120 protein-coding genes (2 of these 120 cut by a window edge) are annotated in these 110,996 nt (G+C 71.5%); 86 read left to right on the top strand and 34 right to left on the bottom strand.

What is annotated here, in order from left to right; all coding sequences use genetic code 11:
• From JAP66_RS13375 to JAP66_RS13365, 3 genes are all read right to left on the bottom strand, one after another.
• On the bottom strand, positions 1-551 hold the 5' end (the start) of the coding sequence (locus JAP66_RS13375) for a PAS domain-containing sensor histidine kinase (RefSeq protein WP_199431999.1). The gene continues 1,012 nt to the left of window position 1, outside the view; 551 of the gene's 1,563 nt are visible here — the first part of the coding sequence; the start codon lies at positions 549-551; its stop codon lies off the left edge, out of view.
• A gap of 53 nt (positions 552-604) precedes the next feature.
• Positions 605-1,942 carry an MFS transporter gene (locus JAP66_RS13370; protein ID WP_199431998.1) on the bottom strand — a complete coding sequence of 446 codons (1,338 nt, stop codon included), beginning with the start codon at positions 1,940-1,942 and terminating at the stop codon, positions 605-607.
• Between the two features lie 305 nt (positions 1,943-2,247).
• A complete protein-coding gene (locus tag JAP66_RS13365; protein WP_199431997.1) occupies positions 2,248-2,643 on the bottom strand; it encodes a RidA family protein in 396 nt (131 codons plus the stop codon).
• Positions 2,644-2,741: 98 nt separating this feature from the next.
• On the opposite strand from JAP66_RS13365, the gene JAP66_RS13360 reads away from it, so the two are divergent.
• Both JAP66_RS13360 and ggt read left to right on the top strand, forming a co-directional pair.
• Complete coding sequence (locus JAP66_RS13360; protein ID WP_199431996.1) at positions 2,742-3,713, top strand: helix-turn-helix transcriptional regulator; 972 nt, start codon at positions 2,742-2,744, stop codon at positions 3,711-3,713.
• 150 nt (positions 3,714-3,863) lie between these two features.
• Positions 3,864-5,702: a gamma-glutamyltransferase gene (gene ggt, locus JAP66_RS13355; protein ID WP_199431995.1), complete on the top strand. Its 1,839-nt coding sequence runs from the start codon at positions 3,864-3,866 to the stop codon at positions 5,700-5,702.
• Between the two features lie 39 nt (positions 5,703-5,741).
• Here ggt and cynS read toward each other — a convergent pair whose 3' ends face one another.
• Positions 5,742-6,191 carry a cyanase gene (gene cynS / locus JAP66_RS13350; RefSeq protein WP_199431994.1) on the bottom strand — a complete coding sequence of 150 codons (450 nt, stop codon included), beginning with the start codon at positions 6,189-6,191 and terminating at the stop codon, positions 5,742-5,744.
• A gap of 275 nt (positions 6,192-6,466) precedes the next feature.
• Between cynS and JAP66_RS13345 the strand changes: the two genes are divergently transcribed.
• Positions 6,467-7,306, top strand: a complete 840-nt coding sequence (locus tag JAP66_RS13345) for a formate/nitrite transporter family protein (RefSeq protein ID WP_199431993.1) — start codon at positions 6,467-6,469, stop codon at positions 7,304-7,306.
• 24 nt (positions 7,307-7,330) lie between these two features.
• Here JAP66_RS13345 and JAP66_RS13340 read toward each other — a convergent pair whose 3' ends face one another.
• The 4 genes from JAP66_RS13340 to JAP66_RS13325 all read right to left on the bottom strand — a co-directional run bounded on the left by JAP66_RS13340 (position 7,331) and on the right by JAP66_RS13325 (position 11,088).
• Complete coding sequence (locus tag JAP66_RS13340; protein WP_199432048.1) at positions 7,331-8,140, bottom strand: IclR family transcriptional regulator domain-containing protein; 810 nt, start codon at positions 8,138-8,140, stop codon at positions 7,331-7,333.
• An 88-nt stretch (positions 8,141-8,228) separates the two neighbouring features.
• Entirely contained in the window at positions 8,229-9,701 is a 1,473-nt protein-coding gene (locus JAP66_RS13335; RefSeq protein WP_199431992.1) for an amidohydrolase family protein, read from the bottom strand.
• A gap of 5 nt (positions 9,702-9,706) precedes the next feature.
• Positions 9,707-10,219, bottom strand: a complete 513-nt coding sequence (locus tag JAP66_RS13330) for a DoxX family protein (RefSeq protein ID WP_199431991.1) — start codon at positions 10,217-10,219, stop codon at positions 9,707-9,709.
• Complete coding sequence (locus JAP66_RS13325) at positions 10,216-11,088, bottom strand: dioxygenase family protein (protein WP_199431990.1); 873 nt, start codon at positions 11,086-11,088, stop codon at positions 10,216-10,218. Before JAP66_RS13325 ends, JAP66_RS13330 begins: the two co-directional genes overlap by 4 nt.
• A 211-nt stretch (positions 11,089-11,299) precedes the next feature.
• Between JAP66_RS13325 and JAP66_RS13320 the strand changes: the two genes are divergently transcribed.
• The gene (locus JAP66_RS13320; protein WP_199431989.1) at positions 11,300-12,475 is read left to right on the top strand and encodes a CaiB/BaiF CoA transferase family protein; all 1,176 of its coding nucleotides are present in this window, start codon (positions 11,300-11,302) and stop codon (positions 12,473-12,475) included.
• Positions 12,468-13,265, top strand: a complete 798-nt coding sequence (locus JAP66_RS13315; protein ID WP_199431988.1) for a citryl-CoA lyase — start codon at positions 12,468-12,470, stop codon at positions 13,263-13,265. The genes JAP66_RS13320 and JAP66_RS13315 overlap by 8 nt, the downstream gene beginning before the upstream one ends.
• A gap of 52 nt (positions 13,266-13,317) precedes the next feature.
• Here the strand turns inward: JAP66_RS13315 and JAP66_RS13310 are convergent, their stop codons facing one another.
• Positions 13,318-13,977: a hypothetical protein gene (locus JAP66_RS13310; protein ID WP_199431987.1), complete on the bottom strand. Its 660-nt coding sequence runs from the start codon at positions 13,975-13,977 to the stop codon at positions 13,318-13,320.
• A gap of 263 nt (positions 13,978-14,240) precedes the next feature.
• On the opposite strand from JAP66_RS13310, the gene JAP66_RS13305 reads away from it, so the two are divergent.
• Complete coding sequence (locus tag JAP66_RS13305; protein ID WP_199431986.1) at positions 14,241-15,689, top strand: Nramp family divalent metal transporter; 1,449 nt, start codon at positions 14,241-14,243, stop codon at positions 15,687-15,689.
• A gap of 188 nt (positions 15,690-15,877) precedes the next feature.
• Here the strand turns inward: JAP66_RS13305 and JAP66_RS13300 are convergent, their stop codons facing one another.
• Entirely contained in the window at positions 15,878-17,335 is a 1,458-nt protein-coding gene (locus JAP66_RS13300; protein WP_199431985.1) for an MFS transporter, read from the bottom strand.
• Between the two features lie 86 nt (positions 17,336-17,421).
• On the opposite strand from JAP66_RS13300, the gene JAP66_RS13295 reads away from it, so the two are divergent.
• The 13 genes from JAP66_RS13295 (at position 17,422) to JAP66_RS13235 (ending at position 32,565) form a co-directional block, all read left to right on the top strand.
• Positions 17,422-17,805: a MarR family winged helix-turn-helix transcriptional regulator gene (locus JAP66_RS13295; protein WP_199431984.1), complete on the top strand. Its 384-nt coding sequence runs from the start codon at positions 17,422-17,424 to the stop codon at positions 17,803-17,805.
• Positions 17,806-17,905: 100 nt separating this feature from the next.
• Positions 17,906-18,430, top strand: a complete 525-nt coding sequence (locus tag JAP66_RS13290; protein ID WP_199431983.1) for a PadR family transcriptional regulator — start codon at positions 17,906-17,908, stop codon at positions 18,428-18,430.
• Positions 18,427-19,101: an ABC transporter ATP-binding protein gene (locus JAP66_RS13285; protein WP_199431982.1), complete on the top strand. Its 675-nt coding sequence runs from the start codon at positions 18,427-18,429 to the stop codon at positions 19,099-19,101. Before JAP66_RS13290 ends, JAP66_RS13285 begins: the two co-directional genes overlap by 4 nt.
• Positions 19,098-21,374: an FtsX-like permease family protein gene (locus tag JAP66_RS13280; protein ID WP_199431981.1), complete on the top strand. Its 2,277-nt coding sequence runs from the start codon at positions 19,098-19,100 to the stop codon at positions 21,372-21,374. The genes JAP66_RS13285 and JAP66_RS13280 overlap by 4 nt, the downstream gene beginning before the upstream one ends.
• Positions 21,375-21,559: 185 nt before the next feature.
• On the top strand, positions 21,560-22,528 hold the full coding sequence (locus JAP66_RS13275) for a DMT family transporter (RefSeq protein WP_199431980.1): 969 nt from the start codon (positions 21,560-21,562) through the stop codon (positions 22,526-22,528).
• Between the two features lie 21 nt (positions 22,529-22,549).
• Positions 22,550-22,819: a DUF2277 domain-containing protein gene (locus JAP66_RS13270; RefSeq protein ID WP_199431979.1), complete on the top strand. Its 270-nt coding sequence runs from the start codon at positions 22,550-22,552 to the stop codon at positions 22,817-22,819.
• 564 nt (positions 22,820-23,383) lie between these two features.
• On the top strand, positions 23,384-24,610 hold the full coding sequence (locus JAP66_RS13265) for a glycine cleavage T C-terminal barrel domain-containing protein (RefSeq protein ID WP_199431978.1): 1,227 nt from the start codon (positions 23,384-23,386) through the stop codon (positions 24,608-24,610).
• A 28-nt stretch (positions 24,611-24,638) separates the two neighbouring features.
• Complete coding sequence (locus tag JAP66_RS13260) at positions 24,639-25,496, top strand: methylenetetrahydrofolate reductase (RefSeq protein WP_199431977.1); 858 nt, start codon at positions 24,639-24,641, stop codon at positions 25,494-25,496.
• Between the two features lie 13 nt (positions 25,497-25,509).
• Positions 25,510-27,201, top strand: coding sequence for a formate--tetrahydrofolate ligase (locus JAP66_RS13255; RefSeq protein WP_199431976.1), 1,692 nt, complete (start codon positions 25,510-25,512; stop codon positions 27,199-27,201).
• 11 nt (positions 27,202-27,212) lie between these two features.
• A complete protein-coding gene (locus tag JAP66_RS13250; protein ID WP_199431975.1) occupies positions 27,213-29,726 on the top strand; it encodes a GcvT family protein in 2,514 nt (837 codons plus the stop codon).
• Positions 29,727-29,743: 17 nt separating this feature from the next.
• Positions 29,744-30,505: an electron transfer flavoprotein subunit beta/FixA family protein gene (locus tag JAP66_RS13245; RefSeq protein ID WP_199431974.1), complete on the top strand. Its 762-nt coding sequence runs from the start codon at positions 29,744-29,746 to the stop codon at positions 30,503-30,505.
• Between the two features lie 4 nt (positions 30,506-30,509).
• Positions 30,510-31,484, top strand: coding sequence for an electron transfer flavoprotein subunit alpha/FixB family protein (locus tag JAP66_RS13240; protein ID WP_199431973.1), 975 nt, complete (start codon positions 30,510-30,512; stop codon positions 31,482-31,484).
• Positions 31,485-31,560: 76 nt separating this feature from the next.
• Complete coding sequence (locus JAP66_RS13235; protein ID WP_199431972.1) at positions 31,561-32,565, top strand: YihY/virulence factor BrkB family protein; 1,005 nt, start codon at positions 31,561-31,563, stop codon at positions 32,563-32,565.
• A gap of 30 nt (positions 32,566-32,595) precedes the next feature.
• On the opposite strand, the gene JAP66_RS13230 is transcribed toward JAP66_RS13235, so the two are convergent.
• Positions 32,596-33,009 carry an SgcJ/EcaC family oxidoreductase gene (locus JAP66_RS13230; protein ID WP_199431971.1) on the bottom strand — a complete coding sequence of 138 codons (414 nt, stop codon included), beginning with the start codon at positions 33,007-33,009 and terminating at the stop codon, positions 32,596-32,598.
• A gap of 101 nt (positions 33,010-33,110) precedes the next feature.
• Here JAP66_RS13230 and JAP66_RS13225 point away from each other — a divergent pair, with 101 nt between their 5' ends.
• Positions 33,111-33,782, top strand: a complete 672-nt coding sequence (locus tag JAP66_RS13225) for a TetR/AcrR family transcriptional regulator (protein ID WP_199431970.1) — start codon at positions 33,111-33,113, stop codon at positions 33,780-33,782.
• Positions 33,783-33,794: 12 nt separating this feature from the next.
• On the opposite strand, the gene JAP66_RS13220 is transcribed toward JAP66_RS13225, so the two are convergent.
• On the bottom strand, positions 33,795-34,661 hold the full coding sequence (locus JAP66_RS13220; protein ID WP_199431969.1) for a helix-turn-helix transcriptional regulator: 867 nt from the start codon (positions 34,659-34,661) through the stop codon (positions 33,795-33,797).
• Positions 34,662-34,762: 101 nt separating this feature from the next.
• Here JAP66_RS13220 and JAP66_RS13215 point away from each other — a divergent pair, with 101 nt between their 5' ends.
• Both JAP66_RS13215 and JAP66_RS13210 read left to right on the top strand, forming a co-directional pair.
• Positions 34,763-35,395 (top strand): NADPH-dependent FMN reductase, encoded by a 633-nt coding sequence (locus JAP66_RS13215; protein WP_199431968.1) that lies wholly within the window; start codon positions 34,763-34,765, stop codon positions 35,393-35,395.
• A 165-nt stretch (positions 35,396-35,560) separates the two neighbouring features.
• On the top strand, positions 35,561-35,752 hold the full coding sequence (locus tag JAP66_RS13210; protein WP_199431967.1) for a PASTA domain-containing protein: 192 nt from the start codon (positions 35,561-35,563) through the stop codon (positions 35,750-35,752).
• Between the two features lie 17 nt (positions 35,753-35,769).
• Here the strand turns inward: JAP66_RS13210 and JAP66_RS13205 are convergent, their stop codons facing one another.
• From JAP66_RS13205 to JAP66_RS13195, 3 genes are all read right to left on the bottom strand, one after another.
• Positions 35,770-35,913, bottom strand: a complete 144-nt coding sequence (locus tag JAP66_RS13205) for a mechanosensitive ion channel family protein (RefSeq protein WP_199431966.1) — start codon at positions 35,911-35,913, stop codon at positions 35,770-35,772.
• A gap of 11 nt (positions 35,914-35,924) precedes the next feature.
• Positions 35,925-36,752 carry a mechanosensitive ion channel family protein gene (locus tag JAP66_RS13200; protein WP_199431965.1) on the bottom strand — a complete coding sequence of 276 codons (828 nt, stop codon included), beginning with the start codon at positions 36,750-36,752 and terminating at the stop codon, positions 35,925-35,927.
• Positions 36,753-36,865: 113 nt separating this feature from the next.
• Complete coding sequence (locus tag JAP66_RS13195; RefSeq protein WP_199431964.1) at positions 36,866-37,462, bottom strand: tetratricopeptide repeat protein; 597 nt, start codon at positions 37,460-37,462, stop codon at positions 36,866-36,868.
• Between the two features lie 121 nt (positions 37,463-37,583).
• Here JAP66_RS13195 and JAP66_RS13190 point away from each other — a divergent pair, with 121 nt between their 5' ends.
• The 20 genes from JAP66_RS13190 (at position 37,584) to hypB (ending at position 51,824) form a co-directional block, all read left to right on the top strand.
• Complete coding sequence (locus tag JAP66_RS13190) at positions 37,584-38,669, top strand: endonuclease/exonuclease/phosphatase family protein (RefSeq protein WP_443706208.1); 1,086 nt, start codon at positions 37,584-37,586, stop codon at positions 38,667-38,669.
• Positions 38,670-38,820: 151 nt separating this feature from the next.
• Entirely contained in the window at positions 38,821-39,273 is a 453-nt protein-coding gene (locus tag JAP66_RS13185; RefSeq protein WP_199431962.1) for a PadR family transcriptional regulator, read from the top strand.
• 111 nt (positions 39,274-39,384) lie between these two features.
• The gene (locus JAP66_RS13180) at positions 39,385-40,524 is read left to right on the top strand and encodes a hypothetical protein (protein ID WP_199431961.1); all 1,140 of its coding nucleotides are present in this window, start codon (positions 39,385-39,387) and stop codon (positions 40,522-40,524) included.
• Positions 40,524-41,078: a hemerythrin domain-containing protein gene (locus tag JAP66_RS13175; protein ID WP_199431960.1), complete on the top strand. Its 555-nt coding sequence runs from the start codon at positions 40,524-40,526 to the stop codon at positions 41,076-41,078. Before JAP66_RS13180 ends, JAP66_RS13175 begins: the two co-directional genes overlap by 1 nt.
• Before the next feature lie 124 nt (positions 41,079-41,202).
• Entirely contained in the window at positions 41,203-42,189 is a 987-nt protein-coding gene (locus JAP66_RS13170; protein WP_235998990.1) for an NADH-quinone oxidoreductase subunit B family protein, read from the top strand.
• A gap of 45 nt (positions 42,190-42,234) precedes the next feature.
• A complete protein-coding gene (locus JAP66_RS13165) occupies positions 42,235-44,043 on the top strand; it encodes a nickel-dependent hydrogenase large subunit (RefSeq protein WP_199431958.1) in 1,809 nt (602 codons plus the stop codon).
• Positions 44,036-44,596 carry a NifU family protein gene (locus JAP66_RS13160; RefSeq protein WP_199431957.1) on the top strand — a complete coding sequence of 187 codons (561 nt, stop codon included), beginning with the start codon at positions 44,036-44,038 and terminating at the stop codon, positions 44,594-44,596. The genes JAP66_RS13165 and JAP66_RS13160 overlap by 8 nt, the downstream gene beginning before the upstream one ends.
• Positions 44,593-45,180: a DUF5947 family protein gene (locus tag JAP66_RS13155; RefSeq protein WP_199431956.1), complete on the top strand. Its 588-nt coding sequence runs from the start codon at positions 44,593-44,595 to the stop codon at positions 45,178-45,180. Before JAP66_RS13160 ends, JAP66_RS13155 begins: the two co-directional genes overlap by 4 nt.
• Positions 45,181-45,212: 32 nt before the next feature.
• Positions 45,213-45,419 carry a hypothetical protein gene (locus tag JAP66_RS13150; RefSeq protein WP_199431955.1) on the top strand — a complete coding sequence of 69 codons (207 nt, stop codon included), beginning with the start codon at positions 45,213-45,215 and terminating at the stop codon, positions 45,417-45,419.
• Between the two features lie 88 nt (positions 45,420-45,507).
• Positions 45,508-45,699 (top strand): hypothetical protein, encoded by a 192-nt coding sequence (locus tag JAP66_RS13145; RefSeq protein WP_199431954.1) that lies wholly within the window; start codon positions 45,508-45,510, stop codon positions 45,697-45,699.
• Positions 45,696-46,328, top strand: a complete 633-nt coding sequence (locus JAP66_RS13140; RefSeq protein WP_199431953.1) for a D-sedoheptulose-7-phosphate isomerase — start codon at positions 45,696-45,698, stop codon at positions 46,326-46,328. The genes JAP66_RS13145 and JAP66_RS13140 overlap by 4 nt, the downstream gene beginning before the upstream one ends.
• Positions 46,328-46,564: a HypC/HybG/HupF family hydrogenase formation chaperone gene (locus tag JAP66_RS13135; protein ID WP_199431952.1), complete on the top strand. Its 237-nt coding sequence runs from the start codon at positions 46,328-46,330 to the stop codon at positions 46,562-46,564. Before JAP66_RS13140 ends, JAP66_RS13135 begins: the two co-directional genes overlap by 1 nt.
• Positions 46,561-47,271 carry a D-sedoheptulose-7-phosphate isomerase gene (locus JAP66_RS13130; protein WP_199431951.1) on the top strand — a complete coding sequence of 237 codons (711 nt, stop codon included), beginning with the start codon at positions 46,561-46,563 and terminating at the stop codon, positions 47,269-47,271. Before JAP66_RS13135 ends, JAP66_RS13130 begins: the two co-directional genes overlap by 4 nt.
• Positions 47,268-47,615, top strand: coding sequence for a hypothetical protein (locus tag JAP66_RS13125; RefSeq protein WP_199431950.1), 348 nt, complete (start codon positions 47,268-47,270; stop codon positions 47,613-47,615). The genes JAP66_RS13130 and JAP66_RS13125 overlap by 4 nt, the downstream gene beginning before the upstream one ends.
• Positions 47,612-48,109, top strand: a complete 498-nt coding sequence (locus JAP66_RS13120) for a hydrogenase maturation protease (RefSeq protein ID WP_199431949.1) — start codon at positions 47,612-47,614, stop codon at positions 48,107-48,109. Before JAP66_RS13125 ends, JAP66_RS13120 begins: the two co-directional genes overlap by 4 nt.
• A gap of 5 nt (positions 48,110-48,114) precedes the next feature.
• Positions 48,115-48,384 (top strand): HypC/HybG/HupF family hydrogenase formation chaperone, encoded by a 270-nt coding sequence (locus JAP66_RS13115; protein WP_199431948.1) that lies wholly within the window; start codon positions 48,115-48,117, stop codon positions 48,382-48,384.
• A gap of 14 nt (positions 48,385-48,398) precedes the next feature.
• Positions 48,399-49,526: a hydrogenase formation protein HypD gene (gene hypD, locus JAP66_RS13110; RefSeq protein ID WP_199431947.1), complete on the top strand. Its 1,128-nt coding sequence runs from the start codon at positions 48,399-48,401 to the stop codon at positions 49,524-49,526.
• Between the two features lie 35 nt (positions 49,527-49,561).
• Positions 49,562-50,677, top strand: a complete 1,116-nt coding sequence (hypE, locus tag JAP66_RS13105; protein ID WP_199432047.1) for a hydrogenase expression/formation protein HypE — start codon at positions 49,562-49,564, stop codon at positions 50,675-50,677.
• Between the two features lie 9 nt (positions 50,678-50,686).
• Complete coding sequence (gene hypA, locus JAP66_RS13100; RefSeq protein ID WP_199431946.1) at positions 50,687-51,040, top strand: hydrogenase maturation nickel metallochaperone HypA; 354 nt, start codon at positions 50,687-50,689, stop codon at positions 51,038-51,040.
• Positions 51,018-51,824: a hydrogenase nickel incorporation protein HypB gene (gene hypB / locus JAP66_RS13095; RefSeq protein ID WP_199431945.1), complete on the top strand. Its 807-nt coding sequence runs from the start codon at positions 51,018-51,020 to the stop codon at positions 51,822-51,824. The genes hypA and hypB overlap by 23 nt, the downstream gene beginning before the upstream one ends.
• Positions 51,825-51,837: 13 nt before the next feature.
• Here the strand turns inward: hypB and JAP66_RS13090 are convergent, their stop codons facing one another.
• Positions 51,838-52,317, bottom strand: a complete 480-nt coding sequence (locus JAP66_RS13090) for a hypothetical protein (RefSeq protein ID WP_199431944.1) — start codon at positions 52,315-52,317, stop codon at positions 51,838-51,840.
• Positions 52,318-52,561: 244 nt separating this feature from the next.
• Between JAP66_RS13090 and JAP66_RS13085 the strand changes: the two genes are divergently transcribed.
• From JAP66_RS13085 to JAP66_RS13075, 3 genes are all read left to right on the top strand, one after another.
• Positions 52,562-52,822 (top strand): hypothetical protein, encoded by a 261-nt coding sequence (locus tag JAP66_RS13085; protein WP_199431943.1) that lies wholly within the window; start codon positions 52,562-52,564, stop codon positions 52,820-52,822.
• A 111-nt stretch (positions 52,823-52,933) separates the two neighbouring features.
• A complete protein-coding gene (locus JAP66_RS13080; protein WP_199431942.1) occupies positions 52,934-53,335 on the top strand; it encodes a ChaB family protein in 402 nt (133 codons plus the stop codon).
• 34 nt (positions 53,336-53,369) lie between these two features.
• Positions 53,370-53,666 (top strand): hypothetical protein, encoded by a 297-nt coding sequence (locus tag JAP66_RS13075; protein WP_199431941.1) that lies wholly within the window; start codon positions 53,370-53,372, stop codon positions 53,664-53,666.
• 36 nt (positions 53,667-53,702) lie between these two features.
• Here JAP66_RS13075 and JAP66_RS13070 read toward each other — a convergent pair whose 3' ends face one another.
• From JAP66_RS13070 to JAP66_RS13050, 5 genes are all read right to left on the bottom strand, one after another.
• Entirely contained in the window at positions 53,703-53,921 is a 219-nt protein-coding gene (locus tag JAP66_RS13070; RefSeq protein WP_199431940.1) for a hypothetical protein, read from the bottom strand.
• A 43-nt stretch (positions 53,922-53,964) separates the two neighbouring features.
• Positions 53,965-54,969, bottom strand: a complete 1,005-nt coding sequence (gene ligD / locus JAP66_RS13065) for a non-homologous end-joining DNA ligase (protein ID WP_199431939.1) — start codon at positions 54,967-54,969, stop codon at positions 53,965-53,967.
• Entirely contained in the window at positions 54,966-56,039 is a 1,074-nt protein-coding gene (locus JAP66_RS13060) for an ATP-dependent DNA ligase (RefSeq protein ID WP_199431938.1), read from the bottom strand. The genes ligD and JAP66_RS13060 overlap by 4 nt, the downstream gene beginning before the upstream one ends.
• A gap of 107 nt (positions 56,040-56,146) precedes the next feature.
• Positions 56,147-57,124, bottom strand: a complete 978-nt coding sequence (locus tag JAP66_RS13055) for a sigma-70 family RNA polymerase sigma factor (RefSeq protein ID WP_199431937.1) — start codon at positions 57,122-57,124, stop codon at positions 56,147-56,149.
• A gap of 175 nt (positions 57,125-57,299) precedes the next feature.
• Positions 57,300-58,283, bottom strand: coding sequence for a GlxA family transcriptional regulator (locus JAP66_RS13050; RefSeq protein WP_199431936.1), 984 nt, complete (start codon positions 58,281-58,283; stop codon positions 57,300-57,302).
• A 71-nt stretch (positions 58,284-58,354) separates the two neighbouring features.
• Between JAP66_RS13050 and JAP66_RS13045 the strand changes: the two genes are divergently transcribed.
• Positions 58,355-59,122, top strand: coding sequence for an NAD(P)H-dependent oxidoreductase (locus JAP66_RS13045; protein WP_199431935.1), 768 nt, complete (start codon positions 58,355-58,357; stop codon positions 59,120-59,122).
• Here JAP66_RS13045 and JAP66_RS13040 read toward each other — a convergent pair.
• The gene (locus JAP66_RS13040; protein WP_199431934.1) at positions 59,113-59,343 is read right to left on the bottom strand and encodes a hypothetical protein; all 231 of its coding nucleotides are present in this window, start codon (positions 59,341-59,343) and stop codon (positions 59,113-59,115) included. The genes JAP66_RS13045 and JAP66_RS13040 overlap by 10 nt on opposite strands.
• 128 nt (positions 59,344-59,471) lie before the next feature.
• On the opposite strand from JAP66_RS13040, the gene JAP66_RS13035 reads away from it, so the two are divergent.
• The 3 genes from JAP66_RS13035 (at position 59,472) to JAP66_RS13025 (ending at position 63,694) form a co-directional block, all read left to right on the top strand.
• Positions 59,472-60,959 (top strand): aminotransferase-like domain-containing protein, encoded by a 1,488-nt coding sequence (locus tag JAP66_RS13035; protein WP_199432046.1) that lies wholly within the window; start codon positions 59,472-59,474, stop codon positions 60,957-60,959.
• 130 nt (positions 60,960-61,089) lie between these two features.
• Entirely contained in the window at positions 61,090-62,871 is a 1,782-nt protein-coding gene (polX, locus tag JAP66_RS13030; protein WP_199431933.1) for a DNA polymerase/3'-5' exonuclease PolX, read from the top strand.
• 115 nt (positions 62,872-62,986) lie between these two features.
• Entirely contained in the window at positions 62,987-63,694 is a 708-nt protein-coding gene (locus tag JAP66_RS13025; RefSeq protein WP_199431932.1) for a hypothetical protein, read from the top strand.
• A 22-nt stretch (positions 63,695-63,716) separates the two neighbouring features.
• Here JAP66_RS13025 and JAP66_RS13020 read toward each other — a convergent pair whose 3' ends face one another.
• Positions 63,717-64,136: a MarR family winged helix-turn-helix transcriptional regulator gene (locus JAP66_RS13020; RefSeq protein ID WP_199431931.1), complete on the bottom strand. Its 420-nt coding sequence runs from the start codon at positions 64,134-64,136 to the stop codon at positions 63,717-63,719.
• A 101-nt stretch (positions 64,137-64,237) separates the two neighbouring features.
• On the opposite strand from JAP66_RS13020, the gene JAP66_RS13015 reads away from it, so the two are divergent.
• From JAP66_RS13015 to JAP66_RS13000, 4 genes are read left to right on the top strand one after another with little or no spacing between them, the layout of a single operon-like run.
• Entirely contained in the window at positions 64,238-65,146 is a 909-nt protein-coding gene (locus JAP66_RS13015; RefSeq protein ID WP_199431930.1) for an SDR family NAD(P)-dependent oxidoreductase, read from the top strand.
• 7 nt (positions 65,147-65,153) lie between these two features.
• Entirely contained in the window at positions 65,154-66,032 is an 879-nt protein-coding gene (locus JAP66_RS13010) for an amidohydrolase family protein (protein ID WP_199431929.1), read from the top strand.
• A complete protein-coding gene (locus JAP66_RS13005; RefSeq protein ID WP_199431928.1) occupies positions 66,029-66,484 on the top strand; it encodes a MaoC family dehydratase in 456 nt (151 codons plus the stop codon). Before JAP66_RS13010 ends, JAP66_RS13005 begins: the two co-directional genes overlap by 4 nt.
• Before the next feature lie 36 nt (positions 66,485-66,520).
• Entirely contained in the window at positions 66,521-68,083 is a 1,563-nt protein-coding gene (locus tag JAP66_RS13000; protein WP_199431927.1) for an AMP-binding protein, read from the top strand.
• 78 nt (positions 68,084-68,161) lie between these two features.
• Here the strand turns inward: JAP66_RS13000 and mgrA are convergent, their stop codons facing one another.
• Positions 68,162-69,190, bottom strand: a complete 1,029-nt coding sequence (gene mgrA / locus JAP66_RS12995) for an L-glyceraldehyde 3-phosphate reductase (protein ID WP_199431926.1) — start codon at positions 69,188-69,190, stop codon at positions 68,162-68,164.
• Positions 69,191-69,347: 157 nt separating this feature from the next.
• Between mgrA and JAP66_RS12990 the strand changes: the two genes are divergently transcribed.
• The gene (locus JAP66_RS12990) at positions 69,348-70,466 is read left to right on the top strand and encodes an MBL fold metallo-hydrolase (RefSeq protein WP_372448966.1); all 1,119 of its coding nucleotides are present in this window, start codon (positions 69,348-69,350) and stop codon (positions 70,464-70,466) included.
• Positions 70,467-70,548: 82 nt separating this feature from the next.
• Entirely contained in the window at positions 70,549-71,691 is a 1,143-nt protein-coding gene (locus JAP66_RS12985; protein WP_199431925.1) for a CapA family protein, read from the top strand.
• Here the strand turns inward: JAP66_RS12985 and JAP66_RS12980 are convergent.
• Positions 71,645-72,574, bottom strand: a complete 930-nt coding sequence (locus JAP66_RS12980) for a LysR substrate-binding domain-containing protein (protein WP_199431924.1) — start codon at positions 72,572-72,574, stop codon at positions 71,645-71,647. The genes JAP66_RS12985 and JAP66_RS12980 overlap by 47 nt on opposite strands.
• Positions 72,575-72,645: 71 nt before the next feature.
• Between JAP66_RS12980 and JAP66_RS12975 the strand changes: the two genes are divergently transcribed.
• Genes JAP66_RS12975 through JAP66_RS12955 form a run of 5 tightly spaced genes read left to right on the top strand, consistent with a single transcriptional unit; the run spans position 72,646 to position 77,446 of the window.
• Entirely contained in the window at positions 72,646-73,578 is a 933-nt protein-coding gene (locus tag JAP66_RS12975) for a threonine ammonia-lyase (RefSeq protein ID WP_199431923.1), read from the top strand.
• 22 nt (positions 73,579-73,600) lie between these two features.
• Positions 73,601-74,152 carry a PH domain-containing protein gene (locus tag JAP66_RS12970; RefSeq protein WP_199431922.1) on the top strand — a complete coding sequence of 184 codons (552 nt, stop codon included), beginning with the start codon at positions 73,601-73,603 and terminating at the stop codon, positions 74,150-74,152.
• Complete coding sequence (locus JAP66_RS12965) at positions 74,149-75,678, top strand: PH domain-containing protein (protein ID WP_199431921.1); 1,530 nt, start codon at positions 74,149-74,151, stop codon at positions 75,676-75,678. Before JAP66_RS12970 ends, JAP66_RS12965 begins: the two co-directional genes overlap by 4 nt.
• Positions 75,679-75,738: 60 nt before the next feature.
• The gene (locus JAP66_RS12960) at positions 75,739-76,767 is read left to right on the top strand and encodes an aminotransferase class V-fold PLP-dependent enzyme (protein ID WP_199431920.1); all 1,029 of its coding nucleotides are present in this window, start codon (positions 75,739-75,741) and stop codon (positions 76,765-76,767) included.
• A gap of 25 nt (positions 76,768-76,792) precedes the next feature.
• A complete protein-coding gene (locus tag JAP66_RS12955; RefSeq protein ID WP_307849548.1) occupies positions 76,793-77,446 on the top strand; it encodes a hypothetical protein in 654 nt (217 codons plus the stop codon).
• A 193-nt stretch (positions 77,447-77,639) separates the two neighbouring features.
• Here the strand turns inward: JAP66_RS12955 and JAP66_RS12950 are convergent, their stop codons facing one another.
• A complete protein-coding gene (locus tag JAP66_RS12950) occupies positions 77,640-78,578 on the bottom strand; it encodes a ferritin-like domain-containing protein (protein ID WP_199431919.1) in 939 nt (312 codons plus the stop codon).
• Positions 78,579-78,680: 102 nt separating this feature from the next.
• On the opposite strand from JAP66_RS12950, the gene rimP reads away from it, so the two are divergent.
• The 6 genes from rimP (at position 78,681) to rbfA (ending at position 84,625) form a co-directional block, all read left to right on the top strand.
• Positions 78,681-79,238, top strand: a complete 558-nt coding sequence (gene rimP, locus JAP66_RS12945) for a ribosome maturation factor RimP (protein WP_199431918.1) — start codon at positions 78,681-78,683, stop codon at positions 79,236-79,238.
• Positions 79,235-80,281 (top strand): transcription termination factor NusA, encoded by a 1,047-nt coding sequence (nusA, locus tag JAP66_RS12940; protein ID WP_199431917.1) that lies wholly within the window; start codon positions 79,235-79,237, stop codon positions 80,279-80,281. The genes rimP and nusA overlap by 4 nt, the downstream gene beginning before the upstream one ends.
• A gap of 131 nt (positions 80,282-80,412) precedes the next feature.
• Entirely contained in the window at positions 80,413-80,691 is a 279-nt protein-coding gene (locus tag JAP66_RS12935; protein WP_235998986.1) for a YlxR family protein, read from the top strand.
• A gap of 62 nt (positions 80,692-80,753) precedes the next feature.
• Positions 80,754-83,729: a translation initiation factor IF-2 gene (gene infB, locus JAP66_RS12930; RefSeq protein WP_199431916.1), complete on the top strand. Its 2,976-nt coding sequence runs from the start codon at positions 80,754-80,756 to the stop codon at positions 83,727-83,729.
• Between the two features lie 84 nt (positions 83,730-83,813).
• Positions 83,814-84,110, top strand: coding sequence for a DUF503 domain-containing protein (locus JAP66_RS12925; RefSeq protein ID WP_199432043.1), 297 nt, complete (start codon positions 83,814-83,816; stop codon positions 84,108-84,110).
• Between the two features lie 35 nt (positions 84,111-84,145).
• Entirely contained in the window at positions 84,146-84,625 is a 480-nt protein-coding gene (rbfA, locus tag JAP66_RS12920) for a 30S ribosome-binding factor RbfA (RefSeq protein WP_199431915.1), read from the top strand.
• 47 nt (positions 84,626-84,672) lie between these two features.
• Here rbfA and JAP66_RS12915 read toward each other — a convergent pair whose 3' ends face one another.
• Positions 84,673-85,722, bottom strand: a complete 1,050-nt coding sequence (locus tag JAP66_RS12915; protein ID WP_199431914.1) for a TRM11 family SAM-dependent methyltransferase — start codon at positions 85,720-85,722, stop codon at positions 84,673-84,675.
• Positions 85,723-85,767: 45 nt separating this feature from the next.
• On the opposite strand from JAP66_RS12915, the gene JAP66_RS12910 reads away from it, so the two are divergent.
• From JAP66_RS12910 to JAP66_RS12860, 11 genes are all read left to right on the top strand, one after another.
• A complete protein-coding gene (locus JAP66_RS12910) occupies positions 85,768-87,081 on the top strand; it encodes an MATE family efflux transporter (RefSeq protein WP_199431913.1) in 1,314 nt (437 codons plus the stop codon).
• Positions 87,082-87,218: 137 nt separating this feature from the next.
• Positions 87,219-88,550: an MFS transporter gene (locus tag JAP66_RS12905; RefSeq protein ID WP_199431912.1), complete on the top strand. Its 1,332-nt coding sequence runs from the start codon at positions 87,219-87,221 to the stop codon at positions 88,548-88,550.
• Positions 88,551-88,579: 29 nt separating this feature from the next.
• On the top strand, positions 88,580-89,491 hold the full coding sequence (gene truB / locus JAP66_RS12900; protein ID WP_199431911.1) for a tRNA pseudouridine(55) synthase TruB: 912 nt from the start codon (positions 88,580-88,582) through the stop codon (positions 89,489-89,491).
• A 70-nt stretch (positions 89,492-89,561) separates the two neighbouring features.
• Positions 89,562-90,524: a bifunctional riboflavin kinase/FAD synthetase gene (locus tag JAP66_RS12895; protein WP_199431910.1), complete on the top strand. Its 963-nt coding sequence runs from the start codon at positions 89,562-89,564 to the stop codon at positions 90,522-90,524.
• A gap of 158 nt (positions 90,525-90,682) precedes the next feature.
• Complete coding sequence (locus JAP66_RS12890) at positions 90,683-91,162, top strand: helix-turn-helix domain-containing protein (RefSeq protein ID WP_199431909.1); 480 nt, start codon at positions 90,683-90,685, stop codon at positions 91,160-91,162.
• 5 nt (positions 91,163-91,167) lie between these two features.
• Entirely contained in the window at positions 91,168-91,692 is a 525-nt protein-coding gene (thpR, locus tag JAP66_RS12885) for an RNA 2',3'-cyclic phosphodiesterase (RefSeq protein ID WP_307849547.1), read from the top strand.
• Between the two features lie 158 nt (positions 91,693-91,850).
• Positions 91,851-92,120, top strand: coding sequence for a 30S ribosomal protein S15 (rpsO, locus tag JAP66_RS12880; protein WP_199431908.1), 270 nt, complete (start codon positions 91,851-91,853; stop codon positions 92,118-92,120).
• 228 nt (positions 92,121-92,348) lie between these two features.
• Complete coding sequence (locus tag JAP66_RS12875; RefSeq protein WP_199431907.1) at positions 92,349-94,604, top strand: polyribonucleotide nucleotidyltransferase; 2,256 nt, start codon at positions 92,349-92,351, stop codon at positions 94,602-94,604.
• 84 nt (positions 94,605-94,688) lie between these two features.
• The gene (locus JAP66_RS12870) at positions 94,689-96,044 is read left to right on the top strand and encodes a M16 family metallopeptidase (protein WP_199431906.1); all 1,356 of its coding nucleotides are present in this window, start codon (positions 94,689-94,691) and stop codon (positions 96,042-96,044) included.
• Complete coding sequence (gene dapB, locus JAP66_RS12865) at positions 96,041-96,799, top strand: 4-hydroxy-tetrahydrodipicolinate reductase (RefSeq protein ID WP_199431905.1); 759 nt, start codon at positions 96,041-96,043, stop codon at positions 96,797-96,799. Before JAP66_RS12870 ends, dapB begins: the two co-directional genes overlap by 4 nt.
• Positions 96,796-97,248: a hypothetical protein gene (locus tag JAP66_RS12860; protein WP_199431904.1), complete on the top strand. Its 453-nt coding sequence runs from the start codon at positions 96,796-96,798 to the stop codon at positions 97,246-97,248. Before dapB ends, JAP66_RS12860 begins: the two co-directional genes overlap by 4 nt.
• Before the next feature lie 13 nt (positions 97,249-97,261).
• Here JAP66_RS12860 and JAP66_RS12855 read toward each other — a convergent pair whose 3' ends face one another.
• Together JAP66_RS12855 and JAP66_RS12850 are read right to left on the bottom strand one after the other, a co-directional pair.
• Positions 97,262-97,783 (bottom strand): YqaA family protein, encoded by a 522-nt coding sequence (locus JAP66_RS12855; protein ID WP_199431903.1) that lies wholly within the window; start codon positions 97,781-97,783, stop codon positions 97,262-97,264.
• Between the two features lie 130 nt (positions 97,784-97,913).
• Positions 97,914-98,474, bottom strand: coding sequence for a GNAT family N-acetyltransferase (locus tag JAP66_RS12850; RefSeq protein WP_199431902.1), 561 nt, complete (start codon positions 98,472-98,474; stop codon positions 97,914-97,916).
• Between the two features lie 82 nt (positions 98,475-98,556).
• Here JAP66_RS12850 and JAP66_RS12845 point away from each other — a divergent pair, with 82 nt between their 5' ends.
• Positions 98,557-99,774, top strand: coding sequence for a winged helix-turn-helix domain-containing protein (locus tag JAP66_RS12845; protein WP_199431901.1), 1,218 nt, complete (start codon positions 98,557-98,559; stop codon positions 99,772-99,774).
• A gap of 57 nt (positions 99,775-99,831) precedes the next feature.
• On the opposite strand, the gene JAP66_RS12840 is transcribed toward JAP66_RS12845, so the two are convergent.
• Positions 99,832-100,032, bottom strand: coding sequence for a cold-shock protein (locus JAP66_RS12840; protein WP_199431900.1), 201 nt, complete (start codon positions 100,030-100,032; stop codon positions 99,832-99,834).
• Positions 100,033-100,341: 309 nt separating this feature from the next.
• Between JAP66_RS12840 and JAP66_RS12835 the strand changes: the two genes are divergently transcribed.
• Positions 100,342-100,560, top strand: a complete 219-nt coding sequence (locus JAP66_RS12835; protein WP_199431899.1) for a hypothetical protein — start codon at positions 100,342-100,344, stop codon at positions 100,558-100,560.
• A gap of 26 nt (positions 100,561-100,586) precedes the next feature.
• Here the strand turns inward: JAP66_RS12835 and JAP66_RS12830 are convergent, their stop codons facing one another.
• Together JAP66_RS12830 and JAP66_RS12825 are read right to left on the bottom strand one after the other, a co-directional pair.
• Complete coding sequence (locus tag JAP66_RS12830; RefSeq protein ID WP_372448965.1) at positions 100,587-101,528, bottom strand: DUF4097 family beta strand repeat-containing protein; 942 nt, start codon at positions 101,526-101,528, stop codon at positions 100,587-100,589.
• A complete protein-coding gene (locus tag JAP66_RS12825) occupies positions 101,525-102,049 on the bottom strand; it encodes a toxin-antitoxin system HicB family antitoxin (RefSeq protein ID WP_199431898.1) in 525 nt (174 codons plus the stop codon). Before JAP66_RS12825 ends, JAP66_RS12830 begins: the two co-directional genes overlap by 4 nt.
• 131 nt (positions 102,050-102,180) lie before the next feature.
• On the opposite strand from JAP66_RS12825, the gene thyX reads away from it, so the two are divergent.
• The 5 genes from thyX (at position 102,181) to JAP66_RS12800 (ending at position 107,798) form a co-directional block, all read left to right on the top strand.
• Positions 102,181-102,933: an FAD-dependent thymidylate synthase gene (gene thyX / locus JAP66_RS12820; RefSeq protein WP_199431897.1), complete on the top strand. Its 753-nt coding sequence runs from the start codon at positions 102,181-102,183 to the stop codon at positions 102,931-102,933.
• A gap of 1 nt (position 102,934) precedes the next feature.
• Positions 102,935-103,330 (top strand): ACT domain-containing protein, encoded by a 396-nt coding sequence (locus JAP66_RS12815; RefSeq protein ID WP_199431896.1) that lies wholly within the window; start codon positions 102,935-102,937, stop codon positions 103,328-103,330.
• Positions 103,331-103,419: 89 nt separating this feature from the next.
• Positions 103,420-104,949, top strand: coding sequence for a serine/threonine-protein kinase (locus JAP66_RS12810; RefSeq protein ID WP_199431895.1), 1,530 nt, complete (start codon positions 103,420-103,422; stop codon positions 104,947-104,949).
• 129 nt (positions 104,950-105,078) lie between these two features.
• Positions 105,079-106,104, top strand: coding sequence for a 4-hydroxy-tetrahydrodipicolinate synthase (gene dapA / locus JAP66_RS12805; RefSeq protein WP_199431894.1), 1,026 nt, complete (start codon positions 105,079-105,081; stop codon positions 106,102-106,104).
• Complete coding sequence (locus JAP66_RS12800; protein ID WP_199431893.1) at positions 106,101-107,798, top strand: ribonuclease J; 1,698 nt, start codon at positions 106,101-106,103, stop codon at positions 107,796-107,798. Before dapA ends, JAP66_RS12800 begins: the two co-directional genes overlap by 4 nt.
• 51 nt (positions 107,799-107,849) lie before the next feature.
• Here JAP66_RS12800 and JAP66_RS12795 read toward each other — a convergent pair whose 3' ends face one another.
• Positions 107,850-108,839, bottom strand: a complete 990-nt coding sequence (locus JAP66_RS12795; protein WP_307849546.1) for an EamA family transporter — start codon at positions 108,837-108,839, stop codon at positions 107,850-107,852.
• A 265-nt stretch (positions 108,840-109,104) separates the two neighbouring features.
• Here JAP66_RS12795 and JAP66_RS12790 point away from each other — a divergent pair, with 265 nt between their 5' ends.
• Entirely contained in the window at positions 109,105-109,308 is a 204-nt protein-coding gene (locus JAP66_RS12790) for a hypothetical protein (protein ID WP_199431891.1), read from the top strand.
• 149 nt (positions 109,309-109,457) lie between these two features.
• Here JAP66_RS12790 and JAP66_RS12785 read toward each other — a convergent pair whose 3' ends face one another.
• Complete coding sequence (locus JAP66_RS12785) at positions 109,458-110,195, bottom strand: NAD(P)-dependent oxidoreductase (protein WP_235998959.1); 738 nt, start codon at positions 110,193-110,195, stop codon at positions 109,458-109,460.
• Between the two features lie 120 nt (positions 110,196-110,315).
• Between JAP66_RS12785 and JAP66_RS12780 the strand changes: the two genes are divergently transcribed.
• Positions 110,316-110,996: the 5' portion of a TetR/AcrR family transcriptional regulator gene (locus JAP66_RS12780; RefSeq protein WP_372448964.1), read on the top strand. Its footprint extends 51 nt past the window's final position; 681 of the gene's 732 nt are visible here — the first part of the coding sequence; it begins with the start codon at positions 110,316-110,318; its stop codon lies off the right edge, out of view.

Here is a 110,996-nt window from a genome sequence, read left to right as displayed (position 1 = left end):
AGCCGTTCGGTGAAGTCGAAGGCGTCCGCGTCCGGGAAGCCGGCCATACCGAGCACGCGGACCTCGTCTTGCGGGTTGTCCAGGGTCAGTATCTGCACGGCCGCGATGGCGGCGGTCATCGCGACCTCGCTGGCGACGGCATCGAGTGTCGCACGCAGCGAGCACACGGCGGCGACGTTCGACGCCGTCCTGGCGATCGCGGTGAGCCGCTCCTGCTGCCGCAGGGTGTCGGTCACGTCGCTGAACCAGACGGCGTAGCCGCCTCCGGCCACCGGCGCGACGCGGTACTCGAGGTCCCGCCGCCGCCCGCCCGGTGTCACCCACCCACCGCGGAGGCGGTCCTCCGGCCCCAGTTCGGCCGTGGCGCCGGTGTCGAAGGGAGCGGCCTGCCCGGCCAGCTCCTCCGCGCTGAGGCCGAGGACGTGCGCGGCGGCCGGATTCGCGGCGACGAACCGGCCTTCACCGTCCAGCACCGCCAGGCCGTCGGCGGATACGTCCAGCAGGGTCCGCAGGGCGCGGTCGTCAATCGTGGGTCCGCCGTCGTTCCGCATCTTCGCCCCGTCGACCAGCACCGTGTCCGTGGACAGACCGTACTACGCTGCGCTCACGAGCGCGGCTCCGTGGACGCTCCGAGCCGCCCCGACGGCGTGCTCGGCGAGGCCGCCGGTTCGCGGGCGCCCGCGCGAATCCCCAGCACGGCGAGGAGGCTGACCAGCGAAAGGCCCATGACGTAGAGGGCGACGGGGGTCGAGGACTCGTAGGTGGCGAAGAGGGCGGTCGCGACGATGGGTGTGACGGCGCCGCCGATCATGCCGCCCATCTGGTAGGCGATGGAGATGCCGCTGTAGCGGACGACGACGTCGAAGGCGCCGCTGAGCAGCCCGCCCTGCGCGCCCGCCATGACGCCCTGCACCATCGCGGCGACCACGAAGGCGAGCAGCGCGAGAGCGATGTTGCCGGTGTTGACCAGCGCGAACAGCGGGAACGGCCACAGCACCGCGGTGGTGGCACCGACGATGTAGACCTTCTTCGGGCCGAACCGGTCCGCGGCGAGTGCCGCCACCACGATGGTGCCGATCCACACGGCGGTCGAGGACAGGATGAGCGTGAGCAGCGTGGTCCGTTCGAATCCCACGACCGTGGTGCCGTAGGTGAGCATGTAGAGGATGACGGTGTAGCCGACGGCGGGCGGGGCGACGGATGCCAGGCTGGCCAGCACGAGGTTGCGCGGTTGCCTGCGCAACAGCTCGCTCAGCGGGATCTTGCTGATCGCGCCTTCCTTCTTGGCCCGCTGGAACTCCGGAGCGTCCCGCAGCCGGGTGCGGACGACGAAGCCGATGACCACCAGCACGATGCTGATCAGGAACGGAATCCGCCAGCCGTAGGAGAGGAACTGGTCGTCGGACATTCCGGATACGGCGAGGAAGGCCAGGTTGGAAGTCAGCACGCCGATGGGGACGCCGAACTGCGCGAAGCTGCCGTAGAGCGCGCGGCGGCGCGGTGAGGCGTTCTCCGTGGCGATGAGGATCGCGCCTCCCCACTCGCCGCCGACACCGAATCCCTGCACCAGGCGCAGCACCACGAGCAGCAGTGGTGCGGCCAGGCCGATCGCGGCATACGTGGGCAGGACCCCGATCAGGAACGTCGACCCGCCGGTCAGCACCAGCGTGAGGATCAGCATGGCCTTGCGGCCGATCCGGTCCCCGAAGTGCCCGATGACGGCCGCGCCGAGGGGGCGGGCGACGAACCCGACGGCGAAGGTGGCGAACGCGGCGAGCGTTCCGGCCGCGGGGGAGACCTCCGGGAAGAACAGGCTGCCGAAGACGAGGGCCGCGGCCGTGCCGAAGATGTAGTAGTCGTACCACTCGATCGACGTGCCGACGAAGCTCGCGGCGAAGATGCCCTTCCTCGACGGTCGCGCGGGGGCTGGCTCAGAAGCCATGCTGCGTGCTCCTTCGGACGCTGTGGGCTTGCGGTGGCCCGCGCGGCGCTGTGCGGCGACATGCCGTGCCGGCGGTTCAGGGAAAGGTAGGCCGCGCCGGAGCCGGGGGTCTTTGGTCTTCCGTGCCGCCCCGGCTACGTCATCTGTCTCGGTCGGGTGGCGATCCCGCTGCCGCGGGCCTCGTCTGCGAGGGAGTGCAGGTACGTGCCCGGCTTGCCGTTGCTCTGGAAGCCAAGCGTCTTGTGCGGCACGAGAAAGCTGGGCCGGTTCGACCGGCACGGGTAGCAGGGACGGAGCGGGTGGCATCACGCGACGGCGGTCCCCTCGAGTTCGACCATCTGGCCGGGGATCGCCAGCCGTATCACCCCGAGCATCGTGGTGGTCGGTGCCACCCGGGCGGCGCCCAACCGCGACGCCAGCACGCCGTAGTGGTGGAAAAGCAGATCCACGTCGGTGGTGTAGACGTTGAGCCGGACGAGGTTCGCCAGCGTCATGCCGGCCTCGCCGAGCACGGCCTCCAGGTTGTCGAGGCTCAGCGCCAACTGCGCCGCCATGTCACCGCCATGCCGGGGTTTGCCGTCGCCGCTCATCGCGGTCTGCCCGGAGCAGTACAGGGTGCGGGTGTGCCCGGAGACGATCTCACCTTGGTTGAATCCCATCTCCACCGACCACGCCACCGGGTTGACCGCCGTTCGTTCCATTGCCACAAGCTCCGTTCGATTCCTCGAGGATCCGTACGTCCACAGCTTCCGGGCAAATCACGACATCCTGTGTCGTGTATTCCCTTTAGAGTGCTCGTATGCGCGCCGACCGGTTGGTCTCGGTTCTGCTGCTGCGCCAGCGAGGTCGGCTGTCCGCGACCGCGCTGGCCCGCGAGCTGGAGGTATCCACCCGTACCGTGCTGCGCGACATCGAGGCGCTGTCCGCAGCCGGCGTCCCGGTCTACGCCGAACGCGGCCGGCACGGTGGTTTCGCGTTGTTACCCGGTTTCCGGACCGAGCTCAGTGGACTGAACCACGAGGAGGCCCTTGCCCTGCTGATCGCCGGATCGCGGCGGGGCGCGCAAGCCTTCGGTCTCGGCTCGGCGCTCGCTTCGGCGATGCTCAAGGTGGTTGACGCGCTCCCCGAAAGCTATCGGGACACCGCGGCCGGCGTGGCCGAGCGATTGCTCATCGACCCGGAGACCGACCTCCTCTCGCGTCGGCTGGTCGCCGAGGAGGTGCCTGACTCCACAGTGGCCGAGGTCAGGCGCGCGGTGTTCGCCGGACACAAGCTGCGCATCCGCTACGCGGCGGTGAACCAGACCCCGAGGTGGCGCACGGTGGACCCAATCGGCCTGGTCACCGTACGCGACCAGGGCTACTTGCTGGCCACGAGGTCCGGCGCGGACCGCACCTACCGGCTGTCCCGGGTCCTGGCCGCCGAGGAACTCACCGAACCCGCACAGCGACCGGACCGGGTCGATCTGGACCGGGCCTGGCAGGAACGCAGCACGCGGTTTCGGACCGGCGGCGACCAGGTCACCGTGCTGGCACGAGTGGACCCGGCGCGGCGGGAGGACCTGGTGGGCACTGCGCTGGTCGTCCTCGCCGAAGAAACTGACGCAGACGGCTGGCTGCGGCTGGAGGTGACCTTGCAGGATTCGCGACACGCCGAATGGGCGCTGTGGCAGCTCGCCACGAACGCGGAAGCCCTGGCCCCGCAGTGGCTGCGCACCGCCCTACGCGACCGCGCCGCCGCGATCGCCACCCGCTACGGAGAGTCATCCTGAGTTGTCGCCTTCTCCGGGCCGCCGCCCTTCCGACCTTCACTTCCCTGTCACGTCCTGGTGATGCGCTGAGGGGCGTCCTAGAATGAGCGGCCCGACGCCGGCGGACCGGCGGCGAGCACCGCAACCGAAGAGCAGGGACCGGAGGACCGCATGGCCGCAGGCGTCAGCTCTCCCATCCGCACTCGGCTGCTGGCCGGTATCGCGGCGACCGCGGTGGCCGCGGCATGCCTGGTCCAGACCACAGCGCCGGAGGCGTCCGCCACCACCCGGCATACCGGGAAGAACCCGGTGGCCGTGGGTGGCGGGGGAGCGGTGAGCTCGGTCGACCCCGAGGCCACGGCCATCGGAATCGACGTGCTGCGCCGTGGGGGCAACGCGGCCGACGCCGCGGTGGCGACGGCCGCCGCGCTCGGCGTCACCGAGCCGTACAGTGCCGGGGTCGGGGGCGGTGGCTTCTTCCTGCACTACGACGCGGAGCATGGCGTGGTCGAGACCATCGACGGCCGGGAGACCGCCCCGCTGGAGATGCCCCGGGACGCGTTCATCGACCCCGCGACCGGCGAGCCGTACCCGTTCTTTCCGGAGATGGTCACCAGTGGCGCGTCGGTCGGCGTACCGGGAACACCGGCGACCTGGCAGGCGGCGCTGGACTCCTGGGGCAGCTACTCCCTTTCCGACGCGCTGCGCCCCGCCACGAGGCTCGCGAGCCGGGGGTTCGTGGTGGACGAGACGTTCCGTGAGCAGACTCTGCAGAACCGGGAGCGTTTCGCCGCGATCGAGCCCACCGCGGAGCTGTTCCTGCCGGGCGGTGACGCTCCGCGCGTCGGGTCGACCTTCCGCAATCGCGACCTCGCGCACACCTACCGGCTGCTGGCACGGAAAGGTGTGGACGCCTTCTACCGGGGGCCGCTGGCACGGGAGGTGGCCCGGACGGTACAGAACCCGCCCACCGTCGAGGGGACCGAGCTGCCGGTGCCGGCGGGCGTCCTTTCGGCCGGCGACCTGGCGCGCTACGACGTGCTGCGGCCCGCGCCGACGAGCCACGACTACCGCGGCTTGCGGGTGCTCGGGATGGGGCCGCCTTCCAGCGGGGGCTCGACGGTCGGCGAGACGCTGAACATTCTCGACCGGTTCGACCTGGGTTCGATGCCTGCGGAGCGTGCGCTGCACCACTACTTCGAGGCGTCGGCCCTCGCCTACGCCGATCGAGGCCGGTACCTCGGCGACGCCGGGTTCGTCGACGTACCGCTGACCGAGTTGCTCTCCGACGGCTTCGCGGCCGAGCGCGCGTGCCTGCTGGACCCCGACCAGGCCGCCGTGAAACCGGTGGCGCCGGGGGAGGCCGACGGTGAGTACGACCCCGGCTGCGGCGATGTGGCGCGTGAGCCGATCGACCGGCCCGACCACGAGGGGCCGTCCACCACTCATCTCAGCGTCGTCGACCGGTGGGGCAACGTGGTTTCGTACACGCTCACGATCGAGCAGACCGGCGGCAGCGGCATCGTCGTGCCGGATCGCGGATTCCTGCTGAACAACGAGCTGACGGACTTCAGCCACGTCTACGACGAGGAAGACCCGAACCGCATCGAGGGCGGCAAGCGGCCGCGTTCGTCGATGGCTCCCACCATCGTCCTCGCGGGCGGCGAACCGTGGCTGGCACTGGGATCTCCCGGTGGTTCCACCATCATCACCACCGTGATCCAGACCCTGATCAACCGCATCGACCTCGGCATGGACCTGCCTTCGGCCGTCGCCGCGCCGAGGGCCACCCAGCGGAACACGCCGAGCGCGCTGGCCGAGCAGGAGTTCACCGAAGCGTACGGCGAGGCTCTCGCCTCCTATGGGCACACGTTCTCGCCCGCGGCCGAGATCGGCGCCGTGGCGGCCGTCGAGATCCTCCCCGGCGGCCTGTTGCAGGCGGTGGCCGAACCGGAACGGCGAGGTGGCGGCGATGCCCGTGTGGTCGTGCCCAGCCGCCCCGGCTCGTGAGTGCCTGCGCGAGTTCCAACTCGCGCAGGCACTCACGAGTCACCAGCGGTAGTCGAGGAACTTGCCGTCGAAGGTGACGACGACGCGGTCGCCCTCGGGATCCGGCCGGCGGGAGAAGCCGACCCGGAAGTTGATGGCGCTCATGATCCCGTCGCCGAACTCGTCGTGAATGAGCTCCTTGAGGGCGGGCCCGTAGACCGACAGCGCCTCGACGAAGCGGTAGATCGTGGGGTCGGACATCGCCGCCGGGTCGGTGCCACGGGAGGGCTGGAGCCGCAGGCTCTCGGCGACCGTCTCCTCCAGCCCGAGCAGCCGGCAGACCCGCCCGGCCTGCTCCGGCGTCATCGGGTGCTGGCCGAGCAGCGCCGCGGTCGTCCACACCACCGGGGCGCCGATCTCGTCGGCGATCCGCGCCCAGGACAGGCCGAGCCGTAGCCGGGCGGCGGCCACCAGCTCGGCGGCGGCGGATCTGCTCATGATCGGCGTCATGTCGGGGCTCCTTCGACGGGGCGGATTCGACCGGGGGACCGCACCACATTCGCGCTCCGCCGGGGGCAAGGCCATCGGCAGGCGGCCGCCGACACGAACTGTTTACCTACCTTGCGCGTCATCCGGTGGCTCGTTCACGCCGGTGAAACATGTGCCACCGGCGGATCGAGGGCCGGTGAGCCCAATGTCACCCGATGCTCGCAGCGCCGTCACAACGGGGAAACCTGCGGTGCCGACGCTCGACGGGCCCGCGTCCCCAGCGAAAGAGCGACTCCATGTCCTATCTGAATCCTTCCGAGTTCGTCGGGAAGATGATCGACGCCGGCGAGGCGAAGGTCTTCATGTCCACCCGCGATACCGTCATCCGCGCTTACATGGCCGGTGCCATCCTCGCGCTCGCCGCGGCGTTCGCGGTCACGATCACCGTGCAGACCGGCCAGCCTCTCGTCGGGGCGCTGCTCTTCCCGGTCGGGTTCTGCATGCTTTACCTGCTCGGGTTCGACCTGCTGACCGGCGTCTTCACCCTCGTCCCGCTCGCGCTGATCGACAGGCGGCCGGGCGTGCGGCTGCGCTCGGTGCTGCGCAACTGGGGCCTCGTCTTCCTCGGCAACTTCGCCGGCGCGCTCACCGTCGCGCTCATGATGGCGGTGATCTTCACTTACGCCTTCTCGATGGATCCGAACGAGATCGGCAGGCAGATCGGCACGATCGGCGAGGGGCGGACGGTCGGCTATGCCGAGCACGGTGCCGCCGGAATGCTGACGCTCTTCATCCGCGGCGTCCTGTGCAACTGGATGGTCTCCACCGGCGTGGTCGCCGCGATGATGTCGACCTCGGTCACCGGGAAGGTGCTCGGCATGTGGATGCCCATCCTGGTCTTCTTCTACATGGGCTTCGAGCACTCGGTCGTGAACATGTTCCTGTTCCCGTCCGGCCTGATGCTCGGCGGTGACTTCTCGGTCGGGGACTACCTGATGTGGAACGAGATCCCGACCGTGGTCGGCGGTCTGGCCTTCGTGGGGCTCACGCTGTACACGACGCACGCCCGTACCGGTACGACCCGGAGCCGTCCGCTGCCCCAGGACCTCGATCTGCCGGCCAAGGTGAACGCGTGACGCCCCCCTCGGTCGGACGCCCGGTCAGCTCGCCGGGAGGTTGACGGTGGCGATCGGGCGGGCCTCCCAGGCCGCCCAGTCGGCCCCGATCGCGCCGGCGGTGCGCAGCAACAGCGGCAGGTGGTGCTCGACGAGGTGCTCGACCGGCGTCTCGGCCGCGTGTGCGTTGACGTTGGCCGCGGCGACCGTACGGCCCTCGCCGTTGCGGACGGGCGCCGCGATCGAGCGGATGCCGAGCGCGAGGTCCTGGTCGGTCACCGCCCAGCCCTTGGCGCGGACGTCCCGCAGGACCGCGTCGAGCTCGTCGCGCCCCGGCGTCCAGCGCGGCTCGATGCCGGACCTGCTCGGGGTGGCGAGCACGTCGTCGAGCTCGGCGCCGTCCAGCGCGGCGAGCAGGACCTTGCCGAGCGAGGTCTGCACGGCGGGGAACCGCGTGCCGATGGTGACCCCGAGGGTCACCAGCTTCGGCACGGCGACGCGGGCCACGTAGACGATGTCCGAGCCGTCGAGCTGCGCGATCGAGCAGGACTCGCCGGTCTGGGCGACGAGTGTGCGCAGGTGCGGCTCGGCGAGCTCCCACAGGTTCCGCGAGCCGACGTAGGCCATGCCGAGCTCCAGCACCCGCGGCGTGAGGGAGAAACCCTCGTCGCCGCTGCGGACGTAGCCGAGCTCCTCGAGCGTGATCAGGATGCGGCGGGCCGTCGGCCGGGCGAGCCCGGACCGGGCGGCGACCTCGCTCAGCGTCATGTGCGGCCGGCCGGGCTCGAAGCCCCTGAGCACGTCGAGCCCGCGGGCGATCGCCTCGACGAAATCCGGGCGGGCGTCCCGGCGCATCGGCTGTCCTTCCGCGGAGTGGAGCACGGTGGGCGGCCGGCGACGCCGGCCGCCCACCGGATGGTCGTCCGTCACTGTATCCGGCACCTCATGCCTCGGCGCGCCGCACCGCGACGCCCTCGCCCCGGTAGTCGCTGTAGGTGTACGGGTTGGGGATCAGCTCGGTTTCCGGGATCTCCGGCGCCATGCACTCCCGCCAGTTCTCCTCGCCGATCTCCGCGCGGGCGAACTCGACAGTCGCCGTGACGGCCTCCCTTGCCTTGGCGAGGTCGACGCCGACCAGCTCGTTGCGGTACTTGACGACCCTGCCGTCGACGAGCACGGTGTGCACGTCGGCCCGGCCGGCCTGGAACGCCACGTGGCCGTAGGGATGCACGATCGGGAACATGGCGGGCGACCGGTCGTTCTTGATCAGCACGACATCGGCCTTCTTGCCCGGGGTCAGCGAGCCGATGACGTCGGAGAGCCCGAGTGCTCTCGCCCCGCCCATCGTCGCCCACTCCACGACGTGCTCGGCGCGCAGCTTGTTGTGCACCACCGTCTCGTTGGCCGTCTGCGCCTCGAGGTGCTCCCGTGACCGGTCGGCGGACAGCGTCGCGCGCATCGCCGAGAAGAGGTCGGCGCTCCACCACACGCTGGTGTCCATCGACAGTGACGCGGGAATGCCGTGCCTGCGCAGCTGCCAGCTCGGCGGGTAGCCCTGCCCGGCGCTCTGCTCGCTCTCGGTCGAGATGGACGCCGTGCCGCCCGAGGCCGCGATGCGCTGGTAGGAGTCCTCACCGAGGCTGCACGCGTGCACGTACGTGACGTCCGGCGTCATGAAGCCGTGTTCCCACATCAGCCGGATGCCGTCGTCGTTGGTGGCGCCCCAGACCCCGGCGTGCGTGGTCACCGGCAGGCCGAGGTCGCGGGCGGCCTCGAACGCGCCCTTCTCCGGGAACGCGGCGTCCCCGGTGACGTCGAACGCGAGCTGCAGGCCGAGCATGTCGTCCCTCGAGCTGAAGTGGCGGTCGACGAACGCGCGGAACTCCGGCGAGTTGGCCCATTCCCACGGCGCGCCGAGCAGGTTGCCGTAGCCGAGGACGAACCGGCCGGGCACCGCGCGCAGCGCCTCCACCGCGGCGTCACCGTGCTCCGGCGTCTGCAGGCCGTGCGACCAGTCGAGTGTCGTGGTCACGCCGGAGTCGATCGCCTCGATGGCCGACGCGAGGTTGCCCGCGTAGACGTCCTCGGGGCGGAAGATCTTGCCCCAGTTGAGGTAGTAGAAGACGAAGTACTGGGACAGGGTCCAGTCCGCGCCGAAGCCGCGCAGCGCCGTCTGCCACATGTGGCGGTGCGTGTCGACCATGCCCGGCAGGAGGATCCCGCCCGAGGCGTCGATCACCGTGGCGTCGTCCGGCGCGGGCAGTTCGCGGCCGACCTGCTCGATCCGTTCGCCGCGGACGAGTACGTCGCCGCCGTCCAGGACGCCGATGGCCGGGTCCATGGAGAGCACGGTGGCGTTGCGGAAGAGGATCGGGCGGCCTGTGGCGAGTTCGTCCGGCACCGGGCTGGTGGACATGTCGATCACCTCGTTGTGGTTGTGTCGCGGGACCGCAGGACGCGGGCGCGGGCGAAGAGTGCAACGGTGGCGGCCGCAAGGCCGGTGACGAGGGCGGCAGCCCCCCACCCGTAGCCGGACAGCGGCAGGCCGAGCGCGTGGTCGAGGGACCAGGCTCCCGGGCCGCTGAAGGCGAGGACGACCGCCAGCGCGCCGTAGCAGAACGGCACCTCGCAGCCTCCCCGCTGCGCCCAGAACCCGTTGGGCGCGGTGGCGACAGCGGCCACGGTCATCGTGCCGATCACCAGCGCGCAGCCGCCGGGGGTGAGAAGGCCGGTGGCGATCGAGGCCGCGCCGGCGAGTTCGGTCAGGCCCGCCAGTACGGCCATCCGCCTGCCGGGCACGAAACCCCACTGTTCGAAGACGGCGCCGGTGCCGTCGCGCCCGGCGCCGCCGAACCAGCCCAGCAGCTTCTGCGTGCTGTGGCCGACGAGCAGCCCGGCCAGCAGCAGCCGGAGCAGCAGCAGCGCGAGGTTCATGGCGCCTCCGGTCGCCGATCGAGGACGAAGTCGAACTCGGCGTGCAGGTACGGCTCGTCGATCCGCCCGCCGTCCGGAGCCGGTCCGGCTCCGTGCTCGGTGAACGGCACGATCAGCGCGTCCTTGGTGCCGAACACGACATCGCTTTCGAGGTAGTCGGCGCCTTGCTGGAACAGGTGGGTGATCAGCCTGGCGTAGCCGGGTTCGTCGATCAGGAAGTGAATGTGCGCAGGCCGGTAGTGACTGATGCCGGTCCGGCGGATCAGCTCGCCCACCGGTCCGTCCATGGGGATCGAGTAACCGCGGGGCGCGATGGTGCGCACGCAGTAGGTGCCGTCCTCCCCGGTGCGGTACTTGGCGCGCAGCCTCGCCTCGTCGACGTCGGGTAGCTGGGCCTCGTAGGTACCCTCCGCGTCGGCCTGCCACACGTCGAGCACCGCGCCGGGAACGGGCCTGCCCTCCGTGTCCGTGACGGTGCCGGAGACGAAGAGGGGAGTGCCGGGAAGGCCGTCCGACATGTCGTGGCCGGAGCCGACCGTGGGCGAGCCGTCGATGTGGAACGGTCCGAGCACGGTCGCCGGGGTGGCCTTCTCCGAGAAGCGGTTGTTGAGCTGGACCACGAGCGTGCTCAGGCCGAGGACGTCGGAGCCGAGGATGAACTCCTGCCGCTTGTCGTCGCTGATCCGGCCGGTCGCGGCGAGCCATTCCATCGCCGCCGCCCACTCCTCCTCGGTGAGCCGCACCTCCCTGGCGAACTCGTGCACGTGCCGCACGAGCGCGGTCATCAGCTCGGCCAGCCGGTCGGGGCGCGCGGTGGCCCAGCGGCGCACCGCGAGGTCGGTGAGGTTGTCCTCGTTGACGAACGCCATCGCTGTCCCTCGATCCGTTTCGTGGCGGACGTGTCCGGACATCGGTCCGTAGGACGGACATTGTTGCGGCCCATTGGCCGTAAGGCAAGCTCGTGTGCGACCCGTGCCGTCCGTTTGACTACACAGACGACTATGACATGCTGTCGCCATACGGACATACGTCCGCCAAGTGGTCGCTGAGTGGTCACTGCGGTCTTGGAGGTGCACCCGGATGATCGAACGCGCTGCCGTGGATGGCCCGCTGGCCGGGCTCCTCGTGGCGGACTTCTCCCGTGTCCTCGCCGGGCCCTACGCGACGATGCTGCTCGCGGACCTGGGCGCCGAGGTGGTCAAGGTGGAGTCGCCCGAAGGGGACGAGACGCGGTCGTGGACGCCGCCGGCCCGGGACGGGGTTTCGACGTACTACCTCGGGATCAACCGGGGCAAGCGCTCGATCGCGCTGGATCTGCGGGACGAGGCCGACGCGGCGGCGGGCCGGGAGCTGGCCCGCAGGGCGGACGTGGTGATCGAGAACTTCCGGCCCGGCGGGCTGGCCAAGTACGGGCTGGACTTCGAGTCCGTGCGGGCGGCCAACCCGGCCGTCGTGTACGCCTCGATCAGCGGGTTCGGTTCGGGCGCGGGACGCAACGTGCCCGGCTACGACCTGATGGTGCAGGCGATCTCGGGCCTGATGAGCCTCACCGGTGACCCGGAGGGGCCGCCGTTCCGGGCCGGTATCTCCGTGTTCGACGTGATGGCCGGCAACCACGCCGCGATCGGCATCCTTGCGGCGCTGCGGCATCGCGACGCCACCGGCCGCGGGCAGCACGTGGAGGTGAACCTGCTGTCCTCCGCGCTGACCGGGCTGGTCAACCACAGCTCCGCCTACGTCGCGGGCGGCACGGTGCCGTACCGGATGGGCAACGCGCACCCGAGCGTGTTCCCGTACGAGCCGCTGCCGACGGCGGACAACGACCTGATCGTCACCGCGGCCAACGACCGCCAGTTCCGCAATCTCTGCGAGGTGCTGGGCATCCCGGAGATCGCCGACGACCCGCGGTTCGCGCGCAACGCCGACCGCACCGAGCGACGCGAGGAGCTGCGCCCGATCCTTGTCGAGCGGCTCGCCACCCGGGGCGCGCTCGAGTGGTTCGACCTGCTGGTCGAGGCGGGGGTGCCGAGCGGTCCGATCAACACCGTGGACGGCGGCTTCGCGATGGCAGAGCGATTCGAGCTGGACCCGGTCGTGGAAGTGGGTGAGGGGGAGCGGGCGGTACCCACGACGCGGCACCCGGTCCGCTTCTCGGAGACGCCCGTGAGCTACCGGCTGCCGCCGCCCGAACTGGACGAGCACGGGGCCGCGCTACGGAAGTGGCTCGGCGACCGGGAGGAGGACGGCCGTGGCTGAGTACCCGACCGCGCTCGGCGCGTCGTCGCCGACCGGCATCACCCTGCTCGGTCACGACCTCGCCGAGGACGTGATGGGCGAGGTGTCCTTCGGCGAGCTGGCGTTCTGGCTGGCCACCCAGCGCAGGCCCGCGCCGGGGGAGACCCGGGTGTTCGAGGCGGTGCTCGCCGCGCTGGCCGACCACGGTTTCACGCCGACGGCGATCGTGACCCGGCTGACCTACCTGTCCGCTCCGGACTCGATCCAGGGCGCTCTCGCCGCCGGACTGCTCGGCGGCGGTTCACGGTTTCTCGGCGTCACCGAGGACTGCGGCCGCTTCCTGCACGATGTGCTGTCCGAAGTGGAGGGCGAGCTGCCCGTGGACGACGCGGGCTGGGACACGCTGGCCCTGGAGACGGTACGAGCCCGGCGCGAGGCGGGGTTGTTCGTGCCCGGTCTCGGGCACCACGTGCACAAGGAGGGCGATCCCCGCACGCCCCGGCTGTTCCGGATCGCCGAGGAGGAGGGGCGGTTCGGCCCGCACCTGTCCCTGTTCGCCGCGATCGGCCGGGTTCATCCCCGAGTGCTGGGCAAGACGCTGCCGCTCAACGGTGCCGGGGTCTGCGGGGCGGCACTGGCCGACCTCGGGCTCCCGCTGGAACTGCTGCGCGGGTTCGCCCTGCTCGCCCGCACCGCCGGGCTGATCGGCCAGCTCGCCGAGGAGCTGCGCCACCCGGTCGGCAACGACATCTTCCTCTCGGTGGACCTCAACAACCGGCCGGTGCCGCCCGATCCGTACGTCGCGGACTGATCCCTGACGGGCCTGGGTGCGGGACTCGCGGGTCCGAACGAGGGACTCGCGGTCAGTCCGCCTCCTTGGTGTCGCCGCGGCCGCGGAGGAAGTACGCGCCGAACGTCGCCGCAAGGCTGGCGAACACCACCATGGAGTAGGTGGCTAGCAGCACCTCCAGTACGCGGGCGAGGCCGCCGTCCGCGGCGAGCGGGTCACCGCTGACGGTGGCCAGGGCCGCGTCGTGCAGTGCATCCCCGTACCCGGGGTAGCCTCCGGTCAGGTAGAGCGCCTGGCTGGCGCCGAGCGCGACGATCACGGTGATCGCGGCGAGCCAGCCCACCCGGCTCGACAGCAACCGGCCCGCCGACCGGCTGCCGCGCACCGCCGAGCTGAGCACCCGCCCCAGCCGTGCGGCCCTGGCCAGCCACAGCACGCGGAGCACGCGCAGGAACGGCACCGCCAGGAAGGCGAGCTGCCACCAGGTACGGCGCAGGAATGCTGCCCGGTCGGGGGCGACGGCAAGGCGGAGCGCGTACTCACCGGCGAAGACGGACCAGAGCAACCAGCTCAGCACGGACAGTGCCGTCACCAGCGCGGGTGCCGTCGCCACGACCTGTCCGAGCACGACGAGCAGGAACACGACGCCGAGGACGCTCATCGGCCGGTCCAGCCGGTCGGAGAGCTCCTCGGCCCAGGACTGCCGCCGTTCCGGCTCGGCTCTGCCGGGCATCTGCACGCCGACGAAGTACCCACGTCCCCGCCTTTTCCATGCAGGACGCGCGGCCGTCGGTTCCGGCGATTTCGGACAGAGCGGCATGGTTGTCCGTGCCGCATCGTCCTCGCGGGGCTGCGCCTTCCGGGGGGCCGGGGTGCGGCGTTCGGCTCATCCGCGCAAGATCGCTATTGACACGGCAGGGTGACAGGCGTCACTCTCTCGTGGCCAGCGCGACGGCGAGACGTTCATCTGTCCTGCGGTGAGACGAAGGCGGCGATATGCCGGAGACCAGCGGACCGGAGCGAGAGCAGACCACACTCCCGAGCAAGTACCTGCCGGCGGCCGAGTTCAAGGACCTGCCGGAACCGGTGCGTTTGCGCAAGATCACCGGCGCGAGCGTCATCATCCTCGCGACCGCCATCGGCTCGGGGGAGATGATCCTCTGGCCCTACATCACCTCCCAGATCGGGTTCATCTTCATCTGGGCCGCGGTCGTCGGGTTCGGGATCCAGTTCTTCCTCAACATGGAGATCGAGCGCTACACGCTCGCCACCGGAGAGTCGGCCATCACCGGTTTCGCCCGGTACTGGAAGCCGTGGTGGTGGCTGTTCATCGTCTTCGCGCTACTGCAGAACTTCTGGCCCGGCTGGGCCACCGGCGCGGCCACGACGGTGTCGTTCGCACTCGGGCTCGGCGACGACGCGCCGATCGTCCCCATCACGATCGCCGCGCTGATCGCCATCGGCATCACGCTCACCCTGGCGCCGGTCGTCTACCAGTGGGTCGAGAAGATCCAGGGTGTACTGGTCGCCCTGATCATGCTCTTCGTGATCGTCGCGATCCCCGTGGCGACGACGGGGGACGCGTGGGGCGCGCTGGTCACCGAAGGCATCGGCGACATGAGCTTCCCGATCGGACACGAGGGACTGAGCATCGCCCTGCTGCTCGGCGCGCTGGCCTTCGCCGGCGCCGGCGGCGCGAACAACCTGGTGCAGAGCAACTACATCAGGGACAAGGGCATGGGCATGGGCCAGCGCATCCCCCGGATCGTCTCGCCCATCACGGGACACGAGGAAGCCCGGCCCTCCCTCGGCTACATGTTCCCGACCGACGAGGAGAACATGCGCCGGTGGCGCGGCTGGTGGAAGGTCGCCAACTGGGAGCAGTTCCTCACCTTCTTCGTCATCGGCGTGGTCTCCCTCGTCATCCTGTCGGTGCTGGCCTACTCGACGCTGCCGGTCGGCGAGGTGCAGCAGGAGGACCTCGCCTTCCTGCAGCTGGAAGGCCAGGCGCTGCAGGACGCCGTCGCACCGTGGTTCGGCACCGCCTTCTGGGCCGCCGCGACCGTCGCGCTGTTCTCGACCAATCTGGGGATCATCGACTACACCTGCCGGCTGATCGCCGACCAGCTCAAGATCAACGCGCTCAAGGACAGCGCGTTCTGGTCGGAGAGCAAGGTCTACGCCGCGTTCGTCTGGCTGATGATCGCCGTGGGCTCGGTGATCCTCCTCGCGGGAGTCGACCAGCCCTTCCTCCTCGTCGTGATCTCGTCGTCCATCGCGGGCGTGCAGATGTTCATCTACTCGGGTCTGCTGATGATGCTCAACCGGAGGGCTCTGCCGAAGGAGGTGCGGATCAGCAACGGACGGCTCGCCGTGCTGGCGGTGTCGTTCATCTTCTTCGGGTTCCTGTCGGTGCTGCTCGTCATCGACAACCTGGGAAGCTGACCCGGTGCTCAAACGACTGTGGTTGCGGCTGCTCGTCGCACTCGTGATCTGGATAGTGCTGCTCGTGCTGATGTGGGCGGTGGGAATACTGGACTGACCGGACGAAGTGGACGACCGGAGTGCGAGCGCACACAAGGCGAACCCGCCACCCCCCGACGAGTGGCGGGTTCGCCTTGTGCCACGCGGCGCTACTTCGCGGCGAGAACGGGCTCCGGCTCGGCCGCCGGAGCGTCGATCCGCCGCCGCTGGACGGCCCCGGACAGCGCCACCAGCAGGCCGAGCACGGCGATCCCGGTGACCACGCTGAGCGCGGGCGTGAGCCCTGCGAGCAGTGCGGCGGGGGACGCCTCACTGCCACCGTTCGCGGTGAGCACCGCGGTCACCACGGCGAGCCCGATCGCGCCGCCCACCTGCAGTGACGTGTTCAGCAGGCCGCCGGCCAGGCCCTGCTCGTTGTCGGCGACCCCCGCGGTGGCCTGGATGTTCAGCGAGGAGAAGGCCAGGGTGAAGCCGATGCCGAGCAGGATCATGCTGGGCAGGACCGAGCCGGCGTAGCCCGAGCCTTCGTCCACGCCGAGGAACAGTGCGTAGCCGATGACGTGCGCGACGACCCCGCCGAGGATGGTGCGGGCCGTGCCGAGCCGGTCGATCAGCGGCTCGATCCGCGGTGAGCCGAAGGCGACGATCAGCGCGGCGGGCAGGAACCCGAGCGCGGTCTCCAGCGCCGACCAGCCCAGCACCGACTGCAGGTAGAGCATGACCACGAACTGGAAACCGATGTAGGCGCCGAAGAACAGTGCCGCGCCGATGTTCGCCCGCGCCAGTGGCCCGGACCGCAGGATGCCGAGCCGGAGCAACGGGTGGCTGCTGCGCTTCTCGATGAGGACGAACGTGGCGATCAGGGCGGCGGCGACGGCGAAGGTGATCAGCGTGCGCGGTGCGGCCCAGCCGACCTCGGGCGCCTCGACGACGGCGAACACCAGCAACAGTGAGCCGGCGGCACCGGTGACCGCGCCGGGGAAGTCGTAGCCGGCACCGGAGCGTTCCGGCCGGTTGTCCGGGATCAGCCTGATGGCGGCCACGAGCGCGGCGAGTGCGATCGGCACCGGCAGCAGGAACGTCCACCGCCAGCCGATCTCGGTCAGCAGCCCGGAGAAGACCAGGCCCGCCGAGTACCCGCTCGCGCCGAAGACCGCGAAGATGCCGATCGCCCGGTTGCGCGCGGGACCTTCGTGGAAGGTCGTGGTGATGATGGACAGTGCCGCCGGAGCGGTGAACGCCGCGGCGAGTCCCTTGATGAAACGGCTGGCGATCAGCAGCGCGCCGTCGTCGACGAGGCCGCCGAGCAGCGAGGCGACCGCGAAGACCGCGACCGCGACGAGGAACACCCTGCGCCTGCCGAGCAGGTCGGCGGTGCGCCCGCCGAGCAGCAGCAGCCCGCCGTAGCCGAGCACGTAGCCGCTGACGACCCACTGCAGTGCGCTGGTGGAAAGGCCGAGGTCGGCCCGGATGGACGGGAGGGCGACACCGACCATCGAGACGTCGAGTGCGTCCAGGCCGACGACTGTGGACACCGTGAGCAGCACGCCCCACAGGCGTGCGTCCCACCTGGTTGAGGTGGTGGACAGTTGCGCGGAAGAGCTCATGGGGAGAGACAGTACATGCAGATGCATCTAATGCAAGTGAATTTAATGCGTTTGCATCAAATTCACCTGCATGCTATCTTGGCGCCGTGAGCGATGTAGCCGAACGGAGCCTGGTGCGGCAGTGGCACGAGCTGCTGGCGCGCCACGCGGCCGTGTTCGGTGCCCTGGAGGCAAAGCTGCAGAAGCGTCACGGCATCGGCGTCAACGAGTTCGAAGCGCTGGAGCGGCTGGCGACCTGTGAGTACAAGTGCCGGGCCGCCGATCTGACCCAGGCCGCGCAGTTGAGCCAGAGCACTACGTCCCGTCTCATCGCCAGGATGGAGCGGGAGGGTCTGGTCGAGCGCGCGATGTGCGACATGGACCGGCGCGGGATCTTCGTCATGCTGACCGAAGCCGGGCGGCGGCTCTACGCGCAGGCGAAGCCGACGCACCGCGCCGTGCTCGAAGAGGTCCTGGGCGCCGGCGACTGACCGGAGTCGTCACCGGATAATACCTGTTCAGGGCTGTTTCGGGCTGCTATACACAAGGTGTATAGACCGTGCATATACATGGTGTGTATAGTCCGCTCGCATGTCGATCGGACACACACTTCTCGGCCTGCTCGAAGAGGGGCCACGGCACGGCTACGACCTCAAACGGGCCTACGACGAGCGGTTCGGGCTCGACCGCCCCCTGCACTACGGGCAGGTATACGCGACGCTGGCCCGCTTGCTGCGCAACGGCCTGGTCGCCGAGACCGGCACCGAGCCGGGCAGCGGCCCGGAGCGCAAGAGCTATGCCATCACCGACGCGGGAGTCACCGATGTCGAGCGGTGGCTCGCCACACCGGAGAAGCCCGAGCTCTACCTGCAGAACACGCTCTACACCAAGGTGGTGCTCGCGCTGCTTTCCGGCCGCAGCGCCGAGGACGTCCTCGACACGCAGCGCTCGGCGCATCTGGCCACCATGCGCAAGCTGACCACCCGCAAGACCAATGGCGACCTGGCCGACGCGCTGATCTGTGACCACGCGCTGTTCCACCTCGAAGCCGACCTGAGGTGGCTCGAGCTGACCGCCGCCCGCCTCGGTGAGCTGGCGAAGGAGGTGGCCGAATGACCACGCTGCTGGGTGCGACCGGCCTGCACAAGTCCTTCGGCCCGACCGAGGCGCTGCTCGGCGCCGACTTCGGGATCGCCGCGGGCGAGGTGGTCGCGGTGATGGGCCCGTCGGGGTCCGGGAAGTCGACCCTGCTGCACTGCCTCGCCGGCATCGTCCGTCCGGACGCGGGCACGGTCGGCTACCAGGGCCGCGACCTCTTCGCCGACACCGACGCGGAGCGGACAGCCCTGCGCCGCACCGACTTCGGGTTCGTCTTCCAGTTCGGACAGCTCGTCCCCGAGTTGAGCTGCCTGGAGAACGTCGCGCTGCCGCTGCGGCTCGGCGGCACACGCCGCAAGAAGGCCGAAGCCGCCGCGGCCGAGGTGATGGCCAGGCTGGAGGTCGACGACGTCGCACCGAAGCGCCCCGGAGAGGTCTCCGGCGGGCAGGGCCAGCGCGTGGCCGTCGCCAGGGCGCTCGTCACCGCACCGAAAGTGATCTTCGCCGACGAGCCGACCGGCGCACTGGACTCGCTCAGCGGGGAGCGGGTCATGCGGATGCTGGTGACCGCGGCGAAGGAACACGACACCGCCGTCGTGCTGGTCACCCACGAGGCCCGCGTCGCCGCCTACTCCGACCGGGAGGCCGTGGTGCGCGACGGAAGGACGCGGCAGCAGGTGACCGCGTGAACTGGCTCAACGACCTGGCCCTCGGGGTCCGGCTGGCCGTCGGGGGCGGCCGGACCCTGAAGGCCGGCCTGCTCCGGCTGGTGCTGACCACGATCGGGATCGGCCTGTCCACGGCCGTGCTTCTCCTGCTGGCCGGCATGGCCTCGGCACTGGACGAGCGCGGTGACCGGATCGCGGCCAGGGAGGCGGTCACGCAGGCGAGTGACGGCACGCCGGTCCACACGATCAGGGACAGGTCCTCCTTCCGCGGCGAGGACGTCATCGTCACCTACCTCGATCCCGCCGGTCCCGGCGCGCCGGTACCGCCGGGGTTGCGGGAGATCCCGGAACCAGGGGAGATGGTGGTCTCGCCCGCGCTGGCGGACCGCCTGCAGGCGCACCCCGCGCTGGACGCCCGGTTCAACCAGCGGGTGACCGGTACCGTCGCACCCGAGGGGCTCGCCGACCCCACCGAGCTGTGGGCCTACGCGGGCGGTACGGGCGTCCGGGACTCGCCCGGCGCGGACACGGTGTACTCCTACGGTGCTCCGTCGTCTCTGGACGATGCACCGCCGCAGATACTCTTCATCGGCGGCGTCGGCGCGGTGGTGCTGCTGGTGCCGCTGCTCGTGTTCGTCGCCACCACCAGCCGGATCTCCGGGGCGGAACGGGAACGGCGGCTGTCGGCACTGCGGCTGGCCGGTGCGCGGGTCGGCCAGGTCCGCCGGATCGCGGCCGCAGAGGCCGTCGTCGGGGCCGTGGCCGGTGGCCTGCTCGGCCTGTTGCTGTTCCTCGCCTTCCGGCCGCTCGCCGAAGGCATCGAGCTTGCCGGGATCGCGTTCTTCCCCGCCGATCTCCGGCCCGCCTGGCCGCTCGTGGCCGCCGTGCTCCTGCTCGCGCCGGTGCTCGCGGTCGGGTCGGCCTGGTTCGGGATGCGTGGGCTGATCGTCGAGCCGCTCGGCGTGCTGCGCCGTGCCCGGCCGGTGCGCAGGCGGGGATGGTGGCGCATCCTGCTCGTCGTCGTCGGCGTGGCGCTGTTGCTGCCGGACAAGCTGCTGGGCGCCGAGATGAGTGCCGGTGACGTGCTGCCGTTCCTGACCACTGGTTCGCTCGTGTTGCTGATCGGCGTGCCGACGCTGATGCCGTGGCTCACCGAGCGCTCGGTCGGCCGGTTCCGCGGCGGCTTTCCCGCATGGCAGCTGGCGATCCGGCGGCTGCAACTGGACAGCGGCACCCCGAGCCGGGTGGTCGCGGGAGTGGTGGTCGTGCTGGCCGGAGCCATCGCCCTGCACAGCCTGCTCGGCTCGGCGGAGGCCAACGCCGCCCGCGTGGACGCCGAGAACGAGGACCCGTCCGCGGTCGTGGTGAACGTGGAGGCGTCCGTGGCGGCCGAGGCGCTGGAGCTGGTCCGGCAGACGCGCGGCGTTCAGGAGGTCTACCCCCTCCAGCGGGCGTTGCTCTACGACGGGACGGGGCAGAGTGGACTGCTGCTCGTCGCCCCCTGCGATCGGCTCGAACGCAGCTTCCGGCTGCCGGGCGGCTGCGCCGAGGGCGACTCGTTCACCGCGGGCGAGGCACGGCCGGGTGAGACGCTGACCGCCCACGGCTTCCTGGACTCCTCGCAGGAAAGCGGCGTCCGGTTCACCGTGCCGCACGGGAGCGAAGCGGCCACCGTACGCCCCGGCGCGGCCGGACAGGAGGCCGACGCGATGCTCCTGGCGACACCGGGCGCGATCAGCGGTCTCGCCCTGCCGGGTCTCCTGCGGGAGCTCGACGTGCGACTGGACCCTGGCGACCCGGACGCGCTGGCCCGGATGCACGCCGCCCTGAGCCCGCTGGAATGGCGGGCATCCATCTTCGGCATGGCCGGCATCGTTTCCTCGGGCAGGTCGATGCTCGACGTGATGCAGGGGCTGCTCTACGCCGGAAGCGGGCTGACGATGCTCCTGGCCGGGGCGAGCCTGCTGGTGACGGCGGCCGGGCAGATCAGCGAACGCCGGCGCCCGCTCGCGGCGATGAGCGCGGGCGGGGTGCCGAGAGGCGTGCTGGCACGCTCCTTGCTGTGGCAGAACGCGGTGCCGATGGTGTTCGGCGTGCTGGTCGCCGTGGGCGTCGGGATCGGGGTCGCGGCCCTGATCACCCGCCTGCTCGGAAACGGCATGCCGCTGCTGCTCGACGGCGCGTTCATCGCGGGCATGGCGGGTGCTGCGGTGGTGCTGGTGCTCGGGGTGACGGCTGCGACGCTGCCCGCGCTCCGCTCGGCGACCTCGGTGAAGGCCCTGCGCGCCGAGTGACGGCAGAGCCAGGGAATCCGCGCGGACGCTCTGGCCGCGTCGCGTCCTCCAGGGCGAACGCCGCGGCCGAAACCTGCCAGCACGGTGCAGGCGCGGGCCGCTAGCTTCGGAACCCGTCCATCGTGCTCGGTCCGGATTCGCCGGGCCGGGCCGGGTCCGGACCGGGTGAGGCACGAAGGAGCGGTATGGCGAGTGGCGAGGTCCGCGGCGGCCAGGCCGGTATCGTCGTCCAGTTCGTCCTGCTGGCCCTGGCGTGGGGATCGAGCTTCTTCTTCATCAAGGTCGGCCTGGCAGAGCTCTCCCCCGCGCAGGTGGTGTGGGCGCGGATGGTGTTCGGGGCACTGACGCTCGCGCTGATCGTCCTCGTCACCCGGCGGCCGGTGCCGCGGGACCGAGTCCTCTGGGGTCATCTGACCGTGGTCGCCGTGCTGCTGTGCGTCGTGCCGTTCACCCTGTTCTCCTGGGCCGAACAGCACATCTCCTCCGGTCTCGCGAGCATCTTCAACGCCACCACGCCGCTGACCACGATGGGCTTCGCGGCGGCGGTGCTGAGCACCGAGCGGATCACCCGCGACCGGGGGACCGGGCTCGCGCTGGGCTTCGCCGGTGTGCTGCTCATCATCGGCCCGTGGGCGGCCGGCCTGCACGCGGACCTGCTCGCACAGCTCGCCTGCCTCGGCGCCACTGTCTGTTATGGACTCGCTTTCGTCTACCTGCGCAGGTTCGTCTCCAACCGGGGTGTGCCCGCGGTGACGATCGCGTTCATCCAGGTCGCCACCGGCGCGATCATCATGGTGCTGGCCACGCCGTTGCTGGCGGGCGCCGCGATCCGGCCGGGCCCGGCCGTGGTGCTGAGCATGATCGCGCTCGGCGCGGTCAGCACCGGATTCGCCTACATCTGGAACACCAACGTCGTGGGTGCCTGGGGCGCGGCGAACGGAGCCGCCGTGACCTATGTGACGCCGATCGTCGGGGTCGTGCTCGGCGTGCTCGTGCTCGACGAACCGCTCACGTGGAACCAGCCCGTCGGCGCGGTGCTGGTGATCCTGGGGATCCTGGCCGCGCACGGCAGGCTCAGCCGGCTGTCCCGGCGACGCGTCGACGTGGACCGGCATGTCTCTCGCCGTTTGCGGGATTCGTCTCCGAACCGGTGATCCGCGCGTAGGCTGTGCCACATGTGCCGCAACATCACGGTTCTTCGTGGCCTGGAGCCCTCGGCGACGGCGGAGGAGATCGAGGCAGCCGCCCGCCAGTACGTGCGCAAGGTCAGCGGGGTGCAGACCGTTTCCGAAGCGACAAGGGAGCCGTTCGAGCGTGCGGTAGCGGAGGTCGCCGCGACCACCACGCGGCTGCTCGCCGAGCTGCCCGCCCGGCGCCAGCCACCGCCAACCGTGCCGCCGTTGCGCAGGCCGGAGGTCCGCGCGCGGGAGACCGCCAAGCGCTGAGGCAACCACGCGCTGAGGCAACCACGCGCTGAGGCAACCGGTGCAGCGAGGCGTCGGTTGCTCACCCGCCGGCAGCTCCGGTACGCGCGCCCTGGGCGGCGGTTCGCCGGGCGACAGCTCCAGCACCGTGGTGCGACAGCTCCAGCCCCTTCACCGGCGAGCCCGGCCGCCGCCTGCCGTACGACGCTGCGGCCGAACCCGGCGCGCGACCCGGCCTCGGCAACGAATTCCCGCTCGCCGCGCGCCCGCTCGAGCGCCGGGCCGGGATGCCGTGTCCTCGGCGTCTACCACGGCGACGCACTCGCGCCCGGGCCCGCACAGGCCGGCACGCCCGGCGGAACCGTGCCCCGCGAAGCGCGGGCGCGGGCGCGGACCCGTACCCCGAAATGAATCGAATAAACCCGGTTCGGCCTCTTGACCTGCGTCTTGGCTGAGTCCCACACTGTGGTCATCGTCACAAGTTGCGTCTACGGCAACTGATGCGTATAGCGCAACAGCAGGGGAGGGTGGTCACTCACCCACAAATCCGCACGTTGTACCCGGGCCGAAAACGAGGTGGCCCTCATGACCAACGTCATCAACCCGCACCTGGAGCACCGCACGGCGCCGCGCCCGCAGGCCGGGATCGTCGACCAGCCGGCTGTCATGCTCTACACGAGGCTCCGCAAGTCGCCCTTCTTCTGGAAGTCCCGCGCGCACGGCGTGGCCTGCTACAGCGTCTACAACCACACGTATCACCCGCGCCACTACGGCGACCCGGTCGGCGAGTACTGGGCGCTGCTCGACGGCGTGACGCTGTGGGACGTCGGCGTCGAACGTCAGCTGGAGATCTCCGGGCCGGACGCGTTCGACTTCACCAACATGCTCGTCCCCCGCGATCTGACCAAATGCGACGTCGGGCAGTGCAAGTACGTGTTCGTCACCGCGCCCGACGGCGGCATCATCAACGACCCGATCCTGCTGCGGCTGGAGGAGAACCGCTTCTGGCTCTCGCTGGCCGACAGCGACGTCGGGCTGTGGTCGATGGGCCTCGCGCAGTCGGGCGGCTGGGACGTCACGATCCGCGAGGCCGACGTGGCCCCGCTGCAGATACAGGGTCCCAGGGCCAAGGAGGTGATGACCGAGCTCTTCGGCCCCGGCATCCTCGACGTGCCGTACTACCGGCTGCGCGACTTCACCGTCGACGGAATGGACGTCGTGGTCAGCCGCACCGGCTACTCCGGCGAGATCGGCTACGAGATCTACCTGCACCACGCCTCCCGGGACGCCGACCGGTTGTGGGACGCCGTATGGCAGGCAGGAGAACCGCAGGGCCTGAGGCCCATCGGACCGTGCCACATCCGGCGGATCGAGGCGGGCATGCTCGCCTACGGCTGCGACATCACGCTGAACACCAACCCGCTCGAGGTCGGCTACGACTACGGTTGGATGCTCGACCTTGAGCAGCAGGCGGACTTCATCGGCAAGGACGCACTCAGGCGGATCAGGGCCGAGGGTGTGTCCCGGCTGATGGTCGGCCTCGAGATCGACGGCGCGCCGCTGGGCAGCTACAACGACGGGTCGATGATCGAACCGTTCCCCGTGCACGGCTCCGCGGCCGGCCCCGCGGGCTCGGTGACGAGCGCGTGCTACTCGCCGCGGCTCGACCGCAACATCGGCCTCGCCATGCTGCCGATCGAGCTCACCGCGCCGGGCACGAGCGTCACCGTCGGCACGCCCGGCGGTACCCGCGGCGGTGTCGTCGTGGAGAAGCCGTTCATCGATCCCCGCAAGGAGAACCCGAAGCGCTAGGCCGCGCAGCAGGGGAAGGGGGTCGGACATGGAACAGCTCTTCACTCGCCGCTCCCGCGACCGGCGGGCGGCCGCACCGCTGCTGGCCCGGCCGCGGTACGAGGTGCTGCCGTTGCCTGCGGTGCTGGAGGAGACCGGGGCGCTGCCGGAACAGTCGGTGGTGACCGTCACGGCCTCGCCACGGCTGGGCGTCGGGGCGACTCTCGACATCTGCGAGAAGCTCGCCGCCCAGCGGCTGCACGCCGTTCCGCACCTGGCGGCGCGGCAGCTCAGGGACCTGGCCGAACTGTCCGATGTGCTCGGCCGCCTCGCCGGTGCCGGGATCGACGAGGTCTTCGTCATCGGCGGTGACGCCCGCGACCCCTCGGGTTCCTTCGCCGACGGGCTCTCCCTGTTGCGCGGTATGGCGGAACTCGGCCGCCTGCCCGCCCGCATCGGGGTGCCGTCGTATCCGGAGGGACATCCGGTGATCGGCGAAGCGGAACTGTGGTCGGCGCTGCGCGCCAAGCAGGACTATGCCGACTACACCGTCACCCAGCTGTGCTTCGACGCGGGCGCGGTGTGCCGGTTCGTCGCGGCCGCCCGCGGTTCCGGGATCACCCTGCCGGTCGTGGCAGGCGTTCCGGGCGTGGTGGACACCCGGGTGCTGCTGAAGGTGGGCCTGCGCATCGGGGTCGGTGACTCCATGCGCTTCCTGCGCGGGCACGGTTCGGCGGCAGGCAGGCTGCTGCGGCCGGGCGGCTACCGGCCGGGAGGGCTCGTCCGTGAGCTCGGCGCGCGGGCCGCGCAAGAGGGCTGCGATCTGGCAGGGCTGCATTTCTACACGTTCAACCGAGTCGGCAGGACCGCGCGGTGGGTCGACCAGACCCATCGGCGGGCAGCGTAGGGGAGGCAAACACATGCCCTCGGACCTCGAGATCTCCCGCAACACCGCACTGAAGCCGCCGGCCGAGGTGGCCGCCGATATGGGCATCGGCGAGCACCTGGTCGAACCCTACGGCCGGTCGGCGGCCAAGATCTCCCTCGACGCGGTCGGCGAGCTCGCCGACCGGCCGCGTGCCAAGTATGTCGTGGTCTCCTCGATCACCCCGACGCCGCTGGGGGAGGGCAAGACCACCACGACGGTCGGGCTCGGCCAGGCGTTCGGGCACATCGGGCGCCGTGCCGTGATCGCCATCCGCCAGTCGTCGATGGGCCCCACCTTCGGCATCAAGGGCGGCGCGGCAGGCGGCGGCTACTCCCAGGTGGTGCCGATGGAGCCGGTGAACCTGCACCTGACCGGTGACCTGCACGCGGTCACGTCGGCGCACAACCTGCTCGCCGCCATGATCGACAACCACCTGCACAAGGGCAACAACCTGGGTATCGACCCGTTCGAGATCACCTGGCGGCGGGTGGTGGACGTCAACGACCGGGACCTGCGGCAGATCGTCACCGGCCTCGGTGGCAGGCCCGACGGCATCCCCCGGCAGACCGGTTTCGACATCACCGCCGCCAGCGAGGTGATGGCGGTGCTGGCGCTGGCGAGCTCGCTGCCGGACCTGCGGGCCCGGCTCGGCCGGATCGTGTTCGGCTATGACCGCGACGGTGCACCGGTGACCGCCGAGCAGCTGCGTGCCGCGGGCGCGATGTGCGTGCAACTGCGGGAGGCGATCAAGCCCAACCTGATGCAGACCGCCGAGCAGACACCGGCACTGATCCACTGTGGACCTTTCGGCAACATCGCGCACGGCAACTCCTCGGTGATCGCCGACCTGATCGGCATCCACGGCGGCGACTATCTGGTCACCGAGGCCGGCTTCGGCGCCGACATGGGCGCGGAGCGGTTCTTCAACATCAAGTGCCGGGTCTCCGGCCTGGTCCCGGACGCCGCGGTGATCGTGGCAACCGTCCGTGCGCTCAAGGCGCACTCGGGCAGGTTCCGGGTGGTGGCGGGCAGGCCGCTGCCGGAGGAGATGCTCGCCGAGAGCCCGGACGACGTGCTTGCCGGGGCCGCGAACCTGCGCAGGCAGATCGCCAACATCCGGGCGCACGGTGTCAGCCCGGTCATCGCGGTGAACGCCTTCCCCACGGACTTCGAGAGCGAGAAGAAGGCCATCGTGGACATCGCGGCCGAGGAGGGCGTGCGCGCGGCCGTCACCGACCACGTCGCCCAGGGCGGCAAGGGCGCCGCCGAGCTGGCCGAGGCCGTCGCGGCCGCCTGCGCCGAACCCGGCCGGTTCGGCTTTCTCTACCCCGACGACCTGCCGCTGGCGGACAAGATCGACACGGTGGCGCGCCGGATGTACGGGGCGGACGGCATCGAGCTCAGCCCCGTGGCCCGCCGCCAGCTGGAGAGCTACGAGCGCTGCGGGTTCGGCTCGCTGCCGGTGTGCATCGCCAAGACCCACCTCTCGCTGTCGGCCGACCCGGCCCGCAAGGGCGCGCCGAGCGGCTGGCGGCTGCCGGTGCGCGAGGTGCGCGCCTCCGTCGGGGCGGGCTTCGTCTATCCGATCTGCGGTGACATGCGCACGATGCCGGGCCTGTCGTCGCAGCCCGCGGCCGAGCGCATCGACATCGACGAGTCCGGCCAGGTCGTGGGGCTGTCGTGAAGGAGGTATCGATGAACAGCGTTCCGAGCCGGGCCGGCGTCGTCGTGATCGGCGCCGGGATCGTCGGCAACTCCGTGAGCCACCACCTCGCCGAGGCTGGCTGGCGCGACATCGTGCTGCTGGACAAGGGCCCGCTGCCCGACCCGGGCGGGTCGACCGGGCACGCGTCCAACTTCATCTTCCCGGTCGATCACTCCAAGGAGATCACCGCGCTCACCCTGGACTCGATGCACCAGTACGAGAAGCTGGGCACGCTCGTCACCTGCGGTGGCATCGAGATCGCCCGCACGCCGGAACGGGCCGAGGAGCTCCGCAGGCGGATGGCCTCGGCCACGGCGTGGGGCGTCCCCTCGGAACTGATCGGCCCGGAGCGGGTGGCGCAACTGGTGCCGTTCGTCGATCCGGACATCATCGTGGCCGGATTCTGGACGCCGTCGGTGGCCGTGGTCGACCCGTTGCAGGCGGGAACCCTGATGCGCGAGCAGGCGGTCGCGCAGGGTGCCCTGACCGTGTCGGCCAACACGGAGATCACCGGCATCCGCACCGAGCAAGGCCGCGTGCGGGCGGTGTGCACCGACCGCGGCGACATCGAGACCGACACGGTGGTGATCGCGTGCGGGGTCTGGAGTCCCCGGATCGCCGCGATGGCGGGCGCCCGGATCCCGCTGATCCCCGTCGTGCACCAGATGATGGACGTGGGGCCGATCCCCGAGCTCGCCGCGACCGGTACCGAGATCGGCTACCCGATCATCCGGGACATGGACGCCCTGATGTACGAGCGGCAGAGCGGTGCGGACCTGGAGGTCGGCTCCTATGCCCACCGGCCGATCCTCCACGAGCCGGGGGAGATCCCGTCGATCGAGGCCGCCGCGCTGTCCCCGACGCAGCTGCCGTTCACCCAGGAGGACTTCGACCCGCAACTGGAGGACGCGCTCGAACTGTTCGGCCGGATCCTCGACACACCGGGCGCCGGGGTGCGGCACGCGATCAACGGCCTGCTCTCGCTGACCCCGGACGGCGCACCGGTCCTCGGCGAGTCGCCCGAGGTCGCCGGGCTGTGGTCCGCGGCGGCGGTGTGGATCAAGGAAGGCCCCGGGGTGGGACGGATGCTGGCCGAGTGGATGACCCACGGCACCGCGGAGATCGACCTGCACGGCGCCGACATCGCGCGCTTCTACCCGCACCAGCGCACCCGCGGGCACGTGCGGGCCCGCGCGGCGGAGGGCTTCAACAAGATCTACGGGATCGTGCATCCGCGCGAGCAGTGGACCTCCAGCCGGCCGCAGCGGTTGTCCCCGTTCCACGCAAGGGAGCGGGAGCTGGGCGCGGAGTTCTTCGAGGTGGGCGGCTGGGAACGGCCGCAGTGGTACGAGTCCAACCGGGCGCTGCTCGCCGAGTTCGGTGACCGGATCCCCGGCCGCCCGCACGAGTGGGACGCCCGGTGGTGGTCGCCCGTCATCAACGCCGAGCACCTGGCCATGCGCGAGCGGGCGGCCATGATCGACCTGTCGGCATTCGCCCAGTTCGAGGTGTCCGGGGCGGGCGCGCTGGACTACCTGCAGCGGCTGACGATGGCGCGGGTCGACCGCCCGGTCGGCAGGCTCGTCTACACCCCGGTGCTCACGCCGGACGGCGGCTTCCGCAGCGACCTGACCGTCGTCCGGCTGGGCGAGCGGGAGTTCCGGGTCATCACCGGCGGCGCCGACGGGGCCCGCGACGCGTTCTGGTTCAGCAGACACCTGCCCGCCGACGGCTCGGTTAGCTTCACCGACGTGACCTCGGCCGTGTGCACGCTCGGGCTGTGGGGTCCGCGCGCGCGGGACGTGCTGTCGGCGGTGACCGACGACGACGTGTCCGATGCCGCGTTCGGGTTCGGCACGGCGCGGTGGATCACCGTGGGCACCGTGCCGGTGCTCGCTCTGCGCGTGTCCTATGTGGGCGATCTGGGCTGGGAGCTGCACGCGCCGTTCGAGCAGGGCCTGCGGCTGTGGGACACGATCGCGGAGGCCGGCGAGCCGTTCGGGATCGTGCCGGCGGGCATCGGCGTGTACGGCGGCACCGGGCGGCTGGAGAAGGGCTACCGGCTGATGGGCGCCGAGCTGGGCTCCGAGTACAGCCCCGTCGAGGCCGATCTGGCGCTGCCCAAGGTCAAGGCGGCCGACTTCATCGGCAAGCAGGCGTACCTGGCCGCCCGTGAGTCCGGGCCCGCGGCGACGCTGTGCACGCTGACGGTCGACGACCACGCCGACGCCGCCGGGACCCCCCGCTACCCGCAGGGCGGCGAGCCGGTCCTGGCGCCGGACGGGGAGCGGCTCGTCGACCGCAAGGGCCGCGGCTCCTATGTCACCAGTGCGGGCTCGGCGCCGTCACTGGGTGCCTACCTCCTGATGGCCTACCTGCCCCCCGACTACGCGGTCGAGGGCACCGGGTTGTTCGTGGAGTACATGGCCGAGCGCTACCCGGTGACCGTGGCGCGGGTCGGCCGCAGGCCGCTGTTCGATCCCGACGACACCCGCATGAAGTAGCGGCAGGGAGGTGCGCGATGGAGATACTCGTCTGCGTCAAGCGGGTACCGGCACCCGGAGCCAAGGTGCCGCTGAGCGCCGACTCGCGCGAGATCGACACCCGCCACCTCGGGTTCACCATCGGCCCGCACGAGGAGTGCGCGGTGGAGGAGGCCGTGCGCCTGGTCGCCGGGCACGGCGGGCAGGTCACGGTGCTCGCGGTCGGCCCGCCGGAGGCCGAGGAGCAGCTTCGCTACGCGCTCGCGATGGGCGCCGACCGCGGTGTCCTGGTGGAGACCGGCCCGGCCGAGCTCGACCCGGAGGCCACCGCGGCGGCGATCGCGCAAGCCGTCCACACGGTCACCGACGGCGCGCCGCCGTTCGATCTCGTCCTGTTCGGCGACTCCTCCGCCGACGCGGGCCACTACCAGGTCGGCATCCGGGTGGCGGCCGAGCTGGGCCTGCCGATCGTCGGCGGGATCAAGGGCATCGAGGTCGGCGACGGGCTGCGGTTGCGGCGCGAGGTGCCCGACGGTGCCGAGCTGTACGAGCTGCCGTTGCCCGCCGCGGCGGCCGTGCGGGAAGGGCTCAACCTGCCCCGGTACCCGAACCTGCCGGGCAGGCTGCGGGCCAGGAAGGCTTCGCTGCGCACCATCGCCTTCGAGCCCCCGGTGGGCGGGTTGCGCAAGCTCCGGCTGCGGCAGCCGGCCGACGACCGCGCCGAGACCGTCCTGCTCGGCCAGGGTGCCGCGGCCGCGCCCGCGGTGGTCGACGTACTCGAAGAACTCGGGGTGGTGTGAAGCGATGCTGCTGACGCTGATCGACGGGCAGGAGCCCGCGCCAAACGTGCTCGCCCTCGCCCATTCGCTGGACCTGCCGGTGGAGGCGGTGCTGCACGTCACCAGCGACGGTGCTGACGCCGATGACGCAGACGACGTGGCCGGGCACCTCACGGACGAGCTGGCCAAGCAGGGCGTCGCGACGCTGCACCTGATCCGCCACGAGCTGCTGGCCGGTTACGCGCCGGAGGCCTTCGGCGAGGCGCTGGCGCAGCTGGTGGCGCACCTGCGTCCCGCCGCGGTGCTGGCGGCGGGCACCGACCGGGGCACCGAGATCATGGCGCACGCCGCCGCGCGGGCGCGGCTGCCGCTCGCCACGAACTGCGTCGCCGTCACCGGCGGTGATCCCTGGCTGCTCACCCGGGCGCGCGGTGGCGGGATGCTACTGGAGGAGGCCGAGCTGACCGCCCCGGTCAAGCTGGCCACCGTCGCGCAGGGGGCGGCCGCGCCGGCCGACGCGCAGGCGGTCGACAACTGTGCCGTGCGGGAGTTCGTGCCGGAGCTGCTGCCCGAGCTGGCGCGTACCAGGGTGGTCGAGCGCACCGCCGGGCGCGGCGGCATCACGCTGGCCACCGCGCCGGTGATCGTCTCGGGTGGCCGCGGCGTGGGCAGCGCGGAGGGCTACGCGGTGCTGGAGGAGCTCGCCGCGCTACTCGGCGGCGCGGTCGGCTGCTCGCGGGTGGCGACCAACAACGGGTGGCGCCCGCACAGCGACCAGGTCGGCCTGACCGGCACCAAGGTCGCCCCGGACCTCTACATCGCGTGCGGGATCAGCGGTGCCACCCAGCACTGGGTCGGCTGCACGGACTCGAAGGCGATCCTGGCCGTCAACACCGACCCCGAGGCGCCCATGGTGGCGCGCGCGACCTATGCCGTCATCGGTGACGTACACGAGGTGCTGCCCGCGGTGGTCGCCGAGATCCGGGCCCGGTCCTCGTGAGTGCGCACGCGCGTTAGAACTCGCGTGCGCACTCACGAGGCTGTGTAGAACGTGCCGGGGTGGGAACTCGCCGTTCATGAGTACGAACAGGGACGGTCACCGGCGCGGCGGACGTGCGCAGACCCCTGGCCAGATCCCACCGCGCGGCTGGTGGCAGGTTTTGCGCAGGGGCATGAAGGAGGCCAAGGCCGACAACGTGCCGATCCTGGCGGCCGGGGTCGCCTTCTTCGGCTTTCTCGCCCTCTTCCCGGCGATGATCGCGGCGCTCACCCTGTACGGGCTGGTCGCCGACCCGGACCAGATCGCCCGGCAGACGGAGCGGTTCGCGTCGGCGCTGCCGGAGTCCGCGCAGCCGTTGATCACCGATCAGCTCGCCGGGGCCGCGAACGCCGGTGGTACCGCGCTGACCGTCGGGCTCGCGGTCTCGCTGCTCGCCGCACTGTGGAGTGCGTCCGGGGGTGTCAGCAACCTGATGAAGGCGGTGAACCTCGCCTACGACGAGACGGAGGACCGCGGCTTCGTCAAGCTGCGGGCCACGGCGCTCGTGCTGACCCTGGCCGTGATCGTCTTCGCGCTGGTCACGCTCGCGCTCGTCGCGGTGGTCCCTGCCGTGCTCAATGCCCTGCAACTCGGGGTGGTCGGCAACGTGCTGGCGCAGGTGCTGCGCTGGGTGCTGCTGCTCGGGGTGTTCACTGTGGCGCTCGCGGTGGTCTACCGGGTCGCGCCGGACCGTAGCTCACCCAGCTGGCGCTGGGTGAGCCCCGGTGCCGTGCTGGCCACCCTGCTGTGGCTCGTGGCCAGCGCGGGTTTCAGCCTCTATGTCAACAACTTCGGCAGCTACAACGAGACCTACGGTGCGATCGCGGGCGTCGTGGTGCTCATGCTGTGGCTGTTCCTCACGAGCTACCTGGTCCTGCTCGGGGCCGAGATCAACGCGGAGTCCGAACGCCAGACCGCCCGCGACACCACGGCCGGGGGCACGCAGCCACCGGGCGAGCGGGGGGCGTACAGCGCGGACACCCAGGCCGAGGAGGCCAGGGAGACCCAGGAACCCGCGGGGGAGCGGACCGGGCGGCGCTGATGTACCGCCCGCGCGCTCCCGGGCCGCGGGTCAGGCGGCCCGCACCGGGGTGGTCTGCGCGGACGCGATCCGCCACGCGTCCTGTTCCCGGACCACCACGTAGCCGAGGCTGCCCCGGGTGGGCAGGCTCTCGCCCTGCTCCTCCTTCGCCGAGGTGTCCCGCTGGTCCGACACGTGCTTGACGCAGCTCACGATCGCGACCTCGGGGCCGACGAAGCGGATGTCCTCGATCTCGGTTCTCGTCAGCACCTTTGCCAGCGGGCTCGCCAGTGCCCGGCTCATGGCCTGTTCGATGGCGTCCCGCCCGAGCACCCGGACTCCCGCGATGTTCACGATGATCGCGTCGGCCGTGTGCAGCGCGACGAAGCGCCCCACGTCGTTCTGGTACCGCTCGGCGTCGGCGACGAGCCGGCGGATGGCTGTGACGTTCTCCTCATGAGTCATTCCGGGCCCCTCTCGTTCTGGAGACAAATAACGGAGTGAATCGCTCCGGTTGAAGACTATGCCGGAACGAACCGCTCCGCAAGTGCCGATAAGCTGCGGCCATGACGAACCGGGCACGCCGGGCGCCCCGGCAGGCCGAGGCCGAGCGCAACGACCGCGCGCTGCTCGACGCCGCGCGCGCGGTGCTCGCGGTGGACGGTGCACACGCGTCGGTGGCGGCGATCGCGGCCCGCGCGGGCGTCGGCATCGGCAGCCTGTATCGCCGGTACCGCACGAAGGAGGAGCTCTTCCAGCGCCTGTGCGAGATCGCGCTGGACGAGTACCTCCAGGCAGCCGAGGAGGGGCTCGCGCAGCTGGACCCGTGGGCCGGCCTCGCGCACTACGTGACCACGGCGATCGAGCTGGGGGCTGGCTCGCTGGCGCCGATCGCGGGCACGATCGAGGTGACCGAGGGCATGGCGGAGAAGAACCGGCGCTCCGACGAGGCCGTCGAGGCGCTCGTCGAACGGGCGCACGCGGCAGGGGTGCTGCGTCGCGACGTGACGGCGGTCGACATCGCCCTGCTCATCGAGCAGCTCGCCAAGTCGCCGCTGCTCGAACAGCTCGCGAGGCAGGGGCGGACGGACCTCACCGAGGCGGCCCGCAACGCTCGGGAGCGCATCAACGCCATCGCCCTCGACGGCCTGCGTGCCACGGCCGGGCGGCCGTTACCCGGTCACCCGCCGGGTTACGAACTCTTCTCGCAACGTTGGGCGCCACCCGCAGGCGGGTGAGCACCGGCCGGCTCAGCCGCCGCTCACCGACCGCAGCCCGCCGGGCCGCCTGCCGGTGAGCAGATCGAGCCCCGTGGAGGTGGGCGCGTCGGCCGGCAGGTAGACCACCAGCCGTTGCCGGCCGGGCCCGGCCAGGTCGAGAGTCTCGAACGTCAGCCGCAGGGCTCCGGCGACCGGATGTCCCAGCGCCAGATGCCCCGTGCGCCTGGCGCCGACCGGCCGCCGGCGCCAGCGGTGGGTGAACGCGTTCCCGGCGGCTTCGGCGAGCCGGGCGGCGAGGGTGTCGGCACCGGCGTCGCCGTGGCGCAGCTCGTGCAGTGTGGCCACCTGATCGTCGGCCACCTCCTCCCAGCCGGGATACGCGGCCGGGGCGCGCTCGTCGGTGAAGGTGAACGACAGCAGGTTGGGCCGCTCGGCGTCGAGGACACCCAGTGGCCGCGCCAGCCGGTCGTACCCGTCGTTCCAGGCCAGCAGATCGGTCAGGTGGTTCATGACGACCGCGGGGGCGGGCTCGAGTTGCCGCAGCACCGCGTACACGGTCGGGCGGACGTCGCGGGTGATGACCAGCGCATCCCGCGACTGCGCGCACAGCAACTCGGTGCCGTTGCTCACGGTGGCAAGCTCCTGCAGGTGGTTCAGCTCGTCGTCGCTGAGCCGCAGCACCTCGGCCAGCGCGGCGAGCACCTGGGTCGACGGGCGGGTGTCCCTGCCCTGTTCGAGCCTGGTCAGGTAGTCGACGCTGATCCCGGCGAGGGTGGCCAGCTCGGCGCGGCGCAGGCCGGGCGTCCGGCGCCGGGACCCCGCGGGCAGGCCCACGTCGGCGGGTTTCACCGCCTCCCGCCTGCTGCGCAGGAACGCGCCCAGCTCTCCCTCGATCACCTCGCCAGTGTCCCAGCGGCGGCGTCGTTCGTGGTAGCCCCGGCAGGGCCAGCCTCCGCGCGGCCTCCCCAGGACCGCCCCGGTGCCGCACGATCGGTGGCATGACGACAGCAACCAATGGACAGACCCAGCAACGGCCGCTGAACGTCGCGATCGTGGTGGGCAGCACCCGGCCGGGACGTCACGCCACCGCGGTCGCGCAGTGGGTGCACGGCCTCGCCGCCCGGCGCGGCGACGCGAGCTTCGAGATCGTGGACATCGCCGACTACGCGCTCCCGCACCTCGACGAACCGGTGCCTCCGCTCGCCGGTCAGTACACCCGGGCGCACACCTTCGCGTGGGCGGCGAAGGTCCGCTCGTTCGACGCCTACGTCTTCGTGGTCCCGGAGTACAACCACTCGGCACCGGGCGCGCTGAAGAACGCCATCGACTTCCTCTTCGCGGAGTGGAACGACAAGTCGGCGGGGTTCGTCACCTACGGCGCCGAGGGCGGCATGCGCGCCGCCGAGCACCTGCGGCTCGTCCTCGGCGAGCTCAAGGTCGCCGACGTGCGCTCACACGTCCCGCTGTTCCTCCCCACCGACTTCCGGGACTACACCGAGTTCACGCCGAGGGCCGACCGGGAGCCCGCCGTGGACACGATGCTCGATGAGCTGCTTGCCTGGGGCGGCGCCCTGCGCACGCTGCGCGAACGTGTCCCGGAACCGGTCGCCGCGGCCGAGGGCGGGCGCTGACCCGGAGCGGGCCGGCCGGAGACCGCGGCCGGTAACGGCCGGCTCGCTCCCACGAGAGGCGGATCCCATGCAGAGCACGTCCGCGGGCACGCCACGCAGCCCGGACCGCCGACCGCGAACTCGCCGAAACCGGCGCGCAAGATCGCCGTTCCCGACGTGTCGGGCATGGATCAGCAGGCGCAGGACACGATGCAGGCCGCGGGGCTGTTCAACCTGCGCGAGGTCGGCGGCTCGGGGCGCGGCCGCATGCTTGTCCTCGACCGGAGCTGGGTGCAGACCGGGCAGGATCCGCCTGCCGGTACCGAGGTCACCCCGGACACGGTCATCACGCTCACCGCCGTGAAGTACAGCGACTGACGGCGAACCCGAGCCACTCAACCCTGCTGCGCCGCTCCGGGCCCGCTCACCGGCAGGACCGGGTAGGCGACCTTGATCCCGGCCCGGTCCAGGCTCTCCTTGAGGTGTGCCCGGAGCGCGCGGCCGATCGCCCACTGTTCACCGGGCTGGGTCGTCACCATGACCCGCACCGTCACCGCGCCGTTGCCGATACCCACGACCCCGCGATGTCCGGCCGCTTGATGATCTTGGGCGCGACCTCCGGGTCGTCGGCGAACTCGTCGATGCTGTGCTGGATGACCTGCTTGGCGTTGGCGACGTCGACGGAGTAGTCCAGCGGCAGTTCGACGACGGCGTTGGCCCAGTCCTGGTTCATGTCGCAGACGCGCTGGATCTCGCCGTTGCGCACGTGCCACAGGCCGCCGTTGAGGTCCCGGATCTTGGTGATGCGCAGGGTTACCGCCTCGACGGTGCCGACCGCGTCGCCGGCGTCGATGACGTCACCGACGCCGTACTGGTCCTCGGTCATCATGAACAGTCCGGAGAGGAAATCCTGCACCACGCTCTGCGCGCCGAACCCGATGGCGAGGCCGACGACGCCCGCGCTCGCCAGGATGGGCCCGATGTTGATCCCGACCTGGCTGAGGATCGTGACGAAGGCGATTCCGAAGACGACCAACGTCGCCACGCTCTTCAGCACCGAGGCGATCGTCTGCGCCCGCTGCCGCTGCCGCTGCCGCTGCCGTTCGGCTCGTGCGGTGCCTGCGGACTTCACGATGCGGCTCGGCCTGGCCTTGGTGAGCCGTTCCCGCGAGCTGACCATGCGCCTGGCCAGCTGGTCGATGACCCGTCCCAGGATCGCGCGCAGCAGCAGCGCGACCACGATGATGATCACGATGTTGAGCACACCCGAGATGAGGGCGCTGGAGTTGTCGTCGAACCACTCGGTGATCGGGTCGGCCTGTGCGATCAGGTGCCTCGAACCCGCTCGTGCGGCCGGACCGGCAACGGGCGTCGGCACACGCACTCCCTCCGTCTCGGCTTTCCGACTGGTATCTCGACGGCGGCATGCCGGCCGGCGCGAGCCGCACCCAGGGGGCCAGGTCAGGCTCGCCGGTGAGCAGAAGTGGCTGGTCAGCCGCGGTTCTCCGGCCGCCGTGCCCGCTGTGAGCGTGCACGCGCGAGGTCCACCACGTTGTCGGCGGCGTGCCGCCGGGGCCCGGGCCCGGACAGCGAATCGTCCAATTCGTCCGGTGGGAGTCCCAGCGCCTGGCGGACCCGCCGCCGCCCCACGAGCACCTGGTTCGCATAGGACAGCGACCCGTGGTCCCGCTCGGCCAGCTCCTGCTCGCTCAACCGGGCGACCGCCAGGTCGAACCAGGTCAGCGCGTCGTGCTGCTCACCGCGTTCCTCCAGCAACTCGGCCGCCGAGTGGTAGGGCGCCGCCGACGACGGCTCCTCCCGGCGAAGCGCGTCGAGCTGCGCTCGGCCGTCCTCGACCTGGTCGACGTCGAACAGCGCCTCGGCCAGTGCCACGCGCGCGTGGCCGCCTTCCTCGCCGCCCATCGCGATCACCCGGCCGAGGACCTCGACGGCGCGGTCGTGCTCCCCGGCCTGGCGCCACAGCTCCGCGGCCTCCAGCAACAGCTCCCCGCGTTGTTCCGGGTTCTCGTCGGCGTCCGCCTCCATCGCCCGCGCGGACTCCACCGCCCTGCCTGCCTCCTTGCCCACGCCTGGAAACGTACCGTGCGCTACGGTCCTTCACCGGTCGGAAACGGGGGATCGATTGAGCGATATCGGCACCGGTGCCACCGCGCGCGCGTCCGAGGCCGGGCGGCCGCGACTGGCCGCCATGATCGTCTGCGGCCTGGCGCTGGCCGGTGTCGCGGCGCTGGGAATGGTGCGGCTGGCCGGATTGGACGCCGGAACGTTTCTCGCGGTACCGGTCGCCGGGCTGCCGTTTGCGGCGGTGGGCACGGTGGTGCTCCTGTGCGTTTCGCTCGGGCTGCGCTCGCGTGCGCTCGCGCTCGCCGCGGCGGTGTTGCTCGTGGCGCAGTTCGCGTGGCTCGTGCCCCGGTTCGTGCCGGACGCCACGGACGTGCCTGCCGATGCGCCGAGGCTGCGGGTGGGCACCAGCAACGCCTTCGTCGGCCGGGTGGATGCCCGGGCGCTGGTCGAGTTCGCCCGCTCGCAGCGACTCGACGTGCTTGCGGTGCAGGAGCTGACGCACGGTGGCGTGCGCGCGCTCGACGAGGCGGGGATGGCGGAGCTGATGCCGTACCGGGAGCTGCACCCGGAGGTCGACTCGTCGATCTACGCGCGACGTCCGCTGTCCGGTGGCGGCCTGCTCGACCGGCCCACCACCTGGCCGCAGGCGGTCGCGGAGATCGCCGTCGGCGGCCGGGCGGTCCGCGTGGTGGCGGTGCACACCTACTACCCGGCGGGCGACCCGGACCGCTGGGAGCGCGACCTGGCCGCGCTGCGGGCCGAGGCGGGCCGCGACGTGATCCTCCTCGGCGACTTCAACGCCACCCTCGACCATGCGCCGCTGCGCGACCTGCTCGACGCCGGACTGACCGACAGCCATGCCGAGCTCGGCCGGGGCTGGGCACCGACCTGGCCGGCGGGCAGGGATATCGTGCCGCCGCTCATCCAGCTCGACCACGTGCTGCACGGTGCCGGGCTGGCGGCGGTGTCGGCGAGCGAGCACGCGCTGCCGGGCACCGATCATCACGCCGTCGTCGCCGAGCTGGCACTGCTCGACCACCCGCGNTGGCCGGCGGGCAGGGATATCGTGCCGCCGCTCATCCAGCTCGACCACGTGCTGCACGGTGCCGGGCTGGCGGCGGTGTCGGCGAGCGAGCACGCGCTGCCGGGCACCGATCATCACGCCGTCGTCGCCGAGCTGGCACTGCTCGACCACCCGCGCCCCTCGTGAGTGCGCACGCGAGTTCTAACTCGCGTGCGCACTCACGAGGCGGTGGTGCGGCTTCGTGGTCGTGCCCGGCCACTACTCGTTCGTGACGTTTGTCTCCCTCCGGTCCGGGTACCTGGACGACTGCGGCGCGAGTTGAGGAGGCGATGGGGCCATGCGCGAGCCGGCGTCCGGGAACGGTGGCGTACCTGATCAACAAGGCGGCCGAGCGCGCCCGGCGAGGCACCGCGGCGGAGACTTCTGCCATCCGCGTGGCCTGCTCGATGCCTGCCTGCTCCTGCTGATGCGGGAGCACCCGGCCCACGGCTACGAACTGAGGACCAGGCTCGCCCGTTTCGGGTTCGCCTCGCAGGCCCCGGGGTCGGTCTACCGGGCGCTGCACCGGCTGGACGAGGACGGGCTGGCACAGGCCAGCTGGCAGTCGTCGGACTGCACCGGCCCCGGCCGGCGGGTCTACGCGATCACCGCCGACGGGGAGGAGGTGCTCGAGGAGACCTGCGCCGCGGTCACCGACCTGGTGCAGACACTCGACACGTTCCTCACCGAGTACCGCCGCGCCGACCCGGTCGCGCGGAACGTGAGCGGTGGCCAGCGCGTGAGTGCGTGAGCACTTACCGGCATCCCGCGAGCTTCCTAGTGTCATGGCCGGTGTCGCAGTTCCCGGAGCCACCGTCTCACTGCCGAGCGAAGCACAGGTGGCGGAGTGGGAGGTTCAAGGGTGAGCAGCGCGGCGAGGACGTCTCCCGGTGGCGGGAACGGGGCCGACCCCGAGTTCGACCGGGTGCGGCCGGTCGCCGACGCGGTGCTCTACGAGGGCTACCTGCTCTACCCGTACCGCAAGTCCTCGCCCAAGAACCGGGTGCGGTGGCAGTTCGGCATCCTCGCCCCGCGGGCCTGGGCCGAGCGGGACGGCCCCGTCGCCACGGGCGTGGCCGGTTCCGTCGAATCCTGGCGGCAGCAGACCGAATGCCTGTTCGAGGCGGCGCCCGACGCGGAGGACGCGACGGTGCGGCTCCGCGTCCGGTTCCTGCAACTGCAGGCGAAGAACGTCGAGCGGCACGCGGGCGGCGGACGGTACGTGCCGGTGGAGTCCCTCGACGTCGACGGCACCCCCCACCTGTCCTTCGACGAGGCGGTGCCGCGGGAGTCGGACATCGCCGTCGGCCTCGCCGACCTCCTCGACACCGACCGGACGTTCCCGGTGGGCGTGCCGGGAGGCGAGGAGGTGGAGCCGCTCGGTGACCACGGCCGGGTGGTCCGGCGGCGCTGGCCCGTCCCGGCGAGCACCACACTGCGCGTGGAAAGGCTCGACACGCCGTTCCCGGCGTACCGGCTACGGGTCCGCACGGAGAACACCGGGTCGGTGATCGGCCCGGACGTGTCGCGCGACGAGGCGCTGCGCCATTCGCTCATCGCCGCGCACACGTTGCTCGGCGGGCACGGGCTGAGGTTCCTCTCCCTGACCGAGCCGCCCGGGTGGGCGGCACCGCACGCAGGAGCCTGCCACAACATCCACACCTACCCGGTGCTGGCCGGGGACCCCGGTACCCAGCACCTCATGCTGTCGTCGCCGATCCTGCTCCACGACCATCCGCAGATCGCCCCGGAGAGCCCCGGAGATCTGCACGACGCCGCGGAGATCGACGAGATCCTGTCGCTGCGGACGCTCACGCTCACCGAGGACGAGAAGCGGGAGGCACGGGCCACCGATCCGCGCGCGGCGGAGATCCTCGACCGGGTCCACGACATGCCGGAGGAGGTCATGGCGCGGCTGCACGGCGCGGTCCGCTCACTGCGCCCGCATCGTCCTGACGGCCCCGTTTCCACGTCGGACAGAACTACCGAAGGAGGGGTCTGATGGCCCTGATGGACGCCATCGAGCTCCTGAAGCACGACCACCGCATGGTCGAGCAGCTTTTCCGCGACTACGAGGCGGCCGCGACCGCCGAGCAACGGCGGGGCGTCGTCGAGATCACCGTCCGCGAGCTGTCCAAACACGCCGCGCTGGAAGAGCTGATGGTCTACCCGCTCGCCAAGAAGGTCCTACCCGACGAGGCGCGGGAGATCGACGAGCATCTCGCCGAGCACCTGAGCGTCAAGAAGACCCTCGCCGAGCTCGACAGGCTCTCCGCGGGTGACGAGCGCGCCGACGAGCTGATGGCCGAGCTCCAGCGCGAGATCGAGGAGCACGTGCAGGAAGAAGAGGGCGAGATGATGCCCAAGCTGCGCGACGCGCTCGACCAGCAGGCCCTCGACGAGCTGGGTGAAGAGATCGACCGGGCCAAGAAGACGGCGCCGACGCGGCCACATCCGCACGCACCCGACGAGCCGCCGGCGCTGACGCTGGCCGGGCCCGTCGCTGCCGTCTACGACCGTCTCCGCGACCGACTGCAGGGGAGGCCCCGGACATGAGGAGCGGTAAGGAGCCGAGACAATGACGATCGAGAGCGGAACGCGCACGTGGAAGCAGGAGACCAGCGCGGCCGGGGAACGGCGCGGCTTCGACGAGATCGACATACTGTGGATCTCCGAGGGCATGAGCTGCGACGGCGACACGGTGTCGATGACGGCATCCGGTCAGCCGGCCATCGAGGATGTGGTGCTGGGGCTCATCCCGGGGCTGCCGAAGGTCAACCTGCACAACAAGGTGCTCTCCCCGAGTGAGGGCGGCGAGGGATTCCTCCGGCCGTTCCGGGCGGCCGCCCGCGGCGAGCTGAAGCCGTTCATCCTCGTGATCGAGGGGTCGATCCCGAACCAGAACATCATCGAGGGCGAGGGCTACTGGACGTCGTTCGGCAACGACCCGGAGACCGGTGAGCCGCTCACGCTGAACTGGTGGCTCGACCACCTCGCGCCCAAGGCCTGGGCCGTGGTCGCGGCGGGCACCTGCGCGACCTACGGCGGGATCCACGCGATGGCGGGCAATCCCACCGGAAGCATGGGGCTCGCCGACTACCTGGGCTGGGACTTCAAGTCCGAGGGCGCGCTGCCGATCGTCAACGTGCCCGGCTGTCCCATCCAGCCGGAGAACTTCATGGAGACCCTGACGTGGGTGCTCTACCACGCGGCCGGGGCGGCACCACCGCCGCCGCTCGACGAGAAGCTGCGCCCGCAGTGGCTCTTCGGCAAGACCGTTCACGAGGGTTGCGACCGCGCCGCCTACTACGAGCAGGCGGACTACGCGAAGGACTACAACTCGCCGAAGTGCCAGGTGAAGGTGGGCTGCTGGGGTCCGATCGTCAACTGCAACGTGCCCAAGCGCGGCTGGATGTCGGGCGTGGGCGGCTGCCCGAACGTCGGCGGCATCTGCATCGCCTGCACCATGCCGGGTTTTCCGGACATGTTCATGCCGTTCATGGACGAGCCGACGGGCGCGGCCCTGTCCTCGATCCTCAACAAGCCTTACGGGGCGTTCATCCGGCGGATGCGCGCGATCAGCAACCTCCCGGCGAACCAGGAACCGAAGTGGCATCACAACGGGCCCGTGCTGACCAGTGGCTACGACCCGCGCTGGCGCCCCTGACCGGAAACCAGCGAGAGCCCCGACGAGTGCAGGAGGACAGCATCGATGACGGCCACTGAGCCCAGGAGCAGCGCCCGGCAGGAGGAGAGCGAACTCGTCGAGATGGCGTGGGATCCGATCACCCGGATCATCGGCAACCTCGGCATCTACACCAAGATCGACTTCAAGAACCGCCAGGTGGCCGAGTGCCACAGCACCTCGTCCCTGTTCCGTGGCTACTCGGTGTTCATGAAGGGCAAGGACCCGCGGGACGCGGGCTTCATCACCACCCGGATCTGCGGGATCTGCGGCGACAACCACACCACCTGCTCGCACTACGCCCAGCAGATGGCGTACGGGATCAAGCCACCGCCGCTGGCGGAGGCGATAGTGAACCTCGGCGAGGCCGCCGAGTACATGTTCGACCACACGATCTTCCAGGACAACATGGTCTTCGTCGACTTCTGCGAGGCCATGGTCAAGGAGACCAATCCCAGCGTGCTGCGGCGGGCGGAGAACGCCGAGGCACCCAACGCCGAGATCCACGGCTTCCGCACCATCGCCGACATCATGCGGGCGTTCAACCCGTTCGAGGGCTCCTTCTACAAGGAGGCGCTGTGGGTCAGCCGGGTGACCCGCGAGATGTTCTGCATCATGGAGGGACGGCACGTCCATCCGTCCACAATGTATCCGGGCGGTGTGGGCACCATGCCGGAGCCCACCACGTTCACGGACTACCAGTCGCGGCTGATCGGCATCCTGGACTTCGTCAAGAAGTCCGTCGCCGTGAACGACGACGTCTTCGACTTCTTCTACGAGGCGCTGCCCGGCTACGAGGAGGTCGGCAGGCGCCGGGTGCTGCTCGGCTGCTGGGGCGCGTGGAACAACTCCGACGTCTGCGACTACCGCTACGAGACGATGAACGACTGGGGCAAGTCGATGTTCGTCACCCCGGGCATCATCGTCGACGGCCGGCTGGTCACCAACAACCTGGTCGACATCAACCTCGGCATGCGGATCCTGCTCGGCAGCTCGTTCTACGAGGACTGGGTCAACGAGGAGCCCTTCGTCACCCACGACCCGCTCGGCAACCCCGTCGACATGCGGCACCCGTGGAACCAGACCACCGTCCCGGTGCCGCAGAAGCGCGACTTCGACAGCAATTACAGCTGGGTGATGAGCCCGCGCTGGTTCGACGGCCAGGACCACCTCGCACTGGACACCGGTGGCGGCCCGATCGCGCGGCTGTGGTCCACGGCGCTGTCCGGACGGGTGGACACCCCCTACGTCAAGGGCACCGGCTCCGGCGTGCGCATCGCGCTGCCGAAGAGCGACCAGCTGCCGGAGATGACACTGGAGTGGAAGATCCCGCACGACAAGGAGGGCAGGCCGCTGTCGAACGCGCTCGAGCGGGATCGCGCCCGCGCGTACTTCGTCGCGTACAGCGCCGCGATCGCGTTCTACTTCCTCGAGCACGGCCTGGAGCGGGTCCGGGCCGGCGACACCAAGGTCTTCACCGACTTCGAGGTGCCGGACGAGGCGGTCGGCTGCGGTTTCCACGAGGCGGTCCGCGGTTTGCTGTCACACCACATGGTCATCAAGGACAAGAAGATCGCCAACTACCACCCGTACCCACCGACACCGTGGAACGCCAGCCCGCGGGACAGCTACGGCACGCCGGGCCCGTACGAGGACGCGGTACAGAACACGCCGATCTTCGAGGAGAACGGGCCGAAGAACTTCAAGGGTGTCGACATCATGCGCACCGTCCGCAGCTTCGACCCGTGCCTGCCCTGCGGGGTGCACATGTACCTCGGCGGGGGACAGGAGCTGAAGAAGCTGCACTCGCCGACGTTCGGAGGCATCAATGGCTGATGCGACGCGGCTCGACGACGCGGAGGTCCGGCAGCGGCTGGCCCGGATCGACGAGCTGCTGGAACGGGTCGAGCAGGTGCCGGGGCCGACGGCGGAGGCGGCGATCGAGGCGGTGCAGACGCTGACCGAGGTCTACGGCGAGGCACTGGCCAGGGTGCTGGGCGCCGCCTCCCCGCCGCTGGTCGAGCGGATGGTCGGCGACGAGCTGCTCGGCCACCTGCTGGTGCTGCACGACGTCCATCCCGATCCGCTGGCGGACAGGGTGGAGCGGGCACTCGACGGGATTCGGCCGTACATCGAGTCGAACGGCGGCCGGGTCGAGCTCGCGGGAATCGAGGACGGCGTCGCCAGGGTGCGGCTGTCCGGTTCGGGCAAGGGCTGCTCGTCGTCTTCCACCACGGTGGAGGAGGCGGTGACCGAGTCGGTGCTCGCGCTCGCGCCGGAGCTGACCCGGGTCGAGCCGGTGCCGGATCCCGCCGGCGAGGAGGCGCCGTCGCTGATCCCCGTCGAGGCACTGCTGAGCCGGACCGCGGGTGCCGGGAGGAACGCGTGACCGGAGCGCTGGAACGCGTCATCCGCCGGGCCGGTGCCCGCCGCGCGGAGGCTGCCGAGCACTGCGACCTGTGCAGTGTCCCCGTCTCGCCTGCGCACCGCCACATCCTCGACACGGAGAACGGGGAGCTGATGTGTGCCTGCCCGGCCTGCTGGCTGCTGTTCGACCGGGACGCGGCCAGCAACGGGCACTACCGGCAGGTGCCGCAGCGGCGGCTGCGCATCGAGCCGGTGCCGACGGAGGCGCTCGGCGTTCCGGTCGGCCTTGCGTTCTTCGTGGTACGCGACGACGGCACGGCGCTGGCGCACTACCCGAGCCCGATGGGGCCGACCCGGTGGGAGGTCGACCAGGAGGTGTGGCGGGAGCTGGCCGAGCGCCGTGCCGAGCTGCGCGGCCTTGAGGCGAACGTCGAGGCGCTGCTGGTCAACACGGCGCGCGGCAGGCAGCAGCACTGGCTCGTGCCGATCGACGACTGCTTCCGGCTGGTCGCCGTGGTGCGCCGGGAATGGAAGGGCCTCTCGGGCGGCAGCACCGTCTGGCCGGAGATCGAGCGCTTCTTCAGCGAGCTCACCGAGCGGCGGTAACGGACGACAGGCGGACGACTTGAGGAGGAAGGATGGGCCAGATCCGGGTCGGAAAGCCCGACGTGAAGGTCGACACCTCGACGCACGTACCGGGAATCCACGAGGGGAACAAGGGGCCGTACCACAAGCAGCCCGGGCACAACAAGGACGGCACCGCCGACGCGCGGCGCTCGACCGGCATTTATCCGAAGCGGCACAACCCCATCCTGAAGATCATGCCGAACATCCCCCCGGGCTGACCGGGTGCCCGCCTCGTGAGTGCCCACGCGAGTTCTAACTCGTGCAGGCACTCACGAGCGGTGGACGACTGGAGAGGAGTTGCCGAGTATGGCAAAACGAATACTGATCGCGCAGTGCGCGCTCGTCGGCCTGGGCATACTCGCGCTGTTCGTGCGGGAGTACCCGGGGCTCGTCCGCGAGATCAGGATGTGGCGGATGGCCTCGTTCCGGCGCGGTACGACCCGGCAGTCGGTCTCGGCCACGGTGAGCGACACGTCGAAAGGCCGGGACACCGGATGAACCCGGAAACACGAGATCAGCGATTCTTCGACGAGCGCGTCGACGCCGCGTTCGAGCGGCGGGTGGCACCGCTGGAGGCACTGGTGGCCGAGGCGGACTCGGTGGCGCGCGCCTGTCACGCGATGGCCGAGCGGTTCCACCGTGGCGGCAAGCTGATCGTCTTCGGCAACGGTGGTGGTTCCACCGACGCACAACACGTCTCCGTCGAGTTCGTGCATCCGGTGATCGTCGGCAAGCGCGCGCTGCCCGCGATCTCGCTGACGGCGGACGTCGCCACGATGACCGGGGTGGCACAGCGCGTCGGCTTCGGGCAGATCTTCGCCCACCAGCTCAGCTACCTCGCCACGGCCGACGACATCGCGCTCGGCCTCTCGGGTGATGGGCGGTGCGAGAACGTGCTGCGGGGACTGGAGAAGGCCCGCGAGCTCGGGCTGCTCACGGTCGGCCTGGTCGGCGGCGACGGCGGCGCGATCGCCCGGAGCCAGGCCGTGGACCACGTCCTCAACGCGGCCTCCGGCGACCCGCGGGTCGTCAAGGAGGTGCATGTCACGACCTACCACATCCTGTGGGAACTGGTGCACGTGTTCTTCGAGCATCCAGGGGTGCTCACGCCCGAGGTGGTGTCCTGATGTCCGTTCCCGAGTGCCATGACGACGTCTGCGTGACGTGTTCGGACGAGGCGGTGCCGGTCCACGTGGTGCGGCTGCTGCCCGGCGGCCTGGCGATCGTGGACACCGGCCGGGGACACGAGGAGGTGAGCGTGGCGCTGGTCGAAGCCGGCCCGGGCGACGACGTACTCGTGCACGCGAAAGAGGCGATCGCGGTGCTGCCCCGCGGCGGCACCGGTGAGGAGGCGCCGGTATGACCTCGCACGCGGAGCATCCCGACCTGGCGTCGCTCTACCCGTTCCTGTACTCCGGCGAGGACGACGTGGACGGGGTTCTCGCCGAAGCGCGACAGTCCACTATAGACAAGACCAGGGAGATCATCGACCTGCGCAGGCAGGTGCGGCGGCAGGACGGGGCGCGGCTCGCCGCGTGCGGCGCCGCGATGGCCGAGCGGTTCGCCAGCGGCGGCAGGCTGTTCGCCTTCGGCAACGGCGGCAGCTCCACCGACGCCCAGGACCTCGCGACGACGTTCATGGATCCCCCGCAGGGCACCGCGCCGATGCCCGCGTTCGCGCTCACGGCCGACATAGCGGTGATCACGGCGCTGAGCAACGACGTCGGGTTCGACGTCGTGTTCTCCCGCCAGCTCGCGGCGTTCGCCCGCCCGCACGACATCGCCGTGGGGCTGTCGACGAGCGGGAACTCCGCCAACCTGCTTTCGGCATTCGACGAGGCGAGCAGGCGCGGGATGCTGACGGTCGGCATCTCCGGCCACACCGGCGGCAAGATGGCCGAGCTCGACTCGATCGACTACCTGTTCGTCGTGCCCTCGCCTTCGGTGCACCGCATCCAGGAGGCGCAGACGACCGTCTACCACGTGCTCGCCGAGCTGGCGGCCGACGGCCTGCCCGGTGGCCACCCGTTCGACGCGGGCGGAGCCGCCACACCGGAGGCGCGCACATGAACGGGCCCGAAGCAGCGAGGGCGTTCACCGGCGCGTCGTGGTGGGAGCAGGAAGCCGCCGCGTCGCCGGAGCCGGACGTCGGCAGTGTCGTGGTCGACGGCAGCGAGGTCGGTCGTGGCAGCCGGGTCCTGCTGCGGCCAACCGGCCGGACCGACGCACAGGACATGTTCGTGGCGGGCAAGGTCGCGACGGTGCGGGCGATCCGGCAGGACGTCGACGGCACCTGGTTTCTCGCCGTGACGGTGGAAGGGGACCCGGCCGCGGACCTGATGCTGGAACAGGAGCGCTACCGGTACTTCACCACCGCCGAGGTGACTCCGCTCCCGGAAGGAGACCCGGCATGACCGCGCGGGTGCTCGTCGCCGGGATCGGCAACATCTTCCTCGGCGACGACGGGTTCGGCGCGGAGGTCGCCCGGCGGGTATCCACAATGGATCCACCGCCGGGGGTGGTCGCCGCGGACTACGGCATTCGCGGCATGCACCTGGCCTACGAGATGCTCGACAGCCGGTACGACACCACGATCATGGTCGACACCGTCTCCCGTGGCGGTGCGCCGGGCACGCTGTACGTCATCGAGGCGGATCCGGACAGCTGCGCCGGGGCCGAGGTCGACGCGCACGGCATGACCCCGGCGGCGGTGCTCGCTCTCCTGCGGCAGCTGGGCGGCGATCCCGGAAGGGTGCTGGTGCTCGGTTGCGAGGCGGAGTGTCTCGACGAGGGTATCGGCCTGAGCCCGCCCGTCGCCGCCGCCGTGGACGAGGCCGCGGCTCGGGTGCTGGAGATCGCCGGTGCCGAGGCCCGCCGCGGCCCGGCGGTCGCCACGAGAGAGGAGTGAGAGCCATGTGTCTCGGCATCCCCGGTGAGGTCGTCGAGATTGTGCCGGAACAACCGGATCTGGCGCGGGTGAAGGTCAGCGGCGTCCGGCGGGCGATCAACGTGGGCCTGCTCGAGGAGCGCCCGGCCCCCGGGGACTGGGTGCTGATCCACGTCGGGTTCGCCCTGTCGAAGATCGACGAGGAGGAGGCGAGAGCCGCACTCGAGTTCCTGGAGGGGATCGGGCAGTCCTACGTCGACGAGGTCGACGCGCTCAGGCAATCGATGATCGAGTAGTTGGGTGGTAGTTCGTGAAGTTCGTCGACGAGTACCGCGACGCGGACAAGGCCAGGGCACTGGCGGCCAAGATCGCGGGGTTGTGCGAGCCGGGCAGGCAGTACAAGTTCATGGAGGTGTGCGGTGGTCACACGCACACGATCTACAAGCACGGGCTCGAGGACTACCTGCCCGAGCAGGTGAGCCTGGTGCACGGGCCCGGCTGCCCGGTGTGCGTGATCCCGATGGGCCGGGTCGACGACGCGATCCACATCGCGAGCCAGCCGGACGTCATCATGACCTCGTTCGGGGACATGATGCGCGTGCCGGGCAGCGGCGGCACGTTCTTCGACTCCAACGCCGAGGGCACCAACATCCGCATGGTGTACTCGCCGCTGGACTCACTGAAGATCGCGAGGCAGAACCCGGACAAGCACGTGGTCTTCATGGCGATCGGGTTCGAGACCACGGCACCTTCGACAGCGATGACCCTCCTGCGCGCCAGGGAGGAGGGCATCGAGAACTTCTCCGTCTTCTGCAACCACGTGACGATCATCCCGGCGATCAAGGCCATCCTCGACTCGCCCGACCTGCGGCTCGACGGTTTCCTCGGTCCGGGCCACGTCTCGACGGTGATCGGCTGCCGGCCGTACGAGTTCATCGCGGCCGACTACGGCAAGCCGCTGGTGGTGGCCGGTTTCGAACCGCTCGACATCCTCCAGTCGATCTACCAGCTTCTCCTGCAGCTGCGCGACGGCCGCTGTGAGGTGGAGAACCAGTACTCGCGGGTGGTGCCGTGGCAGGGCAACGTCGTGGCACTCAAGGCGATGGCCGAGACGATGGAGCTGCGCCCGTACTTCGAGTGGCGGGGGCTCGGCTTCATCTCGCACTCCGCCATGCGCCTGCGGGACGGCTTCGCGGAGTTCGACGCCGAGAGGGTCTTCTCGATGCCCGGCGTGCGGGTGGCCGATCCGAAGGCCTGCCAGTGCGGCGAGGTGCTCAAGGGCGTGCTCAAGCCCTGGGAGTGCAAGGTGTTCGGCACCGCGTGCACACCGGAGACGCCGATCGGCACCTGCATGGTCTCCCCGGAGGGCGCGTGCGCCGCCTACTACAACTTCGGCCGATTCTCCCGGCAGCGCGTCAAGGAGGCGACCGGCGCATGAGTACCGAGCGACTCGCTCCCTGGGCGGAGCAGGCCATGACTGAGCACCACGCGGCCGAGCACGGGACCCGCGGCGGCCCCGGCGAACGGGAACAGCAAGTCCTCGACCGCATCGACAGGGCACGCCGGCGCAAGCCGAAGGTACGCGAGGAGCGCATCACCTCCGCGCACGGCGCGGGTGGCAAGGCCACGCAGACACTCGTCGAGGCGGTGTTCCTCGACGCCTTCCGCAACTCGATGCTGGAACCGCTCGGCGACGCCGCCGAGTTGCCCGTCGACAGCGCGCGGCTGGCGATGACCACCGACTCGTTCGTGGTGTCACCGCTGTTCTTCCCCGGCGGGAACATCGGGGACCTCGCCGTCAACGGCACGGTGAACGACCTCGCCGTCTCCGGCGCGACGCCGAGGTACCTCTCCTGCGGCTTCATCCTGGAAGAAGGCTTCGAGGTCGCCGACCTGCGGCGGATCGTCTCGTCGATGACGGCCGCGGCGGAGGCGGCAGGCGTCTCGCTCGTCACCGGTGACACCAAGGTCGTCGGCAAGGGCTCCGGCGATGGCTGCTACCTCAACACCACGGGCGTCGGCACGCTCGACCCGGACCGCACGCTCGGCATCCACACCGCGCGCCCGGGGGACGCCGTACTGGTGTCCGGGCCGGTCGGCGACCACGGGGTGACGATCATGCTCGAACGCGGTGAACTGGAGATCGATGCGGATCTCGAGTCGGACACGGCGCCGCTGCACGGCCTGTGCCGCCGGCTGCTCGACGACGTGCCCGGCCTGCGCGCCATGCGCGACGCCACCCGCGGGGGCGTTGCCACGATCCTCAACGAGGTGGCGCGGGCGGCCGACGTGTCGGTCGTGGTCGACGAGGACGCGGTGCCGGTGCGCGCGGAGGTCCGGGGCGCGTGCGAACTGCTCGGGATCGACCCGCTCTACGTCGCCTGCGAGGGCCGGTTCGTGGCCATCGTGGACGGTGCGGAGGCCGACGCCGCGCTGGCGGCGCTGCGGTCCGAGCCGCTCGGCCGCGAAGCCGCCGTGATCGGGCACATCGGCGACGATCCGCCCGGCCTGGTGCTGCTCAAGACGGCGTTCGGCGGCACGCGCATCGTCGATCTGCTCGTCGGTGACCCGCTGCCCCGCATCTGCTGAGGCCCGGTCATGCACGAGCTGTCGATCACGCAGAGCATGGTGGAGGCCATCGCGGAGCAGACGGGCGGCCGCCGGGTTCTGCGGGTGGTGCTCGAGATCGGCCGGCTCTCCGGGGTGGAGGTCGACGCGGTCCGGTTCTGCTTCGACGTGGTGGCGGCCGGTACCGCCGTGGAGGGCGCCGAGCTGGAGATCGACGAGCCGCAGGGACAGGCGCGCTGCCGGCAGTGCGGCACAACGTTCGAACCGTCCGATCCGCTCGCCGGCTGCGCGTGCGGCAGCCTCGACCTCGAGGTGACCTCAGGAGAACAGCTGCGGATCCGGGAAGTGAGGGTGAAAAGGGATGTGCGCGACGTGCGGGTGTGACGACGCGGGCGCGGTGACGATCACCGGGCCCGGCCAGGACCACCACGAGCATGACCACCACGACCACCACGACCACGACCACCACGCGCACGCGCACGCGCACGCGCACGAGACTGTCGTGCTGGAGCAGGACGTGCTCGCCAAGAACGGCCTGCTCGCCGAGCGCAACCGCGGCTGGCTCGAAGCGCGCGGAGTGTGCGCGGTGAACCTGATGAGCTCGCCCGGCTCCGGCAAGACCACCCTGCTCGAACGCACGGTCCGGGAACTGGCCGCCGACCTCGCGCTCGCGGTCATCGAGGGCGACCAGGAGACACCGATGGACGCCGAGCGGCTGCGTGCGACCGGCTGCCGCACGTTGCAGATCAACACGGGATCGGGCTGTCACCTCGACGCGGACATGCTGGCACGCGCACTGCGCACCCTCGACCCGGCGGACCGGACGCTCGTCTTCATCGAGAACGTGGGCAACCTGGTGTGCCCGGCGCTGTTCGACCTCGGTGAACAGCACCGCATCGTGCTCGCGTCCACCACGGAGGGCGAGGACAAGCCGCTGAAGTACCCGCACATGTTCCGGGGCGCGGATCTGGTGCTGCTGACCAAGGTCGACCTGTTGCCACACCTGCGGTTCGACACCGAGCGCTTCGCCGAGCACCTGAGCCGCGTCAACCCGCGGGCGGGCGTACTGCCGGTTTCCGCCGTCACCGGGGAAGGTCTCGACCGTTGGCACGGCTGGCTGCGCGCCGCCCTGCCACCACGGGTTCCTGGCGTGCCGGCGGGGCACTGAGCGGGGAGCCAGCTCAGCGGCGGGGCCTTGTCCGTAGTTCGGAGAGCACAGCGCCGTACAGCAGATGGTCGGCGACCAGCACGACGCGGTCGCGCCACGAGCGGCGCTCCCGCATCCGCAGTCCGAGAGTGGGCACGAGCACCAGCTCGAAACCCAGCCACAGAGCCGACCCGAAGAGCGGCCCGGCCGACGGCTTCAGCCGCAGCCGCGCGGGCAGCGCCCCGAACACGGCGCCACCGCCCGCGCCGTAACCCCAGTGCAGCACGATGACGAGCGCCTCCCGCTGCCGCTCGGAGAGCCGCCGCACGAACCGCGGCCCGTGTTCCTCGGTGATCATCTGCGGAGGAGTCGCCGCCAGGAGCCCGAGGCGGGTCGTCAGCGCCCGCATCCCGCTCATGCTCATCGCGGCCACCGCACCCCGCAGCGCCGTGCGGCCGACTTCCCTGTGCTCGTGCGTGCCGTGCCCGCTTTCCTGCTGCCGCTGCTGCTCCATCAAGAGGCCCTACCCACGAGGTGCCGGCGCGAAACAGTCCCGCCCCGGGCATGTTTGGCCGTCGCCCGGACGGGGCATCCTCGGGGCCCGAGCCCGGGACGGCCACGACGCGTCCCTGAGTGGCCGCTCCCCGCAGGGTGGCTCGCCGGCGCCGGACGGGCCGACCGCCCCCACCCCGACCGGTCCACCGCGCCGGCGGGCCACCCCTTCGTCCGGACAGCCGAGACGTCATCCGAGGTGGCCGATGAGCCGGAACGACCAGCGAACGGACATCCGCCCGGACCCGCCGGGCCCGCGACCGGAGGACTGGCGCCACGGCGACGAGGCCGGGTCGCCTGCGGCCGGAGAGGGTTTCCCGGAACGGATGGCAGGGGCCGCGCGGCGGGTCGAGGAGCGGCTCAACGCCGGCCGCCCTTCGGACGCGGTGGACCTGCTCGACGCCATGCGCGCCGAGATCGAGTCGTGGCGCCGCGCGGCCGCCGAGAGCGCCAACCTGAGCGACTGAACTTCCCGCGCGGCGGTGCGGCCTGGCCAGGGCAGCGTTTGGACTGCGAGGACAGCGGTAAACCACGGTGTGCGTTGATCGGAATCGAGAAGGATCGAAGGTGAGTTTCCGATGCCCGCACGTGACGAACTACCGAGCACCATCCAGCGCTCGCCCCGGAAGGCGCAGCGGACCTGGATGAAGGCACACGACTCGGCCGTGGAGACCTACGGCGAGGGCAGGCGCGCACATCAGACCGCCTTCGCGGCGCTCAAGCACTCGTTCGAGAAGGTGGGCGACCACTGGGAGCCGAAGGAGCAGCGCGGCCCGTCCGACGAGCAGGCCAGGCGCGGTGCGGGGCAGCGGACCGCCGACACCGCAGGTGGCGTGGACGCCTCCGCCAGCAAGCAGCACCTCTACGAGAAGGCGCGCAAGCTGGGCATCAGCGGGCGCTCGTCGATGAGCAAGCAGGAGCTGGTCGACGCACTGCAGAAGGCGAGCCGCCGCAAGACGGCGAAGGCCCGTCAGCGCTAGGGAACCCGCGACCAGCAGGGAGAGGAGCAGCGCGGTGCCGGACGAGGAATACCCCGGGCAGACGCTGGTCACCACCGACCACGACGTGATCAGACAATGGGCGGACGAACGGGGTGCGACGCCGGCCACGGTGCCGGGCAGTGAGTACGACGACCATCTCGGGCGGCTGCGGCTCGACTTCCCGGGCTACGGCGGCGAGAATCTCGAACCCGTCTCGTGGGAGGAATGGCTGTCCACCTTCGACAAGCGCGACCTGGAGTTCGTCTACCAGGAGCACCGCAAGCAGGGCAGTGACAGCAACTTCTTCCGCCTGCGGCAGCGCGAGAAGTAACCCCGCCCCCGGAAAGGGCGGGGTTCCCGGCGGCGTCTACCGCCGGGACACGCCGCGGTCCACCTCCGAACGCTGCTTGCCGCGTTCGGCCGAGCGCTGCCGCTCGTCGCTGTCCGCCTTGCGCGGGAGGTGCTCACGGCCCTTCGAGGCGCCGAGCGTCACCTGCGACCGGCTGGGCGCCACTCCTTCCCGGTTGCGTGCATGGCCTGCCTTCTTGCGACGCTGGGTGTTGTCGCCTTCCATCTGTTTGCTCATATCCGGAGATTTCCCGGTGCTCCGGACCGGCAATCTTCCTCGCTCAGGAACGCCGGGCGCGGCTCGGCGCCACCCGCGGCGGCTCGTTGGGCTGCTTGGGATAGACGGGCGGCCACGGGGCGTCCAGCAGCCCGCTCGCGAGGTCGCGGCGCGACATGTCGAGCAGCGGTTCGAGCGACTGGGGGCGCTCACCCATCCCGGCCCACGGATCGCCCCGCCGCGCCAGCCTGCCGGGCACGGTGGCGATCGTGAGCTCGTCCGGCTCGACGGTGGCGACTTCGTCCCACCCGATGGGCGCCGACACCTGCGCACCCGCCCGCGGGCGCACGCACCAGGCACCGAACACGGTCTTGTGCGGTGCGTTCTGGTTGAAGTCCACGAACACGCGCGAGCCGCGTTCCTCCTTCCACCACCGGGCGGTGATCAGGTCGGGATGGCGGCGTTCCAGCTCGCGGGCCAGCGCGACCGCCGCCGCGCGGACCTGGTAGGCGTCCCACTGCGGCCGCAGGCGCACGTAGACGTGCAGGCCGCGGGATCCGGTCGTCTTGACGTGCGCCTCGATGCCCAGCTCGTCGAGCAGTTCCCTGGCGTGCCCCGCCGCCTCGCGCAGCTGCGGGAACGTGACACCGGGGGAGGGGTCGAGGTCCACCCGTAGCTCGTCGGTGATATCCGGGGTGGCCGCGTGCACCGGCCAGACGTGGAAACCCAGGCAGCCCAGGTTGACCGCCCAGACGATGTGGGCCAGATCCGCCGCGACGAGCGCGTCGCTGGTGGTGCCGTTGGGCGTGGCCACCACGGTGGTGGTGAGCCACCCGGGCACCGACTTCGGCACGCGCTTCTGGAACCACGACTTGCCGCCCGCCCCGGCCGGAAAGCGTTCCAGCAGCAGCGGCCGGTCCTTGATCGTGGCGAGCAGGGGCCCGGCGACGGCCTGGTAGTAGCGCACGAGATCCAGCTTGGTCTCACCGCGCTCCGGGAAGTACACCCGGCCGGGATGCGAGACGGTCACCTCGGTGCCGTCGATGTCGAGCGTGGTCTCGTCGCTCATGGTGACGTCTCCTCGGCGAACAGTGTCCTCAGCTCCGCGGGCGGCACCTCGTCGAGCTGCGCGTAGGTGCACGAGCGTGGTTGCCGGTCCGGCCGGAAGCGCACGAGCCTGGCGCCGTGCCGGAAGCGACCCGCCTGGACATGCTCGTAGCGGACCTCCGCGACCAGCTCGGGCCGCAGCGGCTCCCAGGACAGGTCCTTGCCCCCGGTCCAGCGGCTCTGCGCGCCGGGCATGCGGCCGCCTGCCGCGCGCTCGGCCCAGCCGCGCCACGGGTGGCCTTCCAGCGCGTTCTCCCGCAGCGGTGCGAGCTCGTCGAGCAGCTCCCTGCGGCGGGCGGCGGTGAGGCTGCTGGCCACGCCGACGTGGTGCAGCTCGCCCGCGTCGTCGAACAGGCCGAGCAGCAGGGAGCCGACCCCCTTGCCGTCCTTGTGCATGCGGTATCCGGCGACGACGCAGTCGGCGGTGCGCTCGTGCTTGACCTTCCACATCGTGCGCCGGTCCTGCTCGTAGGGCAGGTCGGCGGCCTTGACCATCACGCCGTCGAACCCGGCGCCCTCGAACCGGGTGAACCAGTCCTGCGCGAGGTCCGGGTCCGTGGTGAGCGGTGTGAGGTGCACGCGACCGAGGTCGGTGCGAAGAATCCCCTCGAGCAGGCGGCGCCGCTCGCGGAACGGCTCGGTGGTGAGGTCCCGGTCGCCGAGCGCGAGCAGGTCGAACGCGACGAAGCTCGCCGGGGTCTGCTCGGCCAGTGTCCGCACGCGCGACTCGGCGGGGTGCAACCGCAGTTGCAGGGCGTCGAAGTCGAGGCCGTGGCCGGTGACGACGACGATCTCCCCGTCGACGACGCACCGTTGCGGCAGCGCCTCCAGCAGCAGCTCGGCGAGCTCGGGGAAGTATCGCGTGAGCGGGCGGTCGTTCCGGGAGCCGAGCACGATCTCCGCGCCGTCGCGGAACACGATGCAGCGGAAGCCGTCCCATTTGGGCTCGTAGGTGAGCCCGGCGGCCCGCGGGACCTCGCGCACGGAGACGGCGAGCATCGGCTTCACCGGCGGCATGACGGGCAGTTCCACGACTGGATCGTAGGCCGCTGAACGCCGCGAGTCCTGCGCTCGGGCCCGCGAGTCCCCCGCCAGGGCCCGCGAGTGCTGCGTCCGCGCCCGCGAGTTGCCCGCCCGGGTCAGCCCGCCCAGGCCAGCAGCGGGTCGCGGCGCTGGGGGTCGCGCAACAGGGCAAGCGCGCTCTCCTCCAGCCTGCGCACACGTTTGCGAGGCAGGCCGAGGCGCTGCGCGACCTCCTGCTGGCTGTACTGGTGGCCGTCGTGCAGCCCGTACCGCAGCGAGACGACCGTCGCCTCCGTGGGCGGCAGGGTGTCGAGCGTCGACTTGACGTCCTCGGCCAGGGCGCCGCGCTCGAACATCTCGACCGTCTGGGTGCCCTCCCCGCCGGCCACCAGATCACCCATCCGCAGCTCGCCCTCGTCGTCGAGCGGGACGTCGAGACTCACCGTGGCACGCGCGGACTGGCGCAGCTCGACCACGCGCTCCACGGGCAGGCCGGCCTCCGCGGCGAGCTCGTCGAGCGCCGGCTCGTGGTTGCCGCGGGCGAGCAGGGTGCGCCGGGCCCGGTCGAGCTTGGCGATCTGCTCGGTGGTGTGCATGGGCAGCCGGATCGTGTGCGCCTGGAAGGCGTTGCCGCGCTGGATCGCCTGCCGGATCCACCACATCGCGTAGGTGGAGAACTTGAACCCCTTCGCGTAGTCGAACTTCTCGACCGCGCGGATCAGCCCGAGGTTGCCCTCCTGGATGGCGTCGAGCAGGGGCAGCCCGGCGTGGCGGCTCTTCCTGGCGACCGTGACCACCAGCCGCAGGTTGGCCCGGATCATGTGACTCTTGGCGCTCGTGCCTTCCCGGGCCACGGTCTCGAGCGTGCGGCGCTGTGCGGGCAGCGCTTTCGGGGACCGTTCCCCGGCGTCGGCCTGGCGCAGCAGTTCGGCGGCGTAGAGGCCGGCCTCGATGCGCTTGGCCAGGTCGACCTCCTGCTGCGCCGTGAGCAGCGGTGTGGAGCCGACCTCGTCGAGGTAGAAGCGCACCAGGTCGGGCTCGTCCCCGGTGTGCTGGCTACCGCGGCGGGTCGCGGTCATTGTGGCGTCGGCCAATCGTGTCACCTCTCTTCCACGGCGGCGCCGCCACAGAGAGACCCCCGGCCCGGTTGCGGCAGACGGATTGCTGAACGGGATGCGGGGGATTGTCGGCGAAGGCGGCGCGGCGCGCACCCATCTCAACGCCGCGACGGCCCGTGGAATTCCCGCAGTCTAGTGCCCCGACCTGCGGCTACGCGGTCCGGGTCGGCGCACCGCGGAACGTCGCCCGGTAGCCGCTCGGGGACACGCCGAGCGCCGCCTGCAGGTGCTGGCGCAGTGACGCGGCGGTGCCGAAGCCCGCGTCGGCCGCGATCCGGTCGACGGGCAGGTCGGTGCGCTCCAGCAGGTGTCGCGCCCGCTCGATCCGCCGCAGCGTGAGCCACCGCCCCGGGGACATGCCGACCTCCTCCCGGAAGCGGCGGGTGAACGTGCGAGTGCTCATCGACTCCCGCGCGGCCAGCTCCCGCAGCGACAGCGGCCGGTGCAGCTGCTCCAGCGCCCACGCCCGTGCCGCGCCCGTCGACGAGATGCGCGGCTCCGGGACCGGCCGGTGGACGAACTGCGCCTGGCCCCCGTCCCGGTGCGGGGGCACGACGGTCGCGCGGGCGACCTCGTTGGCCACGGCCGCGCCGTGGTCGCGGCGGATCAGGTGCAGGCACAGGTCGATGCCGGACGCCTCACCGGCCGAGGTGAGCACCTCGCCCTCGTCGACGTAGAGCACGTCCGGGTCGAGCTCGACCAGAGGGAACAGGGTGCGGAAGCGGTCGGCCGACATCCAGTGGGTGGTGGCCCGGCGGCCGTCGAGCAGGCCCGCGGCGGCCAGCAGGAACGCGCCGGTGCAGATGGACGCGATGCGGGTGCCGGGCCGGAGCCGGGCGAGCGCGGCGGCGAGCGGGGCGCCGAGCGTGCCCTCGGTCTCGGTCTCGTCGGGCTCGTGGGTCGCCGGGATCAGCACCGTGCCCGCGCCGGCGAGTGCCTCGGGGCCGTGTGGCACGTGGATCGCGAAGTCGGCGTCGGTCCGCACCTCGCCGGGCGCGAGCGCGCAGGTCAGGACCTCGTACAGCGGCGTGCCGTCGGCCGAGCGTGCCCGGCCGAACAGCTGGTGCGCCAGGCCCAGCTCCATCGGCATGACGCCGTGCCGGACGAGGACGGCCACCCGGTGCGCATCGGACATGGCTCGATTCTTGCACATGATGTCTTTCGGGCCACTCGCCGACGCTCCGGCCGGGGCGCAGGATCGGCGGCATGAACGTGTTGTGGGTATTCGCGCATCCCGAGCAATGCTCGCTCAGCGGTGCGCTGAAGGACGAGGGAGTCCGGGCGTTGCAGGAGAGCGGGCACCAGGTGACCGTGTCGGACCTGTACGCGATGAAGTGGAACCCGGTGGTGGAACCGGCCGACTTCGGGCACGACCCGGGCACCCGCCTGCTCGTGGGCCCCGTCGCCAAGCAGGCCTACGCGGCGGGTGAGCTGAGCGCCGACATCCGCGTGGAGCAGGACAAGCTCGGGTGGGCGGACACGCTCGTGCTCCAGTTCCCGCTCTGGTGGCTGGGCATGCCCGCCATTCTCAAGGGCTGGGTCGACCGCGTCTTCGTGAACGGCTTCGCCTTCGGGGTCACCGACCCGGAGTCCGGGCGAACCCTCCGCTACGGCGACGGCGGGCTGGCCGGCAAGCGCGGCATGGTGGTCACCACGATCGGCGCCAGGGCGGCGTCGTTCGGCCCGCGCGGCATCCACGGCGATCTCGACAGCATCCTCTTCCCGGTGCACCACGGCCTGTTCTGGTATTCCGGGATGTCGGTCGCGCCTGCTTTCGCGATGTACGGGGCGGACCGGGCCACCGACGCCGACTACGCGAACGCGGCGGCCGGCCTGCGGGACCGGCTCGCCGCGCTATCGGACGCCGAGCCGATCGCGTTCCGGCGCCAGGACGGCGGCGACTACGACGACGACCTGGTACTGCGCCCGCACGTCGCTCCCGGGCACGCCGGAATCGGGGCGCACTACGCGTGAGGCACGCGCCGGCGGCCGGACATCTCGTCCGTGTAGCGCTCCAGCCGCTCGGCGTGCGCCAGGCTGATCTCCCGCAGCACCAGCAGGCCGGCGAGCAGGTCGCGGGCGAACCACGGCTCCGTGTCGGTCAGCAGGGCCGGGGCGGGCTGCGGGAGCCGGACGGCGCGGCCGAGGCCGATCAGTACGGCGGCGACGGCCAGCACGAACGCGACGGTCAGCATGACGGAACCCCTTTTCACCCGCTCATCAGCGATGGCACAGGCCATTCGGCGCATTTTCGGTGCCACCTGTCGAGATTGGCCTGCTCTTGGCCTAGGCTGCTGGAGAAACTGGACCGGAGAAAGAGCCAATCTTGGGTGAAGTGGATCGTTTTGCGCGGGGTGCCGAACTCGCGGCCGTCCTGGGGAACTGGACGCAGGGGCCCGGGCCGCTCTACCTCAGGCTCACCGACGCGCTGGCCACGGCCGCCGGGGAGGGAGCGGTCCAGCCCGGCGAGCGGCTGCCCTCGGAGCGGGAGCTGGCCCGTTCGCTCGCGGTCAGCCGGGCCACGGTCGTCTCGGCCTACAGCGAGTTGCGGGACCGAGGTGTCCTGGAGCGCAGGCAGGGCAGCGGTACGCGGGTCGCCGCGCGCGGGCGGCCGCCGCGCGACGACGGCCGGGTGCGCGGCGGTCAGGGCACCGTCATCTTCCAGCGGCTCATCGACGGACCGGGACCACTGATATCGCTGGCCTCCGCGGCCGAGGACGGCGCGCCCGAGGTCGCCGACGCGCTGCGGGACCTCGCCCGGCACGACATCAGCGGCCTGCTGGCCGATCCCGGTTACCACCCGCGCGGCCTGCCGGAGCTACGGCAGGCGATCGCCGCGTACTACACCTCCCTCGGCGTGCCGACGGGTGCCGAGGAGGTGCTCGTCACCGCCGGTGCCCACCAGGCGCTCGTCCTCGTCTCCGACGTGTACCTGCGGAACCCCTCGACCGTGGTGGTGGAGGCGCCGAGCTGGCCACCGTGCCTGGACATCTTCCGGGCCGCGAACGCGCGACTGGTTCCGGTCCCGCTCGACGACGAGGGCATCGAGGCACGGCAGCTCTCGGCCGTGCTGGCCGAGCATTCGCCCGGCCTGCTGTACGTGATGCCGACCTACCACAATCCCGCCGGGATCCTTATGTCCGCCGACCGAAGGCGGCGGGTGGCCGAGCTCGCCGCGCGGCACGGTGTCGCCATCCTCGAGGACAACGCCTACGCGGACTGCGGGTTCGGCGACGGCGCCGAACCACCCCCTCCGCTGGCCGCGTACACGTCCGCGGCGGCCGAGACGATCACCGTCGGCTCGCTCAAGGCGGTGTGGGGCGGGCTGCGGATCGGCTGGGTTCGGGGCCCGGCCGGGATCATCGAGCGCTGCGCGCGGCGCAAGGCGCTGGCCGACCTCGGGAGCCCGGTCATCGAGCAGGCGCTCGTCGCGCGGCTCGTGCCGCGGCTCGGCGAGATCGCCGAGCGGCGCTCCGCCCTCCGGCGGGAGCGGTGCTCGCTGCTCGAAGGGCTGCTGCGCGAGCAGTTGCCCGACTGGAGCTGGCGCAGTCCGGACGGCGGCTCATCGCTGTGGGTCGCCCTGCCCGAGGGCAGCGCCGACGTGTTCGCCCAGCTGGCCCTGCGGCACGGCGTCGAGGTGATCCCGGGCTCGACGATGGACCCGACGGGCGCGCACGACGGTTACCTGCGGGTGCCGTTCATGCGGCCGCCCGAGGAGCTGGCCGAGCTCGTCCGGCGCCTCGCCGCCGCGTGGACCGAGCTCCGGCGCTACGGCCCGCGGGACTACGGCCCGCTGCGCCCGGTCATCTGACCCGCGAGTCCCCCGTCCCAGCCCGCGAGCCCCCGTCCAGACCCGCGAGTTGCCCGTCCACGATGACACGAGTGGGCAACTCGCGGGCTTCAGTGGGGGACTCGCGCGGCGCGGCACTAGAATGGGCGTCATGGCCCGGCCGAACGACGAGGTCGAGGCACTGCTCCAGGAGTACGCCGACCTCCTCTCCATCACCGGCGGTGACGCGTTCAAAGTGCGCGCCTACGAGCGCGCCGCCCGCGCCATCGGCGGTCATCACGAGGACGTGTCGGCACTCGACGCGCAGGCGCTCCGGGCGCTGCCCGGCGTCGGCCGGTCGGTCGCCGAGAAGGTGGCGGAGTTCTTCCGCACCGGCCGGGTGCAGGCGATCGAGGACGTGCGAGCGCGGATCCCGGCCGGCGTACGCCAGCTCACCGCGGTCCCGACGCTCGGACCGAAGAAGGCCGCCGTGCTCTACCACGATCTCGGCATCTCCTCGGTCGAGGAGATGGTCGCCGCCATCCACGACGAGCGGCTGCGCGATCTCAAGGGCTTCGGGCCGAAGACGGAGGAGAACATCCTGCACGGCGTGGAGCTGCTACAGCAGGCGGGCGACCGGGCGCTGCTCGACGTGGCGTGGGAGCTGGCTGCCGAGATCGTCGACGAGCTGTCGGCGGTGACCGGTTGCCTGCGCTGCACCCACGCGGGTTCGCTGCGCCGCTTCCGCGAGACCATCGGCGACATCGACATCCTCGCCGCCGCCGAGGACTCCGGCCCGCTGATGGAGCGGTTCAGCCGCCTATCCATTGTGGACGAGGTCGTCGCGGCGGGGGAGAAGAAGACGTCCGTGCGAACCTCGAAAGGACTTCAGGTGGACCTGCGGGTGGTGCCGCCACAGGCCTGGGGCGCGGCGTTGCAGTACTTCACGGGCTCCAAGGCGCACAACATCCGGGTCCGCGAGATGGCGGTGCACGCGGGGCTCAAACTGTCCGAGTACGGCCTCTTCGACGCCGACACCGGCGAGCTCGTCGTGTCCGAGACCGAGGAGAAGGTCTACCAGCGGCTCGGCCTCCCGTGGATCGCGCCGCCCCTGCGGGAGGACCGGGGCGAGGTCGAGGCCGCCGCCCGCGGCGGGCTGCCGGAGCTGGTGACGGAGCGGGACATCCGCGGGGACCTGCACACGCACACCGACCTGACCGACGGCGTGTCCTCGCTGGAGGACATGGTGCGGGCGGCGGCCGGGCGCGGCCACGCCTACTACGCGATCACCGACCACGCGCCCGACATGGCCATGCAGCGCATGTCGGAGGAGAAGATCCTCGCGCAGCGCGCACGCGTGCGCGAACTCGCCGACGAGTACCCGCGGCTGCGGCTGCTGCACGGCACCGAGCTCAACATCGCCCCGGACGGCGAGGTGGACTGGCCCGCCGAGTTCCTCGCCGGCTTCGACCTGTGCGTGGCGTCGGTGCACTCGCATTTCACGCAGTCCGGTCCGGAGATGACGCGCCGCCTGGTGCGGGCATGCGAGAACCCCTGCGTCAACATCATCGGCCACCCGACCACGCGCCTCATCGGCCGCCGTCCGGCGGTGGATGCCGATCTCGGCGAGGTGTTCCGCGCCTGTGCCCGTACCGGGACCGCGCTGGAGATCAACTCCGCGCCGGACCGGCTCGACCTGCGTGACGAGGACATCCTGCACGCCAAGCGTTACGGCGTTCGGTTCGCGATCAACAGCGACGCGCACGCCACGCAGCAGCTCGGCCTTCTGCGCTACGGCGTCGGCACCGCGCAGCGGGGCTGGCTCACGAGGGACGACGTGATCAACACCTGGCCGTGGGCGAAACTGCGGGCGTTCCTGCGCAAGGGCCGGGAGCGCGACAGCGCGAGCAAGCACAGCAAGCACAGCAAGCGTGGCGCGGCGGGCCGGGGCTGAGCCGAGGCCTGACGGCCGCGCCCGAGATCACCGGTCGAGAACGAGAGCGCCGCTCCGGGCATGCTGGCTACAGAGAGCGCCGCTCTCGAATCTGACTGATGTTCACGGGGGAGTCATGGCAGAACGGTTCGGTGCCGGTCCGGAAGCCGGTCCGGAAGTCGTGGCGGGCGGGCAGGTCCACGCGGGGTCCGGGTGGCCGGCCGCGCGAACGGGCGCGTCACTGCTCGCGGTCACGGGCGCGCTGTTCCTGCTCTATCCGGTGCTCCGCCCGTACTCGGACGAGTCCACGCTGGCCGGTGCCCGAGCGATGTCCGGTCCGGGCTGGCTGGTCTCCCATCTGCTCGCCGTCGCCGGTTTCGTCCTGCTCGCCCTGAGCCTGCTGGCGTTGTACCGGCTGCTGCAGGGCGGGCCGGGTGAGCGGCAGGCACTCCGCGCGGTGGCGGCGACCTGGACCGGCGCCGGGCTGACCCTGCCGTACTACGGCGCGGAGGTGTTCGGCCTGCACGCGATCAGCCTGCGGGCCCTGCGCGAGCAGGATCCGGCCCTGCTGGAGCTGGCCGAAACGATGCGCATGGGCCCGGTTCCCGCGGCCATGTTCGCGGCCGGTCTGGCGCTGCTGGCCGGGGGCACGGTCCTGGCCGCGCTGGCGGTCGGCCGCTCCGCGGCGCTGCCGCGCGGCAGCGGTGCCGTTCTCGCCGTGGCCTTCGTCCTCTTCCTGCCACAGTTCTTCACCGCCCCGCCGGTCCGGATGGCGCACGGCGCGCTGGTCGCGCTCGGCTGCGGCCGGCTCGCCGTCGCGCTGTGGCGCTCAGCTCGCCGCTGACCCGCTCGCATCGCCACGCCGCTCAGCTCGCGGCGATGCGCCGCAGCAGCTTCTCGAGCGTCTGACGCTCGGCCACGGTGAGCGCGTCGAGCAGTTCGGTGTCCACCTGCCCGGCCAGTTCGCGGGCCTCGGCGAGCGTCGTGGCTCCCTGTTCGGTGACGGCGACCAGCCGGGTGCGCCGATCGTCCGGATGCGGCTCCCGCCGGACCAGTCCCGCTCGTTCCAGGTCGTCGACGAGCGCGACGACGGCGCTCGGGTCCACGCCGAGCACCCCACCGAGCTCGCGCTGGGACAGCCCGCCGTGCGCCGCCGAGGCCGCGAGCACGGTGTAGTGCCTGCTGCGCAGGCCGAACGGCTCCAGCGCGCGGTTGAGATTGCGGATCGCCCGCCCGCCCGCGCGGGCGAGCAGGTAGCCGATCTCGCCCGAAGGGAGGTCGCTCATCGTGTCACCAGACTCCTTGGGGAAATCAATGGTTGACAAGAGTAACCATTGATGAGTACACCTTTATATCAGGGAACCTGATACGGAGGGAGGCGCCGACCGTGGATCTCACCGGAAAGGTCGCGCTCGTGACCGGAAGTGGTCGCGGGCTCGGTCTCGCCTATGCCAAGGAGCTGGCCTCGGCCGGTGCCCGGGTGGTGGTGAACGACGTGGACGCCGGCACCGCCGACGCGGCCGTCAAGGAGATCACCGCCGCCGGTGGTACGGCCGTCGCCGAGGTCGCGGCCGTCGGCGGCACGGCGGCCGCGGAGGCGCTGGTCTCCCGCGCGGTCGACGAGTTCGGCCGCCTCGACGTCCTGGTGACGAATGCGGGCGTGCTGCGCGACAAGGTCCTGTGGAAGATGTCCGACGAGGACTTCGACACGGTCGTCGACGTGCACCTGCGGGGCACGTTCACCTGTGCCCGCGCCGCCGTCCGGCACATGCGCGAGCGGGGCGAGGGTGGCCGTCTCGTCCTGGTCGGCTCGCCCGCGGGGCAGCGCGGCAACTTCGGCCAGACCAACTACTCGGCGGCCAAGGCCGGGATCGCCGCGTTCGCCCGCACCTGGTCGATGGAGCTGGCCAGGGCCGGCATCACCGTGAACGCGGTCATCCCGGTGGCCGCCACCGGCATGACCGAGACCATCCCGGCGCTGGCGCCGTACGTCGAGGCGCTGCGGCGCGGCGAGCCGATGCCCGCCTTCGCGCGCCGGGCGCTGGCGTTCGGGGCGCCGGAGGACGCCGCGGGCCTGGTCGCGTTCCTCGCCTCGGACGCCGCCGCGGAGGTGACCGGCCAGTGTATCGGCATCGGCGGCGACCGGCTCTCGCTGTGGTCGCATCCGCAGCAGGTCGCCACCGCCTACGCCGACGGCGGCTGGAGCGCGGACGCCCTCGCCGAGGCGTGGTCGACGACGGTGGGCGCCGAGTTGCAGAGTGTCGGCGAGAAGCTGCCCGAGCCGCCCGCGAACTGAGGTTCTCATGGATCACACGAAGCTCGACGCGATCGACGTCCACGTGCACGTGGAGACCGACCCGCACGGCCACCTGTCGCTGCCGGACGAGTTCCTGGCGGCGTCGGCGAAGTACTTCGGCGCTGACCACCGCGCTCCGGGCCTGCCCGAGATCGCCGACTACTACCGGCAGCAGCGCATCGGTGCGGTGGTGTTCACCGTCGACATCGAGTCGGCAACCGGGCATCCCGCGCTGTCCAACGAGGAGATCGCGCTGGCGGCGGCCGAGCACGCCGACGTCCTGCTGCCGTTCGCCAGCATCGACCCGGCCAAGGGCAGGGCGGGCGCGCGCCGGTTCCGGCGGCTGGTGACCGAGCACGGCATGCGCGGCCTGAAGTTCCACCCGAGCATCCAGGACTTCGCCCCGAACGACGGCAGCGCCTACCCGCTGCTCGAGGTGGCGCAGGAACTGGGAGTTCCGGCGCTGTTCCACACCGGGCAGACCGGCATCGGCGCGGGCATGCCCGGCGGGGGTGGCATCAAGCTCGGACTGTCGAACCCGATGCTGGTCGACGAGGTCGCCGTGGAGTTCCCCGAACTGACGATCATCCTCGCGCACCCGTCGTTTCCCTGGCAGGACGAGGCGCTGGCCGTCGCGACGCACAAGCCGAACGTCTACATCGACCTGTCCGGCTGGTCGCCCAAGTACTTCCCGCCGCAGCTGGTGCGCTACGCCAACAGCCTGTTGCAGGACAAAGTGCTTTTCGGCTCGGACTACCCGCTGATCACGCCGGAGCGGTGGATGCGCGACTTCGACAATCTGGAGATCAAGCCGCACGTGCGGCCCAAGATCCTCAAGGACAACGCGGTGCGTGTCCTGAACCTCGCCGCACAGGAGGAGAAGTGAGCACAAAGGTCAGCTTCGCCGACGTCCGGACGTTGGCCGGCCGCGATCTCGGCAGCAGTGACTGGATCGAGGTCGACCAGTGGCGTATCAACACCTTCGCCGACGCCACCGGCGACCACCAGTGGATTCACGTGGACGAGGACAAGGCGAAGACGGGGCCGTTCGGCGGCACCATCGCGCACGGCTACCTCACCCTCTCCCTGGTCATTCCACTGTGGACTGAACTGCTGGACGTTTCGGGCGTCAGCACGAAGGTGAACTACGGCCTGAACAAGGTACGCTTTCCCTCGCCGGTGCCCGCGGGCTCCCGTATCCGGCTCTCCGCCAGGCTCGTGCAGGTCGACGACGTGCCCGGCGACGGTCTCCAGCTCACCGTGGACGCCGTTGTCGAGATCGAGAACGGCGAGAAGCCGGCCTGCGTGGCACAGCCGGTGCTCCGGTTCTATCCCTGAGCGAAAGCGGGTTCACCGGCTCGACGAGGAGTCAGCATGATCTACCGCAGCCCACTTCCCGATGTCGACATCCCGGACGTCACCCTGACCGAGTACGTCCTCGGCCCGGCCGCCCGGCTCGGCGACAAGACCGCGCTGGTCGACGGTGTGACCGGGGAACGGCTCAGCTATGCCGAACTGGTGGCCGAGGTGTCGGCCGGTGCCGCGGGGCTCACCGCGCTCGGCGTCCGGCCGGGTGACGTGGTGGCACTGATGAGCCACAACCAGCCGCGGTACGCGGTCGCGCTGCACGCCGCGATCGCCGCCGGTGCCGCGGTCACCCCGGTCAACCCGGTGCTGACGGCCGAGGAGGTCGGCAGGCAGTTGTCCGCGTCAGGGGCCTCCGTGCTCATCACCGCCGAGCCGGTCGCGGAGAAGGCCCGCGACGCCGCGCGCGCGGCCGGGGTCGAGCACGTCTTCGTGCTCGGCGGGCGCAGGGAACACGGAGTGCACCCGAGCTTCGCCGGGTTGCCTGCCGGTGACCCGGTGCCGCCGCGACCGGAGATCGACCCGGCCACGACGGTCGCGGTTCTGCCGTTCTCCAGCGGCACCACCGGAAAGGCCAAGGGAGTCCGGCTCAGCCACCGCAACCTCGTCGCGAATCTCGCGCAGACCAGGGCCGGCTGGCGGATCACGTCCGACGACGTCCAGGCCGCGGTACTGCCGTTCTTCCACATCTACGGCTTCACCATCATCCTGAACTCCGGCCTGCTCGCCGGGGCGACCGTGGTCACGCTGCCCCGCTTCGAGCCCGGCACCTACCTGCGGGCGCTCGCCGAGCACCGGGTCACCCGCGCCTACTTCGCGCCGCCGATGGTGCTGGCGCTGGCAGGCGCGCCGGAGGTCGACGACCACGACCTGAGCTCGCTCAGGTACATCCTGTGCGGCGCCGCGCCGCTGGACGTCGAGGTCGCCGCAAGTGCGGAGAAGCGGCTCGGTTGCCCGATCCGGCAGGGCTACGGGATGACCGAGGCGAGCCCGGGCACGCATCAGGTCTTCGACGACGACTTCGGGAGCACTCCCGCGGGCAGTGTGGGCAGGCTGTCCCCGAACACGCAGGCGCGGCTGGTGCTGCCGGGTACCGACACCGACGTCGCGCCGGGCGAGACCGGGGAGCTGCTGATCCGCGGGCCGCAGGTGATGCTCGGCTACCTCGGCGATCCCGAGGCCACGGCGAGCGCGGTCACCGACGGCTGGCTGCACACCGGCGACCTCGTGCGGGTCGACTCCGACGGCGTGTTCTGGATCGTCGACCGGCTCAAGGAGCTGATCAAGTACAAGGGTTACCAGGTGGCGCCCGCCGAGCTGGAGTCGGTGCTGCTCAACCACCCGGACGTGCTCGACGCCGCGGTGATCGGGGTCCCGCATCCCGAGGGCGGGGAGGCGCCCCAGGCCTTCGTGGTGGCGGACCGGGAGCTGGACGCGGCCGAGCTGATGGCGTGGGTCGCCGAACGGGTGGCGCCGTACAAGAAGGTGCGCGGCGTGGAGTTCGTCGACTCGATCCCGAAGTCGCCGACCGGGAAGATCCTGCGGCGGGTGCTGCAGCAGCGCGAAGCCTGAGCGCCGCGCACATCCCCAATGCGGCAGCGGGTGCGTCCAGCGCACCGAATGCCACATTGGGGACGCCGCTCGGCGGCGTCAGTGTGAGCTGGACGGCTCCCACAGGTTGATGCCCGAGTCCACGGCGTAGGTGTCGATCTCCGCGAGCTCCTCGGCGCTGAAGTCGAGGTTGTCCAGGGCCGCCACGTTGTTCTCCAGCTGGGCGACACTGCTCGCGCCGACGAGCATCGACGTCATCCGCGGGTCCCGCAGGCCCCACGCCAGCGCCAGCTGCGCGAGCGTCTGGCCGCGCCGCCGGGCGATCTCGTTCAGCGCGCGCACCCGCCCGAGCGTCTCCTCGGTCAGCATCTCCCGGCTCATCGCGCCGCCGGTGGCCACGCGCGAGTCCGCGGGCACCCCGCCGAGGTAGCGGTCGGTGAGCAGCCCCTGCGCCAGCGGCGAGAAGCCGATGCACCCGCTGCCCTCCCGCTCCAGTGTGGCGAGCAGGTCCTGCCGCTCGATCCAGCGGTTGAGCATCGAGTACGACGGCTGGTGGATGAGCAGCGGCGTGCCGAGCTCCCGCAGGATTCGCGCCGCCTCCGCGGTGCGCTCGGCCGAGTACGAGGAGATGCCCACGTAGAGCGCCTTGCCGGCGCGCACCGCCGAGTCCAGCGCGCCCATCGTCTCGGCCAGCGGCGTGTCCGGGTCGAACCGGTGCGAGTAGAAGATGTCGACGTAGTCCAGCCCCATCCGCTCCAGCGACTGGTCGAGCGAGGCGAGCAGGTACTTGCGCGAACCCCAGTTCCCGTAAGGGCCGGGCCACATGTCGTAGCCGGCCTTGGTGGAGATCACCAGCTCGTCCCGGTACGGGCGCAGGTCACCGGCGAGGATGCGGCCGAAGTTGCTCTCCGCGCTGCCGTAGGGAGGGCCGTAGTTGTTGGCGAGGTCGAAGTGCGTGATCCCCAGGTCGAACGCGCGCCGGCAGATCGCCCGCTGCGTCTCGAACGGCCGGTCGTGGCCGAAGTTGTGCCACAACCCGAGCGAGACGGCCGGGAGCCGCAGTCCGCTGTGTCCGCAGCGCCGGTAGGGGATCGAGTCGTAGCGGGAGTCCGCGGCAACGTAGGTCACGCGGGGAGCGTACTGCCCCTGCCCCGCGGCCAGGTCCCGCCTCGTGAGTGCGCACACGAGTTAGAACTCGCGTGCGCACTCACGAGCGGTGGGGCGGGAACAACGGTGGCAGGGTCGGACGTTGCCTCACCGAGCGACACGGAACAGGGGTGGGATCGTGGGCAGGAAGACGACCAGGGGCGCGCGGATTCTCGGTGCGGTGGCGGCGGGGGCAGGCGCGGCGGCGGCCGGTGGCGTCGCGCTCGCCGCCCGCGGCGTGCTGCCCGCGCTCGGCGGCCGCCCGGACGGCGCCCGGCTGCTCGCCTCTCCCCAGTTCCACGACGGCGCCTTCCGCAACACCGCCCCGCCCCGCTGGCTGCCGCCCGGCAGCGGCAAGGCGACGGTGCGTGAGCTGTTCTTCGGCGGCCGGCGCCGCCGTCCCGGCGCGGCGGTGCCGCTGGTCCCGCCGGCCGGTCCGGCGCCCGCCGACGGGCTGCACATCACGTGGTTCGGCCACGCGTCCTCGCTGGTGGAACTGGACGGCGTGCGCGTGCTGCTCGATCCCGTGTGGAGTGAGCGGGTGTCGCCCTCCGGCGTGCTCGGCCCGCGCCGCCTGCATCCGGTTCCGCACCGGCTGGCTGACCTGCCGGGCCTGGACGTGATCGTCATCTCGCACGACCACTACGACCACCTCGACATGTCGACCGTGCGGGCACTGGCCCGGCTGCACGACGTGCCGTTCGTCGTGCCGCTCGGGGTCGGTGCGCACCTGCGCCGCTGGAAGGTGCCGGAGAACCGCATCGTCGAACTGGACTGGGACGACTCGGTCGAGGTGGCCGGCCTGCGCATCGTCGCCACCCCCGCGCGGCACTTCTCCGGCCGTGCGTTCTCCCGCAACAACACCCTCTGGGCGTCGTGGGTGATCGCCGGGCAGCGCCACCGCGTCTTCTACACCGGCGACTCCGGCCACTTCGAGGGCTACGCCGCGATCGGTGAACGGCACGGCCCCTTCGACGCGGCGCTCGTCCAGATCGGCGCCTACAACGCGAGCTGGCCGGACATCCACATGACCCCGGAGGAGGGCGTCGCCGCGCATCTCGACGTGCGCGGCGGGCTGCTGATCCCGGTGCATTGGGCGACGTTCAACCTCGCCCCGCACGCGTGGGCGGAGCCCGCCGATCGCGTGTGGCAGGAAGCGAAGGCGCACGATATCGCGCTCGCCGTGCCGCGCCCCGGCGAGCGCATCGACGTCGCCGCCCCACCGCAGGTCGACGGTTGGTGGCAGGCACTGGGATAAACCCGCGGTCACCTCGGCGGGCGTGCTCGTGCGCGTTGTGTAACCAGGCACCATGACGCCACCCGACCCGAAAGGCTGCCCGATGAGACGGCCCTCGAGACGCCCCGCCGCGATCGCGTTCCTCGGCGCCACGCTGCTCGCCGGTGCCTGCACCACCGCGCCCGCCGACCAGAAACCGCTGGCCGCGCCCGCCCCGGAGAGCACGCAGGCCGCCCCCGCGGAGTCGTTCAGCGTGGTGGCCACCGGGGACGTGCTCGTCCACCCGGCACTGAGCGAGCAGGCCGCCACGGACGCGGAGGGGCCGGAAGCGGCCGAGTTCGACTTCCGGCCGCTCTTCTCCGGGATCAGCCCGCTCGTGTCGAGGGCGAACCTCGCGCTGTGCCATCTCGAGGTGCCGCTGGCCGAGGACGGCGGACCGTACAGCGGCTATCCACAGTTCAACGCGCCGCCCGAACTCGCGGGCGCACTCGCCGACACGGGCTACGACGGCTGCTCGACTGCGTCCAACCACGTGCTCGATCAGGGCGAGGAGGGACTCGCGCGCACGCTCGACGTCCTCGACGAGGCCGGTATCGAGCACACCGGCTCCGCGCGCGACCAGGAGGAGGCCGAGACCCCGCTCATCCTCGACGCGGGCGCAGCCAAGGTCGGGCACCTGTCGTACACCTTCGGCTACAACGGTTTCACCGAACCCGCGGGCAAGCCGTGGACCGCCAATGAGCTCGACGCCGACGCCGTGGTGGCCGAGGCCGAGGCGGCCCGCGCCGCCGGAGCCGAGGTCGTCATCGCGAGCCTGCACTGGGGCGAGGAGTACGGGCACGAGCCCACCGAGGAACAGCGGCAGCTCGCCGAACGGCTGCTCGGCGAGGACTCCATCGACCTGATCATCGGCCACCACGCGCACGTCGTGCAGCCGATCGAGCGTATCGGCGAGAAGTGGGTGGCCTACGGGCTCGGCAACTCCGTGGCCCGGCACGAGGAGCCCCGTGGCGTGAGCGAGGAGGGCATCGCCGCGCGGTTCCGCTTCACCCGCGACGGTGAGCGCTGGGTGGTCGACAGTGCCGAGTACGTGCCCACCCTCGTCGAGCTCGGCCCGCCCATCCGCCTCGTCGACCTCACCGCCAGCGAGAGCACCGAGCGGCGCGAAGAGGCGCTCGAACGTATCGACGAGATCGTGCTCAGCCGCGGCGGCGGGCAGGACGGGCTGACGCGCCCCGGCCGCTGACCCGCTCGACCAGCAGCTCCAGCAGTTCCGCCACGGCGGCGGAGGTGTCCGCCGCGCGTGTCGTGGCGTGCACCTCCCTGGTCAGCGGCGCGGGCCGCGCCACCTCCAGGAACGTGACACCGGCCCGCGGTACCGCGGCGAGCTCCGGCACGAGCGCGACACCGAGGTCCGCCGCCACGAGGGTGAGCATGACGTCGTAGCTGTCCGTGCGGAAGCCGACCTTCGGCTCGAAACCCGCGGCCCGGCAGGCCAGCTCCACCAGCGCCTGGAACCCGGTGGCCGGCCGTGGCGAGATCCAGTCGGCTCCCGCGTAGTCGGGCAGCCGCACCGGACCGTCGTCGCCGGGGCGCAGGCTCGGCGGCACGGCGAGCAGCAGCCGCTCGCTGCGCAGCGCCGTCTGGCGCAGCCCGCGCAGGTCCGGCTTGGGCAGCCGCGCGTACTGGTGCGTGACGGCGAGATCGACCTCGCCGGCCCGCACGGCGGGCACGGCCTCGTCGGGTTCGAGTTCCACGAACGTCACCTCCACGCCGGGGTGGCGCCTGCGGAACGTGCCGAGCGCGGGAACCGCGAAACCCGCCGCGGTGCCGAACGCCGCCACCCGCAGCCGCCCGCCTCGCAGGCCGGCGACCGCCAGCAGCGCCTGCTCCGCGCCGTCGAGCTCGACCAGCACCCGGTCGGCGTGCTCGGCGAGCACCCGCCCGGCCTCGGTGAGCCGCACGCTGCGCGGCCCCCGTTCCAGCAGCGAGACACCCGTGTCCCGCTCCAGCGCCGCGAGCTGCTGTGACGCGGCCGCCGCCGTGCAACCGGCGCGCTGCGCGGCACCGGCGATGGAGCCGGTCCTGGTGACGTCGCGGAGCAGCCGGAGCCGACGAGGATCGAGCACAAGCACAACTTACGCTCACCCGTAGCAGCCCTGCCTGGTCGCGCCCCTGTCTTCCGGAGGACGCTGGTGGTATGCGATCCGTGCGAACCCCTTCCCCCGATGACGTCGAACGGGCCTGGCACGTCGTGCGGGACATCCTCCCGCCGACGCCGGTCCGGGCCGGCGCGCCGATGCTCAAGCTCGAGACCTGGCAGCCGACCGGTTCGTTCAAGGTCCGCGGTGCGCTCAACGCCCTCGCCGCACTCGGTGAGGGCGAGCGGGTGGTGACGGCCTCGGCCGGCAACCACGGTCTCGGGGTCGCGTTCGCGGCGAGCAGGCTCGGCAGGCCCGCGACGGTGGTCGTGCCCGAGAACGCGTCGGCGGCCAAGGTTGCGGCCCTGCGCACGTTCGGCGTGGAGCTGGTGCAGGTCGGCCGCGCCTATGCCGAGGCGGAGGCGCACGCGCTCGAGCTGGCCGCCCGCGGCGCGCACTTCGTCTCTCCCTACAACGATCCCGAGGTGATCGCCGGACAGGGCACGATCGGGTACGAGCTGGCCGAGCAGGAGGGTGCCCCGCTGACCGTCGTCTGCGCCGTCGGCGGCGGTGGCTTGGCCGCGGGGATCGGCCTGTGGGCCGCCACCGTGCCCGGCGCGCGGGTGATCGGCGTCGAGGCCGCCGCCGCGCCGTCGATGGCGGCGGCCCTGCACGCCGGGCATCAGGTGCCCGTCGACGTGCGCCCCTCGATCGCCGACGGCATCGCCGCGAACCTCGAACCCGGCTCGGTGACGATCGACCTCGTCGCCAAACACGTCGACCGGCTGGTCCCGGTGACCGAGGAGGAGCTGCGCGCGGCCGTGCGGCACCTCGCAACACGGCACGGCATCGTCGCCGAAGGCGCCGGGGCGGCCGCCGTGGCCGCGCTGCTCGCGGGCAAGGCCGAGGCGGACGAGCGCACGGTCGCGGTCATCTCCGGTCGAAACGTCGCGCTGCCGGTGCTGGCCGGGGTGCTCGGCGGCGAGGACTGAGCTCACCCCATAAGGTGGCGCCATGTCGGCGACCGGGGGATGGCACGCTCAGGACGGAAACGACGGCGGCGTTGGCGAGAGCGGTGGCGCGGTGCGGCTGCGCCCGCCGGGCAACGAGCTCGACCCGCGCGCGGTGCGCTGGTGGCGGACTCAGTGGCTGCTGCTGTTCGGCCCGCCGCTGATCGTGCTCGCGGTGCTGGCGCTCGTGCTGCCCGCACCGCGGCCGTGGCTGCTGCTCGCGGCGGCCGTGGTGGCCGTGCTCGGCCTGCCGGTGGCCCTGCTGCTGCCGCTGTGGTGGTACCGGGTGCACCGCTGGGAGGTCACGAGCGACGCCGTGTTCACGCGTACCGGCTACTTCTGGCAGGAGTGGCGGGTCGCACCGATGTCCCGGATCCAGACCGTCGACAGCCAGCGCGGGCCGCTGGAGCAGTTCTTCGGCCTGGCGACCGTCACCGTCACCACCGCGTCGGCCAAGGGGGCGGTGACGATCCAGGGACTCGACCACGAGGTCGCCTCGGACCTCGTGCGGCAGCTGACCGAGACGACACAGGCCACCCCGGGTGATGCGACGTGACGGTGCCAGAGACCGAGTGGCGCAAGCTGGATCGGCGGACCGTGTGGGTCACCGCGCTGCGGGTCGTCGGCACGGCCGCGGCGGTGGCCGCCCCGGTCGTGGTCACCGTCGCGGGCCAGACGTCTCCGGGGATGGCGGTGACGGTGGTGCTGCCGACGGTCGTGCTGGCGATCGCGGTCGGAATCGTCGGTGACTACGTGCGCTGGCGCCGGACCAGCTACCGGATCGGGCCGGAGCGGGTCGAGCTGCACACCGGGATCCTGGTCCGCAAACGGCGCTCGCTGGCGCGCGACCGCATCCGCAGCGTCGACCTCACCGCCGGGCTGCTCCTGCGTGCCTTCGGCCTGGTACACGCGAAGATCGGCACCGGTGAGCAGACCGGCGCGGGGGAGAGTTCGCTGTCGCTGCAGCCGGTGTCCAGGGCCGAGGCCGACCGGCTGCGCCGGGAGCTGCTCGACCGGGTGCCCGCGCGGGAGGAGAGCGAGCCACGGGACGGCACTCTCGCCGTGCTGGACCCGAGCTGGATCCGGTTCGCCCCGGTCTCGTTCCTGACACCGGCGATCGGTGGTGCGGCGTTCGGCGCCGTGCTGCAGGTCGCCGAGTGGTTCGGCATGCAGGACGGTGTGATCACCTGGGTGCTCGACCTGCTGCGGAGCCTCCCGGTGCTCATGGCGGTGCTGGCGCTGCTCGTCACCGGCGTGGTCGTCGGCGTGATCGGCGCCATCGCGTTGTTCGTCGAGATGTGGTGGCGGTTCCGGCTGGAGCGCGAACCGGGCGGCACGCTGCGGGTGCGCCGCGGCCTGCTCACCACCCGGTCGATCTCGCTGGAGGAACGCCGGTTGCGCGGGATCGACCTGGTCGAGCCGCTGGGCAACCGGATGCTCGGCGCGGCGCGGGTCGACGCCGTGGCCACGGGACTCACCCAGCAGAAGGGCAACGAGCGCACCGACCACAAGACCCTGCTGCCCCCGGCGCCGCGGGCGGAGGCGGACCGGATCGCCGCGGCGGTGCTGCGGGAGCCGGTCTCGCCGACCGCGTCGGTGCGGCTGCGCGGCCATCCGGTCGCCGCGCGCGGCCGCCGGATCCGGTGGGCGCTGCTCGGCGTGCTGGCCGTGATCAGCCCCCTGCTGATTCTCGGGCTGGTGCTCACGCCGCTCTTCCTGCACCTGGCGTGGATCTGCGCGCTCGTGCTGGTGCCGATCGCGGTGGCGATCGCCCTGGACGCCTACCGCAACCTCGGGCACGGGCTGACCGGTGGCTACCTGGTCGCGCGCAACGGGGCGGTCCGGCGAAGCACGGTTGCCCTGCAGCGGCGCGGCGTGATCGGCTGGACCGCCAGGCAGTCGATCTTCCAGCGGCGCAAGGGCCTCATCACCCTCACCGCCACGACGGCGGCGGGCGGCGGTGCGTACTCCGTGTACGACGTAGGGGAGAGCGAAGGACTCGTCTTCGCCGAGGAGGCGGTCCCCGACCTTTTCGGCCCGTTCCTGGAACGCATCGACGCACCTCCCGCGCACCGCTCGTGAGTGCGCACACGAGTTCTAACTCGTGTCCGCACTCACGAGTGCGCGGCTAGTGTCAGTGCCATGCGCCACGCGTTCGACGCCGACTTCGCCGTCGCCCCCGGCTACCTGAACACACCGAGCATCGGTGTCCCGCCCGCGCACGTGGCCGACGCCGTGGCGGAGGCGGTCGGCCGCTGGCGCACCGGCGCCGACCGGCCTGGCGACTTCGACGGTGCCGTCGAGCGGTCCCGGGCCGGGTTCGCGCGGCTCATCGGGGTGCCCGCCGACCGGGTGGCCATCGGCGCGAGCGTGTCGCAACTGATCGCCACGGTCGCCGCGGGCCTGCCGGACGGCGCCTCGGTGCTGGCCGCCGCGGGCGAGTTCACCAGCGTCACCTTTCCGTTCGCGGCGCAGGCCCACCGGGGCGTCAGCGTGCGGGAGGCGGCCCTCACCGAGCTGCCCGCCGAGGTGGCCCGGCACGACCTGGTCGCCGTGAGCGCGGTGCAGTCGGCCGACGGCAGCATCGCCGACCTGGCGGCACTGCGGGCCGCCGCCGAGGCCAACGGGGTGCCGGTGCTGCTCGACGTGACCCAGGCGGCCGGCTGGCTGCCGCTGGAGCTGGAGTGGGCGGACTGGGTGGTCGGCGGGGCGTACAAGTGGCTGCTCGCGCCGCGCGGCGCCGCCTGGCTCGCGGTGCACCCGCGCGTGCTCGAACGCACCTCGCCGGTCGCGGCCAACTGGTACGCGGGCGAGGACCCGTGGCAGGCCGTCTACGGCCTCCCGCTGCGGCTCGCCACCGGCAGCAGGCGGCTGGACCTCTCGCCCGCGTGGCTGCCGTTCGTGGGGGCCGCCGTGGCACTGCCGTATCTCGCCGACCTCGACCGGGCGGCGGTCCGCTCGCACTGCGCAGGCCTCGCCGACCTGCTCCTGAGCAAACTCGGCCTGCCACGACAGAACAGCGCGATCGTCGCGCTGTCCGCCACGGGGGCGGCCGAGCGGCTCGCGGCGGCAGGCGTGACGGCCAGCGTTCGGGCGGGGAAGGCGCGCCTCGGCTTCCACATCTACAACACCACCGAGGACGTCGAAAGGGTGCTGGAGGCCCTGGAGTGAGCGCCGTGGGCTACGGTCACCGTCCGTGGCTGGACAGCAGTACAACCCCGATGTGAGTGACACCGCACCGCTGCCCCGGGTCGCCCCGGCGCAGCCGGTCCCGCCCCGGCGCCCGAACCACCTGCTCCTGGGCAGTGCCCTCGTCGTGGTCGCGGTGGTCGCCGGGCTCGTCTGGTCGCTGATCCGGCGCGACAGCGGCGTGGAGGGTAAGGCGGGCCCGGTCACCGACGACCCGCTCACCAGCGGCGAGTTCCGCTACACCGTCGCCGCGGGCCCCGACGAGTCGGCCGACTGCGCGGGCAACTCCTACGGCGACGTCGCGGAGTGGTTCGGCGAGCACCCGTGCGAGCAGGTCGCCAGGGCGCTCTACAGCACGGAGACCGACGGCGCGCGGGCACTCGTGTCGGTCGTGCTGGTGACGATGGCCGAAGCGGCCACCGCGCAGCAGCTCAAGGTGATCACCGACACCGAGGGCACCGGCAACGTCAACGACCTCGTCCGCGACGGCAGCGCCAACCTGCCCGGGGCGCCGCAGGTCGCCGGTGGCGAGTACCAGTCCACCGCCCGCGGCCGGGAGGTGACGATCGTGGAGAGCGCCTTCTTCGACGGGCACACCGACGAAGACCTGCTGGCCCGGATCGCCGAGGACGCGCTGCGGCTGGCCGAGCACCTCCGCTGAGCCCTGTCCCGGCTCTCCGGCCGCCTCAGGGCCTGTCCTCGAACCTGAACCTGCTGGAACGGACCAGCGCGAACCATTTCCGCAGGTCACCGGTCGTGAGTGCGTAACAGTGTTCTAACTCGCGTGCGCACTCACGAGAGGTGACCAGGCGCAACGCCGCGCCTGCATGGATCAAGACAGGCTCTCCGCCGCCTCAGGCGCGGCCGGGCAGAGCCACCGCCTGCGGCTCCTTGCCCGCCTCCATGCGCCAGCTCGTCCCCCGGGTGGCGGAACCGGTGAGTGCCTGCATGGCCAGGGTGCGCAGTGCCTTGTCCTCGGTGCGCTCCAGCACGCCGTGCCAGGCCTCCGCGGCGTCGGCCTCCGCGGTGATGACCAGCTCCTGCGCGGAGGCGGCGTCGGTCACCGGATCGGGCGGCAGGTAGGCGGGCTCCGGCGGGCGCGGGGCCGCGCCCGCGTCGGTGAGCACGCGCTCGCAGGCGTCACGCCGGTCCCGGTGCGCGTCGGCGCCCTCGTCGATGCCCTTGCCGAAGTCGGCCGGCAGGAACGCGCTCACCAGCCCGTACACCCACACGGCGGCGTGCTCGGCGGCGAGGGCGTCCTGCAGCGCGGTCACCGCCGCCTCGGTCAGCGGCCCGGTCGACACCCGGTCCACCTCGCCCGGCTGCCCGGCACCGAGCTCGGGCGCCAGCTGCTGCAGCGCCGCGCAGCCCGCGGCGACCGAGCCGACCAGGCCGGCCCGGTACGGCGGCAGCCCGGGCACCATGCCCGCCGCGCCGTCCCTGGCCTCGGTCAGCCGTTGCCCGAGCGCGGCCAGGTCGGCCACCTTGGCGGGGGGCGCCGTGGTGTTCTCGGCCTCGGGCCGGTTCAGCCGGTCGACCTCGGCGGCCAGCGCATCCGCCTGCGCGGAGCGCGCACCGGCGACCTGCCGGGCGAGCTCGGCGTGCTCCGGGGCCGAGCCGGCGAGGGCGTTCGCCGCGGCGGCGTCGGCCCGTGCGCGCGCCAGCAGCGGCGCGAGCGGGTCGGGGGCGTCCTCGTAGCCGGTCGTGCAGGCGGCCGCGAGCGGGGCCGTCAGAGCGGTGAGCGCCGCCGCCCGCAGAACCTGGCGCCGACTGAACGGGGATCGGGATATCACGTCGAGCCATCCTGCCAGTCGGCGCCCGACGCCCGGCGGCACCGGGTGTCGGCAAGATAAGCTGAACCACCTACTTCGAACAGGACAACGGGGAGCATCACGGTGCCCAACGAACTCGCCGGTCGGCTGGAGCCACTGGTGGCCGAGGCCGTCACGGCCGCGGGTTTCGATCTCGACGCGCTCGACGTGCAGCAGGCCGGCCGGCGCAAGCTGGTCAAGGTCGTCGTCGACGGCGACGACGGCGTCGGCCTCGACGAGGTCGCCGACGTCAGCAGGGCGGTGTCCGAGGTGCTCGACGACAACGAGCACCTGATCGCGGGCGCGTACACCCTTGAGGTCACCTCTCCGGGCGTCGACCGGCCGCTCACCAGACCGAGGCACTGGCGGCGGGCGCGGTTGCGGCAGGTCCGCATCACACCGGCCGAGCACGCGGCGCAGGCCGAGTACGTCGGCCGCGTCGGCGAGGCGGGCGAGGACTCCGTCCGCGTTCTCGTCGGCGGCGCCCGTGGCACGATCCGCGACGTCCGCTACCGCGACATCGCGAAGGCCGTCATCGAGATCGAGTTCCGGCAACCGCCCGCCGACGAACTCAGACTGCTGGAGGCCGACGCCTCGGGCAAGATCGGCGGCGAGGGTGAATCGAAGGAGGAGTCGAGGTGAACGTCGACATCGCGGCGCTGCGCGCGATCGAACGGGACAAGGACATCCCCTTCGAAACCGTTCTGGGAGCCATCGAGAGCGCGTTGCTGACCGCGTACAAGCACACCGAGGGCCACCAGCCGCACGCCAAGATCGATATCGACCGCAAGACGGGCTACGTGCGCGTGCTCGCGCACACCCTCGACGAGCGCGGCGAGGTCGCCGAGGAATGGGACGACACGCCGGAGGGATTCGGCCGGATCGCGGCCACCACGGCGCGCCAGGTGATCCTGCAGCGCCTGCGCGACGCCGAGCACGAGAAGACCTTCGGCGAGTTCTCCGCCAAGGAGGGCGAGATCGTCGCGGGTGTCATCCAGCGCGACGCGCGTGCCAACGCCCGCGGCATGGTGATCGTCCAGGTGGGCGACACCGAGGGCGTGCTGCCCGCGGCCGAGCAGGTGCCGGGGGAGTCCTACGAGCACGGGGACCGGCTGAAGGCCTACGTGGTCGGCGTGTCCCGCAGCGCGCGCGGCCCGCAGATCACGCTGTCGCGGACCCACCCGAACCTGGTGCGCAAGCTATTCGCGCTGGAGGTGCCGGAGATCGCCGACGGTACGGTGGAGATCGCGGCGGTGGCACGCGAGGCCGGGCACCGGTCGAAGATCGCCGTGCGCTCGACCATCCCCGGCGTGAACGCCAAGGGCGCGTGCATCGGCCCGATGGGCGCCCGCGTGCGCAACGTGATGAGCGAGCTCGCGGGTGAGAAGATCGACATCATCGACCACTCCGACGATCCGGGCCGGTTCGTCGGGAATGCCCTTTCGCCCGCGAAGGTTGTGTCGGTGACGGTGGTCGACGAGCGGACCAGGACGGCCCGGGTCGTCGTCCCCGACTTCCAGCTCTCCCTCGCCATCGGCAAGGAAGGGCAGAACGCCCGGCTGGCCGCCCGGCTGACCGGGTGGCGGATCGACATCCGCAGCGACGCCGCGCCCGACGCCGGCCCGCAGAAGCAGGTCGCTCCGGACGACTCGCCGCATCCGGCGGCAACCGGTTCGGCTGAGTGACAGGCGAGGGGCTAAACTGGGAAACGGTGCAACGCCCGCGGTCGGATTCCGCACACCAGGAGACCGGTGTCACGCCGGTCCGCACGTGTGTCGGCTGCCGGCAGCGGGCGTTGGTCGGAGAACTGCTGCGGATGGTCGCGGTGGACGGGGACCTGGTCGTCGACCAACGTCGGCGGCTGCCGGGCCGGGGAGCATGGCTCCATCCGGACCCGGGGTGCCTGGCCAAGGCCGAACGGCGGCGGGCGTTTCCCAGGGCGTTACGGGTTTCTGGGACGCTCGGCACCGAAGGCGTGCGGCGCCATCTGGAGCGGCTCGCCGAGAGCAGTACGGACGCGGGGAGTTCCCGTGTCCAACCGGAAGAAGGAAGCAGGTCGACCCGTCATGAGTCAGCCGTGAAGCTGAAGCCATGAACGCGCGACGATAAGACGAGGTCTGCGGGTCCAGCCGCCGGCCTCATCAGTTGAGGAGAGCAGTGGCAGGCAAGGCCCGCGTACACGAGCTTGCGAAAGAGCTCGGAGTAACGAGTAAAGACGTTCTCGCCAAGCTGAAGGAGCAGGGCGAGTTCGTGAAGTCGGCGTCATCCACCGTTGAGGCGCCCGTCGCCCGACGGCTGCGTGACGCATTCCCTGGTAAGGACACCAAGCCGGGCAAGTCCGGCGGCAAGAAGCAGCAGAGCCAGTCGCAGGCGGCGGCAGGCGGCGACGGCGCATCCGCGTCCTCGGTGTCCTCGGCGTCTTCGGGGACGTCCGCGCCTTCTGCGTCATCCACGCAGGCGAAGCCGTCCGAGGAGGCCGCTCCGCGGCAGGCGGAGTCGGCTTCGCAGGCGCGGCCGCAGCAGGCTCCGAAGCCGGGTCCCAAGCCCGGTCCGAAACCTGCCCAGCCCGAGCAGGAGGCCCCGGCGGCCCAGCCCGCCGAGGAGCAGGCCCCGGCGGCCCGGTCGGCCCAGCCCAAGCAGGAGACGAAGCAGGACACGTCGTCCTCCGGTGCGGTCGTTCCGCCGAAGCCGCAGGGCCCGAAGCCCGGTCCCAAGCCCGGTCCGCGCACTCCGCGGGTCGGCAACAACCCCTACGGCGTCGGTGCCGGTTCCCCGACCCAGCGTCCCGCGCCGCGTCCCGGCGGGGGAAACCAGCAGGGCGGCGGCGAGCGTGGTCCGCGTCCCGGTGCGGAGCGGCCGGCGGCCGGCCCGCGCGGTGGCGGCGCGCCCAGCGGTAACCGGCCGAGCCCGGGCAACATGCCGCCGCGGCCGAACCCCGGCATGATGCCGGCGCGTCCGGCTCGTCCCGGCGGCGGTGGGCCCGGTGCGGGCCGTGGCGGTCCCGGCGGTCCCGGCGGTGGCCGGGGCGGCCCCGGTGCGGGCCGTGGCGGACCCGGTGGTCCCCGTGGCGGCGCTCCCAGTGGCGGTCGCGGCGGACCCGGTGGTGCTCCCGCCGGTGGTGGTGGCGGCGGCTTCCGCGGTGGTCCGGGTGGCCCGCCCGCGGGCGGCGGTTTCCGTGGCGGCCGTGGCGGTCCCGGTGGCCGCGGCGGTGCGGCCGGTGCGTTCGGCCGTCCCGGCGGTCCCTCGCGCAAGGGCCGCAAGTCGAAGCGGCAGAAGCGCCAGGAGTACATGGAGAACATGCAGGCGCCCAGCGTCGGCGGCGTCCGCCTGCCGAAGGGCAGCGGCGAGACGATCCGGCTGCCGCGTGGCGCCTCGCTGACCGACTTCGCGGAGAAGATCGACGCCAACCCGGCCTCGCTGGTGCAGGTGCTGTTCCACCTCGGCGAGATGGTCACGGCGACGCAGTCCGTCTCCGAGGACGTGCTCGAACTGCTCGGCACGGAGATGAACTACAACGTCCAGGTGGTCAGCCCCGAGGAGGAGGACCGCGAGCTGCTCGAGGCCTTCGACATCACCTACGGCGAGGACGCCGGTGACGAGGAGGACCTGCAGGTCCGGCCGCCGGTCGTGACCGTCATGGGTCACGTCGACCACGGTAAGACCAAGCTGCTGGACACGATCCGGAAGACGAAGGTCGCCGAGGGCGAGGCCGGTGGCATCACCCAGCACATCGGTGCCTACCAGGTCGAGACCGAGCTCGAGGGCAACGAGCGGCTGGTCACCTTCATCGACACCCCGGGCCACGAGGCGTTCACCGCCATGCGTGCCCGTGGTGCGCAGGCCACCGACATCGCGGTGATCGTGGTGGCGGCCGACGACGGCGTCATGCCGCAGACGGTGGAGGCGATCAACCACGCCCAGGCGGCGAAGGCGCCGATCGTGGTCGCGGTCAACAAGATCGACCTCGAGGGTGCGAACCCGCAGAAGATCCGCCAGCAGCTCACCGAGTACGGGCTGGTCGCGGAGGAGTACGGCGGCGACACGATGTTCGTCGACGTGGCCGCCAAGCCGGGCACCAACATCGACGGGCTGCTCGAGGCGATCCTGCTCACCGCGGACGCGGCGCTGGACCTGCGGGCCAACCCGGACATGGAGGCCCAGGGCGTCGCGATCGAGGCCCATCTCGACCGTGGCCGCGGTCCGGTGGCGACCGTGCTGGTGCAGCGCGGCACGCTGCGGGTCGGCGACTCGGTGGTCGCAGGCGACGCCTACGGCCGGGTGCGCCGGATGGTCGACGAGCACAACCGGGACGTCACCGAGGCGCTGCCGTCCCGGCCGGTGCAGGTCATCGGCTTCACGTCGGTGCCGGGTGCGGGCGACACCTTCCTGGTGGTGGACGAGGACCGGGTGGCCAGGCAGATCGCCGAGCGCCGCCAGGCCCGGATCCGCAACGCGCAGAACGCGGCCAAGCGCAAGCGCGTCAGCCTGGAGGACCTGGACTCCGCGTTGAGGGAGACCAACACCCTCAACCTGATCGTCAAGGGTGACAACTCGGGTACCGTCGAGGCGCTCGAGGCGTCGCTGACGCAGATCGAGGTGGGCGACGAGGTCGATCTCAACATCGTGCACCGCGGTGTCGGTGGCGTGACCGAGAGCGACATCGACCTGGCGACCGCGTCCGACGCGATCGTGCTGGGCTTCAACGTGCGGGCACAGGGCAAGGCGACCGAGCGGGCCAACCGCGAGGGTGTCGACGTCCGGTACTACACGGTGATCTACAAGGCGATCGAGGAGATCGAGCAGGCGCTCAAGGGCATGCTCAAGCCGGAGTTCGAGGAGGTCGAGCTCGGCAAGGCGGATGTCCGCGAGGTCTTCAAGTCCTCGAAGTTCGGCACCATCGCCGGTTGCCTCGTGATGTCCGGTCAGATCCGGCGCAACGCCAGGGCACGGCTCATGCGCGACGGCGTGGTCGTCGCGCAGAACCTGCCGATCAGCTCGCTGCGGCGGTTCAAGGACGATGTGGTCGAGGTCCGCGACGGCTTCGAGTGCGGTCTCACGCTCGGCAAGTACAGCGACATCAAGGTCGGCGACGTGATCGAGACCTATGAGGAGCGCGAGAAGCCGCGTGCGTGACACCGCCCGGCTGGGTGGGGGCACACGCCCTCACCCAGCCGGTTCGGCGCCGTGTCGTTTCACCACACCCACTCCGGGATGACCATGTTCGTCGGTTCGCTCGAACTCGATCTGCTGCTGGGCGAAGTGCGGTCGCTGAAGCAGAAGCGGTCGGTGGTCCGGCCGGTGATCGCCGACGTGCGCAGGCGCTTCGAGGTCGCCGTCGCCGAGGCCGGTCATCTGGACCTGCACCGGCGTGCGCTGATCGGGGTGGCCGTGGTGGCCGCCGACGGGGCACACGTCCGGGACGTGCTGGACGGCTGTGAACGGCTCGTGGCCGCGAGGCCGGAGGTCGAGCTGCTGTCCGCGCACCGCAGGCTGCTCGGCCCCGACGACGAGTAGGTCTCCCACACTTTCCGTACGAAGAAAGGAATCCTGTGGCCGATCAAGCTCGCGCACGCAGGCTGGCGAAGCGGATCGCGCAGATCGTCGCGTCCGCGCTGGAGCACGAGGTCAAGGATCCTCGGCTGAGCAACGTCACGATCACCGACTCGAAGATCACCGGCGATCTCCGCGACGCGACCGTCTACTACACCGTGCTCGGGGAGAACCTCGACGCGGCGCCCGACTTCGCGGGTGCCGCCGCCGCGCTGGACTCGGCGCGGGGTGTGTTGCGCAGCAAGGTCGGGCAGGGCACGGGCGTGCGCTACACCCCGACGCTCACCTTCGTCGCCGACAACCTCCCGCAGGACGTCCGGCACATCGACGAGCTGCTCGCCAAGGCGCGGGAGGCCGACGCCGAGGTGGCCCGCCGCGCGACGGGAGCCCAGCCCGCCGGTGAGGCCGACCCGTACCGCGCGCCGCGGGAGGCGGGCACCGAACCGGACGAGGACGCGGACACGGACACCGCCCGCTGAAGCCGCCCCTCGTGAGTGCGCACGCGAGTTAGAACTCGTGTGCGCACTCACGAGCCGGGCTTGGCCGCCACCAGGACGTCGCGCACGATCGCCTGGTCGACGCGGTGTTCCAGGCGGTCGAACGGGTCGCCCTCCGGCACCACGAGGCCGGTTCGTTCGAGGATTCCGGCCAGCTCGTCGCGCGTGACCACGTGCGTGTTCCAGGAGATGCCGACCGCGCCGCCCGGCCGCAGCACCCGGTTCCACACCGGCACCGCGGCGGCCAGCAGGTCCCGCGGGCTCCGCGCCGGGCCTGGCTCGCGCGCGTGGTGGCTGCCGTGCTGCACGCCGTACGGAGCGTCGGTGACGATCACGTCCGCGGGTCTGCCGCGCAGCAGTTCGCCGGCGGCCAGCGTGTCGCAGTTGAGGTAGGTCAGCGACCGGGTCTCGCCCGCCTTGTACCGGTCCTTGGTGGCCGCGTACTCGACGTCCAGCCGCCGTCCGAGGCGCCTCTTGTTGTGGCGCAGGGGACCCGCGTCCGCGGTGTGCTTGAGCCGCTTCGTCCGCAGCCAGGTCTTGATGAACTGCTGGTAGGCGTCGAAGTCCTTGCCGTCGGTTTCCACGCCGGTGGCGTCGAAGCCGTACATCATCGCCTGGTTGAGCGTGGTTCCCCTGCCGCACAGCGGATCCAGCACGTGCAGAGGGCGGCGCCCGAGCAGTGCCGCCGGGGTGTCGGTCGCCAGCACGGTGAGGTTGAGCAGCAGCTTGGTGAACAGCTCGTTCGTCTTGCCCGAGTACTTCTGGATCGTCAGCAGGTCCGAGTCGAACTCGGCGAGCGGCTGCAACGGCAGCGGCCGGAACAGCTCGCCGGTGAGCTCGAACAACACGTAGAGCGACGACAGGTTGGCCAGGTACGCGAGGTCCGTCCCGGACAGCGGGGCCTCGGTGGCGAAGGTGACGTAGTCGACACCGGCGATCGTGCGCGTGCCGGGTTCACCGGTGCCGCTGCCGAGCACCGTCGCGCCGAAGGCGGCGAGCTCCGCGCACAGCAGGCGGCTCGACGTGTCCGTGTAGACCCGGTTCGCCGAGGGCAGGATGAGGATCGCGTACTGGGGCATCGCCGGGCAGCGTAGCCTGTCGGGCCCGGGCGCTAGTCTCGCGACGTGGTCAGCCCGGTCGAGGAGCGCGTACCCGCCCGCAAGGTGTTCGGCCTCGCCGTGCCCGCGCTCGGCGTGCTGGCGGCCGAGCCGCTCTACGTGCTGGTGGACACCGCCGTGGTCGGGCACCTCGGCGCCCTGCCGCTCGCGGGGCTCGCGCTCGGCGGCACACTGCTGTCGCTGGTCTCCACGCAGCTGACCTTCCTGTCCTACGGGACGACGGCGCGCACGGCCCGGCTGCACGGCGCGGGCCGCCGCACCGAAGCGGTCAGCGAGGGCGTGCAGGCCACCTGGCTGGCGATCGCCGTCGGCCTGGTCGTGCTCGGGGTGGGCCAGCTGCTGGCCGAGCCGATCGCGCTGGCCATGTCGGGCGACGACGCGATCACCGCCGGGGCCGTTTCGTGGCTGCGGATCGCGCTGTGCGGCGCGCCGCTGATCCTCATCACGATGGCGGGCAACGGCTGGATGCGCGGCGTGCAGGACACGGTGAAGCCACTGCGGTACGTGCTCGCCGGCAACGGGCTTTCCGCGGTGCTCTGCCCGGTGCTGGTGTACCCGGTCGGGTGGGGACTTGAGGGCTCCGCCGTGGCCAACGTCGTCGCCCAGGTCGTCGCGTCGGCGCTGTTCCTGCGTGCGCTGGTGAGGGAACGGGTGCCGCTGCGGCCCAGGCCCACGGTGATGCGGGCGCAACTTCGCCTCGGCCGCGACCTGGTGCTGCGCAGCCTGGCGTTCCAGGCGTGCTTCGTCTCCGCCGCGACCGTGGCGGCCCGCACCTCGGCGGCGGCGGTCGGCGCCCACCAGGTGGTGCTCCAGCTCTGGACGTTCCTCTCGCTGGTGCTCGACTCGGTCGCCATCGCGGCCCAGTCGCTCATCGGCGCGGCACTCGGCGCGGGCTCCGCCCAGCGGGCACGCGGCGTCGCCGCGCAGATCACCCGGTACGGCCTCATCCTCGGCTGCGGCCTCTGCGCGCTGTTCGCGGCGGTGTCCCAGGTGCTGCCGCGCGCGTTCACCTCCGACGCCGCCGTGCTCGCCGAGATCCCGAACGCGTGGTGGTTCTTCGTCGCGCTGCAGCCCGTCGCCGGGATCGTGTTCGCGCTGGACGGGGTCCTGCTCGGAGCCGGGGACGCGGCCTTCCTGCGCAACGCGACGCTGGGCAGCGCCGTGCTCGGCTTCCTCCCGCTGGTCTGGGCCTCGCTCGGGTTCGGCTGGGGGCTGGCCGGCATCTGGACGGGGCTGTCGCTGTTCATGCTGCTGCGGCTGGCGTTCGTGGTCCTCCGCTGGCGTTCGGGGCACTGGGCGGTGGTCGGCGCCGTTCGCTGACGAGCGCATCGATGTGGTCAAGCGCACTCCGGTAACGGGTATGTTTCGGCGTTGCATAGTCGATACAAGTAAGCGGGACGGCAGTGCGGGCGTCCCCGGACCGACACCCGCCCACTCGTCGTCTGGAGGATCCTCCGTTGCCGTCCCCGGTGACCGCGCGAGCGACCACGCGTTCCTGGCTGGTCTGGCTGACCGCCGCCTTCGTCTACGTCCTCGCCGTGTTCCACCGCACGTCCTTCGGCGTGGCCGGTATCGAGGCCGCCGAGCGCTTCGGCGTCGGGGCGGCCGCGCTCGGCACGTTCACGGTGCTCCAAGTCGGCGTGTACGCCGCGATGCAGATCCCCACCGGCGTGCTGGTGGACCGCTTCGGCCCGCGCACGATCCTCACCGCCGCGCTGCTGTTCCTCGGGCTCGGCCAGCTGCTGCTGGCGGTGGCGCAGACCTACGCCCTCGGCCTGGTGGCCCGCGGGGTGCTCGGCCTCGGTGACGCGCTCACCTTCGTCTCCGTGCTCCGGCTGGCGGCCAACCACTTCCCCGGGCGGCAGTACACGCTGGTCACCGCCCTTACCGGCGCCCTCGGCTTCACCGGCAACCTCGCGGCCACGCTGCCGCTGACCCTGCTGCTCACCGGGCCGGGCTGGCTGCCGACGTTCCTCGGCGCGGGGCTGGTCACCGTGCTGTTCGTCGCCGTCGTGCAGTGGCGCGTCCGGGACACGCCGACCGCGCGCAGGACCGAGCCGCAGCGGGTGACGGCGCGGGAGGTCGGCGGCCAGGTCGCCACCGCGTGGCGGGTGCCCGCCACGCGGCTGGGCTTCTGGACGCACTTCACGACGCCATTCGGGCAGAACGTCATGGTGCTGCTGTGGGGCGTGCCGTTCCTGGTCGACGGCCAGGGCTACTCGGCGACGGTGGCGGGCAGCCTGCTGATGGTCTTCGTCGTCGGCGCCATGATCGGCGGGCCGCTGGTCGGGGGCCTGATCGGCCGCAGGCCCGAGCTGCGGATGCCGCTCGTGCTCGGCTACCTGGCCGGCCTGGGTGCCGTGTGGACGGTGCTGCTGAGCTGGCCGGGGCGGATGCCGGTGGCCGTGCTGGTCCCGGCGTTCGTCGTGCTGTCACTGGGCGGCCCGGCCTCGATGATCGGCTTCGCGCTGGCCCGCGACTACAACCCGCTGCGCCGCGTCGGCACCGCGACCGGCGTGGTCAACGTGGGCGGGTTCGCGGCGACCACGGTGACCGCGCTGCTCATCGGCGTGCTGCTGCAGGTATCCGGCGGCAACTACCGGATCGCGCTGCTGTCCGTGGTGGCGGTGCTGCTGCTCGGTGGCTGGCGGATCGCCGTGTGGTACCGGCGCGCCAGGGCCGCGGTGTTCGCCGCGCAGGCCCGCGGCGAGGAGGTGCCGGTCCAGTTGCGCCGCCGTCCGTGGGACGCGCACGCACCCGAGCGGCAGCGGGTGGCCGCCGCGGCGTGAGGGATCGGCCGCCGCTACAGTGTGCGGCCGTGTCTCGCCAGCAGCAGCGCAGGCCGGCGCCACCGCCGGGCCTGCTGATCGTCGACAAGCCGAGCGGGATGACCTCCCACGACGTCGTCGCCAGGGCCCGGCGGATCATGGGCACCCGCAAGGTGGGCCACGCCGGCACGCTCGACCCGATGGCCACCGGCGTGCTGGTGCTCGGCATCGAGCGCGCGACCAAGCTGCTCGGGCATCTCGCGCTCGACCGGAAGACCTACCTGTCCACGATCGCGCTCGGCGTGTCGACGACCACCGACGACGTCGAGGGTGAGCGGCTTTCCGAGGCAGGCCTGCCCGAGCTGGAGGCGGTCACCGACGCGGCGATCGAGGCGGGGATCGCGGAGCTGACCGGGGAGATCCAGCAGGTGCCGAGCGCGGTGAGCGCCGTCAAGGTCGACGGCAAGCGAGCCTACGCACGCGTGCGCGCGGGCGAGGAGGTGGAGATCCCGCCGCGCCCGGTGACCGTGTACCGCTTCGACCTGCTCGCGACCCGCCGGGAGCCGGGGCGGATCGAGCTCGACGTGATGATCGACTGTTCGTCGGGCACCTACGTGCGCGCGCTCGCGCGGGACCTCGGCCGGGCGCTGGACGTGGGCGGGCACCTGATGGCGCTGCGCCGGACGACGGTCGGGCCGTTCACGCTGGCGACGGCGTGCACCCTGGACGCCCTTGAGCAGCGGCCCGAGCTGTCGCTCGGCCTCGACGACGCCGTGGCGACCGCGTTCCCGCGGCGGGACGTGGACGCGGCGACGGCGCGGGCCGTCCGGTTCGGCCAGCGCATCCCCGCCGCCGGGATCGCGGGCACCTACGGGATCTTCGATCCGGACGGGCACGCGCTCGCGCTGGCCGTCGACACGCCCGACACGGCCCGCTCCGTGGTCGTCCTCGCACCAGCCTGAAGGTGGCCGGCGGCCCCGGCGGGCCGGACCGCGTTCCGAAGCGGATCGGACACTGCTTAGGGTGGTGCCCGTGCAGCGTTGGCGTGGTTTGGCGGATCTGCCGGGCGGCTGGGGACGATGCGTCGTCACGATCGGGGTGTTCGACGGCGTCCACCGTGGCCATCAAGTCCTGATCAGCCGGACCGTCGAGCTGGCCAGGCAGCGCGGGCTGCCGAGTGTCGTGCTGACCTTCGACCCGCACCCCTCCGAGGTGATCCGGCCCGGCAGCCACCCGGCGCAGCTCACCACGCTGCGCCGCAAGGCCGAGCTGGTCGAGCAGCTCGGCGTCGACGTGTTCGCCGTCCTGCCGTTCACGCCCGAGCTCTCGCGGCTCTCCCCCGAGGAGTTCGTGCACGAGGTGCTCGTCGACCGGCTGCACGCGGCGGCGGTCATCGTGGGGGAGAACTTCACCTTCGGCCACAAGGCAGCCGGCGATGTCGAGCTGCTGCGCACGCTCGGCAAGCGGTTCGGCTTCGTCGCGCACGGTGCCACGCTGCAGGGCAGGGCGCTGCCCGACGAGCAGGACGGGGGCGAGATCACCTTCTCGTCCACGTACGTGCGCTCGTGCATCGACGCGGGTGACGTGACGGCCGCCGCGGACGCGCTGGGCCGCCCGCACCGGCTGGAGGGGATCGTGGTGCGGGGCGACGGGCGCGGGCACGACCTCGGCTATCCCACCGCGAACCTGTCGACCCCGCGGTTCGCCGCGGTGCCCGCGGACGGCGTCTACAGCTGCTGGTTCGTGCGGTCGACCGCTCCCGGAGAGCGGCTGCCCGCGGCCGTGTCGGTGGGAACCAACCCGACCTTCTCCGGGCGCGAGCGCACCGTCGAGGCGTTCGTGCTCGATGTCGACGAGGATTTCTACGGCCAGCATGTGGCGCTGGACTTCGTGTGCAGGCTGCGCGGGCAGGTGGCGTTCGACTCCGCGGAGGCGCTCGTCGAGCAGATCGACGACGACGTCGCGCGGACCAGGAGCGTGCTCCGGCTCACCTGAACGCGAATGGTGGACACCCAGCGTGACGGCACCCGGGCGGGTGCAAATGCGAACGCCTCGGCCGATCCGCCCCGCAACCGGCGCCCGACCTGGCAAGATACTCGGCGGGCCGGTTGCCGGGGGCCTGCGCAACGCCGTCTAGGGGAGCAGGGCACAACGTGGAGGACCACAAGATCGTCCAGCGGAACATAGCGCTGCAGCGGGAGTGGTACGGGGAGCCACTTGGTGACCGTGTGCGCAGGCTGGTGGTGGCCTTCGACGTCTCGCAGGCGTTTCTCGCGGAGGTACTGGGAATCAGCGCGCCCATGCTCAGCCAGGTGATGAGCGGGCGGCGCGCCAAGATCGGCAACCCGGTCGTGCTCGCACGGATGATCATGCTCGAACGCAAGGTGCTGACGCCCGAGGTGGCGGCGGGGAACAAGGCGGCCATGCGGGAGGCCCTCGAGGATGTGCGCGACGCGCGGCCGACCGTGGGGCGGGACAACTTCCCCGTCGGCGCCGGGCCCGACGACCAGGGTGTCCTCTCGGCGCTGCGGGAGATCGCGGAGGAGGAGAACCTCATCGAGGCGGCCGAGCGGCTCGACACCGACTTCCCGGCGATCGCCGACCTGCTCCGCCGGGCGGGCAAGGTCGGCTGAGCGCGGTGGGCGCCCGGCTCTTCAGTGCGCTGCTGCCTTGCGCGGAGGTCGTCGCCTCGCTACGGCGTGAGCTCGACGACCGGATACCGCCGGATCCGGCGCTGCGCTGGACGACGGCGCGGCAGTGGCACGTCACCCTCGGCTTCTACGGTACCGACGAGATCGACGACAGGGCGGGCTGGCTGCGGGAACGGCTCGCCGAGGCGGCGGCACCGACCCTGTGGCTGGAGGGCGCGGGCACGTTCCCCGGGGTGCTCTGGACGGAGGTGCGCGGCACCGGACTCGCCGAGCTGGCCGCCGCGGCGCGGCCGGACTCCGAGGCACGCGACGGCAGGCCCTACCGGCCGCACCTGACCCTCGCCAGGGGTGGCACGCCCGGTCGGCTGGCGGTGGCGGAGCGGGCGCTGCGGGCATACCGGAGCCCGTCGTGGTCACCGTCCGAGGTCGTGCTGATGCGCAGTGACACCGGGCCGGAGGGGCCGCGGTACCGCACGGTCGAGCGGTTCGGGCTCGCCGCGAGCGCGAGCTGACAACGCGGCTGCTATCCTCGACAGTTGAGTCCGGCTGCAGTCCGTGGCGGCCGCGACCTTCCCGCCCGGGGCGAGACGCGCCTGGGTATCCACGGTACGTACAGGAGGGTCGATCGGCGTCGTACGCCGGTCCCTCCTCGACAAGTAGGAGATAGCGAGTGGCTCTGTCCACCGATGAGAAGAAGTCGATCCTGTCCGAGTACGGCGTGCACGAGTCGGACACCGGGTCCCCCGAGGCCCAGGTGGCTCTGCTCACCAAGCGGATCATCGGCCTCACCGAGCACCTCAAGGTGCACAAGCACGACCATCACTCCCGTCGCGGTCTGTTGCTGCTGGTCGGCCGTCGTCGCCGGCTGCTCAACTACGTGATGAAGCTGGATATCGAGCGGTACCGCTCGCTGATCCAGCGACTCGGCCTCCGCCGATAGCAGACTCCGAGGGGGAGTGACCCGGTCCGGGTCACTCCCCCTCGGTACACCAAGACAAGAACACAGGGCGAGCGCACCGCGCGCGAGGACAACCCCGCCGGTCCTCGGTAGTGGCTCCCGGGACAGGTCCCGGGGGCTTCGATCGAAGACCGGCCTCGTTCCTCGAGCGTGCCCCCCAAGGGTTGGGGGTCGTGTGCCGCCCGAGCGGAATGAGGAGAAATTTTCGTTATGACGGAATCAAGCGGTATCAGCGTGCACGAATCGGAAGCCGTGATCGACAACGGCCGGTTCGGTACCCGCACGGTCCGCTTCGAGACGGGCAGGCTGGCCAGGCAGGCCGCCGGCTCGGTCGTCGCCTACCTGGACGACGAGACCATGCTGCTCTCGGCCACCACCGCGTCGAAGCACCCGAAGGACCAGCTCGACTTCTTCCCACTCACCGTGGACGTCGAGGAGCGGATGTACTCCGCCGGGCGCATCCCCGGCTCGTTCTTCCGCAGGGAGGGCCGTCCATCCACCGACGCGGTGCTGACCTGCCGGCTCATCGACCGGCCGCTGCGCCCCTCGTTCACCGAGGGCCTGCGCAACGAGATCCAGGTGGTCATCACGGTGCAGAGCCTGCACCCCGAGGACCCCTACGACGTGCTCGCGATCAACGCCGCCTCGGCTTCCACCCAGGTCAGCGGGCTGCCGTTCTCCGGTCCGATCGGCAGCGTGCGCGTCGCGCTGATCGAGGGCCAGTGGGTGGCGCTGCCGACGTGGAGCCAGCTGGAGAACGCGACCTTCAACATGGTGGTCGCGGGCCGCATCGTCGGTGACCGCCCCGAGGACGTCGCGATCATGATGGTCGAGGCGGAGGGCACCGAGAACACGATCGACCTCGTCGCGGGCGGTGGCACCGCGCCGACCGAGCAGGTCGTCGCGGAGGGCCTGGACGCGGCCAAGCCGTTCATCCGGTCGCTGTGCGAGGCGCAGCAGCGGCTCGCCGACGCGGCCGCCAAGCCGGCCGGCGACTTCCCGCTGTTCCCCGCCTACCAGCAGGATGTCTACGACGCCGTCGCCGCCATCGCGACCGACGAGCTCACCAAGGCGCTGGCCATCGGCGGCAAGCAGGACCGGGACAACGCCACCGACGAGGTCAAGGCCGACGTGCTGGCGCGGGTCGGCGTCGGCGAGGGCGAGGCCTTCGAGGGCCGCGACAAGGAGGTCGGCGCCGCCTTCCGTGCGCTCACCAAGAAGCTGATCCGGCAGCGGATCCTGCGCGACAAGGTGCGCATCGACGGCCGAGGGCTGACCGACATCCGGCAGCTGGCCGCCGAGGTGTCGGTGATCCCGCGGGCGCACGGCTCGGCGCTGTTCGAGCGTGGTGAGACCCAGATCCTGGGCGTGACCACGCTGAACATGCTGCGGATGGAGCAGCAGCTCGACACGCTCTCGCCCGAGACGAGCAAGCGTTACCTGCACCACTACAACTTCCCGCCGTTCTCCACCGGCGAGACCGGCCGGGTCGGCACGCCGAAGCGGCGCGAGGTCGGCCACGGCATGCTCGCCGAGCGGGCGCTGGTGCCGGTCCTGCCGAAGCGGGACGAGTTCCCCTACGCCATCCGGCAGGTGTCCGAGGCGCTGGGCTCCAACGGCTCGACCTCGATGGGCTCGGTCTGCGCCTCCACGATGAGCCTCTACAACGCCGGCGTGCCGCTCAAGGCGCCGGTGGCGGGCATCGCGATGGGTCTGGTGTCCGACGAGGTGGACGGGGAGACGCGCTACGTCGCGCTGACCGACATCCTCGGCGCCGAGGACGCCTTCGGCGACATGGACTTCAAGGTCGCCGGTACCAAGGAGTTCATCACCGCGCTGCAGCTCGACACGAAGCTGGACGGCATCCCATCGGACGTGCTCGGCGCCGCGCTGAACCAGGCCCGTGACGCCCGGCTCACCATCATGGACGTGATGGCCGAGGCGATCGACACTCCGGACGAGATGAGCCCGTTCGCGCCGCGCGTCACCAGCGTGAAGGTCCCGGTCGACAAGATCGGCGAGGTCATCGGGCCGAAGGGCAAGATGATCAACTCGATCACCGAGGAGACCGGCGCCGACATCTCCATCGAGGACGACGGCACGATCTACGTCGGTGCCGTGGACGGCCCGTCCGCGGAGGCGGCGATCGACAAGATCAACGCCATCGCCAACCCGCAGCTGCCGAAGGTGGGCGAGCGCTTCCTCGGCACGGTCGTGAAGACGGCCGCGTTCGGCGCGTTCGTCTCGCTGCTGCCGGGCAAGGACGGCCTGGTGCACATCTCGAAGCTGGGCAACGGCAAGCGCATCGGCAAGGTCGAGGACGTGGTGAACGTCGGCGACAAGCTCCGCGTGGAGATCGCGGACATCGACAGCCGCGGCAAGATCAGCCTCGTCGTGGTCCAGGACGAGGACGAGAAGGCCGCCGAGTCCGCCCCGGCGCAGGAGCCGGCCGAGTCCAACCAGTAAGCACAACGCCGAACTGCCATGAACGACCCGTTACTGGCACTTTTCGCCAGTAACGGGTCGTTCATGGCACGTGAGTAAGGATTCATGGCGCGACAGATTCCCGGGCACGAGCAGCCCGTCGGCAGCACCCGGACCCTTGAATCCGCGACGGACGGCTCGGTCGTCAAGCGCACCGTGCTGCCCGGCGGCCTGCGGGTCATCAGCGAGCGCGTGCCGGGCGTGCGCTCGGCCACCGTCGGCCTCTGGGTCGGCGTCGGCTCGCGGGACGAGCAGCCGGGTGTGGCCGGTGCGGCGCACTACCTCGAACACCTGCTGTTCAAGGGCACCGCGAGCCGGGACGCCACGCAGATCGCCGAGGAGATCGACGCGGTCGGCGGCGAGTTCAACGCCTTCACCGCGAAGGAGCACACCTGCTACTACGCGCAGGTGCTCGACTCCGACCTGCCCCTGGCGATGGACCTCGTCACCGACGTGGTGTTCGAGGCGCAGTGCACGGATTCCGATGTGGAGACCGAACGCAGCGTGGTGCTCGAGGAGATCGCCATGCGCGACGACGATCCCGAGGACCTGCTGCACGACACGTTCGTCGAGGCGATCCTCGGCGAGCACGCGCTCGGCCGTTCCGTGCTGGGCACCGAGACTTCCGTCGCCGGCATGTCCGCGAGCGCGCTGCGCGGTTTCTACAAACGCCGTTACCAGCTGCCAAGGATGGTGCTCGCGGTGGCGGGCAACGTCGAGCACAGCCAGGTGCTGCGCCTGGCGCGCAAGGCGATGCGCGACCGGCTGTCCGGTTCGGACACTCCGTCGCCGCCCCGCCGCGGCCGGGCCAGGTTGCGCGAGCAGCACAAGCTCGTGCTGCGCACCGACGACAGCGAACAGGCCCACCTCATGCTCGGGCTGCGCGCGCTGAGCAGGCACGACGAGCGGCGGTTCGCCCTGTGGGTGCTCAACGCGGCGCTCGGCGGCGGGATGAGCTCACGGCTGTTCCAGGAGGTGCGGGAACGCCGCGGGCTCGCTTACCAGGTGTACTCGTCGGTGGCCAGCTATGCCGACACCGGGCACCTCGGCGTCTACGCCGGCTGCCAGCCGGACCGGCTCGGCGAGGTCGCCGGAGTGGTGCGTGAGATCCTCGCCGACGTGGCCAGGGACGGCCTGAGCGACACCGAGGTGGCGCGAGCGAAAGGCCAGCTGCGCGGCGGTCTCGTGCTGGGCATGGAGGACACCGCGTCGCGCATGTCCCGGATCGGCAAGAACGAGCTCAACTACGGCGAGTACCTCGGCATCGGTGACACGGTCGCGCGGATCGACGCGGTCACCCCCGAGGAGGTCCGGACGGTGGCGCGCACGCTGCTCGGCGGGGTGTCCACCGCCGCCGTCGTCGGGCCGTACGCTCACGATGACGACCTGCCCGACGACCTGCACGAGGTGATCGCGTCATGACCGAGCAGCAGCGGATCCGGGTCGGCGTGCTCGGCGCGCGCGGCAGGATGGGCGCGCAGGCCGTCGGTGCCGTCGAGGCGGCACCGGATTTGGAGCTCGCCGCCGGAATCGACGCCGACGACGAGCGCTCGGTACTGACCGACCACAAGGCCGAGGTCGTCATCGACTTCACCCATCCCGACGCGGTGATGGACAACCTGCGGTTCGCGATCGACCACGGTCTGCACGCCGTCGTCGGCACGACCGGGTTCACGCAGGACCGGCTCGACGAGATCACCGAGCGGCTCCGCGACAGGCCGGAGCTCGGTGTGCTGATCGCGCCGAACTTCGCGCTCGGCGCGGTACTCGCGATGCGGTTCGCGCAGCAGGCCGCGCGGTTCTACTCCTCGGCCGAGGTCATCGAGCTGCACCACAACCGCAAGGCCGACGCGCCCTCCGGCACGGCCGCGCACACGGCGCGGCTGATCGCCACAGCCCGCGCCGAAGCCGGCCTCGAACCGGGCAGCGACGCGACGACCGCCGAGCTGGCCGGGGCGCGGGGCGCCGACGTCGACGACGTGCGGGTCCACTCGGTGCGCCTGCCCGGGCTGGTGGCGCACGAGGAGATCCTGTTCGGTGCCGAGGGGGAGACCCTCACGATCCGGCACGACTCGATGGACCGGTCCTCTTTCATGCCCGGCGTGCTGCTCGGCGTCCGCTCGGTGCCGCGGCGGCCCGGGCTGACGGTGGGGCTGGAGAACGTGCTCGACCTGTGAGAACCCGCAACGTCGCGCTGGTGCTCACCGCCGCGGTGGCGGTGTACCTGGTGCTGCTCGCCGGCCGCGCGGTCACGCTGCTGGGCACGGGCGAGGCGGTGCCGATGCTGCTCGGCGGCGGTGTGCTGGTGCTGCCGCTGCTCGGGGCGTGGATGCTGGTCACCACCTGGCGTTCGGGCGCCCGCGTGCAGCGGCTGGCGCGGCGGCTCGACGCCGAGGGCGCGCTGCCCGACGTCTCCGGTCTGCCGCGCAGGCCGTCCGGGCGGGTGGACCGCCGGGCGGCCGACTCGTGGTTCGACGCGCGGCGCGCCGAGGTCGAGGAGGATCCCGCCGACTGGCGCCGCTGGTACCGGCTCGCCTACGCCTACGACGTCGCGGGCGACCGCCGCCGGGCGCGCGAGACGATGCGCAAGGCCATCGACCTGGAGGCCGCCGAACCACGGCCGTGAGGGCGCGAGCCGGTCAGATGTGGAACCAGCCGGCGAACACGGCGGGCGCCGCCGCGAGCGCGCTGAACCGGATGAACCGGCCGAGCAGGCCCGCGGAGACGAACGTCGACATGCGCATCCGGACCAGTCCGGCCAGCACGGTGGTCGCCATGAACGGTGGCAGTCCGAACACCGAACTGATGCCGTACGTACTGGTCATCCAGTGCGGGTGGCGATGGCAGCGTTCCCGCAGTGCTTCGACCCACCGCCGCAACCGTTTGGTGCGCAGCCGCCATGCCTCCCGGCGCGGCGACGGCGGGCGCTGGCGGTGCAGCCGGTCGTGCAGGAACGCGGGCAGCCGGATCGAACCGCGTGCCGCCAGGTAGTACAGGAGCTTCCCGGCGATCTGTCCCACCGCGACCACGGCGCCCACCGCGAGCCACGGAATGCCCGGATCGCTCGACACGAGCCCGATGACGAACACCTCGATGCTGATCAACGGCACGACCGCGGAGCCGAAGGCGACGCCCAGCGTCACGCACAGCCAACCGAACACCGCGTGCCTCCCTGCTGAGAATCACGGGCCACGCTAACAGCCGAAGCTGAGCGCACCGTAAGGAAAAGGTTGCGTACCAGTGCGTCCCGGCCTCGTGAGTGCGCACGCGAGTTCTAACTCGTGTGCGCACTCACGAGGCCAGCCGCAGCTCCAGTCCGCCGGTGAGCCGCAGCTCGCGGACGGTCTTCTCGCCGGTGTCGAGCGTGCGGACCGTGCCGTCCGGATTCCAGCCCGCACCGCGGAAGAACGCCAGGGAGGCGGAGTCGGACTGCGCCACCCACGTGACTCCCCGCTCGGCGCCGTGTTCGCGCAGCCCGGCGGCGGCGCTGGCGAGCAGCCTGCCGCCGTGCCCGCGTCTGCCCCAGCGCGGCTCGACGAGCACGGTCGCGATCAGGCCGGTGCGTGCCGCGTCGTCCGGGAGCGTGCCGTCGGCGGCGGCGACGTCCTCGGCGGGGGCCGGGCCCGCCACGCAGAAGCCGACGGTGAACGTTCCCTCCAGCGCCACGTAGACGGCCGTTTCCGGGTGCTCGACGGCACCGGACCAGCGTCGGGCGAGGTCCGCAGGGTCGAGTTCGTCGATCGCGCGGGCGCCGACGACATCGGTGTACGCGACCCGCCAGGTCTCCAGCTGGATGCGGGCGATCTCCGCGACGTCGTCGGGTGCGGCGGGGCGGACGTCGGCGGTAGCCATGCCCCGCAAGATAGCGGGCGGTCGTGCAGGCGACGATCGCGGTCCGCCCGGTGCTGTCGGTGGCTCGTGGCAAGCTCGCGGCATGAGAACCGTGAGTCCGGGGGTGGCCCGCCGTACGGCGCTGGCCGCGCAGGGGTTCGCCGATCCGCGGCCCGCCGGTCCGCCGACCCGGCGGCACCTGCAGCGCGTGCTGTCCCGGGTGCAGCTCATCCAGCTCGATTCGGTCAACGTGGCCGTGCGTGCCCACTACGCGCCGCTGTTCGCGCGGCTCGGCCCCTACGAGCCGGAGCTCGTCGACGACGCGGCGTGGTCGCACAGCGCCCGCCGGCCCCGGCTGCTGGTGGAGTACTGGGCCCACGAGGCGAGCCTGGTGCCGGTGCGGGACTGGCCGCTGCTGCATTCCGGCGCGAAACCGCGGGGCTGGTGGCGCGGCTACGCCCGGATCGCCGACAGCGCACCGTCGCTCGTCGACGACGTGCTGGCCGTGGTGAAGGAACTGGGCCCGGTCGGAGCGGGCACGATCGAACGAGAGCTGGCCGGTCCGGCCCGGCGCACGCCCGGTGCCTGGTGGGAGCGCTCGGAGGTGAAGAAGATCTGCGAGTGGCTGTTCGGCATCGGGCAGCTCACGACGGGGACGCGGCGCGGGTTCGAACGGCTCTACGACCTGCCCGAGCGCGTGCTGCCGCCGGACGTGCTGGCGCGCCGGGTGGGTCCGGAGGAAGGTGCGCGCGAGCTGATCCGGCGGGCGGCGACAGCGCTCGGGATCGCCACCGAACCGGACCTGCGGGACTACTACCGGCTCAGTCCCGGCGCGAGCAGGCAGGCCGTCGCAGAGCTCGTCGAGGAGGGCACGCTGGAGCCGGTCCGGGTGCACGGCTGGCGGCACGAGGCGTACCGGCACGTCGACGCGCGCACGCCGAGGGCGGTCACCGGGCGGGCGCTGCTGTGCCCGTTCGACCCGCTGATCTGGGAGCGGGCGCGCACCGAGCGCCTGTTCGGCTTCCGGTACCGCATCGAGATCTACGTGCCGGAGCCGAAGCGCGTGTACGGCTACTACGTGTTCCCGTTCCTGCTCGGCGGCGAGCTGGTCGGCCGGGTGGACCTCAAGGCGGATCGCGCCGCCGGGGCACTCCGGGTGCCGGGGGCGTTCGCCGAGCCCGGCACCGACCACGCCAGGGTGGCCGCCGAACTGGCTGAGGAGCTGTCGCTGACGGCCTCCTGGCTCGGCCTCGAACGGGTGGCCGTGGGCGAGCGCGGAGACCTCGCGGCCACGCTCCGCAACGCCCTTCCCCGCTCCTGAGGGGTGAGCGCAAGAAGGCCCGGCACCTGCCGGTGCCGGGCCTTCTTGCGTGGTGGATCAGACCGCGCGGACGCCGGTGGCCTGCAGGCCCTTCGGGCCCTGCGCCACCTCGAACTCGACCTGCTGGTTCTCCTCGAGGCTGCGGAAACCGCTGCCGTCGATCTCGGAGTAGTGCACGAAGACGTCCGGTCCCTCGGCGCGAGTGATGAAGCCGAAGCCCTTCTCCGCGTTGAACCACTTGACGGTGCCCTGAGTCATTTCGCTCCCTTACAGGGTTCGGTACGGGGTACCGCACCGTGCGGTACCCGGGCCGGTTTCTCGACGCGGCTTCTCAGATCCCTGAAAGCAAGCAACAACAAAAACTACGACCATCGATTACAACCACCCCGGTGCCGCGTTCATTCCCGTCACCCGGCCGGGGTAGAGTCAGACGGTCGAGAGCACCCAGTACACCGGCAATCGAGCCGGTGTCGTTCTCGGCGGGTGACCCAGCCGGCCTGCTTCGGCCGGGGACGGGAGTGCCGACATGCCGTCGGGATGGTGCGTTCGCGTGGAAGCAGGATCCGAATGACGTGGGCACGGCCCGCGGGGCCCACCCGGACACCGGACCGGGTCTCCCAGGCCCGCGCGGCCGAGCAGACCCAGCTGGGGATCGAGCATCACCGCGCCGTGCGTACCGTGGCCGAGCACGCCGTGGACGTGGGGGACTGCCAGGACCTGCTCGCGATGCTCGGGCTCGAGGCCGAGGCGGGCAGGCGGGAGGACGCGCCGGGCGCGGCGCACTGACCACGGGCCGTCCGGCCGCCGCCCCTTCAGGACGCCGGCTGGGACAGGGCCTTGGTCACCACGGCGTCGCCCGCTCCGCTGCGCGCCCGCACCTTGAGTGCGACCGGTCCCTCCGGCGGCGTGTCGGCGACGTCGAGCTCGCTCGACACCCGGCCCGCGCCCGAGGACAGGTCGATCTCGGCGGCGACGCCACCGCGGATACCGATCCGGACCTCGCCCGAGCCGGTGATCGCCTCCACCGAGCCCGAGGCTGCCTCGGCGACGGTCAGGTCGCCACTGCTGCTGCGGACCAGCACCTCACCCTCGACCACGCCCAGCCACACATCGCCTGTCCCCGTGGCGAGGGTCGCGGAACCGGACACCGCGGGCGCCTCGACGTCGCCGCTTCCGGAACGCAGCTGCACGCCCGCGGGTGTCGGGCCGAGCCGGATCGATCCGGTGCCGGTGCGCACGGTCGCGGGGCCCTCGATGCGGTCGAGCACCGCGTCGCCGGAGCCGGTCTGCACGTCGACCCGGCCCGCCGTCCCGGTCACGGTCACGGTCGCGGCGCCGGCCCGGACGTCCAGGTGTGACCGGGAGGGCACGTGCACGGTCACGGCGAGCGGCACATTGCGCAGCGGCAGCGGTTTCGGCCCGCGTACCACCAGCCGGCCACCCACCTTCTCGATGCGCGCCTGCCGCACCGCCTCGCCCGGCGAGCCGTGCAGCTCCGAGCCGAGCGGGCCGCCGAAGCGCTCGCCGACCCAGCTCAGGATGTTGGACACGCCCTCCGCCCACGGTGCCTGCGCGGAAGGATCGTGGCGCACCTCGGCGCGCACGTCGTCCTCGCCGAGCCGGATGTCGATCCGGCCCATCGTGATCTCCACGTCCAGCTCCAGCGGTCCTTCGGCGTCGAACGCCTGGGTGCGCACCGGCTCGTCGGCGTGGTCGTGCGGTTCCTCGTTCGTCGCGTTCATCTTGCTCGTCACTGTCCTTCCACCCAGCCGTGCAGGTGCGACCCGGACCGCTGGCCGTGCGGTCTGCCGCCTTCGCGATGCTGATGCTTGCCCTGCAGTGCGCCCTGCACCGCCTGCGAGACGAACGTGTTCAGCGACACGCCCTGCGCCGCGGCCGCCTGCTCCGCCTGGCCCTTGATCTGTTCGAACAGCCGCAGCGTGATGCGGCTGATGTCGCCTCCGTCGGCCGGTGGCTGCTGCGGAGGTGGTGGCGGTGGCGGCGGAGCCGGGCCCGGTTCGCTCGCCGGGGTGCCCGCGCCGGTGACCACCACCCGCACGTCGCGGCCGTCGAGGCGGACGTCGACCACCTGGTCGGGGAGGTTGGCGGTGACCTCGGCGGCGAGGTCGGCGAGCGCGTTCATCAGCGCGAGCCGGGCCGCCGGCTCCAGCGCCGCCGACAGCACCGCGGCGGCGCGCCGCATCTGTTCGTCGCCGGCGGAGGCCGTGGTGCTCAGGTTCTCCCGCAGGCTCTCGAGATATGGCGTCAGGTCCATGACACCACTATGGCGTCATAGGTGACATCGGTCAAGGCGTGGATGGTGTCATCGTGATGGTGCGCGTGGCGGCCGGCCGGGGCGACTACGCTGCCGGGGACAAGACCGCGTGGTAATCGAGGGAGTCGGACGTGGCCGAAACGGTGTCGCCCAAGGTGCAGTTGATCGCGAAGACGGAGTTCTTCCCACCGGCCGACGTGCCGTGGTCGACCGACGCCGACGGTGGTCAGGCGCTCGCCGAGTTCGCGGGCAGGGCGTGCTACCAGTCCTGGAAGAAGCCGAACCCGAAGACCGCCACGAACAGCGGCTACCTCGACCACATCATCGAGGTCGGGCACCTGTCCGTGCTGGAGCACGGCTCGGTGACCTTCTACATCACCGGCATCTCCCGCTCGCTGACCCACGAGCTGATCCGGCACCGGCACTTCTCGTTCTCGCAGCTCTCCCAGCGGTACGTGCCCGAGCGCGACGCCGCGTTCGTCGAGCCCGGTGTCATCGCCGAGGATCCGGAACTGCACGAGAAGTTCGTCGCCGCCGCGCAGGCCAGCGTCGACGCCTACACCGACCTGCTCGCGGGGCTGGAGGAGAAGTTCGCCGACGCGCCGAGCGCCACGCTGCGCCGCAAGCAGGCTCGCCAGGCGGCGCGATCCGTGCTGCCCAACGCCACCGAGACCCGCATCGTGGTGACCGGCAACTACCGGGCGTGGCGGCACTTCATCGCCATGCGCGCCACCGAGCACGCCGACGTCGAGATCCGCGCACTCGCCGTGGAATGCCTGCGGCACCTGCAGAAGGCCGCCGAGAACGTGTTCGCCGACTTCACGATCTCCACCCTGCCGGACGGCACCGAGGTCGCGTCGAGCCCGAAGGTGCTCGAGGGCTGAGATGCGCAGGCTTGCCATCGAGGTCCGGCCGGGCGAGTACGCCGTGGGCCGGCTCGACGCGGACTCGCCCGCGCCGCCAGGGCTGCTCGACCGTACCGGCGACGAGCTCGTCTCGGTCACGCGCACGGCCACCGAGCTGTCCCTGATCTGCCCTGCCGCCCTCGCGCCGGACGGCGCCGAGGTGGAGCGGAACTGGCGGCTGCTGACGGTCCGCGGGCCGCTGGCGTTCACGCTCACGGGGGTGATCGCGGCGCTGTCCAGCGAGCTCGCCGCGGCGGGTGTCGCGCTGTGCACCCTGTCCACCTTCGACACCGACCACGTGCTCGTGAAGGCGGCCGACCTCCAGCGCGCGATCGAAGCGCTGGAGGCGGCCGGGCACGAGGTGCACCACCGCTGAACGGGAACCGGTGAGCTCCCGGTGTGGTCGCAGTTGCGGCGCCGCGCAGCGCTAGCATCTTGGCCCGTACCGAGGAGGGGACGCGCACCGTGACCGACGAGCAGATCCGGCAGACGCACACCACCCCGGCCACGCCGGGGCCGAGGGTGATCGCCGGCCGGTACACACTGCTGGGCGAGCTCGGGCGCGGCGGGATGGGTGTGGTGTGGCGCGCGGAGGACACCGTGATCGGCCGCCACGTCGCGATCAAGGAGCTGACGCTGCCCGACGGCGCGGACGAGTCGGGGGTCTTCCAGGAGCGGGTGCTGCGCGAGGTGCGCACCGGCGGGCGGCTCAACGACCCGGCCGTCGTCACCGTGTTCGACGTGGTGACCGAGGGCGACACGACCTTCATCGTGATGGAGCTGGTGGAGGCGCCGACCCTGTCGGAGCTGGTGCGCCGCAACGGCCCGCTGGCTCCGCACCAGGTGGCCGCGATCGGGGAGCAGGTGCTCTCGGCGCTGCAGGCCGCGCACGGTTCCGGCATCGTGCACCGCGACGTCAAGCCCGGCAACCTCATGGTCGCGCCCAACGGCCGCGTGAAGCTGACCGACTTCGGCATCGCGCAGGCCGTGGACGATCCGCGGCTGACGACGAGCGGCATGCTGGTGGGCTCGCCCGCGTTCATGGCGCCCGAGCGGGTGGCCGGCCGGGAGGCCATGCCGGAGTCGGATCTGTGGGCGCTGGGCGTGACGCTGTTCTTCGCGGTCGAGGGCACGGTGGCGTTCGAGCGGCCCAGCACCGCGGCCACCCTGCACGCGATCATGAACGAGGTGCCGTACCTGACGCACGCGCAGGGGCCACTGGCATCGGCGATCATGGGTCTGCTGATCTCCGCCCCGGAGGCGCGCATCTCGGCACAGCAGGCGCGCGGACTGCTCGCGATGGCGGCGCAGCAGCACGGGCAGCCGACACCGCCTGCCGGCCGGCACACCGCCGTGTACGGCGGCCAGCCGCCGACGCTGCACAGCGGCCCCGCGCCGTTCGCTCCCGGCCCCGCCGCGGCGCCGAACAGGACCCGCCGCACCCTGCTGGTCGGCTGCGGCGCGCTCGCGGCGGTCGCCCTGCTGGCCGGTGGCTTCTTCCTGGGCAAGCCCGTGTGGTCCCCGGAAACGGACGAGTCGATGCTGCCGACCATGGTCTACGGCGAGGGCGGCGACCTCGGGTTCTCCCTCAGCAGCGGCCGGGAGCAGTGCCTGAACGGGCGGTTCGACCGGGGCTATGAAATCAGTTCGAGCAACCAACCGGACTGCGACGAGAACCACGACTTCGAGATCTACGACTCCGAGCGGTCCCTCGGCAACGGCTCGTCCGCCTCCAGCGACGCCGTGCTCGCCGGGTACCCGGGCACGGAGCAGCTGGCGCGCTTCGCCGAGACCCAGTGCATGCTCAGCTTCTACTCGAACGCGGTGCCCGCCGACCTGCGGCCCTCGCTCGACTACCGCGCGCTCGTGCCCAGCCGGGCGCTGTGGGAACAGCAGCAGGAGTCGGACGCGGATCTGCGGCGCACGATCTACTGCGTACTGCTCAACAAGGACGGCAGCCAGCTCACCGAACAGGTGGCCGTGGAGGTCAAGTAGCCGCAGAAGTTCCCGCTTCCGCGCCGCCCCGCCGGGGATTCTCCAGCGCAGCCGGTGACGTTGGAGCCGATCATGGCGTTCGGCGCCGTCGGCACCGTGATCAGCGCTCGAACGAGGTACCGTCAAGGCATGTCGATCGCACCGTCCACCCCACCCACTGCCGCGCCGGGCAGGCCGTTCGGCCGCGTGCTCACCGCCATGGTCACGCCGTTCGACTCCGAGGGTGCGCTGGATCTGAAGCGGGCGCAGGAGCTCGCCGAGCACCTGGTGGACCTGGGCAACGACGGCATCGTGCTGAACGGCACCACCGGGGAGAGCCCGACGACGACCGATGCCGAGAAGGCCGAGCTGATCAGCGCGGTCATGGAGGCGATCGGCCACCGGGCCACCGTGGTGGCCGGTGCCGGAACGAACGACACGGCACACAGCATGGAGCTGGTCCGCCAGGCCGAGGAGGCCGGTGCGCACGGCGTGCTGGTGGTGACCCCGTACTACTCCCGGCCCACCCAGGCCGGCCTGTACGCGCACTTCACCGCGGTGGCCAACGCCACCGGGCTGCCGGTGATGCTCTACGACATCCCGCCGCGCTCGATCGTGCCCATCGAGGTCGACACGCTGCGCCGGCTCGCCGAGCACCCCCGCATCCTCGCGGTCAAGGACGCGAAGGGCGACCTGCTCGCGGGCAGCGAGGTCATCGCGAACACCCACCTGGCGTACTACTCCGGTGACGACGGCCTGAACCTGCCGTGGCTCTCCGTCGGCGCCACCGGCGTCGTGAGCGTGATCGGGCACGTGGTGGCCGGCCGGATCCGCGCGATGATCGACGCCTACGAGGACGGCGACACCTCCACCGCCCGCACCAACCACCGCGGCATGATTCCCGTGTACCGCGCGTTCTCCCGGGTCGGCGGCGTCGTGTTCGTCAAGACGGCGCTGCGGATGCGCGGTTACGATATGGGCGAGCCGCGGTTGCCGATCGTGCCGGCGAGCGAGGATCAGGTCGAGGCCATCGCGGCGGATCTGACGCAGGCGGGCGTGCCGCTCGAGCAGTCACCGAGCGGTGACTGGGCGAGCTCGCGGGTCGCGCAGGCCGACTCCGCGGCCGCCTACGTCGCGCCGACCACTCACACCAGCGTTGGGACGATTCATCGGTGACCGAGCTCTCCACAGGACCCGGACCGACCGCCGCACCACCCGCACTGCCCGATGGGGGCCTGCGCGTCGTCGCGCTCGGTGGCATCGGCGAGATCGGCCGCAACATGACCGTGTTCGAGTACGGTGGCCGGCTGGTCATCGTCGACTGCGGCGTGCTGTTCCCGGAGGACAACCAGCCCGGTGTCGACCTGATCCTGCCCGACTTCCGGGCGATCGAGAACCGGCTGGAGGACGTCGACGCGCTGGTGCTCACGCACGGCCACGAGGACCACATCGGTGCCGTGCCGTTCCTGCTCCGGATGCGGCCCGACCTGCCCGTCTACGGCTCGCGGTTCACGCTCGCGCTGCTGGCGGCCAAGTGCAAGGAGCACCGGCAGCGGCCGAACCTGATCGAGGTCCGGGAGTCGCAGCGGCTCACCGTCGGCGCGTTCGAGCTGGAGTTCTTCGCCGTCAACCACTCCATTCCGGACGCGCTGGCGGTCGCCATGCGCACGCCGGCGGGGCTGGTCCTGCACACCGGGGACATCAAGCTCGACCAGCTTCCCCTGGACGGCAGGCTCACCGACCTGGCGGGCTTCTCGCGGCTCGGTGACGAGGGCGTGGACCTGCTCTGCGTCGACTCGACCAACGCCGAGGTACCGGGCCTGGTAATGCCCGAGCGCGAGATCGGCCCCGTGCTCGACGACGTGATCGCACGGGTGCGGCAGCGGGTGATCGTGGCCTGCTTCGCCAGCCATGTGCACCGGGTGCAGCAGGTGCTCGACGCGGCCGTGCGGCACGGGCGCCGGGTGGCCTTCGTCGGGAGGTCGATGGTGCGCAACATGGGCATCGCCGCCGATCTGGGCCTGCTGGACATCCCGGAGGGCCTGCTGATCAACCTGGACGAGGCGGTCAACCTGCCCGAGACGAAGGTGCTGTTCGTCTCCACGGGTTCGCAGGGCGAGCCGCTGTCGGCGCTGTCCCGGATGGCGCGCGGGGAGCACCGGCAGATCTCCATCCGCGCGGGCGACACGGTGGTGCTGGCCAGCTCGCTGATCCCGGGCAACGAGACCGCGGTGTTCGGAGTGGTCAACGGGCTCGTCCGGCTCGGCGCCAGCGTGGTGCACCAGGGCAACGCGAAGGTGCACGTGTCCGGGCACGCGTCGGCGGGGGAGCTGCTGTTCCTCTACAACGCGGTGCGGCCGGTCAACGTCATGCCGGTGCACGGGGAGTGGCGGCACCTGCGGGCCAACGGCGCGCTCGCCGTGAGCACCGGGGTCGCCCCGGAGAACGTGGTGCTCGCCGAGGACGGGGTGGTCGTGGACCTCGTCGACGGCAAGGCCTCGGTCAGCGGCCGGGTGGAGGTCGGGCACGTCTATGTGGACGGCCTTTCGGTCGGCGACGTCGGCGAGTCCACGCTGTCCGACCGGCTGGTGCTCGGCGAGGGTGGCTTCATCGCGATCACGGTGGCCGTGGACTCGACCACGGGTCGCGCGGTGAGCCCGCCGACGGTGTCCGGGCGCGGCTTCTCCGACGACCCGAAGGCGCTCGACGCGGCCGCGTCGCTGGTGGAGATGGAGCTGTCCCGGACCGAGGCGGAGGGCATCACCGACATGCACCGGATCGCCCAGTCGGTGCGCCGCGTCGTCGGCCGGTGGGTCGCCGACACCTACCGGCGCCGCCCGATGATCGTGCCCACCGTCATCCCGGTCTAGCGGTGCGGCGCCCTCGTGAGTGCGCACACGAGTTAGAACGCGGGTAGCCACTCACGAGGCGTTGGGCTCGGCCGGCAAGGGTTCGCCTGCCGTGCTCGGTTGTTTGGCTGGCGCGGTGAGCTGCACGATCACCGCGCCGCCGAGCAGGATGCACGCGCCCGTCACCTGCACCCAGGTCAGCGCCTCGTGCAGCAGGATCCATGCCAGCGCGGTGGCCACCAGCGGCTCGCACAATGCGAGCACGCTGGCCGCCGACGCGGGCAGGTGCCGCAGCGCGGTGATCCCGGCCAGGTAGGCGAGCACGGTGGAGATCAGCGCGAGCGCGATCAGCAGCGCCCACACCGGTGGCCGCCAGGGGCCGAAGTCGGCCGGGCCGAGCACGATCGACATCGGCAGCGTCCACGGCGGGGCGACCACGAGCACCGCCACCGCGCCGATGAGCATTCCCCAGGTGACCATGCCAAGCGGGTCGCGGGTCGCCACGCCGTGCTCGCCGAGCAGGAAGTACGCCGCCGAGCACAGTGCCGCGCCGAGCCCGGCGAGCAGGCCGATCGCGTCGAGCCGCAGCCCTTCGCCGACCTGGGCCACCATCGCCAGGCCGAGCATGGCCAGCGCGATCCCGGCCCACATCGGCCACGGCAGGCGCACCCGCCGGACGAACCGCACCCACAGCGCCACCAGCACCGGGGACGTGAACTCCAGGAGGATCGCGATGCCCACGGGAATCCGCGACGCCGCCACGAAGTAGAAGAGCTGGACGCCCGCGACGCCGAGCAACCCGTAGCCGACCAGCAGCCGCCACTCGCCGCGCCGGACCCGGAGCAGCCTCGGCCTGGTGAGCGCGACGCCGCACACCAGCACGAGCGCGGAGAGGCCGATCCTGGCCGCCGCCACCTGCTCCGGCGAGAGCCCGGCGATCATCGCGGGCTTGCCGATGGCGCCGGAACTGCCGAAGGACAGCGACGCGAGCAGGATCAGCAGCGTGCCCCGGCCACGGTGCGCCACGGGGCGCGAGGGCGGGGAGGAGACGTCGGCGGTCACAGCGCGACTGTATGCGGGGGAGCCGACGATCTGCCGCTGATTTACCGGCGGCTGTGACCGAGATCCGATCGCGCGAAACCGAAGCTGGGTCGGGGTGGACGGCGATAGCATCGCAGCTCGGGAAATGCGAAGACGCCAGATGGTAGGCAGGTATTCACGTGCCCGACCTGCAACGGGTCCGGCATAAAGTTAGGTGGAGCGGGCCGGAGGCACCGAGACCGTGGACTGCTCGACATGCGACGGGTCAGGTCGTGGGAGGCCCAGGATGAGCGACGAGAACGAGCAGCAGGGTGGCGGGCTGCGGATCTCCACGCTGTGCCACGACTGCGGCGGCGATGGCGTCAAGGTCGTCCCGACGCTGATGGTGTTCAACGGGCAGGCGGCGACGAAGATGGCGCCGCGGCCCTGCCCAACGTGCAGCGACAACCCGCGACAGGGCCGGCTACGGGGGATCGTTCCACCGGTGTGACGGAGCCGGTCGGCGGGCGTGCCTGAACGCGAAAAGCGTCCTCACCAAACGGGAGGTGGAGCCGCATGGTGCTCCCCGCGCCCGCGGGGGTGGTGAGCGCTGCCGACATCCGTGGGACCGGAGTGGCATAAGCACTACCTGCCCGCCGTTCACATCTGCCGTGTAGCGCCCGCGCTCAGCGCGGAGGGCGCCTGGCAGCCGACGATCGCCGGGGCCTCGTGGACCAGGCTGTCATCGACGAGCGCCTCCACCATGAACAGCGCGAAATCGATCCGCCGGGTGATGTTGCTCGCGAGGATCGGGTCACCGACGTGCCGGCTCCACACCGGCAGTCCTTGGCTTTCGCCCTCTTCGAGGTCGCTGCCGCGCACGACGGTCCAGCGCGTGTCGCTGGTGAACACCCGGCGGCATGCCTCCTCCTGGTCGCGGACGTCCACGACGCGGGCCAGGCGTGCCACCGCGCCGAATACCCTGGCGAACGCTCGAAACTTGAGCGAGTACACGTCCTGGTCGTCGCGCGCGACGTGCCAGCCGCAGGAGAAGACCAGACGCGCGTCGGCGGGGGCGTGGTCGAGCACCGCCTGGGCCGTCCCGGTCGAGTATCCATGGACACCCCACGGGACCAGCACTGTGAGCACCCCGTCGCAGCCCGCGACAGCGCGCCGGATCACCTCCCGGTCGTCTGTCCGTCCGGGTAGGACGGTGATGCGTTCCTCGAACGCTTCCAGCTTCCCGGCACTCTTCTCGCGACACACGGCCACGACCTCGTAGCCCCGGTCCAGGGCGTGCTGAACCATGTAGCGCCCGAGCTTGCCCGAGGCCCCGATAATGCAGACCTTGAGGGCGCGCTGGTCACGGGCTTCGTACGTCACTTCGTGCATGCCCATGCTTCTTTCCCTCCTGCGGATACGAAGGACCTCCGAGCGGGCCGACGAGACCGCAGTCCCCGTTCCTTACGGTCGTAAGGCTGGATATACGTTATCCTTACACTTGTAAGGACGTCAACCGTGGCGTCGCGGACGTCGACGAGTTCAGGGAGACCACAGGTGTCGCCGACCCCGAAGGGAAGTCCGAGGTCCCGGCCTCCGCTGAACAAGGAACGTGTCCTCTCCGGTGCCGTGCGCGTTGCCGACGAGCGGGGTGTCGCGGCGGTGACCATGCGAAAAGTGGCCGACCAGCTCGGGGTCGAGGCGATGTCGCTGTACCACCACGTGGCCGGCAAGGACGAGATCCTGGACGGGATCGTCGACGTCATCTTCGGCCAGATCGAGTTGCCCGATCATGAGGCCGACTGGAAGACGGCGATGCGCCGGCGCGCGGCCTCCGCCCGCACGGTGCTTTCGCGTCACACGTGGGCTCTGGGGCTGATGGAGTCCCGGCGCAATCCCGGGCCGGCCACGCTGCGGCACCACGACTGGGTGGTCGGGTGCCTTCGGGATGCCGGGTTCTCGATCGCGATGGCGGCACACGCGGTCTCGGCCCTCGACAGCTACATCTATGGGTTCGTTCTGCAGGAGTCGAGCCTGCCGTTCGGCACGTCAGGGGAAATCGAGGAGGTCGCCGGAACGATCACCTCGCGGATGCCCCCGGGCACCTATCCGCACCTCACCGAGATGATCACAGACCATGCACTCAAGCCGGGCTACGACTACACGGCCGAATTCGCGTTCGGGCTCGACCTGATCATC

The organism is Qaidamihabitans albus (assembly GCF_016464705.1).
Classification (GTDB): domain Bacteria; phylum Actinomycetota; class Actinomycetes; order Mycobacteriales; family Pseudonocardiaceae; genus Qaidamihabitans; species Qaidamihabitans albus.
Note: the sequence above shows the minus strand (reverse complement) of the source record. Positions and strands in the feature narration are given on the sequence as shown.

Excerpts from the sequence above, each read along its gene's own strand:
- JAP66_RS13370 (WP_199431998.1), bottom strand. The coding sequence starts at position 1,942 with ATGGCTTCTGAGCCAGCCCCCGCGCGACCGTCGAGGAAGGGCATCTTC.
- JAP66_RS13365 (WP_199431997.1), bottom strand. The coding sequence starts at position 2,643 with ATGGAACGAACGGCGGTCAACCCGGTGGCGTGGTCGGTGGAGATGGGA.
- JAP66_RS13360 (WP_199431996.1), top strand. The coding sequence starts at position 2,742 with ATGCGCGCCGACCGGTTGGTCTCGGTTCTGCTGCTGCGCCAGCGAGGT.
- ggt (WP_199431995.1), top strand. The coding sequence starts at position 3,864 with ATGGCCGCAGGCGTCAGCTCTCCCATCCGCACTCGGCTGCTGGCCGGT.
- cynS (WP_199431994.1), bottom strand. The coding sequence starts at position 6,191 with ATGACGCCGATCATGAGCAGATCCGCCGCCGCCGAGCTGGTGGCCGCC.
- JAP66_RS13345 (WP_199431993.1), top strand. The coding sequence starts at position 6,467 with ATGTCCTATCTGAATCCTTCCGAGTTCGTCGGGAAGATGATCGACGCC.
- JAP66_RS13340 (WP_199432048.1), bottom strand. The coding sequence starts at position 8,140 with ATGCGCCGGGACGCCCGCCCGGATTTCGTCGAGGCGATCGCCCGCGGG.
- JAP66_RS13335 (WP_199431992.1), bottom strand. The coding sequence starts at position 9,701 with ATGTCCACCAGCCCGGTGCCGGACGAACTCGCCACAGGCCGCCCGATC.
- JAP66_RS13330 (WP_199431991.1), bottom strand. The coding sequence starts at position 10,219 with ATGAACCTCGCGCTGCTGCTGCTCCGGCTGCTGCTGGCCGGGCTGCTC.
- JAP66_RS13325 (WP_199431990.1), bottom strand. The coding sequence starts at position 11,088 with ATGGCGTTCGTCAACGAGGACAACCTCACCGACCTCGCGGTGCGCCGC.
- JAP66_RS13320 (WP_199431989.1), top strand. The coding sequence starts at position 11,300 with ATGATCGAACGCGCTGCCGTGGATGGCCCGCTGGCCGGGCTCCTCGTG.
- JAP66_RS13310 (WP_199431987.1), bottom strand. The coding sequence starts at position 13,977 with ATGCCCGGCAGAGCCGAGCCGGAACGGCGGCAGTCCTGGGCCGAGGAG.
- JAP66_RS13305 (WP_199431986.1), top strand. The coding sequence starts at position 14,241 with ATGCCGGAGACCAGCGGACCGGAGCGAGAGCAGACCACACTCCCGAGC.
- JAP66_RS13300 (WP_199431985.1), bottom strand. The coding sequence starts at position 17,335 with ATGAGCTCTTCCGCGCAACTGTCCACCACCTCAACCAGGTGGGACGCA.
- JAP66_RS13290 (WP_199431983.1), top strand. The coding sequence starts at position 17,906 with ATGTCGATCGGACACACACTTCTCGGCCTGCTCGAAGAGGGGCCACGG.
- JAP66_RS13285 (WP_199431982.1), top strand. The coding sequence starts at position 18,427 with ATGACCACGCTGCTGGGTGCGACCGGCCTGCACAAGTCCTTCGGCCCG.
- JAP66_RS13275 (WP_199431980.1), top strand. The coding sequence starts at position 21,560 with ATGGCGAGTGGCGAGGTCCGCGGCGGCCAGGCCGGTATCGTCGTCCAG.
- JAP66_RS13270 (WP_199431979.1), top strand. The coding sequence starts at position 22,550 with ATGTGCCGCAACATCACGGTTCTTCGTGGCCTGGAGCCCTCGGCGACG.
- JAP66_RS13265 (WP_199431978.1), top strand. The coding sequence starts at position 23,384 with ATGACCAACGTCATCAACCCGCACCTGGAGCACCGCACGGCGCCGCGC.
- JAP66_RS13260 (WP_199431977.1), top strand. The coding sequence starts at position 24,639 with ATGGAACAGCTCTTCACTCGCCGCTCCCGCGACCGGCGGGCGGCCGCA.
- JAP66_RS13255 (WP_199431976.1), top strand. The coding sequence starts at position 25,510 with ATGCCCTCGGACCTCGAGATCTCCCGCAACACCGCACTGAAGCCGCCG.
- JAP66_RS13250 (WP_199431975.1), top strand. The coding sequence starts at position 27,213 with ATGAACAGCGTTCCGAGCCGGGCCGGCGTCGTCGTGATCGGCGCCGGG.
- JAP66_RS13245 (WP_199431974.1), top strand. The coding sequence starts at position 29,744 with ATGGAGATACTCGTCTGCGTCAAGCGGGTACCGGCACCCGGAGCCAAG.
- JAP66_RS13240 (WP_199431973.1), top strand. The coding sequence starts at position 30,510 with ATGCTGCTGACGCTGATCGACGGGCAGGAGCCCGCGCCAAACGTGCTC.
- JAP66_RS13235 (WP_199431972.1), top strand. The coding sequence starts at position 31,561 with ATGAGTACGAACAGGGACGGTCACCGGCGCGGCGGACGTGCGCAGACC.
- JAP66_RS13230 (WP_199431971.1), bottom strand. The coding sequence starts at position 33,009 with ATGACTCATGAGGAGAACGTCACAGCCATCCGCCGGCTCGTCGCCGAC.
- JAP66_RS13225 (WP_199431970.1), top strand. The coding sequence starts at position 33,111 with ATGACGAACCGGGCACGCCGGGCGCCCCGGCAGGCCGAGGCCGAGCGC.
- JAP66_RS13215 (WP_199431968.1), top strand. The coding sequence starts at position 34,763 with ATGACGACAGCAACCAATGGACAGACCCAGCAACGGCCGCTGAACGTC.
- JAP66_RS13210 (WP_199431967.1), top strand. The coding sequence starts at position 35,561 with ATGGATCAGCAGGCGCAGGACACGATGCAGGCCGCGGGGCTGTTCAAC.
- JAP66_RS13205 (WP_199431966.1), bottom strand. The coding sequence starts at position 35,913 with ATGGTGACGACCCAGCCCGGTGAACAGTGGGCGATCGGCCGCGCGCTC.
- JAP66_RS13185 (WP_199431962.1), top strand. The coding sequence starts at position 38,821 with ATGCGCGAGCCGGCGTCCGGGAACGGTGGCGTACCTGATCAACAAGGC.
- JAP66_RS13175 (WP_199431960.1), top strand. The coding sequence starts at position 40,524 with ATGGCCCTGATGGACGCCATCGAGCTCCTGAAGCACGACCACCGCATG.
- JAP66_RS13170 (WP_235998990.1), top strand. The coding sequence starts at position 41,203 with ATGAGCTGCGACGGCGACACGGTGTCGATGACGGCATCCGGTCAGCCG.
- JAP66_RS13165 (WP_199431958.1), top strand. The coding sequence starts at position 42,235 with ATGACGGCCACTGAGCCCAGGAGCAGCGCCCGGCAGGAGGAGAGCGAA.
- JAP66_RS13160 (WP_199431957.1), top strand. The coding sequence starts at position 44,036 with ATGGCTGATGCGACGCGGCTCGACGACGCGGAGGTCCGGCAGCGGCTG.
- JAP66_RS13150 (WP_199431955.1), top strand. The coding sequence starts at position 45,213 with ATGGGCCAGATCCGGGTCGGAAAGCCCGACGTGAAGGTCGACACCTCG.
- JAP66_RS13145 (WP_199431954.1), top strand. The coding sequence starts at position 45,508 with ATGGCAAAACGAATACTGATCGCGCAGTGCGCGCTCGTCGGCCTGGGC.
- JAP66_RS13140 (WP_199431953.1), top strand. The coding sequence starts at position 45,696 with ATGAACCCGGAAACACGAGATCAGCGATTCTTCGACGAGCGCGTCGAC.
- JAP66_RS13135 (WP_199431952.1), top strand. The coding sequence starts at position 46,328 with ATGTCCGTTCCCGAGTGCCATGACGACGTCTGCGTGACGTGTTCGGAC.
- JAP66_RS13130 (WP_199431951.1), top strand. The coding sequence starts at position 46,561 with ATGACCTCGCACGCGGAGCATCCCGACCTGGCGTCGCTCTACCCGTTC.
- JAP66_RS13125 (WP_199431950.1), top strand. The coding sequence starts at position 47,268 with ATGAACGGGCCCGAAGCAGCGAGGGCGTTCACCGGCGCGTCGTGGTGG.
- JAP66_RS13120 (WP_199431949.1), top strand. The coding sequence starts at position 47,612 with ATGACCGCGCGGGTGCTCGTCGCCGGGATCGGCAACATCTTCCTCGGC.
- JAP66_RS13115 (WP_199431948.1), top strand. The coding sequence starts at position 48,115 with ATGTGTCTCGGCATCCCCGGTGAGGTCGTCGAGATTGTGCCGGAACAA.
- hypE (WP_199432047.1), top strand. The coding sequence starts at position 49,562 with ATGACTGAGCACCACGCGGCCGAGCACGGGACCCGCGGCGGCCCCGGC.
- hypA (WP_199431946.1), top strand. The coding sequence starts at position 50,687 with ATGCACGAGCTGTCGATCACGCAGAGCATGGTGGAGGCCATCGCGGAG.
- hypB (WP_199431945.1), top strand. The coding sequence starts at position 51,018 with ATGTGCGCGACGTGCGGGTGTGACGACGCGGGCGCGGTGACGATCACC.
- JAP66_RS13090 (WP_199431944.1), bottom strand. The coding sequence starts at position 52,317 with ATGGAGCAGCAGCGGCAGCAGGAAAGCGGGCACGGCACGCACGAGCAC.
- JAP66_RS13085 (WP_199431943.1), top strand. The coding sequence starts at position 52,562 with ATGAGCCGGAACGACCAGCGAACGGACATCCGCCCGGACCCGCCGGGC.
- JAP66_RS13080 (WP_199431942.1), top strand. The coding sequence starts at position 52,934 with ATGCCCGCACGTGACGAACTACCGAGCACCATCCAGCGCTCGCCCCGG.
- JAP66_RS13070 (WP_199431940.1), bottom strand. The coding sequence starts at position 53,921 with ATGAGCAAACAGATGGAAGGCGACAACACCCAGCGTCGCAAGAAGGCA.
- ligD (WP_199431939.1), bottom strand. The coding sequence starts at position 54,969 with ATGAGCGACGAGACCACGCTCGACATCGACGGCACCGAGGTGACCGTC.
- JAP66_RS13050 (WP_199431936.1), bottom strand. The coding sequence starts at position 58,283 with ATGTCCGATGCGCACCGGGTGGCCGTCCTCGTCCGGCACGGCGTCATG.
- JAP66_RS13045 (WP_199431935.1), top strand. The coding sequence starts at position 58,355 with ATGAACGTGTTGTGGGTATTCGCGCATCCCGAGCAATGCTCGCTCAGC.
- JAP66_RS13040 (WP_199431934.1), bottom strand. The coding sequence starts at position 59,343 with ATGCTGACCGTCGCGTTCGTGCTGGCCGTCGCCGCCGTACTGATCGGC.
- polX (WP_199431933.1), top strand. The coding sequence starts at position 61,090 with ATGGCCCGGCCGAACGACGAGGTCGAGGCACTGCTCCAGGAGTACGCC.
- JAP66_RS13025 (WP_199431932.1), top strand. The coding sequence starts at position 62,987 with ATGGCAGAACGGTTCGGTGCCGGTCCGGAAGCCGGTCCGGAAGTCGTG.
- JAP66_RS13020 (WP_199431931.1), bottom strand. The coding sequence starts at position 64,136 with ATGAGCGACCTCCCTTCGGGCGAGATCGGCTACCTGCTCGCCCGCGCG.
- JAP66_RS13010 (WP_199431929.1), top strand. The coding sequence starts at position 65,154 with ATGGATCACACGAAGCTCGACGCGATCGACGTCCACGTGCACGTGGAG.
- JAP66_RS13000 (WP_199431927.1), top strand. The coding sequence starts at position 66,521 with ATGATCTACCGCAGCCCACTTCCCGATGTCGACATCCCGGACGTCACC.
- JAP66_RS12985 (WP_199431925.1), top strand. The coding sequence starts at position 70,549 with ATGAGACGGCCCTCGAGACGCCCCGCCGCGATCGCGTTCCTCGGCGCC.
- JAP66_RS12975 (WP_199431923.1), top strand. The coding sequence starts at position 72,646 with ATGCGATCCGTGCGAACCCCTTCCCCCGATGACGTCGAACGGGCCTGG.
- JAP66_RS12970 (WP_199431922.1), top strand. The coding sequence starts at position 73,601 with ATGTCGGCGACCGGGGGATGGCACGCTCAGGACGGAAACGACGGCGGC.
- JAP66_RS12960 (WP_199431920.1), top strand. The coding sequence starts at position 75,739 with ATGCGCCACGCGTTCGACGCCGACTTCGCCGTCGCCCCCGGCTACCTG.
- JAP66_RS12935 (WP_235998986.1), top strand. The coding sequence starts at position 80,413 with ATGGTCGCGGTGGACGGGGACCTGGTCGTCGACCAACGTCGGCGGCTG.
- JAP66_RS12925 (WP_199432043.1), top strand. The coding sequence starts at position 83,814 with ATGTTCGTCGGTTCGCTCGAACTCGATCTGCTGCTGGGCGAAGTGCGG.
- JAP66_RS12915 (WP_199431914.1), bottom strand. The coding sequence starts at position 85,722 with ATGCCCCAGTACGCGATCCTCATCCTGCCCTCGGCGAACCGGGTCTAC.
- JAP66_RS12875 (WP_199431907.1), top strand. The coding sequence starts at position 92,349 with ATGACGGAATCAAGCGGTATCAGCGTGCACGAATCGGAAGCCGTGATC.
- JAP66_RS12870 (WP_199431906.1), top strand. The coding sequence starts at position 94,689 with ATGGCGCGACAGATTCCCGGGCACGAGCAGCCCGTCGGCAGCACCCGG.
- dapB (WP_199431905.1), top strand. The coding sequence starts at position 96,041 with ATGACCGAGCAGCAGCGGATCCGGGTCGGCGTGCTCGGCGCGCGCGGC.
- JAP66_RS12850 (WP_199431902.1), bottom strand. The coding sequence starts at position 98,474 with ATGGCTACCGCCGACGTCCGCCCCGCCGCACCCGACGACGTCGCGGAG.
- JAP66_RS12845 (WP_199431901.1), top strand. The coding sequence starts at position 98,557 with ATGAGAACCGTGAGTCCGGGGGTGGCCCGCCGTACGGCGCTGGCCGCG.
- JAP66_RS12840 (WP_199431900.1), bottom strand. The coding sequence starts at position 100,032 with ATGACTCAGGGCACCGTCAAGTGGTTCAACGCGGAGAAGGGCTTCGGC.
- JAP66_RS12835 (WP_199431899.1), top strand. The coding sequence starts at position 100,342 with ATGACGTGGGCACGGCCCGCGGGGCCCACCCGGACACCGGACCGGGTC.
- JAP66_RS12825 (WP_199431898.1), bottom strand. The coding sequence starts at position 102,049 with ATGGACCTGACGCCATATCTCGAGAGCCTGCGGGAGAACCTGAGCACC.
- JAP66_RS12815 (WP_199431896.1), top strand. The coding sequence starts at position 102,935 with ATGCGCAGGCTTGCCATCGAGGTCCGGCCGGGCGAGTACGCCGTGGGC.
- dapA (WP_199431894.1), top strand. The coding sequence starts at position 105,079 with ATGTCGATCGCACCGTCCACCCCACCCACTGCCGCGCCGGGCAGGCCG.
- JAP66_RS12790 (WP_199431891.1), top strand. The coding sequence starts at position 109,105 with ATGAGCGACGAGAACGAGCAGCAGGGTGGCGGGCTGCGGATCTCCACG.
- JAP66_RS12785 (WP_235998959.1), bottom strand. The coding sequence starts at position 110,195 with ATGGGCATGCACGAAGTGACGTACGAAGCCCGTGACCAGCGCGCCCTC.